The following is a 115,343-nucleotide window of genomic DNA, read 5'->3' on the forward strand; positions in this document are numbered from 1 at the left end:
GAAACGACCGTCTTCCCGTTCTTGATAACACGGCGGACATGATTGACGCCGTAATGATACGGGATATACATGTAATTCGGCGCTTCCCAAATGACAATGTCAGCCGCCCGTCCGGCTTTAATTTGTCCGGCCTCTTCGCCTTTTCCGATCGCATACGCTGCGTTAACGGTGACAGCGTGCCAGATTTCTTCTGCAGTCATTTTTAAATGAAGCGCGGCAATTGACATAATGAGCTGGAGATTTTCCGTCGGTGAGCTGCCCGGGTTGAAGTCAGTCGCCAAACTGACCCGTACGCCCGCATCAATCATCTCCCGGGCTCTCGCATAAGTGTGTTTTCCGAGATAGAAAGTCGTGCCCGGCAGCAGGACGGCGATCGTTCCGGCCTCCGCAAGCTTTTCGATGCCTGCATCAGACGCCCCCACCAAATGATCGGCAGAAACAGCATGCAGCTCTGCCGCCAATTCCGCGCCGCCGAGCGGGTCAATCTCATCAGCATGGATTTTCAGGCCGAAACCAGCTTCAGCCGCCTTTTTCAGGTAGTCCCGTGACTGGCTGACGGTAAAGACGCCTGTTTCTGTGAAAATATCGGCAAATTGCGCAAGGCCTTTTTCTTTTATGTCAGGCAAAAGCTGCAGCATGCGAGTCAGAAATTTGTCAGGGCTGTTCCGGTACTCAGGCGGAATGGCGTGTGCTCCCATAAAGGTCGTGACAAGGTCGACCGGCTGGCGCTCACCCAGTTTTTTCGCCGCGATCAGCTGTTTCAGCTCCGTGTCTTTGTCGAGTCCGTACCCGCTTTTTACTTCCGCGGTTGTGATGCCGTATGACAGCATGCGTCCGAGGTGAAAAAGCCCTTTTTCAATCAGTTCTTCTTCGGAAGCGGCTTTCGTGTCTTTGACCGTTGACAAAATACCGCCGCCTTGCGCCAGAATATCCAAATAAGACATGCCCTGAATTTTTAAATTCAGTTCTTTTTCGCGGGACCCTCCGAATACAAGATGGGTATGGGGATCGACGAGGCCGGGGGTGACGAGCCGTCCCCCGCAGTCGATAATGTCTCTTGCCTCGTATCCTTTCTCCGCTCCTTGATGTCCGGCAAAAACAATGCGCCCGTCGTGAACGCCGATGACGGCATTTTCCGTGACATGAAGATCCTGCATGCTCCCGCCGGATCGGGGGCCGCCGGATTCCATCGTCAGCAGCTGGCCGATGTTGGTGAGTATGGTATCTATTTGTTTCGGCATGTTACCGCTCCTTTTTCATCGGTATTATAATGTCTTGTTCCTCGGCGACTTGAACCGCTTTTTCATAACCTGCGTCCGCATGGCGGATGATGCCCATACCCGGATCGCTTGTCAGAACGCGGGAAAGCCGTTGTTCCGCAAGGATGCTGCCGTCAGCGACCGCGACCATTCCCGCGTGAAGGGAATACCCCATGCCGACGCCCCCGCCGTGGTGAAAAGAAACCCAGCTTGCGCCTGAGGCCGTGTTGATCAGCGCGTTCAGCACCGCCCAATCGCCGACCGCGTCGCTTCCGTCTTTCATCGCTTCTGTTTCCCGATTCGGAGAGGCGACAGATCCGCAGTCTAAATGGTCTCTTCCGATGACGATCGGGGCTTTCAGCTCGCCGTTTCTGACCAATTCATTGATGGCGAGCCCCATCTTTTCCCGTTCACCGTAGCCGAGCCAGCAAATACGGGACGGCAGGCCTTGGAACGTGACTTTTTTCTGCGCCATGTCAATCCAGCGGTGGAGGGCTTGATTTTCTGGAAACAGCTCTTTTAATAAAGCGTCCGTGCGGTATATATCTTCAGGGTCACCGGACAGCGCAGCCCAGCGGAACGGCCCTTTTCCTTCACAAAATAAAGGCCGGATGTAGGCGGGAACGAATCCCGGAAAATCAAAAGCATCGGCGAGCCCCTCATCTTTGGCAGCTTGGCGGATATTGTTGCCGTAATCAAAGACGACGGCACCTTTTTTCTTGAAGGCGAGCATGGCTTCCACATGCTTTTTCATACTCTGCTTGGAAAGCCTTACGTATAAATCAGGCTGATCCCGGCGCAGGCGGTCGGCCTCCTCAAGTGAGTATCCTGCCGGAATATAGCCGATCAGCGGGTCGTGAGCGGAAGTCTGATCGGTCACGATGTCAATATGGACACCGCGGTTCAAAAGCTCATGATGCACCTCTGCCGCATTGCCGAGAAGGCCGATCGATAAAGGTTCTCCGGCTTGTCTGGCTGTTTCGGCCCAGCGCAGCGCTTCGTCAATTGATGCGGTTTTCCGGTCGCAATAGTTTGTTTCCATCCGTTTATCAATCCGTGTTTCATCCGCTTCAACGGCGATGACGACGCCATCATTCATCGTGACGGACAGCGGCTGGGCGCCTCCCATTCCGCCAAGTCCGGCCGTCAGCGTAAGGGTTCCTTTCAGACTGCCGCCGAAATGCTGTCTCGCAAGCTCCGCAAAGGTTTCATAGGTGCCTTGCAAAATACCTTGTGAACCGATATAGATCCAGCTGCCGGCGGTCATTTGCCCGTACATCATCAGTCCTTTTTTCTCAAGGTCATGGAAATGCTCCCAATCCGCCCATTTCGGCACGAGAACCGAATTAGCCAGCAGGACGCGGGGCGCGCGGCTGTGCGTGCGGAACAGTCCGACCGGTTTTCCGGATTGGATCAGCAGTGTTTCATCATCTTTTAACGTTTTGAGGGAGCGCTCAATCGCGTGAAAAGCTTCCCAGTTTCGCGCGGCCTTGCCTATGCCGCCGTATACGATCAGATCCTCCGGCTTTTCGGCAACCTCCGGGTCAAGGTTGTTTCGGAGCATGCGGAGCACGGCTTCCTGCTCCCATCCTAAGCATTCAAGTTCGGTGCCGCGGCCGGCGCGGATTGATTTCTTTACATCAGTCATCTTGTAAGTCCCCCTTCATTGGTCATCAGTTTTCGGTGATGCTCATTCGGCAGAAAAGACTCCTTCTTCAGCCAGTCACTCAGATGCTCGATGTCATAAGAAAACACGCGGTCTTCTTGTATGGACGGCACGATGTTTCTCATTTCGAGATAGAGCTGTTTTGTGTACGAGGCGCAATGTTCCGCACCCCGGTATTCCACAGCCTGCAGCGCGCAAATGGCTTCAACGGCAAGCACCCGTCTCGTATTCGCGATGATCTGGTAGGCGTGCCTTGAGGCGATGGTTCCCATGCTGACGTGATCCTCCTGGTTTGCCGATGAAGGAATGGAATCGACACTGGCGGGATGGGCCAGGGTTTTATTTTCTGACACGAGGGAGGCCGCCGCATATTGCATGATCATCGCTCCGGATTGTAAGCCGGGCTGAGGGCTCAGAAAGGGCGGCAGGTCATTCAGCTGCGGATTCACAAGCCGTTCAATACGGCGTTCAGAAATATTCGCAAGCTCGGCCGCCGCCACTTTGAGAAAATCCATGGCAAAGGCGATCGGCTGTCCGTGAAAGTTTCCGCCTGAGATGATTTTGGCGCCGTCTTCGAAAATGAGCGGGTTATCTGTCGCGGCATTCATCTCAATTTCTAATTTTTCTTTTACATACGCTAATGTCTGCCATGATGCTCCGTGGACCTGAGGGATACAGCGGATCGAATAGGCGTCCTGGACACGCAGCTCCCCTTGGACGGTCGTCAGCTTGCTGTCTGACAAGTAATAGCGGATTCGCTCTGCGACATCCATCTGTTCCTGATATCCGCGGGCGGCATGAATGTCCTCGTCGAACGCATCGATAATGCCCTGAAGGCCTTCGATCGTTAAGCTCGCGATCCGTTCCGACTGATAGGCCAGCTTTTCGGCCTCGAGGTAAGCGATCAGTCCCATCGCGGTCATGGCCTGCGTTCCGTTGATCAGCGCGAGCCCTTCTTTAGAGGTCAGGACGGCCGGCTGAAGGTTTGTCTTTTCTAAAGCATGAGCTGCCGGCATCCGGGCCCCTTCGTAAAAGACTTCGCCTTGCCCGATAAGCGCCAGTGCAAGATGAGAAAGCGGCGCCAAATCTCCGCTCGCCCCCAGTGACCCTTGCTGCGGGATGACCGGGTGAATGCGATGATTGAGATACGCGAGCAGTTGATCAATCAGCTCAGTCCGCACGCCGGAAAAGCCTTTCAGCAGGGCATTGGCGCGCAAAAGCAGCATGGCCCGCGATACAGATTCCGGAAACGGATCACCGACGCCGCACGCGTGAGAAAGAATCAGATTCAGCTGCAGATCCGCGGCGTCTTCTTTTTGAATCAGCACATCGCTGAACTTGCCGAACCCCGTCGTAATCCCGTAAATGGTCTTCTCTTCTTGAACGATCCGTTCAACCGCCGCCCTGCTTTTTTTCACACGTTCCATGCTTTCGGCAGATGCCTGAACCTCTTCAAAATCAAACAGCACACGCTGGGCATCTGCGGTTGTCAGTGAGGAACCGTCTAACGTTACCATCATTTCAACCCCTTTTTCTTTACTTTGGTAAAGCGCCCATACAAAAAGGAGCTATGCCATGAAAATGATATTTCACGCATAGCCCCCTATCATCTGAAATCTATGGGCTGATTCATATGTGATTAATTCCGACTCCGAATGTTTCGTGCTCAAGCCCCTTAATCGGAGCTCCGATCGTGCCGTAAAGTGAAACGGCGATCCAATCGCCTTCCGCCTCGCTTTCATACGGATTTCCCCGCAAGACGGCAAACTTCAGGCCCACGGTACGAAGCAGCGAGCCAAGCAGCATTTCGCCCCGCGTCACTCCGTGCAAAGCTTCCATTGTGGCATGATACAGCGCATGTGATTCGCGATAACCCTCAGATTGAATGACGCCGCTCTTTTTGGAAGCGGTTTCAATTGCGGCTACCACCTTATGCGCATCCATTGAACCCACCCTGCCGAGACAGACTTTCCAGCCGTCCCGTTCCAGCCGGCTGATCTGCTGGTTTTCTTCAGTCTCATGAAGCAGAAGAAGGACGGACAATCGCCCGATGCGGCGGTCTTTGTGTAAGGTCATATATGCTTCACTCAATTCTTAAATATTCTGATAACTAGTAACTGTTTTTTATATTAAGTGTTTGCGAATCAGAAGTCAAAACTTTTTTTCCAGTCTTTCACAAATCAGATTGCTATTGTATTAAAGCGGTACATCGGGAAGCCGGCGCTGTTGATCACATATTTCCGCCATCCGCGTCATAAAATGGAGCGTTGTCTTGAAAGCGTTTTAAGAAAAGAAGAGAGCGAGGAGATTTCAGAAAATGAAAACCAGTTTCTTTCGTGTGTGCCTGGTCTCAGCAGCGATTATCGGGTTCACTCTGCCGCAGGCAAAAGCCCAGCATCCCGTTTTTTCAGAGGTCAGCGTGCATGATCCGTCCGTCATTAAAACAAGCGATACATACTATGTATTCGGCTCGCATTTGGCTTCCGCCAAGTCGAAAAACCTGATGCAGTGGCAGCAACTGTCTTCAAGCGTCAATCCCAATAATCCCCTGATCCCGAACGTCTACACCGAATTAAAAGAGACATTCGACTGGGCCCAGTCTGATACGCTGTGGGCGCCGGATGTGGCTCAGCTGGCTGACGGGAAATATTACCTGTACTATAACGCCTGTAAAGGAGACTCGCCGCGATCCGCTCTCGGTGTCGCCGTGAGTGACAAAATTGAAGGACCCTACAAAAACAAAGGCATCTTTTTGAAATCAGGCATGGAAGGAAAAAGCGAAGACGGCACGACGTATCATGCAAACGTTCACCCGAACGTCGTAGATCCGCAAACGTTTTTTGACCATAAAGGCAAGCTCTGGATGGTGTACGGCTCTTACTCCGGGGGGATTTTTATACTGGAAATGAATCCGAAAACCGGTTTCCCGCTCCCGAACCAAGGCTACGGAAAAAAACTGCTCGGCGGAAATCACAGCAGAATCGAAGGCCCGTACATCAGCTACAATCCGGAAACGAAATATTACTATCTGTATCTGTCATTCGGCGGACTTGACACAGCCGGCGGCTACAATATGCGTGTGGCGCGCTCTAAAAATCCGGACGGTCCGTACTATGACGCCGCAGGCCATAACATGCTTGACGCCAAAGGAAAAGACGGCAGTTTCTTCGATGACAAAGCAATTGAACCGTACGGGGTCAAACTCATGGGCGGCTACAGCTTCGCCTCACAATCTGAAAAAGGCACGGGCTACGTTTCACCGGGACACAACTCCGTGTTTTACGACGGGAAAACGAAACGATCATACCTCATTTTCCACACCCGTTTCCCGAACAGAGGAGAAGAGCACGAAGTCAGAGTGCATCGGCTGTACATGAACAAAGACGGATGGCCCGTTGCAGCGCCGTACCGCTACGCGGAAGAACCGGATACACACATATCGGCAGCCGCCGCATCCGGAGCCTACAAACTCATCCAGCACGGAAAAGACATTACAGCTACGATCAAAACCCCAAAAACCATCCGGCTTAACAACGACGGCACCATTTCCGGGGAAATGACCGGAACCTGGACAATAACCGACAGCAGCAAAGCCCGAATCAACCTGAACGGCACAAATTATGACGGCGTCTTCCTGAAAGAATGGGACTCAGCGAGGGAGAAGGAAGTTGTGACGTTTAGTGTGCTGAGCGGTGATGGGGAGGCTGTTTGGGGAGTGAAGTAACTTTGTAATGCATTTACAAGTACTAGACTAGTTTTATCCAAAAGAGATATAATAAGTATGTATATGCAATTAACGCAAATCTAATTCTTAAACTTTAGTCCTTGAATAATGTTTTTTAAAATAGGAGGGAAGTTCTATTCTTGTATATAAAGATCGTTTATTTAATAATATTATACTAAATCCATATAACAAAGGAAGAAGAAAGCTAAAAGTGATTACTGCTTATGCTTCCCCTGCTTTTTTACATCATGTACTATATAGACTTAATGAAATTGAAATTGAAATGTACATCGGTATGACTAAATATCAGCCAATAACAGTATGGGATCACAAAGAATACTTAAAAATGGCGAGTGAAACTAATAGATTAAGTGTAAATTATTTTTATGGAGAGAGACCTGTCCACTCTAAAATTATTTATTGGGAGCAGGAGGGATTATTTGCATCAGAACTAGCTTTTGTTGGATCTGCAAATTTTACTAGAAATGGCTATGCTAATTATAGCGAAATAATGGCAGAGGCTGACTCAATAGAAATAGGAAATATTTTCAATGATATTGGGGAGTATATAGATTTTAAGCATCCCAATATTGAAGAGTATATTACATTTACATATCAGTCTGATTTGAGAAGTTCAGAACAAGAAGGGTCTGGGTTAGGGAAAATAGTAAAAGAAAAAGAATATAAACATTTTGATTTTCCGTTAACTATTAAAAGTGATAGAAGGAAGATTCATCAAAAATCAGGATTGAATTGGGGACAGCGTCCGGATAGAGAATCGAATCAAGCCTATATCCCTATTCCTAAAGAAGTTTATACAACTGACTTTTTTCCAGATAAGAAAATGCAATTCAATTTGATAACAGATGACGGAGAGAGTTTTACATGTGTAGTAGCGCAAGAAAACAATAAAGCTCTTGAGACACCAGAGGATAATAGCATACTGGGAAAATATTTCAGAAAAAGACTCAACGTACCATTAGGCAGTTTTGTTAGGGTTGAAGATTTAGATAGGTACGGGAGACATCATGTCACCATATATAAAATAAATAATGAAACTTATTTTATGGATTTTAGCTAAGGGAGAAATATAATGATTCGATCTGGAATAAGTAAGGTTGAGAAGTTCAGCAGAGTCTTAAAGAGAGAATTAGCAGAAAAGGAAATCAATAAGATAAAAAAAACAGCTGAAGAAATGAATGAAAAGATAGGGTTTCCTAATAATGAAACCCGTCAAGGTTTACTGTTTGGACAAGTACAAAGCGGTAAAACAAATAATATGTTGATGACAATTGCTCAAGCCTCGGATAATGGCCATCGTTTATTTATCATACTGACATCTGACAACCTGTGGTTGTATGACCAGACCTTAGAGCGTGTTCAAGAAGCGCTCCCCGGGTTACTTACTCTTGGAAAGGATTCTTGGGGAATTGAATCAATGACCTCTAGAATTCAAACAGCGTTAAACCATAACGGAGGAGTTGTTTTAGTTACCACTAAGAATAAAAAAATATTACCTAAAATGCAGGAGTTTATTAAAGAGCACATACCCCGGAATACAAGATCAGTTATATTTGATGATGAAGCAGATCAAGCAAGCTTAAATACGTTTGCCAATACTGAAGTGCAGGATAAATTAAGTGAAGTAAGTGCTGCTATTGTTAACCTTAGAGATTTTTTTAACAATCATGTCTACGTTCAAGTAACCGCTACGCCTCAAGCACTGTTATTACAAGGCGCAAACCAAGAATTCCGACCGGATTTTATTGTGAAATTCAGTCCCGGCGCAGGTTATATAGGGGGAGAAGCGTTCTTTGAAGAAGGTGCTGGTGCTCTCAAGACATTTGCAGACTCAGAGATTGATGACATAATGAACGAAGAATCAGATATTGCTCCCCATACAAAGGGGCTCGCTATCCCTACCGGTTTAAGACAAGCTCTATGCACTTTTTTTATTGGAGCTTCAATTAAAATTTGCAATGGAGAAGGGACAAATTATACATTTCTTTGTCATGTCAGTCATAAACAGGACGACCATCGAAGGTTAGAGACGATGGTTAATGGTTTTATTACAAGTCTATCTAAGGCTTTGCACGAAGAGAACCATGAAACAGAAAAAAATATTGTATATACTTATTTAAATGAAGCTTATCAAGATTTGCTGCAAACTAACAGCAGGACGCCTTCATTTGAATTAGTTATAGCGGAGCTAGCTGATAACATAACCAGCACGCAGTCACAATTAATTATTTCGGGGAGTCATTTTAAAAAACCTAGATACAGTTCCCCATTCAATATTCTAATAGGAGGAAATAAATTAGGCAGGGGAGTAACAGTTAAAAGGTTATTAGTTACTTATTATGGACGTTCCAGCCAAGCGCCCAAAGTTGATACAATTCTTCAACATGCCAGAATGTATGGTTATAGAGAACGAGATTTAGGTGTGTTAAGATTTTTCACATCGTACTCAATAGCTGAGATTTTTACAGAAGCCTATCTTTCTGAAAAAAGATTAAGAACAGTAATTAATAAGGCTGATTCTAGTGACCTTCAAGCATTAGTTCTGTCAAGGACAAAACACTCTTTGCTCAGGCCGACAAGATCGAATGTTATCTATCTGGATTCTGTATTATTTTATATGTCAGGAAAACGCTATTTTCCCAGAAATCCATTGGTAAGTAATGTGGGTTTGTTAGATCAGTTATTAGAAGATTATAAAGATGAACAAGGGCTGGAAATGATAACGATTCAAAGATTGATAGAAATCGTCAATCTAACTAAGTCTAAGAATATTGAGGGCGGTAGCTGGGATGATGAAGCAATTTTAGCTTGTTTGAAAAATATGAAAGAGATGTATAATAACCGCGGCTATATTGCCGTACGCAGAAACAGAGACATAAAAAAGAATGCCAGAACAATGCTATCATCGGATGATAATTTATTATTTAATCCGCATGGTCCGACTTTAATTATGTATAAGTACACTGGATCTGCGAATAAAGGGTGGTCTGATGATACACCTTTATGGGTGCCTAATTTAAGGTTCCCAGATGGAAATACCTATTTTATGTTTTCAACTAATGACATACCGAACGATTAAAATTACTATAAAAGGACGGGACTGATCTTAACGATCGAATATAGATTAAAAGGGGGTCAGTCTCTTTTTTATTTTTAAACAAATGAAAAACTTGCAAATGTTGTCATTTGCAAGTAACGATGTATTTTAGATGAGAAATGGAACTTTTTCCTCTTTAACTAACTCTTTAAAAGTCCATTTTGGCTCAATGGAGTCATATTCAATTCCAGCAAACGTTTTTAGTATCGCTTCTGCAATAATTTGAGCAGCTTTTGGAGGGACAGCCATGCCGATTTGCTGTCTTACCTTTTCTTTCTTTCCTTCAAATACAAAATGATCAGGAAAGGTTTGCAGGCGTGCCCGTTCTCTATTTGTTAAGGCGCGGGGCTCTTCCCAATGGTACACGTGAGTGCCGCCGCCGCCGCTTCCAGTCACCGTATAAGATGGTTCATCCGGATGAAGACGTTTATAAATCTGACTCATTCGGGCACCTTTCACTTTAAGTCGTAATTCTTCCGGAATGCCCTCATACCAGGCGTTCTTTCCGGGAGGAATATAGTTCAGCATCTCAATAGTTTTTTGATTATGTTTCGTAGGCTCATGATTTTCAGTAAAATCAAGAATAGGCGGATTATTGAGTGCGTCGTATGCAGTAACATACTGAGTTGGAGTAGTAGGAGCAGGAATTTTAAATTCTAAATTATGGTCTTTTCTGATACCTACTATAATAATACGGTGTCTTTTTTGCGGTACGCCGTATTCCTCAAATTTATATAAGTGAGGAGTGATTGTATAACCCATCCCCGCTTCTCCCAGTTCCCTCAATATCTGAATAAAAGCTTTACCTTCATTTGCACTTTGCAGACCGCCCACATTTTCAGCAATGAAAAATTTTGGGTTATGATAATTGAGCACCTTTACACCATATGAGTAGAGAGGGCCGTAATCGCCGCTCATTCCTTTATGTTCTCCAACTATACTGTAATCATTGCAAGGGAATCCAAAGGCTAATGCATCTATAGGAGGGAGGCTTTCTATATCCAATTCTTGCACAGGACCCTCAATTACTGACGGGTCATCAATATTTTTGCAGATATTTCTTCTGTATGTTTTACATGCAGATTCGTCATAATCATTAGACCACTCATGTTTTATGCTGTATTCATTACCGGAACTGTCAACGACACGGGCGCTTGTAATTCCTAAAGACAGTCCTCCTGGTCCGCTGAACAATTCTCCTTTTCGGAAGATCATATAAAAACCTCCATTAGTTGATCTCATACACATTATAAACTATAACACATCTTAACGCTAAAAAGAGAACGTTTGTTTCGCGAATTTAAAAGGAGAAAACTTTTGTTTTAATAGAAGATTTAAATGTTTTCATTGAGGGAAAACTTTTACAAATCGGGAGGGGAATCGTATGGCTGACACTCATACAAAAGAACAAAGAAGAAAGAATATGCAGGCGATTAAAGCAAAATCAAAATTAGAAGATAAAGTATCCGCAGCCTTATGGAACAGGGGGCTGCGATTCAGAAGAAATGTTTCATCTCTTTTTGGTAAGCCAGATATAGCTATTAAAAAATACAAAATTGTTATCTTTGTTGATTCTTGCTTTTGGCACGGATGCAGCTCTCACGGAAATCAGCCAAAAAGCAACAAAGTGTATTGGGAGAAAAAACTGAAGCGGAATAAGGAAAGAGATCAAAAGGTTACTTCCTACTATATAAAACATGGCTGGCATATATTAAGGGTTTGGGAACATGCTTTTAAAGAGAATTTTGAAAGAACAATAGATGAGATAGAAACTTTTATAAAAACGAATATGTAAATAACTGATTATAAATTTTTCCGGTGATAAACAATTGCTTTTTCCTATTCATCCTAATAAACCCATAGTGTAACATGAAAATAGTCTATAATGCCCAAAATTTACAAGCGAGGTGTTTACTTATACTAGCAGAGATGAACGCATTACATTCGGCAAGAGCCGACTTTGCTATAAAACAAGAGCACATTCATGCCTTGAAACAAGTCAGACATGAAATAACAAATTTAAAACATGAGTTTGCAGATATCAACCATTTGATCAGTCAGCCTCATTTATCCCCGCATACGTGGAAAGGGAGCCATGCAAAGGCCTTTGAAGAGTGTCGCGAAGATATGGCACATGCCTGGGCTGATATCAAAAAGGACCAGGTGAACGGGATAATTGAACGCATTAATGAAAAGAGGGTGACGTGCATACACTTCAGCACAGAATACGATCTATTGAGAATGAGATCCGAAAACAAAAAGAGAAGAGATGAGGTGCGATATGGGACAGGAGATCAAGATGGATTTCCATATGGTAAAGCAGGGGACAAACTGAAGCTGTATCAAGCCCATTTTTGCAAAGTGAGGTTATGCCCTATGTGTGCGTGGCGCCGGTCGTTAAAAATTGCTTATCATAATAAATTAATTGTGGAAGAAGCTAACCGGCAGTACGGTTGCGGGTGGATTTTTCTCACGCTGACTGTCAGAAATGTAGCAGGAGAAGAGCTGAAGTCTAAGATTTCTGACATGATGAAAGGGTTTAATCGTCTCATGAAATACAAAAGGGTCGATACAGCGGTACTTGGCTATTTTAGAGCTTTAGAGCTTTAGAGATTACTAAAAATCATGAAGAAGATACATATCATCCGCATTTTCATGTGTTATTGCCTGTGAAGAGAAGTTATTTTGGCAAAAATTATATCAAGCAGGCAGAATGGACAAGTCTTTGGAAAAGGGCGATGAAACTGGACTATACGCCGATTGTTGACATTCGAAGAGTCAAGGGAAGAGCTAAAATTGATGCTGAGCAAATTGAGAGCGATGTGCGGGAAGCCATGATGGAGCAAAAAGCAGTTCTCGAAATTTCTAAATATCCTGTTAAGGACACGGATGTGGTGCGTGGCAGCAAGGTGACGGATGATAACTTAAATACTGTGTTTTACTTGGATGATGCGCTTTCTGCGCGAAGGCTGATCGGGTACGGCGGCATTTTGAAGGAGATAGGAGATACATAAAGATCTGAGATCTGAACCTTGAAGATGCGGAAGACGGCGATCTGGTTAAGATTGATGAGGAAGACGATGAGGTGGCAAACAGCGCTTTTGAGGTCATGGCTTATTGGCATCCCGGCATCAAAAATTACATAATCAAGTGAAAGGGAGCAGGCCATGTGGCTTGCTCTCTTACTTTGTGGAACCGTTATTCAATACAAGCAGAAACGATGGCCGTAATGCCAAAGAAGTCCATTATCGCCTCTTTTATTTCAGGGCTGGCTTTTGAAGCTGCTTTGGAGACTGCTTTGTTCCAAGCGGTTTTTTTACTGCGATATTTTTTCTTGTAATAATTGTAGTACTGATATGTTTTAGTGACGAATGTCTTTACTCCACCCAAGGCTTTTATTGCCTTTTTGATCTTTAACAATTTTGCAGGAGCGAAAGCTAGGCTGGCAAGTGCGGTACCAACAGCACTTATACAACCTAGGACACCTTGAGTCTTGAATGGTTTGTCCGATTGATGAAGCTCAGTTGCAGCGGCGTTCATATCATTGATTAGCGATTGATCATCGATGTTATTTCTGAACCAATCTAAAATTGCATCAGAACCTTGGTTGACCACTGAGTCAGGTATGTTTTCAATTGCGTATAATGCTTTTTGACTAGAAAGCAAACTTGAAAATTCTTTTTCGAGATTAGTGTCTCGAACTAATGATTGATTATTCGGTGATTCAGCGGCTTCAGCGGCTGTCGTTCCAAGGATTGAAAATAAAAACACTGAAACAACTGCCAAAATAATTTTACTTCTGTACTTTAGAACAAATTTCATATTATCCCCCTTTTTTACTTGAAAATACCTTGTAAATTATAAACCATTTTACCACTTGATTCCATAGTGGAAATTGTGTCATGATGGATTTAGGTATATAAAGTGTTTAACAGAAAGAGTGAGGGGATCAGCAATGAGTGACAAAAAATATGAATCTATACACTGGTTTGCGTCAGTACTAGCGTTTTTATTAATAATTTTGAATAGCTTTTTTACAAAAATTGAGGGTGTAACTGTTGGTATTGCGATTGTATACATAGTGATCATGGGAATTGTTAGGAGTACATGGAAAAAAGCTAAAATAGATTAAGCAGGCCTTCAGGCCTGTTTTTTTATTGCGGTGCAAAAGAGAGAAAATTGTTATGCATGAGTGAAAAAATAAAAAAGTGGACTCGGTGAAAGTCTCCTTTTTTGTAACACGCCTGACGGAAATCGAGAGATTTAGCATGTACACAGGGTGGTGTGTATAAGTGCGCCATTTTCCGTGTGTTCTATTTCCAAAATTGCCACTACTTTTTTTGTTTAGTGGCTGCGATCATTCTTTGTGTCTCTAGCGACTTCCGTAATGCCGCAGTGAGTGTCTCGTGTCTTTCATGCTGTCTTTTTTCGAATTGTTCCATCCGTTCCGCCATTCTTTGGTTGAATTCTTGCCTGTCGCTTCATGAATTCCACCAAAGGATTGTCCTGTAGCGATGTAGCGGTATCCGATATGGTCAGTTTTGAACGATACAGGCTTGCTATATGCTTTACCGTTTCGTCGAGTGAGTGTCCATTGATCTTAGTCATTGTACATAGATACTCTAAAGTCTTTACGTCATCTTCGGTATAGAGTCGCCATCCTTTCGAATCTTTATTGAACGAGTAGCCTTGTTCTTCAAGCATACTGGCATACTTGCGGACAGTCACCGGCTCTATACCGAGGTGTTTTGCGACGTCCTTGGACGATAATTTGACTCCCATATCCATCACGAATCACCTCGTAAAATAGGTTCGCTATGGCGAGGTCAGACACCTTTAAGTGTTGCACCCTTTATTATGATTTGAGTTGTTTTGAAAAGGGTGCATTTTAAAAGGCGCTGCATACCTAAACGAGAGGAAAAATCCAGTCATGACAGGGGACTGACTGGGTTCTTTTGTGTTTGAGTTTGTTTTGGAATTTAGGAGCGGTCACGGAGTGCCCAGTTATACGCACCAAATAAATTGGGGCGTACTGGCGAAAATGACCCGCAGGGCCTTTTGATAAAGAGGAGGGGGTAGTAATGCAAGAGATTGATTTTGAAACAGGGATGAAATATGTAAGAGCAACCCTTGGCTTTGAGGGCATAGTGCTGACGGAAGAAGAGGAAAAGCTCTTAGAAAGGCGGTTTCATGGAGAAATCACAGAAGAAGAATACATACGAAAAGCGCTAGAGCTGTCTTATTCCGGTAGTTCAAAATAAGGGATGTGAAGTTTTCGAGGGGTTGGGAAGGAGCCGAAAAAATGAATGGTGATAAGAAGAGGGAAATCCAAAGAAAATATAAAGAGCAAATGCGAAGGAAAAAAGTGACCTACACTGTAGAAGCAGTGGTTGTTACTGCGATTGTTGTGTTAATTATTTTTTTGAATTGCGTTATTAAAGGATTTTAGGGAAGCAAGCGAATAGGGCGTGAGTCAACGGTAACCGGACCGTAGGGAGGATTAAGGAGTTGACTCACTCAGCGCCACCCGGACCCTTTTAGAATGAAAAAACGCTACGGCTATATCTATGTCGACCGCGGCAATGACGGAAAAGGCACGTTTGAAAGAAAGAAAAAGAAAAGTTTTTATTGGTATAAAGACGTCATCGCCACAAACGGAGAAAGTCTGTAAGCGCAATGTTCCGGAGAAAGCCGGCAAAATTGACATTCAGCAAAGAGAGGAGGACAATAAAAGCAGAAAGGCGGGATTCATATGTTTAAAAAAATTCTTGCAGCAGTAGACGGTTCAGACATGAGCAGCAAAGCTTTGGACGCAGCGATCCATCTGGCGAAAGAACAGCAGGCTGAACTCACCATTCTCTATGCGGGACGTGAAGCCGTTGTCTCCACATCAGCCTTAACAGGGATTGTCTATGTTCCGGAAAACTTCATTGAAGACATCAAACATGAAGTCGAGCAAAAAGGAGCGGCCATTCTGGAAGAGGCCAAGCAGAAAGCGGCTGAAAGCGGGGTAAATGCGGAAAGCCTGTACGTCCAAGGCGAACCTGCGCATCAAATTTTAAACATAGCGAAAGAACAGCATTTCAATCTGATTGTCGTCGGAAGCCGCGGAATCAGCGGATTTAAAGAAATGATGCTCGGAAGCGTGAGCCATAAGGTCTCACAATTGTCTCCTTGTCCTGTACTGATCGTTCATTAAACAGAAGACCCTGCTGATGCGGGGTTTTTTTAAATGAGAAAAGACCGCCGTCTTTCGAAAAATAGGATGAAATCTTCCTCTGAATCAAGTAAAATGGCTGTTAGTATTTGTCTGAATAAACAGTCAATGATATGGGGGAAGCGAATCAATGCAAGCTGAACAAACATCAAATGCCGTCATCAAAATGGTCATTTCCATGGTCATTTTCGGATCAATCGGCTTTTTCTCGGAACATACGAATGTGCCTTCAATTGAACTGGTCTTTGTGAGATGTCTGTGCGCCTCATTGTTTCTGGGCGTTTGCTGGTTTGGTTCCGGACGGTACCGCACCGAACAATGGAACCGGCGTGAGGTGCTGCAGACACTGGCCTGCGGATTTTTTCTCGTGCTGAACTGGGTGTTTTTATTTAAATCATTTGAGGAGACATCAGTGACGATAGCGATTTCCGTTTATCATCTGGCTCCGGTTCTCGTCCTTCTTCTAGGGAGCCTTATATACCGGGAGAAACTGCATATTGTGTCCGTCACTTCCATCGTGATTTGTTTTCTGGGCACCGCCCTGATTTCCGGCATCAACGGAAGTACATCATTTTCTCAGCTGATGGGATCGGGTATTATTTGGGCCGTGCTGGCCGCCCTTTTTTACGCCTTTACGACACTGGCCGGGAAAGGTATCAACAGTCTCAGCCCATATGCGGTCACCTGTTTGCAGACCGGGTTGGGCGTTATCATTCTTCTCCCGTTCGTCCGTTTCGGCGCTTTTTCTGATTTGTCGCATGTGAACTGGATCATGATTGTGTCAACCGGTATCATTCATACGGGAATTGTGTATTTGCTCTTTTTTGACAGCTTGCGGTTTTTATCCACCCGGTTTATTTCAATCATCGTATTTCTTGATCCGGCGGTGGCGATTGTGCTTGACACCGTATTTACGGGATTTCGCCCCGACCTTTATCAATCTTTGGGGATTGTGATGATTTTTGCGGGGATGGCGCTGTCCTTGATTCGAAAGCAAAAAGCCGTGCCGGCGGAAACTCAGGCAGACAGCACCCGTATATAGGCGGCCGTATCGGCTGCTTTTTTTATTTTGGGGCTTTTCAGCCATAACGAAAAAGCAGACAAACAGATCATGGAAAAAGAGGATAGTAATTGTATAATACTTCATGTGTTTACAATTTAAGAGATTAAAGGAGTGAAGGGCATGAAAAAGAAGACGCGTCATCTCGCTTTCTTGGCTGCACTCGGCTTTGCGCTTTGTCTGGCCATCGTATGTTCCGCATCCAAGCAGGCAGAAGCGGCAGCGGCTTATCCGGATGTGATGCAGGGACTTACCGGATTCGCTGGCAATGCGAAGGATCATAACGGAAAAGCAAAATCCGCCGTATCGGGAGGCCAGGGCGGCCCCGTCGTCTACGTCAGCAATCTCAATGATCTGAAAAACAATGCGGGCGGAACGGACCGCAAAACCATCGTCATCACAAGTGATATTTCTTCCCCGGGTAAAGCCGTTGTGACAGTCGGCGCCAATAAAACCATCGTCGGCTCTTATACCAGCCACAGGCTGACCAACATCTATCTGACCACCGGCTCCGGCTCAAACAATGTGATTTTCAAAAATCTCATTATCAGCCATAATGCCGCCATTACAGGCAACAACGACATTCCGATGTACATAGCGAACGGACAGAATTACTGGATTGACCACGTGTGGTTTGAAGGACACAGCTACAATCCGAACAGCCACAGCGATTTGGGAAAGCTTCTGTATGTCGGCGCCAAAGCGGATTTTGTGACGCTGTCTAACTCTAAATTCACAGACCATCTGTACGGCCTGATTCTCGGTTATCCGAATGATGATAACGAAGGACGCAATTATATCGGCTATCCGCATATGACGATCACCAACAACTATTTTAATAACGTCTATGTGCGTTCACCGGGCCTGATGAGATACGGCTATTTTCACGCGAAAAACAACTATGTGACCAATTTCAATTTAGGATTCACCATTCACACAAACGCGACTGTCTTCTCAGAAGCCAACTATTTCGGTAACGGAAATGAAAAAGGCGGAATGATAGACGATTACGGGACGGCCCAATTCACTGACATCGGTTCATTCCCGTCGCTCAAAGCCCCGAAATCACCGCGCACCGGCTGGAATCCGAGATCAAATTACAGCTACGGCACGCTTTCAGCCCAGGACGCCAAAAACTTCGCCCAATCCTACGCGGGAGCACAAAATACAAATCTTCGCTATCCATAATACGAAAAACCGCCGGCACCCGGCGGTTTTTTATATGAATAAAAGGTTCAAAATTCCTATAATCCTTAAAATAACCTTAAATACCTAGGGAAATATTGATAAACAATTTCAATAATATTACTATTGTTAAGCCTATATTACAAAAGAAGGAGGAGAACCTATGAAAATAGGAAAAAAGAACAAGTGGAAAAAATGGCTGGCCGGCACTCTTGCGGCAACGCTTATGATTTCCATTGCGCCTGCCGATGTATTTGCGGCAGAAACGCGTGAAAAACAAGATCAAGCGAAAACCGCCGCCATTCCGGCAGCAGACCCGGAAAAAGATCTTCCGGCGGAAAAAGTATCCGAGCAGATGCCATTTGATCAAAAAGATATCAATCAAGACGGTGAGATCACGTCTGAAAGAACTGAGAATTCAAAACTTTATTATGAGGGCGAGGGTGTATACAAACAGGAAATCTACACAGACCCCATTCATACGAAAGAAACCGCCAATGCGGACTGGGAAGACATTTCTCCTGAATTGAAAACCGGCTCAAAGGATGTCGAGACGGAAAATACAGTGCTGAACTCCGATTTTCTGAAGCAAATGAAAAACGGATTATACGCTACATTTGAACACGGTGATCATAAGCTCACATACTCATTAACCGGCGCAAAAGGCCCCGATCAGGCTGCAATCACTCCGACAGATGCCTCAGCAAAAGTGAAGGAAGACAGCAACGAGCTTACGTATCAGCAAGTGTTTCCTGCTATTGATTTACAAACCTACACATTTAACGAAAACATAAAAGAAGACCTTGTGCTTCACAAATATGAAGGCTACAATTCCTTCACCTTTCAAATCAAAACCGACCTTCAGGCTAAAGAACAGGAAGACGGCTCGATCGCGTTTTCTGATGACAAAGACAATGTCGTCTACACCGTGCCGAAGCCTTTTATGACCGACTCAGATCTCGATGAAAAGTCAGGTGAAGTCAGCAGGTCAGAAGATGTCAGCTTCAAGCTTGAAAAAAACAGCGAAGGCTACTTGCTGCAGGTAACAGCCGATGAAAAATGGCTGAAAGATCCAAAGCGGGTTTATCCGGTATCTATTGATCCTTCCACATCAGTATCCGTGTCATCCGATACCTTTGTCATGAGTGCGTACCCGACGACAAACTACTCTGCCGCGTCGCAGAAATGGGACGCCGGATTGAAAGCGTACGTGCTGAAAACAGGTTATTATGACGGCACAACTGGAACGAACTACGCATTTATGAAGTTTGATAATCTAAAGCCGATCAAAAACATGACGGTGACAAAAGCGACGCTTAAAGCATACACAGCCCACTCCTATTACGGATCAAAGGCGACGGGGCTTTGGCTCGACACCGTAAACAGCAATTACGACAATGCCAAGATCACGTGGAAAAACAAGCCGGGCTCCAAAAACATCGGCAAAGCCGAGGTCTATAAAGGCCAATGGGCAAGCTTCGATGTCACATCCGCAGTCAAGTCGTGGAACAGCGGCGGCGCCAATTACGGCTTTAAGCTTCACACAAACGGAAACGGAAAAGAATATTGGAAGAAGCTGATGTCATCAGCAAACTCTGCTAAAAAACCATACATTGAAGTGACATACACGATTCCGAAGGCGGACACGCCGTCTGTCAAAGCGTATCATAACGGAGATTCGACAGGATTTTTCAATATCAGCTGGAAAAAAGCTGAAGGCGCCAAAAGCTATAAAGTGTGGCTTTATAACGGGAAAGAATATCAAGCCATTTCTGTCGGCAATGCAACCTCTTGGAGCACAAAAGGAAAAAACATCTGGCCGACAAAAGCGGAAATCGACTCCGGCAAATATAAGCTGCATACAGACGGAAAAGGCGGAAACGAATTAGCGCTTAATCCTTCGCCGGTCTATAAAAACTCCGGCGGCAGCTATCCGGCAAGTAAAAATTACTGGGTCGCGGTCAGCGCGGTGTTTGACCAGGGAGAAGGCGCCATGTCTGCGGCCGCCAAGCCCGTCATTCCGAATATTGGCAGAGTTCAGAAACCAAGCACGAAAGGCTTTAATAACAACAACGCCACAGGCTGGTTTGATCTTTCCTGGAAAGCCGTATCAGGCGCAGCCGGGTATAAAATGCAAGTCTTTAACGGCAAAAGCTTTGAAACGCTTGACCTCGGAAATAAAACATCCTGGTCCACAAAAAATCAAAACATCTGGCCGACAAAGGCGGAAATCAGCGCCGGAAAATATGCGCTTCACCTGAAAGACAAAAAAGGCGCGGAATTGCCGATTAACCCGGGCCCCGTTTATAAAAACTCCGGCGGAGATGCGAATCGGAAAACCTACGGATTTAAAGTCATTGCCTATAACAAAGACGGAGAAGCGATCGCCTCACCGGAATCAAGTCCGGCGCTGCCTGATATCGCAAAGCCGAAAAATCTGACAGGCTACGTCTATACGAACACGAAATCGAGCCAAACGGGTTATGTCAATCTCATATGGGATAAAGTCAAAAACGCCAAAGGCTACAAAATCAACATCTACAACGGAAAAGACTATCAATCATTCGATATCGGGGATACCGATCATTGGACGACCCAAAACAAACACATCTGGCCGTCAGCCGATGAAGTGAAAGCGGGAAGATTCCAGCTTCACACGGACGGAAAGGGCGGCGAACTGGCACTTGACCCTTCACCTGTTTACGAAAACGCAAACGGCAATTACAAAGGGAAGAAGAACTATTCCTTTACGCTGACCGCCTATGACGCAAATGGTGACAGTATACCGACGGCACCTTTTAACCCTGTTTTCCATGAAGGTGCGGAATTTCTCGGAACGGAAGAATTCTGGTCTATTATCGACATTCCGGACGGACAGCTGAACGGCGCGACGGGAAATGTCATCGTCAATGAAGAAGATATGTCAATCGACGGACGCGGACCGGGGCTCGGACTCTCCCGGACCTTCAACAGCCTTGACAGCTCTGACCATATGTTCGGCCAAGGCTGGTATGCCGATGCGGAAACGTCGATCCTTTCTGAAGACGGCAGAGCCGTTTATATTGATGAGGACGCGACAACACATGTCTTCACGAAAAAATCTGACGGCACGTATCAGCCGCCGACGGGCGTTTATCTCGAATTGACGGAAACAAGCGACCAATTTGTATTAAAAACAAAGGATCAGACGAACGCTTATTTCAGCAAAAAAGGCGGCAAGCTTCAAAAAGTCGTTGACGGACACAACAACACAACCGTATACGAATATAACGACAGCAATCAGCTGACCGCCATAACAGACGCATCAGGGCGCAAGCTGACATTTACCTATGATGAAAACGGCCATGTCACATCTTTAACAGGACCGAAAAACAAAAAGATTTCGTATTCATATGACAAAGATCTTCTTAAAAAGGTGACGGATACTGACGGCAGCGTCACAAGCTACGACTATGATGCCGAAGGGCGCCTCGTCAAGCAGTATTCCGCAAACAGCACGGGTGACAAACCGCTGTTCACTGAATACCAATACAGCGGCCACCGTCTGACCAAAGCCGTCAATGCGAAAAAAGAAACGTATGACTACAGCTATGACGCGGACAAAAAAACGCTGCTCATGACGCAGCCGAACGGCCGCAAAGTGCAGTACGGCTATAATGAGGCGGGCAACCCGATTCAGATGATCGATGATGCCGAAGGGCTGAAAATCACGACCAACACTGTATACGAAGGCAACAACGTCATTCAGGACACCGATCCGAACGACGCGGATGCGGGCAAAGCGACAGAAAGCTATCAATATGATAAAGACGGCAACGTCACAGCCGTAAAAGACAACTACGGCACCGAAACGTATCAGTACAACAAAAACAATGACGTAACGAAAATGAAGGATACCGAGGGGAACATCACTGATATTGCGTACGACGGACTTGATGCCGTTTCTGAAACGGATCAAAGCGGAAAATCCTCATCCGCCGCCGTGTACGACAAATACGGTAATCTCATTCAATCAAGCAAAGAGCTGGCAGCTTCGGCAAGCCTGCTGAAAGACGGCAGCTTTGAAGCAACAAAGCTGGGCTGGAATCTCACCGCTACGAGAGACAGCGGAAGCATCGCGTCTGTAAAAGCAAGAAGCGGCGCGCTGTCCGGACAAAAAGCACTGGAGATCACCTCACAATCCGCTTCAGCCGGAACAGAGCACGGCCATGCGTCCGCAACGCAGGAAGTGCAGCTTGAGCCGAATACGACGTATACACTCAGCGGCCAGATCAAAACGGATCTGACAAAGGCGAGAGCGTATTTCAACATTGATCTGCGTGACAAAGACCAAAAACGCATTCAATGGATTCACAATGAATCAGGCGCATTAGCCGGAAAGAATGACTGGACGAAACGGCAGATCACCTTTACAACACCGGCCAATGCAGGAAAAGCCATCGTCTATATGGAAGTGGATCATAACGACAAGGACGGCAAAGGAAAAGCGTGGTTTGATCAGGTTCAGCTGGAAAAAGGCGAAGTCTCTTCAAGCTATAACCCGGTGCAAAACAGCAGTTTCACGGCCAAAACAGATGGCTGGAGCACAAGCGGAGCCGCCGCTGACCTTGATGAAGGCTTCGATGATGACAGCTCATTAAAAGCGTCCCGCACAAATGCATCACAAGCCAATGCGGCCGCAAAACAAACCGTTACGCTAGGTCAAAGCGCGGACGATAAGCCGGTATATATCACGCTGACAGGGATGTCCAAGGCTGACGGCGTAAAATTAACGAACGACAATGATTACGCGCTTCAGGCTGACGTCACTTATGCGGACGGCACGACGGGCGTCTACACCGCCAAATTCCCGCAGGGGACACAGGAATGGAACCGGGCGGCGGCAGTCATTCCGAAAACAAAGCCGATCAATAAAATCGAACTCAGCATTCTGTTCCAAAAAAGCGCCACGGGAACGGCGTGGTTTGATGACATCCGTTTAATCGAAGGAAGCATCCTGACGAAAAATACCTATGACGAAAAAGGAAACTACGTCACAAAAGAAGAAGACGAACTAGGGTATGCAAGCACTGCTTCATATGACGAGACTGGCAAGAAAATGTCTGAAACCGACGCGAAAGGCGAAACAACCGCCTACGAATACGATCAGGCCGACCAGCTGACAAAGCTGACCCTGTCAAACGGCACATCCATCCTTCACAGCTATGACAAGGAAGGAAATGAGCTGACAAAAACGATTCGGGCCGGCGCAGACCAGACCTATCAATATGAATATGACGTCATGGGCAAGCTCGTCAAAACAACCGACCCGCTCGGCAATGTACTGAAGAGTGAATATGACGCCAACAGCAACCTGACGAAAACCGTTTCCGCCAACGGCAATGAAGTGTCGCTGACCTATGACGGCACCGACCGGGTTAAGTCAAAAGCGTATAACGGCACTGAAAAATACAACTTTACCTATGACAAAAACGGCAATGAAACGTCAGTCACAAACAAAGAACAAAATACAACGAAAAAACGCACCTTTGACAACAAAAACCGCCTGACCGAATTAACCGACCGCGGCGGCAGCCAAAGCTGGACGTATCCGGCTGATTCGGATAAGCTGAAAACTTTCTCATGGAGCCACGGCGGCCAAAAAGGAACAAACAGCTTTACGTACAACAAACTTGATCAAATGATTGAAATGAAAGACGGCACTTCAGCCTATACATTTGATTATGATGAAAACGGCAATGTCCAGACATTCATCAGCGGAAATGAAGTCGGCACGAGCTTCTCGTATGATGAGCGGAATCTCGTCAGCTCTCTTCATATCGGAGCGAAAAACGGCGGCAGCATCTTCCGGGAAAGCTATGAATACGACGCCAACGGCAACCGCACGGTCATCGACAGCTCAGCGGGCGGAAAGGTGCAGTACGAATACGGCAAGCTCAACCAGCTCGTCAAAGAAACTCATGAAGACGGCACCGTCATTCAATATACGTACGACGGCTTCGGCAACCGGACAAACGTCACCACCACAAAGGACGGCGCAAGCAAATCAGTCAACGCATCCTTCAACATCATGAACCAGCTGACGAAGGTGAATGACGAAGACCTGTCCTACGATAAAAACGGCAACCGCACATCCGACGGCAAATACACATATACGTGGGACGCGGAAGACAACCTGACCGCCGTCACGAAAAAAGGCGAAGACAAGCCGTTCGCAACATACAAATACGATGAAAAAGGAAACAGAATCCAAAAAACCGTCAACGGAAAAGTTACGAACTACTTCTACGACGGAGACAGCTTGAACGTTCTGTATGAAACAGACGCCGACAACAACGTCACAAAATCATACACGTACGGTGACAGCGGCCAGCTGTTATCCTATACAGAGAACGGCAAGAAATATTTCTATCACTACAACGCACACGGTGACGTCATCGCGATCTCAGACAGCACCGGAAAAGCCGTTGCCAAATATCAGTACGATGCGTGGGGAAATCCGACAAAAACCGAAGCAAGCGAAGAAGTAAAAGACAACCGCTACCGCTACGCAGGCTACCAATACGACGAAGAAACCGGCTTGTACTATCTCATGGCCCGCTACTACGAACCAAGAAACGGCGTATTCTTATCACTCGACCCAGACCCGGGCAGCGATGGGGATTCCTTAGATCAGAATGGATATGCATACGGAAACAACAACCCAGTCATGAACGTCGATCCGGATGGGCATTGGGTGTGGCTTGTGGTAAATGCCGGATTTGCAGCCTATGATGGATATAAGGCATATAAATCAGGTAAAGGATGGAGAGGTGCAGCCTGGGCAGCGGCTTCGAACTTTGGTCCTGGGAAGTTATTTAAGGGTGCTAAAAGGGTTTATAGGTTTGCAAAAACAGCAGGCAGACAAGGAAAACAAGCTAAGTTAAAATCTTTATTAAAGGATCATAAACAGCCTAGGCATGTTAGAGGGTGGATAAAAAATGAAATTAGACATAAGAAATACAAAAACAGAAAATCGATACGTGTTCCAAAAGGGTATGAACTAGCTCACAAACGTGGTTACGAGGCAAGAAAAGGTGCGAGCTACAAGCATTCTGATTTACAAGTAATAAGAAATCATAGGTTACAGCATTTTCATGATGGTTATGGTAAAGGAAGAAAAAATAAAAATACCCGATGGAAATATAGAGGATAATAAGGAGAATAAAAAAATGAACGAAAAAGAACTTGAAATGACATTAAAGTTGGATCCCAATAAAAGGTATCGTTATTTTATTAAGAAAGTTGCTGACTATGAAGAAGTCTGGTCATTGAGTAATGATAGAGGGTGGGTTACATCTGAAGACGACAATGGGAAAATACAACTTCATTTTTGGCCAACAAAAGAGCATGCAAAGTATTGTGCAATTGAGAAGTGGAAGGATACAAATCCGGAATCAATTAGTTTAGAGGATTTTGTAGAGAATTGGCTTCCTGGTATGCTTGAGGATAATGTCGGTATATCCATTTTTTATAATAATACTGATTCAATTTCAATACCGATTCCTCAGGTTTTTTCTGATATCGAGGATGAATTAGAAAACTATTAATAACTAAAAACTTATTAAGAGAGACAATTTTCTGTCTCTCTTAATTTAAATTCCCTGTGAAAGAGTTTTTCTTTTGATAACAAAAAGAGAAATTTTGATTGTTTTTGAATAGCTGAATCTAATGTAAAGAATATTGGTTACTGGCTATTCAATGCTTTCAAATAGAAGCTAAAGGACCTTTTCTAGATCTTCATCTCTACAGTAACTGTTTAACAGATAAATACAAATCGATAATAATTGATGACTTCGCCCTGAAGACTGAAGCAGGTGAGAAAATAACATATCGTGAAAGTGAATTTCAACAATTAAGCGAAGTAGTGGAAATTGAAATTAAAGAGTCTCGTTATTGCGTAACTATTCACCAAAGAAATGAATTCCAAAAGAGTACAAAAGAAAGGGCTTGGAAAACTTATTTCAGGAATTTGTTTGAGGATGCTTCTTTTAGAGAGGCGCTTTGGATAAAGCCAAAAAAACTATTAAATATACTGGATCTAAAAAGCGAAGCAGAAGGAGTATTCGAAACAGAGAATTGGGAATATCCTGATTATCTAACAGATCCAAGCCAATTAATTTCATTTGCACTATATCTTGAAAAAGGCGCAGGTTCAGTTGATTTAGGTGAAGTAAATAACAACTGGAGGGAGTGGGAGGATTACGATATTGAGTGAGTTATGAAGGAAACCTTTTTTAACCTCTGCGCGTACAGAATTCAAACACGCTATTATTCAGGGTATGAGCGGTATGAAATAGAAAAGAAAGAAGGCCGTTCTATTGGGATATTGGGAAGAAGAATATAAAAACAAGAAAGTTTTACTTAGTGATGAAGGCTTAGATATATGTTTTGATGCTGTAGAAAAATTTTGTGAACGATATAAGAGAGATCTGGGCAGAGAACCGATATTAGAAGAATTCTTAGCAAATTTAGTTACCGTAATGAATACAAATGGAGATTCTTCTTTCACGGAGTTAGTTGATAAGCGAATAGTAGAAATAAAGGCAACAACCAGGAAAGCGAAATCAATAGCTAAAGTAGTACCGGGAGCGGTTATTCAAATACCTTTGGATAAGATCGGGAAGTATACTTATGCTTGGGTCATTGAAGGTGATCTATCAAAAAACAAAGACGATGACATTCTTATTCAGTATTATAATATTTTCACTGAAAATACACTTAGCAGAGAAGAAGTCATTCGTCTAATGAAAGAAGAAAATAAGAAAATATTTGCGGCTAATACTGGGCACACAGGTTTTCTGCAAGGAGATTGGAAAGTAATATCCAAGATGCCTCAAGAGATGATAGAGAAAAACAGTCATTCTCAATTAAAATTTGTTTTATATGAAGACGGTAAATATCTCGTGAGTGAAGGCGATTCATTTGCATCAGAAGATGAATTAGCAGAGGCAGATGAGAAAACAGGCAAGGACATCCCAAACCCATTAGGTATATTTGGACATTCATCTGTAGAATCTATTCTATGTAAATATTTTGAAGGGATGACAATGGAGGAAATCATAAAGAATGAATTGTAAAAGACTGATTCCTTACATTCTTGCAATCAATGTTAGAGGATACTTACTATACAGATACTGACAGTAGTAAGTGTGTTTTGAATTCTAAACGAGGTGTAATATGAAAAAAATCAACCTGAGTTCTATTACACAAAAAGAGATCTTGCAAATAGAAAAACAATTTGAACGAATCGCATTAAACAAAATAAGAAACAATCAAGAAAAGTTTAGAAAAATGGAATTGAAAATTGAAGCTGCTTTTGGGAGAGTCGGAGACGAAAAAGTAATAGGAAACGAAGTACAGCCTTCAGATTGTTTTGAGAATAGTTATAACTCATTAATATTTTTTTCTGTAGCTTATTTGGATGGTACCGACTTTCATGATAATGAAGATGGCTATTGTATAGACCATTTAGATATATGGATTTGTGAAAGAAGGTTGTTTTCGGGGAAAGTGGGATATTTAACAGATTTAGAAAGTGAAGAGGAAATAGCAAAAGAAATCCAAGGTAAGATAAATCAATTGTTTTTAGAAGCTACAGATATAATAAAAAAATTAAAAGAATGATTTATAGCTTCTTTTAGTTATTTTTAGAGAAGAGATTTAGAGAGGTTACCAGCCTCTCTTATCTTATATGATAAAAACCAAACTACACACGGAACATGTGGGAATAACATACTGCTGAGACGAAGTAAAAGACAAGCGCTACCGCTAACAGGCTATCAATACGACGAAGAAACTTATTCTATCTCATGCCGTTTACAGTGTATAAAAGATAGAAGGAGAGAATTAAATGTACTATTTTTATGAAATATCAACTCTCAATGACTATGATTCGGTTGAAAAAGAGTATAAAACAATAGAGGATTTAATATTTGTTATATTAAAAAATATGGAAAATAAACAATATGCAATGTATTCTTACTCTGTTTCAAATAAAGATAGTGATACTTGTATATTCTCAGCGAGCTTAAAAACAAATACTTTGTTTAATAAAAAAATCTCATTTATAAAAACCTCAGCAGAAGAGTACAAAAATACAATAATTGCGCATGAAAATATAATCTTATTGGAAAAAGATGTTGAGTTAAAAGATATATTAAATGGAGCTTCTTTAGCAGAGAAAACAATTATTAAAGATTTACTGGATTATGTTCTTTATCATATAGAAATAACAGATTCCGAGACAATCAGAATAGGATCTAGACATAGAGAAAATATTACAAACATTATTAAATAAGGGCATTAAATAAAAAATAGATGAGCCTGTTGATCATCTTTTGGTCAACAGGCTTTTTTAAAAAAAATTATAGATAATAAGTGGGTAGGTGATTAGAACTGAGACAGTAAAAGGTGAACAATCGATTGAAACTTAGCTTGAATTCCAGAGCGTCATTCAAATCATTTACTAATAAATTAAAGCTATTAAGTAGAGAACGAGGAGACAGCATGGCCAAAATCGGAGACGGTTGTCTGGAACTTGAAATAACACCGAGAAGGTATCAAGAAGCAGAGGATGATCCTTTTATCTCAACAATGTTTGAACTGTTGGAACATAATAAAGCAATCGTTCGCGATTACTCTGCCGTTTTATTAGAAAGTGAATATAAAATGCTGATATCAGATATTGAAGCATTATCAGCAGGCAATCAAGACAGGATACGTTTAGAAACAATTGAACCATTTTTTATACTAAGTATTGATAAAGACAACGAACATTACAGATTTATCATTAGATTTATGGAAAATCATTCAAATACAACCTTCTATAAATTGAACTGTAATGAAGAAAAGCTAGAAATTTTCGTGAAGACTTTAAAATCAGATCTCAAAGACTCCAAAACTTTATTAGGGAGATAAACGATGTACAAAACAATAAATGAATGGGTAGATTACATAGATGGGGGGTGCGCTGTCCTTCATTTTGATTTTCAAGTGTTTAAAAAAGAACTTTCACTTAAGATTCAGGTCGTTGAAAATAAAGCCGAATATACGCATAACATTCTTTATCAAAATGTAGCATCTGTTTATTTTAGTGCAGATATTGGTGATATGAGATTAGAAAAAATAGATCCTGAAGAATACAATTGGCAAGTATTTGAGATGAGTTACCACCCGGAAGGAATCGGTAATCTATCAAATGCTGTAATTCCGGAGTATCAATCAAATGCTAATTTTCTCATTGACATGAACAGAATGCTGATTGCTGTAGAAGCTGAAACAGTTCGCTTTGACGACCAATCATTTTATGCGTATCATTCAAAATCATAAATAAACAAATAAGAGAGGTTCCCAGCCTCTCTTTTCTTACATAACGAAATCGTTCGCGGAGGCAAACATGAACACTCCTTTAAATTTACAAAAAGAATCATTGAGGGCTATAGGGAATCTGGATGTGATTAATCCGCTTAAATACAATTCGATTTATTCATGTGATCTAGTGAGTAAAGATACTTTTTCTCAATTAATGAATGACTTAGAATTCGAAACCGTTCTGATAGAAGTAATGGCATCACCTTCTTTTATTGAAGGATGGAAGAAGAAGGTTGAAAAGAAAATGATAAATACAAATACTGTATCGAAAAAGTTAATTCATGTTGAATGTGTCCTAACCAAAGAAGAATTGATGGCAGATCACTTATTGGATGAATTATATTTTTTAGCATCGATCAATGATTTTGTTGTTATAATGGCAGATCCTGCCAAAAATAAGTCCTACATGAACCTGAATACTCAAAAAGTTGATGTAACTACTGAAAATAATGAAAAAATCATTTGGTTTGAATTTGATGCAGCAGAATTATATATCATTGATTAATTTGATATAAATTCCAGATTATTAATCTATGGAGTGTTGCTGATGTTGAAACTTACCGCGGAGCGGGTTGGGTCATATAAAAGAGAGCACATCATCTATTTCAATGCGGGTCGGGATGATCAGGTATTTATTGTGTCGGTGCACGATCACAAAGTAATATTGGAGGTTATGAAAGGCAGCTCTCTTTTAATCAAAAAAGAGTTACACGGATTTTCTGAAGATGCCCATTTCTATCTGATTGATTCGTATGATAACACAATCGTGATCGTTTACCTGGAAAATCATACGTGTCAATTGGCCGCATACTGCATAAACAGTAATAAAATCAATCCGATTTGTTCTTTTCTATTAAGCGCCAATGTATTTCATCTGGGTGAGGATGGTTTATTATGGATCGGATTAACGGACGAGGGTATGTATGATGAGAGAAATCCTCAAGGAAAAGCGATATTTGCTTTTCATACAGAAGACAGAACGTTTTATTTTGAAGACGATTTTAAAGAAATGATGCATGAATGCTATGCCGTACAATCGATCAAATCTGATTTGTATGTATGTTTCGAGGGAGAGGATTGCTGTGTCATCGGTCATTATCAGATTGGACGGGACAGAATTCGTACTGTTGCAGAATATGTGCTGGACGGCGATCAATACTCCTATTGTGATCAGCTATCCGTTTCGAAAAAAAGGGTGCTGCTGATTCAGAGCCACGAGGATACCCTATTTGCATTTCATGAAGAGCACAAAGAGACTGACGTCATGATACACGGTATTGATAGAAAAGGAGAAACAACGTACAGAGCCGTACAGGATCGCATGTTTATCTTTAGTGATAACGATTTATATCTGGTGAAGTATTGATTACTTCTATGCAGCATACATGCCGGCAGAATGAAAATATCCTGTAAGGAAGTGTTCAGTGATGAGAGAAAAGTTAATTGACAAGCTTGAGGAAAACAAGAGGCATTTTTTAATGAAACAGGTGTGTGCCTCGCTAAGATCTTGTGAAGAATCAGGGTTTGTTTATCAATTAGCTGAGGCAGAACAAAGCAGGCAGATATTTGAGACTATATTATCGAATTCTTTCCCAAGTGCAGTGCGTGAAGTTGATATAAGCGACAAGGAGACAGCCATATCGCTTATTTTAGAAAACATTGCGGATACGGGGGTTGAACGGATGAATGATATTGTTTATCTGTTTCATCCGTATAGTAATGAAGTCGGTGCTATCAAATGTGCGCTGAAGGATTGTGCAAGTCATCTGCACTGTCTCATGGATTTTATAGATTTTGAAGGCCGGCTGCTTTCTAACAGCTTTATTTTAGTGGAGCCGTCCTTCTCATTTTCTGTCTGTTTATTTCACACAGAATACGGCTGTGAGCTTGTGTGTAAACCGCCGAAAAGAGGTACAAGATGCATCCCTTTTTTATAAAGAACACAAAGGAATCGGCAGTCTTTCAATTTCAAATATATTCTTTATTTCATGAAGACAAAGCGTTGCCCGAACAAGTTTTTAAACAACGAAAACATTATTATCTATTCGAAGAATTCCATTGGGTCTTGTCTGAAGAAGGCTGGGAAATGCTCAAAAGTTTGGCGCATCATCATCACGATGAATTTATCTTAATGGCTGTTCTGACACAACCGGATGATATGAATCGGTTTTAATAGGAATTCGGATATTTTAACTGGTTAAAGATTCCTTTAAATATAACCGAAGATGAATATCTTTCAATCTTAACTGATTATCCAAAGCACAGTAAAAATGACAGCATAATGAATATTGCATCCCGCGTCGTATGGGCTTCACCGACTTTAAAGTGGGCGATTTACGGAGAGAGATTTTGAAATCTGTATTCTAGGTATTGATCAGGAGATTGCGGGAAAAACGTTAGGATCATGGAGGCCCTTAGACGACCGTGTTTTAGACTGGGTATCTGTTGTATTCCCGGATCAGACTGTTCCGGATGAATTTCAAAAAAAGCTCACCGCGCATTATAAATACAAGGGGCAATGACATGAAAATAAAAATGAACAAGATACATGACGAATCAATAAAAGGGCGTTTCTTCCATTTTGATAACTGCGGGCGTCTGTATCTCGGACGGCATCAGAATGGCGGGCTTTCGATTACGATCATCGATGAATCAGGTGATATTCGAGTGATTCTGAGATGTTAAAATCCAACAGATATTCTTTAAATGATGACGTCATCCGAAACCTGAAATTATACAAAAAAGAATTAGAGGGGCCGCTGCCTTCAGATGCAGGGAGATTCGAAGAAGACTTTGAGGGTGCTGCCTGCGCTGGGGATTTTTATGAATACTTCGCACTTGTCTGCGGCAGCTTAGATTTTGTGTTGGCGAATAAACAAATCCCTGCGCGGCAGCGTAAAGCCTTATATAAATCCTTTTTTGAGCTGTATCCGCAATATGCGCAGCTGAAAAACGCTTTAAAGGATTATCCGGAGCTCAGCCGGGAAATCGGGCGGCATGAACGGGCCAGGAGGCTGTTAGTCAGCATTTTAAACAAGAAATGAAAGGCAGGCTTCTGACGTGAAAGAACCAACAATAGCAGAATGTCTGAAGAAGGCTGGTCTGATCCTGAACGGTCAAGCGGCGAGGGAAGAAGTGTCGGATTGGGCGTGCGAGTACGTGGCTGCAGATGATCCGGCGGTTGAGGACGAAACCGTTTGGGAGATGCTCGTATATTTGAGCGGGCTTGATCTGAAAGATTCGCCTGATGCGTATCTGCATACGTTAGAAGAATTAAGAGATTGGGTGCAGGAATATAAAGAAGTTCATGGGGGTTTGTAAAAAAAATTCATTTGAGTCAGACATGTCAATTCAGGTGAAAAAAAGGAGGCGCAAAATGGAGTGGCACAAACATGAGAAAGCAGTTCTGCTGGGGCCGGATTCGCCGGGTTGTTTTGAATTGACGGAGTTTACGTTCTATACCGGGTATAACGAGTATTATGATAAAATCCCGGTGTTTGAGCTGAAGCTGACTGACGGACAGTATGATGCCGTGCTGCGCTTTGAGGATGTGAGGTCTGCCCGGCTGGATGATCTTGAAAGCATCACCGACATCCATCTGGATATCAGCCCGGTCGACAGCGGCTGGGAATCGATCCGCTACTATGTCGATGACGGGGAAGGAAGCATGTGCTTTTATTGCGCCAAATGGGTCGTGCTCGACATGAAGAAAAAGCAGTCCCCCGAACGGCCCGGCAAAACGTCAGGGTAAAGCGGCGGCATTTCGCGTATAATGAGGGGAGCCGGACAGAGAAGGAGTTTAGTCATGAATGAGTTTAATGAATATGCGATCAGCCCCGAGATCCGACGGGCGCTGAATGGCTTGCAATACACCGAGCCGACTGAAGTGCAGCGGCGCGTCATCCCCGCCGCGCTGCAAAAAAAAGACCTCGTCGTCAAATCGCAGACGGGCAGCGGCAAAACCGCGGCTTTCGGCATTCCGATCTGCGAGCTTGCGGAGTGGGAGGAAAACAAACCGCAGGCCCTGATTTTAACGCCGACCCGCGAGCTTGCGGCGCAGATTAAAGAAGATATCACGAATATCGGCCGTTTCAAACGGATAAAAGCCACGGCGGTTTTCGGAAAAGCTTCTTTTGATAAACAGAAAACCGAACTGAAGCAAAAAAGCCACGTCGTTGCCGGAACACCGGGGCGTGTGCTTGATCACATAGAAAAAGGGACGCTGCCGCTTGAACGGCTGGCGTATGTGGTGATTGACGAAGCGGATGAAATGCTGAATATGGGATTTATTGAACAGGTGGAAGCCATCATTCAGCATCTGCCGAAAAACAGAGTCACCATGCTGTTTTCAGCGACGCTGCCGGATGACGTCGAGAAGCTGAGCCGCACATATATGAAAGACCCTGAATTGATTGAAGTAAAAGCGGAAGGCCTGACGACAAAAGACATCGAGCATTTTGTCACCAGAACAGAAGAAGAAGACAAAACATCTTTGCTGCGTGATGTTCTGATCACCGAAAACCCGGACAGCTGCATCATATTCTGCCGGACAAAAGAAAGGGTCATCCAGTTAACCGATGAGCTGGACAGGCTGGGCTACCCTTGCGATAAAATTCACGGCGGCATGGTGCAGGAAGACCGCTTTGACGTCATGAATGAATTCAAGCGCGGCGAGTTCCGCTATCTCATTGCGACCGACGTTGCCGCCAGAGGAATTGATATCGAAAACATCAGCCTCGTCATCAATTATGATATTCCGCTTGAAAAAGAAAGCTATGTGCACCGCACAGGCAGAACGGGCCGCGCCGGACACCGCGGACGGGCCGTTACGTTTGTGACGCCGTCTGAATCGCGGTTTCTGAATGACATTGAGACATATATCGGTTTCCGCATCCAAAAGCGGGAAGCGCCGTCGGAAAAAGAAACAGCGGAACGGAAAGCGGCATTTGCGGAAAAATTGAACGCCCGTCCCGATGTCAAAACAGACAAAAGCGAACAGTTAAACAAAGACATCATGAAACTGTATTTTAACGGCGGGAAAAAGAAAAAACTCAGAGCGGTCGATTTTGTCGGGACGATCGCGAAAATCGACGGCGTTTCAGCCGATGATATCGGGATTATCACGATTCTGGACAACGCATCGTACGTCGAAATTCTGAACGGCAAAGGCCCGCACGTTCTTGACATCATGAAAAATACGACGGTCAAAGGCAAAAAACTGAAAGTCCATAAAGCCAAGAAATAAAAAAAGAAAGCCTGCCGCGTGCAGGCTTTTTTTACGCCGTTTCCTCAGGCACAAACGCAAGGATGGCAATGCCGATCACAAATAACAAAATCAGGCTGAACACGGCGGCTGACGAATTTCCGGTCAGCTGGGCGGTGACGGCAATCAAAAGCGGGCCGATAATCGAAGCGAACTTGCCGAAGATATTATAAAAGCCGAAAAACTCATTGGCGTTCTGTTTGGGGACAAGCTTTGCAAAGTAAGAGCGGCTCAGCGCCTGAATACCGCCTTGGGAAGTGGCGACAAGCATAGCCAAAACCCAGAAATCAAAAGCGGAATCCATAAAATAAGCATACGTGCAGACAATCATATACACGCCGATGCCGGCATAAAGCATTGTTTTTCCCTTAAACCGTTCGGCCAGCCGTCCGTACAAAATTGAAAAAGGCGCGGCGACGACCTGAGTGACAAATAAAACAATCAGCAGATTTGCCGCGCTGATGCCGAGGTCAGCCCCGTATGACGTGGACATCGTAATGATGGTGCCGACCCCGTCGATGTAGAAGAAATAGGCGAGCAGAAACAAAAACAGCGCCCGGTGCTTCCTGATCTGCTTCAGCGTGCCGGCCAGCCGTATAAAACTGCTGATCACAAGCCGCGGCTCCCTCTCGATATAATAGCGCTGGCGGACGCGGAGAAGGAGCGGAATCGAAAACAGCCCCCACCATGCCGCCGTAATCAAAAAGGCAATGCGGCCGGCAGCCTGGGCGGACAGCGGAATCATCTCCGCTTGTGCTGACAGAATCACGGCAATGCTGAGGAGAAAAGGGATTGTACTGCCGATATAGCCCAGCCCAAACCCCCTGGCGGACACCATATTCATCCGCTCCTTTGCGGCCACATCAACGAGAAACGCATCATAAAACACATTAGACCCGGCAAAGCCGATCGTAGAAATCGTATAACAAATTAATAACAGCATCCAAGATTCGCCGGGAATCAAAGCCAGCGCGGCGGTGCCCGCCACACCGATCAGAAAAAAGAAGGCAAAAAACCGTTTCTTGCATCCTTTGTAGTCGGCAATCGTTCCTAAGACGGGGCTGAGCATCGCCAAAATAAAAGTCGCGGCGGCAATCGTATAGCCCAAATAAGCGGTGGAATCAGCCGCGCTGACGCCGTTTTCCGCCGCCGCCGCTTTAAAAAACAAGGGAAACACCGCCGTCATAATAATGACCGAATAAGCTGAATTGGCCCAATCATACAGCATCCAGCTGCTTTCTTCTTTCGAAAACCGTTTCATCACACACGCTCCTTCCCAAAAACCGGTTCTCTGCATTATATGCGCCGCTGCCTCATCGTTGGACAATGATTTCTGAACGGCGTTTTCTGATTGACCTGGAGATATTGACCTAGTACAAAAAGGATGTACAATCAAGGTGTAGCAGGTAAATGGTCAGGCGGGAGGGAGACGGAATTGAAGATTGCGAAAGTCATTAATAATAATGTCGTCAGTGTGCTCAAAGAAGGCAATCAGGAATTGGTCATCATGGGCCGGGGCATTGCTTTTCAAAAGAAAACGGGAGATCCGGCAGATGAAGCCCGCATTGAGAAAGTGTTCACTCTCGATAACAAAGATGTATCCGAAAAGTTCAAAACCCTTTTGTATGATATTCCGATCGAGTGTATGGAAGTATCTGAGGAGATTATCAGCTATGCGAAATTACAGCTCGGCAAAAAGCTCAACGACAGCATCTATGTGTCGCTGACCGATCATATTAACTTTGCGATCCAGCGCAATAAGAAAGGGCTGGATATCAAAAACGCCTTGCTGTGGGAAACGAAACGGCTGTACAAAGACGAATTTGCAATCGGCAAACAAGCGTTGGCCATGGTGAAAAACAAGACTGGCGTGTCTCTGCCGGAGGATGAAGCAGGCTTTATTGCGCTGCATATTGTAAATGCCGAGCTGAATGAAGAGATGCCCAATATCATCAACATTACAAAAGTCATGCAAGAGATAAAATACCATTTTAAGATTGAATTCAACGAAGAATCGCTTCACTATTATCGGTTTGTCACCCACATAAAGTTTTTCGCGCAGCGTCTTTTTAACGGCACACATCGACTTTTTGCTGGAGAAAAATACCGTCGGGCGTATGAATGCACGAAGAAAATCAAAACTTGCATTGAGAGGGCGTATGAGCACAAGCTCACCAGTGACGAGCTGCTGTATTTAACGATTCACATAGAAAGGGTAGTCAAACAAGCATAATGAAAGCGTTGGCATTATTGTTCTTGGATTCATTTTTTCTTACATTCACATATGATCTTGTTAGAATTGTTGCTGATAAGCAGGCAAAACCTAAATTACAATGAGCGCGGATCATTTCTGTTTGTGCTGATGGTAATTTAGGTTTTTTTAAGATTCGTTATTATCATTATTCTGACCGATGTTCCCTTTTAACAGAATCATGTATGATCGATAAAGAAATCGCTTTCAAAGAAAGGGGAATGCCGACATGTTTTATCGTATGAAACGAGTGCTGCTCATTCTTGTCACTGGATTGTTTTTGAGTTTGTGTGCGATCACTTCTGCTGCATCAGCTCAAACAGGCGGATCGTTTTTTGAACCTTTTAACAGCTATAACTCCGGTTTCTGGCAAAAAGCAAATGGTTACTCCAATGGAGATATGTTCAACTGCACTTGGCGTGCAAATAATGTATCCGTGACGTCATCAGGTGAAATGCGTTTGGCGCTGACAAGCCCGTCTTATAACAAGTTTGACTGCGGGGAGAACCGCTCCGCTCAAACCTATGGCTATGGACTTTATGAAGTCAGAATGAAACCGGCTAAAAACACGGGGATTGTTTCATCGTTCTTCACTTATACAGGTCCAACGGATGGTACCCCTTGGGATGAGATTGATATCGAATTTTTAGGAAAAGACACGACAAAGGTTCAATTTAATTATTATACAAATGGCGCGGGAAACCATGAGAAGGTTGCGGATCTCGGATTTGACGCGGCCAATGCCTATCATACGTATGCGTTCGATTGGCAGCCGAACTCTATTAAATGGTATGTCGATGGGCAATTAAAACATACTGCGACAAGCCAAATCCCGACAACACCGGGAAAGATCATGATGAACTTGTGGAATGGGATAGGTGTCGATGACTGGCTCGGTTCCTACAATGGTGTAAATCCGCTATACGCTCATTATGACTGGGTGCGCTATACAAAAAAATAATGTACAGAAAAGGATTTCCGCCAGCGGAAATCCTTTTCTAATTAAAACGAAATAATCCCAATCAAAAGCGCCGCAATCGTCATCACAATCGTTGTTCCCACGGCCCATTTAATAGTGAATTTTTGATGGTCGCCAAAGCTGACGCCTGCCATTCCGACCAATAGATAGGTGGATGGCACAAGCGGGCTGAGCAGATGCACCGGCTGTCCCAGCAAGGAGGCTCTTCCGATTTCAGCGGCGTCTATTCCGTAAGCGGAAGCGGCTTCGGCGATGATGGGAAGAACACCGAAGTAAAAGGCGTCATTCGACATGAAAAAGGTGAAAGGCATGCTGGCAATCGCCGTGATCAACGGCAGATGCGGGCCCATGGCATCAGGGATGAGGGAAACGAGAGAATGCGCCATCGCATCGACCATTTTTGTGCCTGAGAGAATGCCTGTAAATATGCCTGCCGCAAATACCATTGAGACAACGTTTAACGCATTACCCGCATGCGCCGAAATCCGTTTCTGCTGCTCTTTGACATTTGGGTAGTTGACCATCAAGGCGATGGCGAACGCGATCATAAAAAGAACAGGGATGGGAAGCAGGCTGGTGATCAGCGCGGCCATCAGAGCGACAGTCAGCAGCAGGTTAAACCACTGGAGAGCGGGACGCTTCAGCGGCGCCGCCTCCGGATCAGAAGACGGCGCGTGTTCAATCGAAATGATGCCGAGCCGCTTCCGTTCTTTTTTTCCGAGGAGATAAGCAACGGCGATCACCCAGAGAACGCCGGCGATCATAGCGGGAATCAGAGGCGTAAAAACTTCTGACGTGTCCAATTTCAAGGAAGCCAAAACCCTCGCCGTCGGCCCGCCCCACGGAATAATATTCATGACGCCCGAACCGAGCATCGCAATCCCCGCCAGCACCAAACGGTTCATGCCGAGCCGTTTGTAAAGGGGCAGCATTGCCGCAATCGTAATCATATACGTTGTTGTCCCATCTCCGTCCAGCGAAATGGTCATCGTCAGAACCGCTGTGCCGATGGCGATTTTTAACGGATCCCCTTTGACAAGCGATAGGATTTTGGCAATGAGGGGATCAAACAGACCTGAGTCAATCATAATGCCGAAATAAAGGATGGCGAATAACAGCATGATCCCGGTAGGAGCGAGGTCTGTAACGCCCTGAATCATCATCCCGCCGAGATCTTTGCCAAATCCGCTGATCAGGGCAAACACAACAGGAACGACAATCAAAGCAATAAGAGCGGAAAGCCGGTTAGACATAATAAGATACATAAAGACAATCATCATCACAAAACCGAGTATGGCAAGCACGATATGACCTCCCCTGTTCAACAGCTGTTTTGGTAAGCGTTTTCACATTTTGTTTCTGTGAAAAGGGCTTATTTCAAAATGTGTATGACCGCATATGTAAATACAGACCTAAAATCCTAATGAGCGGATCAGCAGTTTATTTGAAGAACGCCGCGGGTAAATGTGCTGTAGAATGTTTCGTTTTAGAAGGGGGAACTGACATGAGTGATGATCAAAACAAACGAGTAAATGAACACTCAAAGGACGAACAGCTGGAGCAGTACCGATCTGATAACAGCGGCAAAAAAATGACGACCAATCAGGGGCTTCGCGTGTCTGAGGATGAGCATTCCTTAAAAGCGGGCGTCCGCGGCCCCACGCTGATGGAGGATTTTCATTTTCGTGAAAAAATGACGCACTTTGATCACGAGCGGATTCCGGAACGGGTCGTTCATGCGCGCGGGTACGGCGTTCATGGGCATTTTCAGGTGTACGAACCGATGACGGAATATACACGGGCGAAATTTTTGCAGGACCCGTCCGTCAAAACGCCTGTTTTCGTCCGTTTCTCAACAGTGGCGGGCTCCAAGGGGTCAGCCGACACCGTCCGTGACGCCAGGGGATTTGCGACGAAGTTTTATACTGAAGAAGGGAACTATGACCTCGTCGGAAACAATATTCCGGTGTTCTTCATTCAGGACGCGATCAAATTCCCGGATCTCGTTCACGCCATAAAACCGGAACCGCACAATGAAATGCCGCAGGCTGCGACGGCTCATGATACGTTCTGGGATTTTGTCGCAAACAATCCTGAATCCGCGCACATGGTCATGTGGACGATGTCTGACCGCGGCATCCCGCGAAGCTATCGGATGATGGAGGGCTTCGGCGTGCATACGTTCCGTTTCGTCAACGAGAAAGGAAAAGCGCGCTTTGTCAAATTCCACTGGAAACCCGTGCTCGGCGTTCATTCCCTCGTATGGGATGAAGCGCAGAAAATTGCCGGGAAAGATCCCGATTTCAACCGCCGCGACCTATGGGAAACGATTGAAAACGGCGGCAAAGTCGAGTATGAGCTCGGTGTTCAGATGATTGACGAAGAAGATGAATTTAAATTTGATTTCGATATCCTTGATCCGACGAAGCTGTGGCCGGAGGAGTTGGTTCCCGTCAAGCTGATCGGAAAAATGACCCTTGACCGCAATCAGGACAATGTCTTTGCGGAAACGGAACAGGTCGCATTCCATCCGGGAAATGTCGTGCCGGGCATTGATTTCACCAATGATCCGCTTCTTCAAGGCCGGCTTTTCTCTTATACAGATACACAGCTCATCCGTCTTGGCGGGCCGAATTTTCACGAGATTCCGATCAACCGGCCGGTCTGCCCGTTCCATAACAACCAATACGACGGCTACCACCGGATGACGATTAATAAGGGCCCTGTCGCCTATCATAAAAATTCTCTGCAGAACAATGATCCGTCGCCGGCCTCAGAAGAAGAAGGCGGATACGTTCATTACCAGGAAAAAGTAGAAGGCAGAAAAATCCGCCAGCGCAGCGAGAGCTTCAATGACTATTTTTCTCAGGCGAAGATGTTCTGGAACAGCATGTCTCCCGCTGAAAAAGAACATATCATCTCCGCGTTCTGTTTTGAGGTCGGAAAAGTGAACAGCAAGGATGTGCAGCAGCAGGTGGTTGACGTCTTCAGTCACGTCGACGCCGGGCTTGCCGAGCGTGTTGCGAAAGGAATCGGCGTGAACCCGCCGCCGAAGGACCGTGAATCTGATGAAACGTTCACTTCCCCGGCCTTAAGCCAGGAAAACACGGTGAAGACGGCAGCGACAAGGCAGGTTGCGGTTTTAACCGACCACGGGTTTTCTGATGAGAAAGTCAAACAAGTGCTTGACGCATGCAAACAGGCGGGAGTCAGAGCCGATATCATCAGTCCTGTGCTTGGAACCATCAAGGGAGAAAACGGTACGGAGCTGAAAGCGTCAGCCACTTTCCTGACAGCGGATTCCGTCCTGTACGACGCTGTTTTCATTCCGGGCGGAAAACAAAGCACAGACAGCCTCAAAGCCCAAAAATCGGCCAGAGACTTCGTCAACGAAGCTTTCAGCCATTACAAAGCGATCGGCGCCTCCGGTGAAGGAAAAGAACTTCTCGCCCTCGCCGCCGGAACCGAAAGCGGCCCCGGTCTTGTTCCGGACGGAAACCATGAACAATTTCTGAAAGCCGTGGCTGAGCATCGGCATTGGGACAGAAACGTATAAGAATGAAAAAGCGCCTTTGATGAGAGGGGCGCTTTTTTCTTGTGAAAGAATATTGGGAGAAAACGAAAATTGCTTCCGTACAAATCCGTACCTTCCGCTGTCCTGGACATTCAGACAACAGTTTTAGAGAGTCAGGGCATGCGCTATTTAAAGCAGGCGGGTTGATGAAATAATATGTTTCACCCTCTTTGGTTTACTTCCGCTCTGTGTTTGTGTATCTTAGGGGTAGATTTTCTGGAGGAGCGATTGATAGTGAAGCCGTTTACCGAAAAACAACTCGAAGAATATTACCGGCGTGACGAAAACATGATGATTTTGGTGTTTGCCCAATGGTGTGTCAATCATGACCTTGATCCGATGGCCATTTACAGCAAGGCTTACCCCGGACAGCCTTTAAACGAAGAGCTGCGAAAAACGGCTGAAGAGCTTGTCGTGCCGAAGGAGGAATCAGAACCGATTCCTGATCAAACCGTCATCGGCGTTTTGGAGATGTTCGGCAACTCCGATTTGGCGGAAGCCGTTTATGAAGCCATTGCGCAAAGACCTTCACGGTAAAAGAGGCGTGGATTTTCCATGTCTCTTTTTTCATGGAGAAAATGTGAAAGAAGGCCCAGAAACAATTTGCTGATCTGCGCTGTCTATAGAGTGTAAACCGTTTTCAAAAAGGGAACGGTAATGAAAAGGAGGAGTTGTGATGAAAAAGGCATTCAAAATGATGGCGGCCGTGCTCTTAACCGTGCTGACAGCCGCGCCGTTCGGAGGTTTCGCGCCTTCAGCAGAGGCCGCGCAAACCGCAAAGCCCGTCGTCAAAAGCCAGACGTATAAGCATGTAAAGCAGCTGACGTACCCCGAGGTCACAAATACGGGAAACGCATCTTTTGAAAAGAAAATCAATCAGGACTTCAAACGCTATATTGAAAACTCGTACAAAGAATATGTAAAAAACAAAAAAGACGGTGAAAAACAAGGCTACAAAGCGGAATACCAGGCAGATTTCAAGGTGAAGTATAATCAAGGCGGCAAGCTCAGCATTCAGATGGAAAACTACAGTTACACAGGCGGCGCACACGGGCTGACAGCCGTTCAGACCTTTAATTACGACCTGGCCGCAAAAAAACGGGTCACACTCAATGATGTGCTGAATACAAAAACGAAGGCCAACAAAACGAGAGACTATCTTTACGGCTACATTATGAAACATAACGATCTGTTTGACCAGGACGTCAAAAAACAAGAGATCATCCTCAATAACGAAAGACCTTTCTTCTTTACGAAAAACGGCATTGCCGTTGTGTTCGGACAAATATGATCTCGGACCATACGCGGCAGGAATCCGGGACGTTTTCGTGCCTGCATCCGTCTATCAATAAAAAAAAGCGATATCACTCCAAAACGGAGCGGTATCGCTTTTTTTCTTTTACCAGACAAACAATCCGACAATCGCCGCGCTCAATAAGGAAACGGCAATTCCGCTGACAAGCAGCTTCCAGACGTTTTTCCCGATGATGGCTGATTTTTCACCATCAAGCAGAGATTGATAAGATCCGTAGATCATACCGATGGTGCTGAAGTTTGCGAATGATGTCAGGAATGTCGTAGCCACGGCAATCGTGTGCGGCGGAAGTGATTTCAGCTGCCCTTTCAGATCGGCCATTGCCACAAATTCATTCGTCGCGAGCTTGATGCCCATCAGCTGTGCGACATACATCGCGTCATGTACGCCTAATCCGAGAAGGAAGGCAAACGGACTGAAGATGTATGAGAAAATCTTTTGAATGGTCAAACCGTGCATGAACAGTCCGAGTACGCCGTTTAACGCAGCCGTTAACGCCACATAGCCGATTACCATCGCTAAAATGACAATGACCATGTTCATGCCGACAAGCATACTGTTAGAAATCGTGGAGAAGAAGTCTTTTTTCTCCGCTTTTGAAGGAACGTAAATAATATCATCCTCTTTAGAAACGTCCACGGGATTCAGCATATTGGCGATTAAAAGCGCATTTAAGCAATTCAGCGGGATGGCTGTAAACACATAAGTGGACGGAACCATCGTCAAGTATGATCCGATGATCGAGCCGCTGATGCTGCTCATGCTCATCAGCCCGAATGTCAGAAGCCGATTGTTGCTGACGGCGGCAAGCTGCTGGCGGATGACGGCTAAAGCTTCCGTATTTCCTAAAAACATCATCTGGATGGAGAAAAAGCTCTCCAGCTTCGGCAGACGGGATATTTTAGAAATCAGCCAGCCGATTTTATCAATGAGCCACGGCAGAATACCGAAATACGACAGCATATCAAAGAAGGTCACGACGAAGATAATCGGCAGCAATGCGCTGAAGAAAAAATCAACCGTCGGATTGGCCATCACAGACGGAAAGGCGAACGCAATTCCTTGACTGGCGCAGGAAATCAGCCATGTAAAGAACGCGCCGATCTTCCCGATGACAAAGCCGCCGACTTTTGTCCCTAACATAAACCAAGTAATCAGAAACTCAAAGACGAGGAGCATGACAATCGGACGCCATTTAATCTTCTTCTTGTTGGGAGAACATAAGAAAACAACAGCCATGACAACAATGAGACCGACAATGTTCAATAAAAAGTACATGTGAGCAACTCCTATAAGGGTATTATGGAAATAAAAAAAGCTCTTATTCGTCACAAATTCCTGAAAGCCAGAAAGTGTGATAAATAAGAGCCAAAAGAAAAGAATAGACTGACAGCATCATATGCTTTTCACTCGTTCAAATTTATGCAAACTTTCTTGTAGTCTAGTCTTTTACGGCACTAGGTAGAAACAATCAGACCATATTACTGATCATATACAAGAATAACGATATTACATGAGATAGCAGTATTTTATCGTTTCAATTTTTGAAAATCAACCTTTTTAGATATTTTCAAAATAATAAATTTATATTATAAATAAAGAAAATAAAGGATGTTCACAATTAATTGGATAATAAAGGTATAAAAGCCCCCGAAAAACAGTTCCGGTTCATTGTAAAGACGGGATGCAGCTGATAAAATGGATCTGAGGGCACCGCCTTCAAAAGACGGCAGAAAAGGGGTCATTTTCGTGATCATTCAGTTCATTCGTTACAGATAATGAGAGGTATAGATAAATAGGTTGAAACTTCCAATTTTGCGAGGTTTATTTGTCTGTGCCTTTTTCATTTCATCGGAATAACGAATGAATGAGGTGTTTTTATTGACGTCTATAAAAAGAAAACGCGCGGAATTACTGCAATCATGCCAGTCCGTATTCAGGTGTCCGCTATGCAGTTCGGCCATGGCGGTTTCACAATACAAAAGCTTAATGTGCGGACACGGGCATACATTTGATATATCAAAGCAAGGATATGTGAATTTCCTCAATAAATCGGTCAAAACCCGCTATGACAGGCGGCTGTTCGAAGCGAGACGCGCTCTTTTTGACAGCCGGGAATTTTTTGTCCCGGTTCAAAAGGAGATCGCCGCCATCATCAGCCGCATTCAATCTCCGCAAACTACGGCGGCGATATTGGATGCGGGATGCGGAGAAGGTACTCATTTAGCCGCCGTATGCAAATGGCTTCAGCCCGCTTTTTCCGTGACGGGAATCGGCATTGATCTCTCGAAAGAAGGTGTGCTGCATGCCGCAAAGGCCTTCGGGGATCATTTGGTTTTTGCCGTCGCTGATGTGGCGGATGCGCCGTTTGCCGACAGCTGTTTTGATGTCGTGATGTCTGTTTTATCACCTTGGAATTACAAGGAATGCAGCAGGCTTTTACGAAAGGGCGGCACAGTCATTAAAGCGGTGCCGCGGCGTGATTATTTGAAGGAAGTAAGGGAATTCTTCTTCGGAGACAGTCCTCGGCGGAATGACACCGCCGATTCTGCGGCCGGACGATTCCAAGCGGGCTTTCAAACCTTTGAGCGCAAACGGCTGTGTTACACGAAGACCTTATCGCAGCCTGACCTCGAGCGGCTTGTGAAAATGACGCCCTTAACATGGAAATGTACTGATGAAAGCATCCGGCGGTTTATCAGCCGAAAAGCGGCGGATATTACGATAGATATCGATATTTTAATCGGAACCGGTCCTCTGTAAACAGAAAAGACACGCTGATCGCGTGTCTTTTTTTATTTCCAGACTTCACCGGCAATGCTGACGACATGACGCAGTTTCGCCCATTGCTGTTCTTCTGTGATCAGGTTTCCTTCCTCCGTGGAGGCGAATCCGCATTGCGGGCTGAGGCAAAGCTGATCCAGGCTGACATATTGTGAAGCTTCTTCAATCCGGCGTTTAATCGCGTCCTTGTCTTCAAGTTCGCCATGTTTTGATGTAATCAATCCAAGCACAAGCTGAAGATCAGAGCGTTTGACATAGCGGAGCGGTTCAAAGCCGCCGGAGCGGGAATCATCATATTCCAGGAACAATCCGTCAAGGTCAAGCCCGTCAAAAATCGTTTCAGCCGCTGCATCATAGCCGCCTTCAGCCGTCCATGTGGATTGGAAGTTGCCGCGGCAGATATGCATCGTAACCTTCAGATCGTCAGGGCGGTCCTTGATCGCGTCATTAATGGAAGCGGCAAACAGCTTGCGCAGCTCATCCGGCGTTGTGCCGAAATCTTCAATCTGACGAAGCCCCGCTTCAGATAAGAAAACGGCCCATGCGGTGTCATCAAGCTGAAGGTAGCGGCACCCGGCGTCATAGAAAGCCTGAATCGCTTTTTTATACGCTTTTGACACATCGTGCTGAAATTGTTTGTAATCATTCTGGTAGGCCGCTTTTTCCAATTTTCCGCGGAAAAACAGCATATTCGGACTTGGGATGGTCATTTTCGGAACAGCATCGCCAGCAATGCTGTGCAGGAATTTATAATCTTCGAGCATCGGATGCTGAGAAAAATCAATATCTCCCGTTACTTTAATGCCGCGCGCTTTCGTCTGTACGTTGTGAAACTGAATGCCGCTTTCAGGCGTAAATGCCTCAACCCCGTCTAAATTTTCGAGAAAATCAAAATGCCACCAGGCACGGCGGAATTCGCCGTCAGTCACGACATTGAGGCCGGTTTCTTTCTGCTTTTCCACGCTGCGGATGATTTCTCTGTTTTCGATTTCGCGCAGCTGTTCTGCTGAAATCTCACCTGCCGCTCTTTGCAGGCGGGCTTGCTTCACAGCCGCCGGCCGCAGCAGGCTTCCGACCTGATCCGCGCGAAACGGCGGGTTTTTTCTTAGAAGAGTATGCAATGGTTGTTCTGTGTTTTGCTGTGACATGAATGATTCCTTCTTTCCTGATGAAATATAAAAAAACTCTTCCCTCGGATAGGGAAGAGCTTGCGTCCGCAAATCTCAACCTTATCTTCAGGATTTAGCACCATTCTGCTGAACAGCGGTTGCCGGGTATCATAGGGCCAGTCCCTCCACCTCTCTTGATAAGGAAATATGCTATTTTTCAGAATAAACTGTAATACTCTTAATCTTAGTATATTATCTTATATTGTCAATATATTTCGATAAATATTTTTATTTGTCACCCTCAAATAGAATCATATCTATCACGATGGCGATCGCAAGACAAAGAGCAATATCCTCTTCCTTTTCAATCTGCAAATGATAGGAATCGCCCCAGCTCATCCATGATTTGGTGACGGTCATCCGGTTTGATTTTCCGTCTGTCACTTGAAAATTCCGGCCCCACACATCGCCGGTAAGATCCCAGCCGAGTCCGGAAATTTCAAATTTCGGTTTGAAAAACGTGACTTTCTTGATGACTTGGCAGACGGGTTTGCCGCTGACGGAAATCTCGTAACGGGGAACGAGCGACATCAGTTTCTGATTGACGCTGGCGAGCGTGCGGCCGTCCAAATCAGTCAGCTTCAGTTCATCACCGAATGAAAACAGCTTTCCTTCAACATTGTAGACTTCTTTTCCGCTTTCAAGAAACACTTGAAAACGATTCTTAATCGTAAACATTCGCTCTTTGATGTAAAAATGGTACATAAAAAAACTCCTTTTTTATGTTGTACGAAAAAAGGAGGCGGAAGGTTTCATATCGGCCGGGTGCATAAAAAAAGGCTGCCGATTTTGCGGCAGCTGTCGTTTTTATGATAGCGGCATCCGGCGTTTTTGACGGATCGCATTTAAATCAATGATGTTATTCGTGTCGGCAGCTGTCACCAGCGGGCTTGTCTTTGGCGTTTTCCGGCGGTTGTCCTTACTGAAAGAGAAAACAAGATACCCTGTCAAAGCAGCGAAAATAAGTAGCATCATTTTACATACCTCCCAAAAAAAGTTTTGGTATTATTATTGTACGAAAAAACAAACGAAAAGTATTCAAACAATTGTCACTTTTTTAAAAAATAACGTCATTTTCCGTAAAAATGACTATGGGTTGAAGAAATTTTTCTCTTGTTGTGGTTCTATAGATTGTATCGGATGATGAATGATGATCGTTTATATAACTTTTTCACTATTTTTTGTAAGTGTCTAATTAACTACTTCAGTGTTTTCGTTTGCCTTGTGTTATTCAGTACCCTAAAAAACCGTATGATATGCAAAATAACTGCTTCTAACAGATGACTGCGAGTTGACAGCGCTTTCTTTATTTTTTTAACGAAAACGAGATGTTATCTTAAAAAAATCGTTTGAACATTTTCCGCAGTTTTTTAAAAGGATTTGATTTCGTCTCCAGAACACGCGGGTCTTTTAAGGTTTTTTTCAATTCTTTCGCTACAGTCCCTCTTGCCATAGTCTTCACTCCTTCTTTCCATTTCATACCTTATATACGGAAAGAAAGAAGGAAAGGTTTCATGTGAAAGAAAAAAACCAAAGCAGGGGGCTTTGGTTTTAAGCGCGCTCTTCAAAGAGCCTGGCGATTTCAACAATGACGTTTACCGCCTTTTCCATATGATCGACGGAAATGTATTCATATTTTCCGTGGAAGTTTTGGCCGCCCGTGAAAATGTTCGGTGTCGGCAGTCCCATGTAAGAGAGCTGTGAGCCGTCGGTTCCGCCCCGGATCGGTTCGATAATCGGTTCGATGTCGAGGTTTTTCATGGCTTGATACGCGACATCGACTATCTCTTTGACCGGTTCGATTTTTTCTCTCATGTTGTAATATTGATCACGCAGTTCAAGCTTGATGCTTTCCTTGCCGTATTTGGCCGCTAGCGCATCGGCGGTTTTCTGCATATATTCTTTTCGTTCTGCAAAGCGGTCTCTGTCAAAGTCTCTGATGATGTACGACAGGGCGGCTTCAGAAACGTCTCCGTCCATGGAAAGTAAATGATAGAAGCCTTCATACCCTTCCGTATATTCCGGCGCTTCTTCTTTCGGCAGCGCGTGATGAAATTCCATCGCGATTTTTGAAGCGTTGACCATTTTGTTTTTCGCCGTTCCCGGGTGGACGCTTTTTCCGTAACAAGTAAGCTTTGCGGCGGCTGCGTTAAAGCTTTCATATTGCAGTTCGCCGAGGGGGCCTCCGTCTATCGTGTAGGCGAACGCGGCGTTGAAGCGGCCGACATCGAATTTGTGAGGGCCTCTGCCGATTTCTTCATCAGGCGTGAACGCGACTCGGATCGTTCCGTGCTTGATGTCCGGATGTTTGATCAAGTACGCCATTGCCGTCATGATCTCGGCAATGCCCGCTTTGTTGTCGGCTCCGAGCAGCGTCGTGCCGTCTGTTGTAATCAGCGTCTGGCCTTTATAGCGGGAAAGTTCCGGGAATTGCTCAGGCGACAGGACGACATTGAGTTTGTCATTCAGAACGATATCATGCCCGTCGTAGCTTTCAATAATCTGAGGATTCACATTTTTTCCGGTAAAATCGGTCGCGGTGTCCACGTGAGCCAGAAAACCGACAGTCGGCACGTCTTTATCCGTATTCGCCGGCAGAGTCGCCATGACGTACCCGTTGTCATCGACTGTAATTTCTGTCATGCCGATCGACTTTAATTCATCTGCCAGCATGTTGGCCAATGTCAGCTGGCCGGGGGTTGAAGGGCAGTTTTCATTGTTTTCGTCAGACTGTGTATCGACTTTTACGTAAGAGGTAAAGCGTTCAATGATTTCATTTTTCATACCGTCATCTCCTTTGTCTTATCTTACCATGCGCGGGGGAGGGATTTCTATTTCACAACCCGTTTGAATCGAGGGCTCTGTTTTTTACGCGAATGAAAATAAATTATGAAGAAACGATGACTAAACGATTAAACTTTTTGGAAATGGATGATTGAGGAAGAAAAAACCGATATAATATGGTCAATTCATTCAATAGGGGAGGCTTTCTTCATGGCGATTTTAGTGACAGGCGGAGCGGGTTATATCGGCAGCCACACATGTGTCGAGCTGTTAAACGGCGGCTATGACATCGTGGTTCTGGATAATCTGTCAAACAGTTCACCGGAAGCATTGGAGCGTGTGAAAGACATTACCGGAAAAGGGCTTGTGTTTTATGAAGCGGATCTCCTTGACCGTGACGCCGTTCACCGGGTGTTTGCTGAAAATGAGATTGAAGCCGTCATTCATTTTGCGGGATTAAAAGCCGTCGGTGAGTCTGTGGCTGTTCCGCTCCGTTATTATCATAATAATCTGACGGGAACGTTTATTTTATGTGAAGCCATGCAGGCACACGGTGTGAAAAAAATCGTCTTCAGTTCTTCAGCGACGGTTTACGGCGTTCCGGAAACAACGCCGATCACTGAGGATTTTCCTTTAAGCGCCACCAATCCTTACGGGCAGACAAAGCTGATGCTGGAACAGATTTTACGCGATCTGCATAATGCGGACTCTGAATGGAGCATTGCGCTGCTCCGCTACTTTAATCCGTTCGGCGCGCACCCGAGCGGCCGGATCGGAGAAGACCCGAACGGCATCCCGAATAATTTAATGCCGTACGTCGCACAAGTCGCTGTCGGCAAGCTTGAGCGATTGCAGGTGTTCGGCAATGATTATCCGACAAAGGATGGCACCGGCGTGCGGGATTACATCCATGTCGTTGACCTTGCCGAGGGCCATGTCAGAGCGCTCGAAAAGGTGCTGAACACAACGGGCGCCGACGCCTATAATCTCGGCACGGGAAGAGGCTACAGCGTTCTGGAGATGGTCAAGGCGTTTGAAAAAGTATCGGGAAAAGAAGTGCCGTACCGTTTTGCAGACCGGCGCCCGGGAGACATCGCCGCATGCTTCGCAGACCCGGCAAAAGCGAAGGCTGAATTAGGCTGGGAAGCAAAGCGCGGGCTTGAAGAAATGTGCGCCGACTCTTGGAAGTGGCAGTCCTCCAATGTGAACGGGTACCAAAAGGCGTAAAAAGAAAGAGACCTTCAAATGATGAAGGTCTCTTTTGTTATGATGATTATTTAATTTTCACTTCAACATCGTTGCTGAACTTTAATTTCCAAGTGCCTTTAGAGTATGCGTCTTTATCAACTTCAAAAGCTTTTACGTCAGTCACTTTAATGTTCGGGTTCAAGTCACTTAAAATTTTACTGTTGTCTACTTTTGTTTCTGTTGCATAGCTTGAAGAAGCATCAATATCTGAATCATAAGATGTTCCTTTAGAATCTACTAATTTCGCTCTTGGAATGGAGAAAGAGCTTAACGGCTTGTTTGAAACATTTTTAACCGTGTATTGAACAGCTACGATAACGCCGCCGTCAGACGCTTTTTTCTCGACAAATTGAGAGCCTACTGAATCTCTTTTTTCCACTTTCGTAACAGTAACTTCAGTTTTCTCAGTCTTAACAGTGTCACCGATGTTATACAGTTTTTCTTTAGATTCCGCAGCTTTTGAAGACGCAGTTTTAGATGATGAAGAATCGCCTCCGCCGCCGATGTTTACGAGAATGATAATAACCACCACTGCCAGAAGCAATGTGATGATTTTATGTCTCATGAAAAAGTTTCTCTGATCTTTACCGCAGTTTGGGCATTTTTTAACGCCTTTAGCGATTTCTTTGCCGCATGCCTTACAAGACACCAGGTTGCCTGCCATAATATTTCCTCCTATGTAAACTATTTCTTAAAAACTACATACTATAATGCCTGTAAAATAACCTATAGTCAATAATATTTTGAGAAAAAAAGTATTTTAATGATTTTTTAGTCATGTATTTTAAGGTCCTTTTTAGTATCGGCAGATCGTTCGCATTTTCCATAGGTTTATTGAAAAAAGAGTGGTTGAACATGTTCGTGATTTCCCGTATAATCTTGAAAGATAATATAAAAACTGAACATAAAAAACAGTGGTTTTCTAGGGTTCCGCAATCTGAATTGGTCTGGACCGAGAGAAAACACACAGCAGGTTCCTGCTGTGACACGTTGGGATAAAAGCCCGGGAGTTTCTGCTCTTTTAATGAAGAGTGCTCTCCCGGGCTTTTTTGATTTTATAAAAAAGGGAGTGTCTGGGATGAAAAAGAGATTGCTGGATGTGCTGATGCTGATTATTGGAGCTTTTATCTTTGCTTTGGCCGTTAATTTATTCGCCATTCCGAATGATCTTGGAGAGGGCGGGGTAACGGGAATCACCCTGATCTTGTACTATGTGTTTGAATGGTCGCCCGGGGTGACGAATATCATTTTGAACGGGATTTTATTGATTATCGGATATAAATTTTTAGACGGAAAAACAACGCTTTATACGATCATTACCGTTGTCGCCAACTCACTGTTTCTGCATCTGACGCATGATTGGCACTCGCCTTCACATGAACTCATTATTAATACTATTTTTGCGGGTGTGTTTGCCGGTGTCGGAATCGGGATCATTATTCGAGTCGGAGGCACGACTGCGGGTTCTGCCATTTTGGCGAGGATTGCGAACAAATATCTCGATTGGAATATCAGCTATGCGCTTTTGTTCTTTGATCTGATTGTCGTCTTCAGTTCTTATTTCATCATCGGTGCGGAAAAAATGATGTTTACCATTGTTATGCTGTACATCGGAACGAAGGTGATGGACTTTATCATTGAAGGCCTGAATACGAAAAAAGCGGTGACGATTATATCTGAGCATAAGCACGAAATCGCTGAACAGGTCAACACGCTGATGGACAGAGGGGTTACGCTGCTGTCGGGTAAAGGAAATTACACGGGGCAGTCGAAGGAAATTTTATATATCGTCATCCAGAAACAAGAGCTTTCCATGCTCAAAAAAATTATTAAAAGCTGTGATACAAAAGCGTTTGTCATTGTTCATGATGTGCGTGATGTCTTTGGTGAAGGCTTCGTCGATATCTCTAAATAAAAAGGATCCCTCTGCCGGCGCGGAGGGTTTTTTCTTATGCCGGCAGAAGCGGTTATGATTCGTTTCCCGGGAAATAGCCTGAAAGCTGTTTCTTAAAACGAAGTGGATACAATCGGCCGGACGTTTTATACTGAAAATATGATAGAGCGATAGAAAGGAGCGCATATGAACCCGTTATTGGCAATTTACCCGAGGGCTGTGTTGTCTGATACGTGCTGTACGGCGGACGATGTCTTTTGCTTTTATGATGAGAAAAGGCGGGTCTATGTCGCCATTCCGAAGGAGGATATCACCCCGAAGGAGAAACTGCTTCTGGAATCATTTTTGACGCCCGCTGAAGAAAAAGGCGTTTTTTTTCCGGAGACGGCGGCAGCAAAGAGGTGGCGGCGTTTTCTGCTGGAAGAAGGTCCGGTGCCTGATGTCAAGGAGCCGCGTGTCCGTTTTATCCATTATGACTTATTGGGAGAACGGGACTGGGGGGCATTCACAGAAGCGCTGCGCCATTTCTGGCCGGTTTCATATACAGTTGTCCGGACGGGGAGGGATCATGGCGTGATTGTGGAGGAAGAAAAGCTGGAAGCGCCAGATTCGGATGACATCGCATCTTTTGTGAAGATTCTTGAAGGCGATTTTTATTTCAGTGTCCGTTTTTTCGTCGGAAGGTATTACTGCAAGGGGGAACGTCTGCGCCTTCATTATCAGAGAGAACAGCAATATTGTCAGATCGGCCGGCGTCATCTCCCGCAGCTGAGCACGCTGACCGCGGAAACGGTATTTCCGGCCATGCTCACGGAGGAAAGCAGAGAAAAGCTCTCAGCCTTGCTTCACGAAGAAGCGGCGCTGCTGTTTCAGAAAGAACCGGAGCTGAAGCATACGATTCAGACTTTTATTGAACATAACTCGAACATGTCGCTCACATCGAAAAAACTGCATTTGCACCGCAACAGTCTTCAATATCGGATTGATAAATTTGCGGAACGCTCAGGTATTGATATTAAGACATATCGGGGCGCCCTGCTGGCTTATTTCATTTGTCTGCAATATGAAAAATCACATTAAATGGGAAATGTGCACGAAGGCAGCGGACTTTTTTTATGAACATTGCCTATATCCGCCGCCGTCTGACGCTGTTACAATCCTATTTAAGAAAGCGTTTACAAATAAAGGGGGATATACATGGCGGAACTTCGGCTCGAGCATATTTATAAGTATTACGATCAAAAAGAAGCGGCTGTCGATGATTTTAACCTTCATATTAAAGATAAAGAGTTTATCGTGTTTGTCGGTCCGTCGGGTTGCGGCAAGTCGACAACTTTGCGGATGGTAGCCGGGCTGGAAGACATTACGAAGGGCGATTTCTATATCGGTGACACGAGAGTGAATGACATCGCTCCTAAAGACAGGGATATCGCCATGGTGTTTCAAAACTATGCGTTATATCCGCACATGACGGTCTATGATAATATCGCATTCGGTCTGAAGCTGAGGAAGATGCCGAAACCGGAGATTAAAAAACGGGTCGAAGAAGCGGCGAAAATGCTGGGGCTCACAGAGTATCTGCACCGCAAACCGAAGGCGCTCTCCGGCGGACAGCGTCAGCGGGTTGCATTAGGGCGGGCGATTGTCAGGGACGCCAAAGTGTTTTTAATGGATGAGCCGCTGTCAAATCTGGACGCAAAGCTTCGGGTGCAGATGCGGGCAGAAATTATTAAGCTCCACCAAAGGCTGCAAACAACCACAATCTATGTGACGCACGACCAAACAGAAGCACTGACGATGGCGACACGCATCGTAGTCATGAAGGACGGAAAAATTCAGCAGATCGGCACCCCGAAAGAAGTGTATGAACATCCCGAAAACGTATTTGTCGGCGGGTTCATCGGCTCCCCGGCGATGAACTTTTTCAAAGGAAAGCTGACGGACGGCGCCATTCAGATCGGTTCAGCCGCTCTCAGCGTGCCGGAAGGGAAAATGAAAATGCTCCGGGAAAAAGGGTATGCCGGCAAAGATATCATCTTCGGCATCCGCCCGGAAGACATACATGACGAGCTGATTGTGGTAGAATCCTATAAGAATTCATCCATCACAGCTAAAATCAATGTCGCGGAATTGCTCGGGTCAGAAATTATGGTTTATTCCCGGATCGGGGATCAGGATTTTATCGCCCGGATTGACGCCCGCCATGACATTCGTGCCGGTGAGGAATTGACCGTCGCTTTCGACATGAATAAGGCTCACTTTTTTGACAGTGAAACAGAAATCAGAATCCGCTCATAACGCAAAGCCGGACAGCTGGATGTCCGGCTTTTTTGATGTAACAATTTATGACGCATAACCGATATAAAAAGTAAATAGAAGACAGAAAGCAGGAAAACGATGAAACGCATGATCATGTGCATGTGCCTTTTGGCTGCCGTGTTTACACTTGCCGCCTGCTCGGGCCATGAGGCAAGCGCCGAACAAAGCATTCCGAAGGCAGAAGCGCACAGCGAAAAAAAGTCCGTAAAGCGGCAAATCAAAAAAGAGCCGGATACGTCCGCCTGGGTTCAAACGAAAGGAACGGCAAGACTGCCGATTCTGATGTATCACAGCATTTCAGAGGGAAACAGCCTGCGTGTGCCGAAGGAAGAATTCCGGCAGCATATGAAGTGGCTTCATGATCACGGTTATTATACGATGACTCCTGAAGAAGCCTATCTGATGCTGACGGAGGATAAGGAGCCGCGTGAAAAATGTGTTCTGATCACATTTGATGACGGCTATACCGACAATGTGAAAGCGGCCTATCCCATTTTAAAGAAATACAAGATGAAAGCGACAATCTTTATGATCGGAAACTTTATCGGGCATAAGAATCATCTGACTGAGAAGCAGATGAAGGAGATGGCCGCCCACGGCATTTCCATTCAGAGCCATACGATGAACCATCTCGAATTGAACGGGCTTACACCGCAGCAGCAGCGACGTGAAATGAAGGACTCTAAGCGTTTATTTGATCAAATGTTCGGGCAGCGGACGTCTATGATCAGCTACCCTGTCGGACGATATAATAAGGAAACATTAAAAGCCGCCGCCTCGTCAGGCTACCGTATGGCGGTCACGACGGAGCCGGGAGCGGCATCTAGAGATCAGGGGCTTTACGGGCTTCACCGCGTCCGTGTGTCGCCGGGCATGTCCGGCGCGGCATTCGGCTCTTATATTCAAAATGTGATGAAATAACAGAGCCTCCGCATATGCGGAGGCTTTTTTCAGTTTAATAGAATTGATGAAGCAGCAGAAGAGTGACGCTCACGGTAATCGCTCCGCCAATTCTGGTCGACACTTGGGCGAACGGCATAAGCTCAAGCCGTTCAGCGGCGCTCAAGATCGCGACGTCGCCGGTGCCGCCCTGGCCGGAATGGCAGGCATTAATAACCGCCGTCTCAATCGGGTACAGATTCAGCCATTTTCCGGTCAGAAAACCGACGGCCATCATCGTGACGACGATTGATAAAATGGTAATGATGTTGCTGATCGTAAACGCCGCAATCAGCTTGTCCCACGGTGTCATTGAAACGCCGATCGCAAATAAGAGCGGATAGGTCACGGCTGTCGAGAAAAAGCGCGAGACGCCGAAGGCTCCGTTTTCAATCGAAGCCGGCGCCAGCCTGAACAGCTTAATGAGAACGGCAAGGACGAGCATCACGACAGGAGCCGGAAGCTGAAAGAAATCATGCGCCAGCATGCCGACCAAATAGAGGGAAACCGCTAAAATACCGCCCGAAGCGAAAAAGGACAAATCAAACGTTTTATCATCGGCCGGCTGTTCCAATGCGGGAGCGGAATGATCAGACTTATCAACCTTCCCGTTGCCCGTCCATTCCGGTTTGCGTTTCCCGATGACATTCAGCAAACCCGATAACATAATAGCGCACAGGCTGCCGAGCATGATGGACGGCAGCACAAGCGCAAAGGCGTCTCCCTGGGACATCGGCATAATATCGGAGTAGCCGATGGATAAAGGAATCGCGCCTTCACCGACACCCCCCGCCATAATCGGAACGACGATATAAAGCAGCGTGTGCTGAAAGCCGAGCCCGAGCAGCGTCCCGACGCATAAGCCGACGATGGCGGCCGCGATCGAGCCGGCGATCAGCGGAATAAAAATCTTAACGAAAGCTTTGACGAGCGTCTCTCTTTTCATCCCGAGAATACTGCCGACGACGATACCGGCAATAAATAGATAGAGAAAGTTGGAGCTTTCCGTGAATTCTGTTGTTGAAGTAATAATGTCTTTCGGAAGCAGGTGGTAGTAGACGACAGCGGATGGAATAAAGGTTGCGAGAATCGCAGGGCCGCCGATGGACCGCACGATCGGAATGGATTTTCCGATCTGGCCGAAGGTAAATCCGAAAAAACTCATGACGGCAATTGATGTCAGAATGTCGCTTTTTACATCACGGCTCATGACAAACACCGTAATAAGCAAGAAAAGCAGGATATAGATAGGAAGAGGAATAATGCCGATTCTTATATTCATTGCTCTGGCAAACCAGTTATCAGTCCGTTCCTGTTTTTGGATTGAATCCGTTTGCAATTTTGGTTGAAGTTCTCCCATGCTTGTTCCCCCAGTCGTTATGTAGTGAAAAAATATCCCCATTTAAAGTATACTAAAAAATTTAAATTGTTCATATATTATGAATTTACTAGAGGACATGCTTTCTTCACATTTTCTTTCTCAAAATGGCGATTTGGCGGGCTTTTTCACCGAGAAAAGCATTTTGTTCGCCACACGAATAAAAAAGAGGTACGATATCAAAGGGACAAATATCCTAGGTGCTGACATAAAATCTCTACAAATCCGACAATAATCAGTCACAATTTCAGCCTGATTTTAGGTATATTGATCTTTTTTTTTGGGCTGAATCGTTGTAAAGTAATGATATTGAATCATTTCTATGACAGCCGCTGTCCCCCAGGGTGTACAGGCTGATATTTCAATAGTTTTGACGAACTTGTGAAACATTGAGCAAATATATCATTTTTTGTGAAATACCGAGCAATGATTTCACTATGTTTGTGAAATGTTGAGCAATTTACCAGATTGGAGGAAAAACATCATGAGTGAGTTGGTATTAGCCCGCATTCAATTTGCATCTACAACATTGTTTCACTTCTTGTTTGTGCCTATGTCTATCGGGCTTGTGTTTATGGTTGCTTTGATGGAGACGCTTTATGTTGTCAAAAAACAAGAGGCCTATCTCAAAATGGCTAAATTTTGGGGGCATCTCTTTTTAATTAACTTTGCTGTCGGCGTCGTCACAGGGATTCTTCAGGAATTCCAGTTCGGATTGAACTGGTCTGATTATTCCCGTTTTGTCGGGGACGTATTTGGGGCTCCGCTTGCGATTGAAGCGCTTTTGGCGTTTTTTATGGAGTCTATTTTTATCGGATTATGGATTTTCGGCTGGGACCGTTTATCTAAAAAAGTGCATTTGCTTTGCATTTGGCTTGTATCCTTCGGAACGATTATGTCATCTTTCTGGATTTTGACGGCAAACTCATTCATGCAGGAGCCGGTCGGCTTTACGATTAAAAACGGCCGCGCGGAAATGAATGACTTCGGAGCGCTTTTGACAAACCCTCAGCTTTGGGTTGAATTCCCTCACGTCATTTTCGGAGCGCTTGCGACGGGTGCTTTCTTTATCGCCGGTGTCAGCGCATTTAAATTATTGAAGAAAAAAGAAGTGCCTTTCTTCCATAAATCTTTCAAGCTTTCGATGATTGTCGGTCTGATCGCCGGTATCGGCGTTGCGTTCAGCGGACACATGCAGGCTGAGCATTTAATGGAATCGCAGCCGATGAAAATGGCCGCCAGTGAAGCGCTTTGGGATGACAGCGGTGATCCTGCCGCGTGGACGGCTTTTGCGAATATTGATACGAATAAAGAAAAAAACACATCAGAAATTTCAATTCCTTACGCACTCAGCTACTTGGCTTACCAGAAGTTCAGCGGCAGTGTGAAAGGGATGAAAACACTTCAAAAAGAATATGAAAAAACGTACGGAAAAGGCGACTATATCCCGCCTGTCAAAACGACGTTCTGGAGTTTCCGCATTATGGCGGGAGCGGGCGCGCTTATGATTTTTGCCGCGATTGCAGGCTTTATTCTGAACCGCCGCAAAAAGCTTCATACGAGCAAGTGGTATTTACGGGGCATGATCGCACTGATCGCATTCCCGTTCATTGCGAACTCTGCCGGATGGATTATGACTGAAATCGGCCGCCAGCCGTGGACGGTTATGGGGCAAATGACAACCGCACAATCCGTTTCGCCTAACGTAACGACGGGATCTCTGCTGTTTTCAATTATCGGTTTCGGCGTCATGTACTTGATTTTAGGCGCGCTGCTTGTTTTCCTATTCGTTCGTGAAATTAAAAAAGGTGCGGACCATGATGATCACAAGGATGTTCCTGTATCAACGGATCCGTTCAGTCAGGAGGTCTACCATGGGGTCACTTCATGATCTTTGGTTTGTACTCGTTTCAGTTTTGTTTGTCGGATTTTTCTTTTTAGAAGGTTTTGATTTCGGTGTCGGCATTTCGACCCGATTTCTTGGCCATAATGAATTAGAACGCAGAGTGCTGATTAACACCATCGGCCCGTTCTGGGATGCGAATGAGGTATGGCTGCTGACAGGTACGGGAGCGATCTTCGCGGCATTCCCGAACTGGTATGCGACGATGCTGAGCGGATATTATATTCCGTTTATCATCATCCTTCTTGCTTTAATGGGCCGCGGGGTGGCGTTTGAATTCCGCGGAAAAGTGAATCATTTAAAATGGGTCAAAACATGGGACTGGGTGATTTTCTTCGGCAGCCTTATCCCGCCGTTTGTATTCGGCCTTATCTTCACAAGCTTGTTCCGCGGCATGCCGATTGACGGCCATATGAATATGCATGCGGGTTTCTCAGATATTGTGAACGTGTATTCCGTCCTTGGCGGAGCAGCCGTCACCCTTCTTTCATTCCTGCACGGTTTAATGTTTGTCACACTGCGCACGATCGGTGATTTACAAGAGCGTGCGAGAAAAATGGCAAAACGCGTAATCGGTGTTATCTTTCTTGTTGTACTTGCTTTCTTTGCAATGTCTGCATACGATACGGATATGTTTACACGCCGGGCAAACATCACGATTCCGGTATTCGTGCTGATTGTCATCTGCAACGTTCTTGCTGTTGTGTTCATGAGCAAGAAAAAAGACGGCTGGGCATTCGGTATGACCGGCGCGGGTCTTGCTTTGACAGTTGCGATGATTTTTATCTCTCTGTTCCCGCGCGTCATGGTCAGCTCGCTGAAAAGCGCGTATGACTTAACAGTAGCTAACGCGTCATCCGGTGATTATTCACTTAAAGTCATGACAATTGCCGCACTGACTCTGCTGCCGTTTGTCATCGGCAGTCAGATCTGGAGCTATTATGTCTTCCGGAAACGCGTCAGCCATAAGGAGCCTATGACTTATTAATGGGAAAAGACCTGTTTCTTTATAAAGGAATGAAGCGGATTCTTGCGATCATTACGGGATTAACGATTATACAAACGGCCGCCATCATCTTGCAGGCGGAATGGCTGAGCCAGGCGGTAACCGGATTATTTAACGGGAAGCGGATTGCTTCTCTTTATCCGGTTATCGGCTTTTTCCTGCTTGCGTTTTTGGTCCGGCATGCGGTAACAGCGGTCCGGCAGAAAATCGTATACCAATATGCCGCGCAAACCGGCGCAGACTTAAGAAAAAGATTTCTTGAGCAATTGTTCCGTCTCGGCCCCCGCTTTGCGAAAAAAGAGGGGACAGGCCGGATGGTGACGCTGGCGATGGAAGGCATCAGCCAGTTCCGCCGTTATTTAGAGCTGTTTCTGCCGAAAATGGTCAGCATGGCGATTGTGCCGGCGGCCGTTGTTATTTACGTGTTTTTTCAGGATAAAACATCGGCTTTGATTCTGATTCTTGCGCTTCCGATTTTGATTGTATTTATGATTCTGCTCGGACTTGTCGCACAGAAAAAAGCCGATCGCCAATGGAAGTCCTATCAGACGCTTTCCAATCATTTCGTGGATTCGCTCCGCGGACTGGAGACATTGCGGTTTTTAGGATTAAGCAGATCACACAGTAAAAACATCTTTCATGTCAGTGAGAGATACCGCAAGGCGACGATGAGCACGCTCCGGGTCGCGTTTTTATCATCATTCGCCCTGGATTTCTTTACGATGCTGTCGGTGGCGACAGTGGCGGTGTTTCTCGGCCTGCGGCTGATAGACGGACAAATTCTGCTCGGTCCGGCATTGACAGCGCTGATTCTCGCGCCTGAATATTTTCTCCCGGTCCGCGAAGTGGGAAATGATTACCACGCGACGTTAAACGGGCAGGAGGCGGGGAAAACCATTCAAGCGATTTTGGCGCAGCCCGGTTTTAAAGAAGAAAAGCCGCTCGAACTTGATACGTGGACTGACGGGGATGAATTACAGCTTGCGCGTTTGTCCGTCCGAGAATCGATGTCTGAATTTCATCTGTCCTTTAAAGGGAAGAAGAAAATCGGGATTATCGGGGAAAGCGGTGCGGGAAAATCGACACTCATTGATGTGCTGGGCGGCTTTTTAGAGCCTGCGTCCGGTGAGATCAAGGTAAACGGTGAATCCCGCTCGCATCTTCAGTCGGACGGCTGGCAGAAGCAGCTGCTTTATATTCCGCAGCATCCGTACATTTTTGATGACACGCTTATGAATAATATCCGGTTTTATCATCCTGATGCTTCCCGTGAGGAAACGGCGCGCGCTGCTGATTCAGCGGGTCTTTCCGGACTGATCCGCGATCTGCCCGGCGGCCTTGACGGCCGGATCGGCGAGGGCGGACGGGCGCTCAGCGGAGGGCAGGCTCAGCGTGTCGCGCTGGCCAGAGCCTTTTTAGGAAACCGGCCGATTCTCCTTTTGGATGAGCCGACCGCTCACCTTGATATTGAAACAGAATATGAAATAAAAGAAACGATGAAAGACCTGTTTGAAAACAAACTTGTCTTTCTGGCCACTCACCGTCTTCACTGGATGCTTGAGATGGACGAAATTATCGTGCTTGATGACGGCGCGGTGGCGGAAATCGGCACCCACGACGAATTGATGGCGAAACAAGGCGTATACGCCAAACTTGTAAAGGCGCAACTGGGGGAAAGAACATGAGAAAAGAAGAATGGATTCTGCCGTATATAAAGCAAAATGCCCGTTTGTTTGTTCTTGTGATTTTTTTAGGCGCGGTGACGATTTTTTCGGCGGCCTTTCTCATGTTCACTTCCGGTTTTTTGATCTCTAAGTCGGCGACAAGGCCTGAGAATATCCTGCTGGTGTACGTTCCGATTGTGGCCGTGCGGACGTTCGGGATTGCCCGTTCAGTCTCACGGTACGCCGAGCGTCTGACGGGACACCATATCATTTTGAAAATCGTGTCCGACATGAGGGTGCGGCTTTACAATATGCTGGAGCCGGCCTCGCTCATGCTTTCATCCCGTTTTCGGACGGGCGACATGCTCGGCATTTTGGCTGAGGATATTGAGCATTTGCAGGATGCGTTTTTAAAAACGATTTTCCCGGCGGTTTCCGCTTTGCTGCTGTATGCGGCATCCGTTATCGGACTCGGCTTTTTTTCCTGGCCGTTTGCCGCTTTTGCGGCGATTTACCTGTTTATATTGGTTGTATTGTTTCCGGTTGTGTCGCTTCTTGTGACGAGAGCGAAAAACATAAGGCTGAAAAGCGGCCGGAATACGCTCTACAGCCGGCTGACAGATGCCGTGCTCGGCGTGAGCGACTGGATGTTCTCGGGACGACAGGCGGCCTTTATTTCCTCTTATGAAGAGAAAGAGAAGGCATGGTTTGACCTTGAAAGCAAACGTCAGCGGTTTACGAGATGGCGTGATCTCGCCGCGCAATGCCTCGTCGGCGGTTTCATATTAATCATGCTGTTCTGGACGGCGGGTCAGTATGCGGACGGCAGCATCGCCAACACGATGATCGCGGCCTTTGTGCTTGTCGTATTTCCATTGACGGAGGCGTTTCTGCCCCTTTCGGATGCGCTGACGGAAGTGCCTTCTTATCAAGATTCCATCAAAAGAATGAGTAAGGCGGCTCCGGAGCTGCGAAGTCGTGAGGTGAAGCAGACCGATGAGAAACTGGATGTATCCGATGTGACACTTACATTTGATAACGTGACGTTTTCTTATGATCAGCACAGTCATGTGCTTGACCGTTTTTCCTTCACTCTCCGCCAGGGGGAAAAAATGGCGCTGCTCGGCAGGAGCGGCTCCGGTAAGTCGACCTCTCTCGCTTTAATTGAAGGCGCCTTAGTTCCCGATTCGGGCAAGGTGATGCTGAACGGGCTGGAAACTGCGGCCGTGCAGGAGCAGATTTCCTCAGCGGTGGCCGTTTTGAATCAGAAACCTCATCTCTTTAACACGAGCATTATGAACAATATCCGGCTCGGAAACGGCAAGGCGAGTGATGAAGATGTTAAGCGTGCGGCTCGGCAAGTGAAGCTGCATGATTATATTGAATCACTGCCTGACGGATATGAAACGTCCGTGCAGGAGACGGGGATTCGTTTCTCAGGCGGGGAACGGCAGCGGATCGCGCTTGCCCGTATTCTGCTCCAAGACACGCCGGTCATTATCCTAGATGAACCGACGGTCGGCCTTGATGCGGTCACTGAACGTGAATTGCTTGATACGATTTTTGATGTTTTTAAAGAGAAAACGATCCTCTGGATTACACACCATTTAGCGGGTGTGGAAACAGCTGATAAAATCGTCTTTTTAGAAAATGGAAAAGCAGAAATGGAAGGAACCCATCAAGAACTGCTTGCAGAAAACGAACGGTACCGGAAGCTTTACCGTCTTGATGTTCCGATCAGAACATAAACAGCCGCAAACGAGCGGCTGTTTTTTTTGTGCGGTTTAAAATCTCTTCTTGTTTGGAATATAAATAGGAGACAGAAGAGGAGGTACAGAGATGAATATAATAGATTGGACGGAACAGGATGTGAAAGATACGCTGCCGAAACGGGAGGCGGACAGCCATAAAGGAACGTTCGGGACGGCGTTATTGCTGGCCGGGAGCGATGACATGCCGGGAGCCGCCCTTCTGGCCGGATTGGGTGCGATGAGAAGCGGTGTCGGCAAGCTCGTCATCGGTACATCGGCAGGCGTCATTCCGCTTATCGTCCCGGTGCTGCCGGAAGCCACGTACTGGCGGGACGGGTGGAAAAAAGCCGCGGCGGGCCAGCCCGGGGAAACCATCCGGGCCGCTGCCATCGGGCCGGGCCTTCCCCAAACAGACGAAGTGCAGCAGGCGGCTGATCAGCTGCTTTCTGGCGATTATCCCGTCATACTGGATGCGGGCGCCATTACGAAAAGAACCTATCCGAAGAGGAAAGCTCCCGTGATCTTGACGCCTCATCCCGGCGAATTTTCCAGAATGACAGGCCTTCCGATTCAAGAGATTCAGCAGAACAGAGCGGAATATGCCGCGGAATGGGCGGAGCGGCTTCATGTCACGATTGTCCTGAAAGGAAACGAAACCATTATCGCTTTTCCCGACGGGGAATGCCGCAGGAATACAACCGGAAACGGCGCGCTTGCAAAAGGCGGGACCGGCGACACGCTGACGGGAATGATTCTCGGCATGCTGTGCTGTCATCAAGACCCGAAGCATGCCGTATTGAACGCCGTCCGCCTTCACGGCGAATGTGCGGAATTATGGACGAAAGAGCGCTCCGCCCATACCTTATTGGCGCACGAACTTTCTGAACTGCTGCCGCGTGTATGGAAGGAATATGAATAAAGAAAAGGCGTCTTCATAGGGAAGGCGCCTCTTTTTGTTTTAACCTTGATTTCATCAGGACATAATACAGCAGCGACGGAACGGCCAGGCCGATGACCCAGGCAATGTCGCCTCCGCCGAATATTTCAGCGAGCGGCCCGATGTAAAAGGAGGTATTGATGAACGGGATTTCTAATATAATCGACAAAACGAAGGCGGCCGCTGTAATCCAATTGACCCTGCCGTATTGCCCGTTGACGTCAAACATCGATTTGACGTGGTATTTTCCGCGGCGGATAAAATAGTAATCCACGAGGTTGATCGCCGTCCATGGAATTAAGAAATAACTGATGAAAAAGATGAAATTTAAAAACAGTTCCATGAAATTGCTTTGGCCCAAGAGACTTAATACAGTACCCGCTGCCGTCACACAAAGGATCATTACCACTCTCGTTTTCGGCGTCACCTTCAGTTTTAAAAACGGCTCCAAGGTAGTCGTGGTTGACATAAAGGCTCCGTATAAATTAAAGACGTTGATCGCCATTTGCCCGAACAGGACGATGATCAGCATAATAAAGGAAAACGGACCGAACAATCGGACAATCTCATTTCCCGCATTAGCGGTAAATTCCGGGAGCGCCGTCGTCAAAATGGCGCCGAGAAGCATCATCCAGATGGAACTGACTGACGTACCTGCATAGCTGTACCAAAAAGTATGCGATGCCGGTGTTTTGACCGGCAGATAACGGGAATAATCTGCGACATATGGCGCGTATGCCAGCTGCCATGTGGCCACCGCGCTGACCGCCACTAGAAAAACAGGCAGATCTAATGAGCCGGGCACCCAGCTTCCTGAAGGAATCGGCAGTTGAAAAATAAGAATTGTTGCAGCAAAAAAAACGGCAAAGGAGGTCCAAGAGAGGATTTTCTGCATTTTGTGAATCAGATCATGACCGTAGATCGTGAGTAAAAAACAGATGGCGCTTAAGCCGATAATACACCATGAAGCCGGAATCGGGACAAAGCTGCTCAGTGTACCGGCTGCGAGAATCGTACTGCTCGCAAAGAAGCCCAGATAGATAAACATGACCAAAAAGAGGGGCAGAATCGCTCCGATCACGCCGAATTGCGCGCGGCTTTGAATCATTTGCGGAATTCCGAGCTGAGGTCCTTGTGCGGAATGAGACGCCATAAAGATTGCGCCGATAAAGGTTCCGATTATAATGGCGGCGATACTCCAAAAGAGATCGAGTCCCATTGTAACGGGCAGTGTGCCTGTGACTAACGTCGTAATATGCATATTAGCCCCGAACCAGACGGGGAATAAATCTTTAGCCTTTCCGTGTCTTTCGTCATGCGGAATATGTTCAATCGTTCGCCTTTCTACTTTCAATAGATAATCTCCTCCGTATGTTCTTCTTTAACATAAAGACATAGCTTAACAGATTGACCTGCCGTTTACAAATTCCAGCATGCAGGAAAAACATTGTAAAGCCTCGCTGACAGCCGTTCAAAGTTTTTTTTGAAAAACGGTACAAACACTGCCGCCAAAACGATTTGCCAGGGGTTAAAAGGCATGGATACGCTTACTGACTAATATGTATGAAGGAGAAATGTGTCAATCTTTTGACGAATGGAACCATTATTCGTTAAGCTGAAAGAATAGTTTACTTTGTGTAAATTTCATTAATGAAAAGGGGATTGATGATATGTGTACAAGTCTTACATTGAAAACGACAGACGGTAATCACCTATTGGCGCGAACGATGGATTTTGCATTTCAGCTCGGTACGGACGTCGTGCTTTACCCTCGTCAGTACAGCTGGAAAAGCGAAGCTGACGGCAGGATGCATAAGACGAAATACGCATTTATCGGCATGGGGAGAAATCTCGGCAATGTTCTGTTTGCCGACGGCGTAAATGAAAAAGGGCTGTCGTGTGCGACGCTGTATTTTCCGGGCTTTGCGGGATACGAGAAAGCGGAACGGGAGGGCACCTGTCACATCGCTCCTCATGAGTTTGTCACCTGGGCCTTATCAAACTGTGACTCTCTTGAAGACATAAAGGAAAAGCTCTCAATGCTGACGATTGTAGAGAAGAAGTTAATGTTATTGGATGCGGTGCTGCCTCTTCATTGGATTTTATCAGACCGCACGGGCAGCTGCATTGTCATCGAGCCGACACCGGAGGGAATGAAAGTATATGACAACAAACCCGGAGTGATGACCAACAGTCCGGAATTCCCTTGGCATGTGACCAATCTGCGCCATTATATCGGAATCAGGCCGCAGCAGTCAGAAAGCAAAACATTGGGCGGAATGACATTAACCGCTTTCGGCCAAGGATCTGGAACGATCGGGCTTCCCGGTGATTACACGCCGCCATCCCGGTTCATCAGAGCCGCTTATCTGAAAGAGCATTTAGAGCCTGCCGCCCATGAAACGGATGGCGTTACGGCCGCTTTACACGTGCTGTCCAATGTGAATATTCCAAAAGGCGCGGTGATCACAGAGGAGAATGAAATTGATTATACGCAGTATACGTCGGTCATGTGCTGTGACACCGGAAACTACTACTTTCATCTGTACGACAACCGGCAGATTCACAAAGTAAGTTTATTCCATGAAGATCTTGACCGTCCGGAGCCGAAAGTATTTGCGGCCGCGGCGGAGCAGAATATACAGGAGCTGAATTAGCTCAAAAAAAAACAGGACGCGATTGTCCTGTTTTTTTATTTAATACGGATCAGACGGATGGCTTTCCTGTTCAGCCTGTTTTGCGGCTTGTGCCGTATCAGTAGTGCCGATCGGCCCGCCGCTGCTGCTTTCGGAGGCTTTTTTCAGCCCTTCCGCAACACGTTTTCCGTAGTCCGGATCTGCTTTTGTGAAATTCTCAATCATTTGATCCTGAATGTCTTTCCGGCAGGAAGAAAGCGTATTGACCAGGTTTGTGATCAATTCGTTCCGTTCAAATTCCGAAAATCTGCGGTATGTTTCTCCGGCCTGGCCGAAATTATTCGGCCGGTCGATCGCTTCCCGCTTCACATCGCCTTCGACATGAGGTGTATGGTCTTTCCCATCCTGCTTTGCTTCGGTGAGTCCTCCCATAATGGACGGCTCATAGTTGACGTGCGGGTTTTGTCCTTCTGCCCGATCGACACGATACTGCATTTGCCCGCCTTCCTGGTTGGTGGCGACATGCTTTTTCGGCGAGTTGATCGGAAGCTGCAGGTAATTTGCGCCGACGCGGTACCGCTGGGTATCTGAATAGGCGAATGTCCGCCCCTGAAGTAATTTGTCATCTGAAAAATCAAGGCCGTCCACAAGCACGCCCGTTCCGAATGATGCTTGTTCCACCTCGGCATGGTAGTTTTCCGGGTTTTTGTTCAGAACCAATTTACCGATCGGCTTCCAAGGGAAATCGTCTTTATACCACAGCTTGGTCGGATCAAGCGGATCAAAATCCAGCTCGGGATGCTCGTCATCAGTCATGATTTGCGCATACACTTCCCATTCAGGATAATCGCCTTTTTCAATCGCTTCATACAAATCCTGTGTCGCATGGTTAAAGTTTTTCCCCTGAATCTCTTCCGCTTCCTTCTGTGTCAGGTTGCGGATGCCCTGTTTCGGTTCAAAGTGATATTTGACGAGCACGGCTTTTCCTTCTTCATTGACCCATTTGTAGGCATGGACGCCTGAGCCCTGCATCTGCCGGTAGTTGGCCGGGATGCCCCACGGCGAAAACAAGAAAGTGATCATATGAGTCGCTTCCGGTGATTGGGAAATGAAGTCGAAAATACGCTCGCCGTCCTGAATGTTCGTAACGGGATCAGGCTGAAATGCGTGCACAAGATCCGGGAACTTCAGCGGATCACGGATAAAAAAGATTTTCAGGTTGTTGCCGACCAGATCCCAGTTGCCGTCTTCGGTATAAAGCTTAACGGCAAAACCCCGGGGATCACGCAATGTTTCCGGGGAATGCTTCCCGTGGTTGACGGTAGAAAACCGCACAAACGCCGGAGTTTTCGTTCCTTTCTTTTGAAACACTTTCGCTCTTGTATATTTAGAAATCTCCTCGTCTCCAAAACTTCCGTACGCCTCAAAGTATCCGTGTGCGCCGGCGCCGCGCGCGTGAACGACGCGCTCGGGAATCCGTTCGCGGTCAAAGTGGCTGATTTTCTCCAAAAAATCATAATTCTCCAATGTCGTCGGTCCTCTATTGCCGACTGTCCTGACATTCTGGTTGTCAGTGACCGGATGGCCCTGCCGGTTTGTCAGCGTGTCTTCTGACTCGCCTTTACCGGTCGTCTTACTGGAAAGCGTTTCTTCGCTGTTTTTGTTATTTTCCATTGTTGAACCCTCCTTTTTGAACGGTAACAATATGCCCAGCAGAGCCGTTTTTTAAAACCGATTTTCAAAAGAAGCGGTTATTCCGCGATCGGCGTCAAGGACCCGCCGTTCCATATTTCGCCCTTGTTCAGCGTCCAGCTGTTTTGATAAAGGCTTTGCGCGCCTTGATTGGCCGCCGGACTTAATTGTTCATCCCATGTCAAAAAGTACGTGGTCTGAGGGTATTTTTGCCTGATCGCATTAATAAAAGCAGCATAATCAAAGCTTCCGATATTGCCGGACGGACCGGTTTCGGCAAAGGCAAACGGTTTTTTCAGAGACAGCATTTCATCATAGCCTGATATCGCATACGGATCAGTGAAGTAAGCGTCCAGACCGGTAATATCCACATAAGATGAGCCTGGGTAGAAGTCTGTTTTAAAGTCTCTGTTGGCATCCGGCGAATACACCCACAAAAGGTTATCCAATCCTCTTGTTTCTGTCATATAGCGGTATATCTTCTTGTAAAGCTCTTTGTACAGCGAGATTCTCTCCGTGTCTTTTTGGTTGTAGCCTGTCAGCCCCCACCAGAACCACTCGCCGTTCATTTCATGCAGCGGTCTGAACAGAACGGTGACGCCTTGATTTTTCAGCTGAGTAAGGCCGTCGGCGATTTTGCTGAGCAGCGCCTCAAGCCGTTTTCCTTCCACAGTTGAAGGGTCCAGGATGTTTTTGTACTGGCTGTTTGAGATGGCCGTTTTATAGTTTCCGGATGGAAAGGCCGGATTTGCGAGATGCAGGCTGACCTGAGGGAGGCCGCCGCTTTTCCAGTATGAGATTAAGCTGCTGTTGCAGCTGTAATCGATAGTATCGGTGATATCCGCTGTTTCCAGCCACCCTCTCCCATAGTCACAGCCGTAGATGGCGGGAGACTGTCCCGTCGCGTTTTTCAAGCGGTTTTCCTCTGTCATTGAAAAAGTGACATCGCTGTAGCCGCCGAACGCTCCGGACATGACCCTGTTTTCTGAACGGTTGGGCAGGTGCGCCAGCCAGTTCATGATATCTTTTGTCGTCTGCTGGGCATTTGGGTTGACGGGATAAACGGTGTGAGCCGATATCGGACTGGCGGCTCCTAAGAGTAATAAAACGATAGACAGGCAGACTGCTAACTTTTTAAGCATATAAAAGACCTCCTGATTTTTAAGATGATGAAGGATGTGAAACGATAACCTCACAATCTCCTTCTATAACAAAATCTCCGGAATCCGCCGGCATGATAAAGTGATCGCCTTTGTGAATGGGGCATCCATCCAGTTCTCCGCGTCCTTTAATCACGCTTGCGAGTAAATACCGGCCGGGTGCGGGGAATGATGCTTTCCCGCTCACATCCCATTGATAAACTGAAAAGAAAGGTGTTTCGGCGAGTATCGTAATAAGAGCATCTCCGATCCGATGCTTTGTGCTTTTTACATTTTCATCGGTATGGGGAATGTCTGTTACGTCAATTGCTTTCTCAAGATGAAGCTCGCGTTTATTCCCGTTCCCATCCGTCCGGTCATAGTCGTAAAGCCGGTAGGTGGCATCAGAGCTTTGCTGGATTTCAAGAACGAGCGTACCTTCACATAAAGCGTGCAGTGTGCCGCTCGGGACATAGAAAAAGTCGCCGGGCTTAATGGGGATGCGGCGGAGCAGGTGATCCCACTCGTTTCGTTCAATGAGCCGAACGAAATCTTCTTTTGTTTGGGCGCGGTGCCCTAAAATGAGCTCTGCGTCTTTTTTGCAGTCCAACACGTACCAGCATTCCGTTTTTCCGAGTTCTCCGTTTTCATGCCGATGTGCATATGCGTCATCCGGATGAACCTGCACGGATAAGTCCATATTTGCGTCAAGAATTTTTGTGAGCAGGGGAAAAGCGTCTTCTTTCGGATGTCCGAACAGGTCAGGGTGTTCATTCCAGAGACGGTGTAATGATGTTCCGGAAAAAGGCCCGTTCCGCACGATGGATGTACCGTGCGGATGAGCTGAAATCGCCCAGCACTCTCCCGTCCGCTCAGAAGGAATCTCATACCCGAATGTATCGCGCAGCTTCGTCCCGCCCCATAATCTTTCTTTAAAAACCGGTTCCAAAAATAAGAGTTTCGTCATTTTCCCGCCTCCCGGTTTGCCGTCTCTAATGCGCGCTCCGCCAATACGAGCGAACCGGCCGCGCCGGAGTGAATCCCTAATTGAGGGGGAACGATGAAGTGTTCAATGTCGGGCAGGTCAATATATTGATTCAGCCGCTTTTTCACGTGCTGACGGATATAAGAGAACAGCTGATGCTGCTTCATGACGCCCCCGCCGAGAATGATCTTTTCAGGCGAAAGTATGAGAATATACTGCACAAGCGCTTCAGCAATATAAAAGCCCTCAAGCTCCCACACTTCCTGCTGATCCGCCAGCAGATATGCTTTTTTCCCCCAGCGTTTCTCAATGGCGGGGCCTGCCGCGAGGCCTTCCAGGCAATCTGTATGGTAAGGACAATTGCCTTTGTAGCCGTCGTCCGGGTGTCTTCTGACATAAATGTGGCCCATTTCAGGATGAGACAGCCCTTGAACAAATCTGCCGTTCATGATGGCGCCCGCTCCGATGCCAGTGCCGACCGTCAAATAGAGGCAGCTGTCCGCGTTTTTGGCCGCGCCGAAAGAAGCTTCTCCGAGCGCCGCCGCATTAACGTCGGTGGTGAAGCCTGCGGGAATATCCAGAGCGCTTTTGATCGTTTGAAGAATAGGGCAGTTCCGCCAGGCTGTCTTCGGCGTCGCGGTGATGCACCCGTATGTTTGACTGTCGGGGCGGATATCAATCGGTCCGAACGACCCGATGCCGATGGCTTCTATCGGGAAATCTTTAAAGTAACGGATGACTTGTCTGAGTGTGTCATCCGGTTCTCCCGTCGGAAACTCCGCCCTGTCCAGAATGGTGCCGTCTTTTTGTCCGGCGGCACAGACAAATTTCGTGCCGCCGGCTTCAATACCTCCAAGCATGGCCGTACCTCCTCATCTGTTAAAATCCGTTTTGATCGGAAACGGATTTGAACCAGCGCCCGCTTTTTTTGACGGTCCGTTCGCCCCCGTTTTCCAGATTGACAGATACAAAGCCGTAGCGGTTTTTATAAGCATTTGTCCAAGACCAGTTGTCCATGAAAGTCCAAAGATGATAGCCTTTAACATTTGAACCTTCTCCGATGGCCCGATGCACCCATTTGAGATGTTCCTGGATAAATTCAATCCTGTAATCATCCTGAATGATGCCGTTTTCATCGCGGAAGCGTTCCTCGCCTTCAACTCCCATGCCGTTCTCGGAAATAAAACATTCGATATTTCCGTAATGTTCTCTGAGATTGGTGAGAATGTCATAGATTCCTTTTTCGTATATTTCCCACCCGCGGTGAGGGTTCATTTTCCGTCCGGGCATGACGTACGGATCGAAGAAACGCTCAGGCAGGAAAGGGGCATGCGGATTCGGAACATGTTCTTTTGCCTTGACGCGTCTCGGCTGGTAGTAGTTCACGCCTAAGAGGTCAACCGTATGCTCCTGAATGAGGCGGAGATCTTCTTTCTCATAACGCGGCAGAAAGCCTTCCGCCTTGAGAATCTCGACAAGCTCCTCAGGAAATTCGCCCTTTACGGCGGGATCTAAAAATGAGCGGTTGAAAAAGGCATCGGCAATCCGGGATGCTTTCAGATCTTCAGGATGTGAGCTTCTCGGATAAGAAGGCGTGAGATTCAGAATGATTCCGATTTGTCCGTCCTGTTTCAATTCTCTGTAGGCTTTGACAGCCCTTGCATTCGACAGCAGGGTATGGAAGCCGGCCTGCACCGCTTCTTGAAAATTAACGTGATTCGGGTAGTGAAAGTCGTATAAGTAGCCGCCTTCAATCGGCACAATCGGCTCGTTGTGAGTGAACCATTTTTTCACTTTGTCACCGAATAGCGAAAAGCAGGTTTTGGCGTAATGTTCAAACGCGTCAACGGTGTCCCGGCTGACCCAGCCTCCCTTACGCTGAAGGGCGAGCGGCATGTCAAAGTGAAACAAATTGACAAACGGCTCAATGCGATGGGCAAGCATTTCATCGATGACGTCCTGATAAAACGCGACCGCTTTCTGATTGACCTCGCCAGTTCCGTCCGGAATCAATCTTGACCAGGAAATAGACAGCCGGAAGGAGTTGTGGCCGATTTCTTTCATCAGCCGGATATCCTCCTTGTATTGATCATAAAAACGTGACGTGTCGCCGGGGCCGACGCCGTTAAAAAAACGGCTCGGTTCTTTTTCATACCAGTAATCCCATATGTTTTGGCTTTTTCCGTCTCTGTCGGCGGCGCCTTCTGTTTGGGTGGCGGAGGCGGAAGACCCCCACCAGAATCCTTCCGGAAAACGATATTGAATATTTGATTCAGTCAATTGATTTCTCTCCCTTACTGCGATTTTGATTACATACTCATGCTGTCATCCCGGGCATGCTGCTCGGTCTCTGCTTCTTTTTCCTTTGCCATATTTAATTTGTCCAGCGCTTTAAGAAACGGGAACCAGATGACAAAGACAATACAGAGGTTGACCAGCTGCATAATGCCGCCCATGACGGAATTGGTCGCCATAATCCCGTTAATGAAAAGGGGGACGGTCCAGGGCACGGTCACGCCGGTAGGAGGGGGCACGATCCCCGCCGACATGGCCAGGTAGGTGACGAGCGTGACAACCATCGGTGCGATCACCCACGGAATGATAATGATCGGGTTCATCACGATCGGCAAACCGAAAATAACCGGCTCATTGACGTTGAAAATGCCCGGCGCGAGACCGAGTTTGGATATCTGTTTCATCTGTTTGCTTTTCATAAAAAGCAAGATGGTGATCACTATGGCCAATGTCATTCCGGTTCCGCCCATTCCGACGGTGTAAATCTCCATAAACGGCTTAGAAATAATATGGGGAATCTCTTTTCCCGCTGTATACGCAGCCAAATTTTCGACCTGTAATGTATTCCAGATCGGGTCCATCACGGAATTAATAATGATTTGTCCGTGAAGTCCGAAAAACCATAAAATCTGAATAAAGAAAACAGCGATTAATGTAGGAATGATGCCGCTTCCAAGTCCGACAAGCGGGGCTTGAACCGTATGATAAATGACATCATGCAGATTGGTGTGAAAGATCTGGGTGACAGCCGCATTGATCAAGAGGAAGACGGTAAGCGTGATAAAAGCCGGTATCAATGCGGCGAACGATTTAGCAACAGCCGGAGGAACACCGGCAGGCATCTTAATCGTTAAGTTTCTCTGGACGATTCTTCTGTAGATTTCACCTGACAAAAAAGCGGTCATCATGCCGAGAAACATTCCTTTTGCTCCAAGCCGGTCAACCGGAATGACGCCTGCGACCGCTTTGCCCGTTTCCGGCTCTAAGACGAACGGGGTGAGCAGCAGAAAAGAAACCAATGCGATCGCTCCGCCGAATACGGCCTCCACTTCGTAGCTTTTTGAAAGGTAATAGCCGATCCCGAAGACGACAAAAATGGACATAATCCCCATCGTAGCCGTCGAAGCGCCGCCAAATCCGGATTGAAAGACAGACAGGGCGGAGCTGCTCATGATTTTGTTTAAAAACGGCAGGTTCGTCAGCACGACGAACACCGAACCGAAAATGGTCAGCGGAAACGCCAGCATAAAAGCATCCCGTAAAACTTGCAAATAGCGGTTATTGTTTAATTTGCCCGCGATCGGAACAAGGAATTGGCTGATGTTCTCAAACACGTCTTCACCCCCGGCTTTTTATAAATTTTTTGATTGAAATAAGTCGAGCATTTCTTTGACGAGCTCTTTCATTGAAAGCGCTGACATTAAGTGATCTTCAGCATGCATAAAAAGCAGAGAGACATCCGTTTTGGCGCCGCCGGCTTCTTTTTGAATCATCTGAAAATGGATGTCGTGCGCTTTTCCCAGTTCTTCTTCAGCCTTTGTCAGAAAGGTGTCTGACTCATCTGGCCGGCCGTCTTTATAAGCGCGTATCGATTGAATAATACAGCTGCGGGCATTGCCGCTGTGAAGAATCAGCTGAAAACTGATCTGTTCATCCGTGTACGTTTCCATGCTTATCGCCTCCTTTATTTGTTCTCTATCAAGGCAACGGCCTGTTCGTATGCTTTTTTGCCGTCTCCCATGCCGTATGCCATCATATCAATCACATCAACGGTGATGTGAAGCGGGTCCGCCTCTTTTTGAAGCTCGCCTTTTAAAAAACTCATCTGCGGGCCGATCAGTACGACGTCTGCGTCTTTCATCGCTTCTTTTGCTTTATCCTGTCCGACTGCCCAAATCTCGGCCTCCTCACCGATGGAGCTGGCGTAATTCTGCATTTTCGTGACAAGAAGGCTGGTGGACATGCCTGAGCTGCAGGCTAATAAAATTCTTTTCATGAGGAATCCCTTCTTTCATAAAGTTAAAACGTTTTCATGAATATTATAATCTTTTGAAATTAAATGTCTATACTTTTAAAATATAAAAGTTTAACTTTTCGGATTTTTGACACAAAAAAACCTTTTAAGATTCAACTTAAAAGGTTTTTTTCTCAAGCGAGCCATAACAGCCATATATAAAGTCCGATCAGGGTGATGAATAACGTCGGAATGGTTAATATCAGACCTGTTTTGAAATACATTCCCCAGGAAATTTTCACGTTTTTCCGGCTCAGCACGTGGAGCCATAACAATGTCGCCAGCGACCCGATCGGCGTGATTTTCGGCCCGAGGTCAGAACCGATAACATTCGCGTAAATCAATGCTTCTCTCAGCAGCCCGTGAGTGTCCGTTCCGCTGATGGCTATGGCGTCAATCATCACCGTTGGCAGGTTATTCATAACGGAGGAGAGGATCGCAGCGATAAAACCCATTCCGAGTGTGCCCGCAAACAATCCGTGATCCGCCGCTTTCTGAATAAGCTGAGAAAGAAGATCCGTCAGTCCGGCATTCCGCAAGCCGTACACGACAACATACATGCCGACAGAAAAAAACACGATGGCCCACGGGGCGTCCTTGATGACTTGTTTCGCAGGGACGGCGGGGCTTCGCTGCGCCAGAATGAGAAAAATGACCGCGATGGAACCGGCAACGAAGGAAACGGGTATCGACAGCAGCGCGCTGACGAAATACCCGATCAATAAAACGGCCAGCACAGCCCATGATAACCGGAAAAGGCGCTCATCCTTAATGGCGGATGCAGGATGTTTCACAAGGCTGGTGTCAAACCGTTTCGGAATGTTTTTTCTGAAATAGAGATACAGCACCAAAATGCTTGCCGCCAAAGAAAAGAGGTTGGGCACCAGCATGCGTGATGCATATTCAATGTATCCGATATGAAAGTAATCGGCGGATACGATATTGACCAAATTGCTTACAACGAGCGGGAGCGAGGTGGTGTCGGCGATGAATCCTCCGGCGATAATAAACGGAAAAACCAGTTTTTCAGGTAAATTCAAAGCCCGCACCATCGCCAGTACGATCGGCGTCAAAATGAGCGCCGCTCCGTCATTGGCAAACAGGGCGGAGACAACAGCCCCTAAGACCGACACATAGAGAAACATCCGCAGCCCGCTGCCTTTGGCCGCCATGGCCATATGCAGCGCGGCCCACTCAAAAAAACCGATACTGTCAAGAATTAATGAAATGATAATAATGGCGATAAAGGCGAGTGTCGCATTCCAGACGATCCCCGTCACTTCCGCGATATCGTGCAGGCTGACTGCTCCGGCGATCAAAGCGAGGACCGCTCCGCCGCAGGCAGACCAGCCGATTGATATATGTTTCGGCTGCCATATGACAAACACAAGTGTCAGCACAAAAATCAGCGCTGATAAAACCGCAACTCCCAAGAATATATCCCCCTTACCGGCATGTAACAGTGACTTCTTTTTGCCGCAATGTCTGTAAAACTTCGTCCTTTTCATCTATCTGCTGCAGAATCGAGCAAACCAGCGCGTATTCCGGTCCGGACGGATGAATGGCATAGTACCGCCATTGGCCCTCGCGTCTTTCCCGCACAAGGCCGGCGTTCTTTAATTTCCGCAAGTGCTGGCTGATGCCGGGCTGACTTATATGAAAAATAGCCGTCAGCTCGCAGACACAATATTCCTTATCCTCCAGAAGCTTCAGCATCAAAAGCCTCGTCGGGTCGCTTAGAAGTTTGAGGCACTGGCTGATCCCTTCGGAACTTAAAGCATTATGCCACCGTTCCATGCGCTCACTCCTTTTTTAAACTATTATATAAGCGAATGTTTATATAAGTAAACGGTAATATAAAAAAGCCGGTCTTGCACTTTTTGCAAAACCGGCTCATGTTTATTTTTGGAACAGTTTTTTCGCTTCATCCATTGCTAATTTATTTCCCAGTGCCGAATAATCAAGCCAAGGCTGATCGGCAATTTTATAGACATGGTTTGCTTTCACGGCCTTCAGCCCTTTCCACACAGCGCTTTTTTGCAATTCTTTATAGGCTTGCTGTGACTTGTCGTCTCTGTTAACGACCACGAAAATCGCATCCGCGTTGTAATCAGGCAGCACTTCTTGAGAAATGACTTCATAAGGGCGGGAGGTGTTCATTTCTTTAATGCCGTCAGCCGGTTTCAGCTTCAGATCGTCAAACAGAATCGGTCCCATCGGGCGGCGTGTGCTGAAGACGCGAAGCTCTTTTGCGTTCACGCGGATCGCCATGACTTTGGCGTTTTTCCCTAATTCCTTATTCATCATGGATCTGACTTGTTTTGTTTCATCTTCATAATCTTGAATAAATGTTTTCGCTTCTTTTTCACGGTTGACGATTTTTCCGATGTCTTTTAAATGATCACGCCATGTGCCTTTATCAAGGTCGAAAACGTGTGTGTTTCCGATTTTCTTGTATTTTGACACATCTTTTCCCGCAAATTCTTTATCAAGATAAATGTTGTCTGGATTCAGCTCAAGTAAAGCTTCCATATCCGGGTCTGAGGCAGGTCCGAGTTTTTTCGTGTCTTTCAGCTGATTTTTCACATGAGGGAGAAAATCTTTTAATTCTCCGCCCACGACGGAACCGGCAGGTGTAACGCCGAGAGCCAGCAGATCATTTGTCAGGTGAATGGACATCGAAGCGATTTTATGATCGCCGGATTTCTTTTTTGACTCCGGCTGTGATGAATCGGATTGGCAGGCAGCCAGTAAGAAAATACACATGAAACTGATGAGCGCAATTGTTTTTTTCATGGGAATACTCCTTGTTTTATGATTTGATTTTCATGACGAGATAGAGAAAATACGGCGCGCCGATGGCTGCCGCAACCACGCCGGCCGGAATGGCATTCGGCTGAAACAAAGACCGGCCGATGGTGTCTGCCGCGACAAGAATGACAAGGCCGATTAATCCAGCAATCGGAATAATATGCTGATGCATGGTGCCGACGAGCCGTCTTGCCAAGTGAGGGGCGGCAAAGCCGATAAAGCCGATTCCGCCGGCCATCGCGACGCTCGCGCAGGACAAGCCGACCGCTATGGCGATCAGCATGATCCTTTTTCTCTGCACGTGTGCGCCGAGCCCCGCGGCTGCCTGGTCACCGAGCATTAAAATATTTAAAGACCGGGCGTTCAGCCATGCAAGCGGTGCGAGAATGCCGATCCAGGGCAATAGCGACCACACGTGAATCCAATCTCTGCCCCAGACGTTTCCCACCAGCCAGCGGGAAGCGAATGTATAAGTTTCTTCATTCAGGCGCAGCGACATAAACAATGTAACGGCGCTGAAGCCCGCGGAAACGGCGATCCCGACCAACAGCATGCGGATCGTTAAAAAACCGTTCAGCCTGTCGTACGTAAGCACTACGATCAGCAGGGCGGCGAGTGTTCCGCCCGCAAACGTAAACAGCGGGATGAACATCGACGCCTGCGCCTCCAGGGAATGAAAGAATGTGATATACATCATCAAACCGAAGGAAGCGCCGGCATGCAGTCCGAGAATGCCCGGATCGGCAAGCGGATTTCGGGATACACCCTGCAAAATAGCGCCCGACACGCCTAAGCCGATACCGGCCAGCATCGTCACCAAAATCCGGGGGAGCCGGTAATCGAATAAAACGGTCGTGCTTTGAAACGTGCCGTATCCGAACAGCGTTTTTCCCACGGTGAGGGGAGAAAGCCGGAATGAGCCCGTATGCAGCCCGATCAGAATAATGCAAACGGCGATGACCAGCAGAACGAGACCTGCCGCCGCCGCTTTTTTTGTTTCTTTCTGCACTTTCATTTATAAGTCTCTCCCTTCCTTGCGGGCAATATAAAGAAAGAAAGGGACACCGACAAGTGCGACCATGATGCCTATCGCCAATTCTCTCGGGGGACTGACCGTGCGTGAGGCCAAGTCGGCCAAAATCAAAAGAATCGCGCCGAGTAACGCGGACATCGGAATAATCAGCCTGTACGTAACGCCGACGATCTTGCGGGCGATATGGGGGATGACCAGCCCGACAAAGCCGATCGCGCCGGCAGCGGAAACAGACACACCGGCAAGAACGACGGCGATCATTAACCCCGCGGCACGCGTAAGAGCCGTGTTCACCCCTAAATTCGCCGCCACGTCATTTCCCATTGAGAGAAGGGTGACGGACCGGCCCATGAATGTCGCGAGAATGATGAAGACCGCAATCACGGGAACAAGGACTTGTAAATGAGCCCACTTGATCCCCGACACCCCGCCGGCGTACCAGAAGGCCAAATCCTGGCTTAAATCGTAATAAATCGCCACACCGGTACTGAGTGAATGTAAAAGCGCGGCCACGACCGCCCCGGCAAGCGTCACCTTTAAAGGTGTCATGCTGCCTTTTCCCGCCGCACTGATAAAGAAAATCAAGCCGGTGCTTGCCAGTGCTCCCAAAAATGACATCACCATCAGCAGGGCGTATGACAAATGAGGGAAAAAAGCAAAGCTGAGCGCAACAACAAACATGGCGCCCGCGTTTACGCCTAAGACACCCGAATCGGCAAGCGGATTTCTCGTGACACCTTGCATGAGGGCGCCGGCTGCGGCAAAAGCGGCTCCTGTAACGGCCGCGCCGAGCACCCTCGGAAGACGCAATTCATGAATGATCTGCTGGCCCGTTATGTTCGGATTGTAATCAGCAACAGCCGACCAAACCGTATGTAAAGTAATGTCTTTCGCGCCGAATGAGACGGCGAAAAAAATAGAAACAAGCAGCCCGATCACCGCGATCAGGAAGAAAACCCCGTTTTTTAAGATGCTGATCAGACGGCTTGCGGACGTGACAGAATCGCTCAAAAATCAATTCACCTACTTTTATGATCATTGTCCGGCATTTATTGAATATGAGAATCATTTTCATTTGAACCATCATATTATACCGGGCCGATTTTCAAAACGCAATAGAGTGTTCAACAATGATGCCCTTTTTTCTTTCATGTTTATATTGTAAAAAAGAAGTGAAAAACGTGAAAGAGGAAATCGCTATATTCAGAAAGGAGGGAGGCAAATGGCGGGAGAAGGAAAGCCTTTGCCGATTGAATTTTACCAGAGACCGTCAGTGGAGCTTGCCCCTTTATTGCTCGGCTGTCTCCTGGTGAAGGAGACGGATGAGGGAACGGCTTCAGGTTTTATCGTGGAAACGGAAGCTTATATGGGAGCGGATGACCGGGCGGCGCACAGCTTCGGCAACCGGCGCACGAAACGGACGGAAATTATGTTCCATGAGGCGGGCCGCATTTATACATACGTCATGCACACTCATACATTAATGAACGTCGTCGCCGCGGACATCGGCATTCCGCAGGCCGTGTTAATCAGGGCGGCGGAGCCTCATGAAGGACAGTTCCTGATGGAGAGCAGGAGACCGGGCAGACCCCCGAGAGAGTGGACAAACGGCCCGGGAAAACTGACGAAGGCGATGGGCATTTCAATGAACGACTACGGCGGCATGATCACGGAACCGCCGCTGTATATTACGGAGGGCTTTACGCCTGAACATATATCAACAGGCCCGAGAATCGGGATTGACAACAGCGGAGAAGCCCGGGATTATCCGTGGCGCTATTGGGTGACGGGGAACCGGTATGTCTCACGCTGACCATGTTTATAAACGCTGATAACAGGGGAAAGACAAGGTAAAAGAAAGGGGATTCAGACATTGAAAAAATTTTTCAAAACGATTATCAAATGGGCGCCCGTCATCTATCCGATCATCAGAAAAATCATAAAAGAACGGAAGGCATCTAAGCGGAACCGCATGTCCGCATCCCGAACAGCCGGCTGATCCGGCTGTTTTTTTACGGGCTTGGCATCGGATTGCCGCATTGACTTGAAATCCTCCCCAGTATAGAATTTACATACATTTACCCCTTCCTCATTCTTTTTGCCCATTTTTCACATCTGCATCTGATCTGATAGGAGGTTTTTCTCATGCTTCATGGGCGGCTTCGTGAACTTCTGCGCTTGCTTTTAGCTGCTGAAACACCGGTTACAAGCTCAGTCATCGCTGCAAATGTAAAGGTAACGACGCGGACGGTCCGCAATGACATAAAGGAACTGCAAACCATTGTAGAAAAACACGGCGCATCCATTCAATCTGTCAGAGGGAGCGGCTATAAGCTGCTGATCCGGAATGAGCAGCCGTTTAAAAACTGGCTTCAGGACAATTTCCAGCAGAACAGCACCGTGCCGATTTTTCCCGATGAACGGATAGATTACCTGATGAAAAGAATGCTTCTGGCCGACGGCTACCTCAAGCTGGATGACTTAGCGGAAGAACTGTTCATCAGTAAATCCACACTTCAATCTGATTTAAAAGAAGTCAAAAAACGGCTCCGCCCCTATGACATCATTTTGGAAACAAGGCCGAACCACGGCTTTAAGCTGCGCGGCGAAGAGCTCCGCCTCCGTTATTGTATGGCGGAATACTTAGTGGACGACCGCGAGCCCGAGCCTGATCTCCTGAGTGAAAAGGCCGGTATTCTGCCGAAAGACGACATTCATGTGATCCGCACAGCCATTATGAAGCAGGTTCGAAACCATAAGATCCCGCTTTCTTTCTTCGGCCTGAACAATCTCATCATCCATATCGCCATTGCCTGCAAACGAATCCGGACAGAAAACTATGTATCTCTCATTCCGGAAGATCTTCATGATATTAAGCTCGAAACAGAATATCAGTCAGCGGAAGCCATCGTAAAAGAGCTTGAATCGGCGCTTTCGGTCACCTTTCCCGAACAGGAAACCGCCTATATCGCCATTCACCTGCTCGGGACAAAGCGCATGACCCAGTCACAAATGGAAGGAAAAGAGCTTACAAGGCTGATAGACGGGGAAACCAGCCGTTTGACGGAGGCCATGATTGAAGCCATTGAGCGGGAGCTGAAGCTCGGAATCACGGACGACAATGAGCTGAAAGCGGGTCTTGCGCTCCATATCAAGCCGGCGATTAACCGAAATCGGTACGGCATGAACCTGAGAAACCCGATGCTCTCCGCCATAAAGGAGAATTATCCGCTTGCATTTGAAGCGGGAGTGATTGCGGGAATCGTAATCAAGGAGCAAACCGGCATTGATATTCATGAAAATGAGATCGGATATTTGGCGCTTCATTTCGGAGCCGCCATTGAAAGGAGAAAGACGGAACGGCCGCCTAAACGCTGTCTGATTGTCTGTGCGTCCGGCGCCGGCAGCGCGCAGCTTTTAAGAGAAAAACTCCGTTCCCGGTTCGCAAAACGTCTTGAAATCATCGGAACGGCTGATTACTGCAGCCTTGACCAGCTTTCCTTTGAGTCGATTGATTTTGTGGTCAGCACAGTGCCGATCAAAAAAGACCTGCCCGTTCCCGTATTGAAGGTTCATACGCTGCTGGGCGGCGGGGATTTTACAAAAATCGACGCCATGCTGGAAGAAAATCGGGAACAATTGAACTTTCTGAAACCGGAGCTGGTATTTTTGCAGCAGGATATGGAGACGAAGGAGGACGTCATCCGTTTTCTCGGACAGCAGGTTGCAGAAGCCGGCCTCGCTTCTGATTCTCTGACCGATTCTATTTTTGAAAGGGAAGCGATTTCTCCTACGAGTTTCGGCAATCTTACGGCGATTCCGCACCCGCTCGTTCCGCAGACGGACACGACGTTTTGGGCGGTATGCACGCTGAAGAAGCCGATTGACTGGGCGGATAAGCGTGTCCAATTTGTCTGCCTGCTCTGCGTCGAGAAAGAAAGCAAAGCCGACCTCCAGCATATGTACAAATGGCTCGGCGGGATGTTGGATGATCCGGCCGCGGTAAGCCGTCTCTTAAAATGCACAACCTATCAGGAGGTTTTACGAGTATTCAGAGACAAACGATCAGCACCTTTTTTCCGTTAGCAGCGGAAAAAGCCTGAGTAGTTATGAAAGCGATTTCATAATATGATGGTACTAACATCGAGACATACAAAATATCAAACTTTCAGGAGGTCTTTTACATGAATATATTACTCGTTTGTGCAGCAGGGATGTCAACAAGCTTACTCGTCACCAAGATGGAAAAAAGCGCGCAGGAACAAGGAAAAGAATATAAAATCTGGGCGGTGTCAGGCGATTCAGTCAACCAGCATATTGATAAAGCGGACGTATTGCTGCTTGGGCCTCAAGTCCGTTATTTGCTTCCGCAGCTGAAAAAATTGGGTGAATCAAAAGGAGTGCCGGTTGAAGTCATCAATACCGTCCATTACGGCACTTGCAACGGAGCGGAGGTTCTGAAATCAGCGGAACAGCTCGGAAACGCATCGTAGAAAGGGGCGGGCCGTGTGAATAAGGTGAACCAGTTTTTAGAAGAGAAAGTCATGCCCATTGCCGGAAAAATTGCCTCCCAGCGGCATCTGCAAGCACTGCGTGACGGAATCATCCTCACCATGCCGCTTATCATCATCGGTTCATTTTTTCTAATCATCGGCAACCTGCCGATTCCGGGATATGCGGATTTCATGGCAAAGACGTTCGGAAGCGCCTGGTCTCAAAAACTGCAATATCCGGTTGATGCGACCTTTGAAATCATGGGCCTTGTCGCCGCTTTCGGAATCGCCTACCGCCTGGCCGAAAAATACGGGGTGGACGCATTATCGGCCGGTGCGATATCTTTGGCAGCGTTTCTCTTGGCAACGCCGTACAAAGTTCCGTTTCTGCCTTCCGGCGCCAAAGAGGAAATCATGGTGGGCGGCGGCATCCCGCTGTCTCTCATGGGAAGCAAAGGGCTGTTTGTCGCGATGATCATCGCCATGCTGTCGACGGAAATTTACCGCCTGATCATCCAGCGGAATTTCGTCTTCAAAATGCCGGACGGCGTGCCTCCCGCGGTCAGCAAATCATTTGTCGCTTTAATTCCCGGCTTTGCCGTCATCTTTCTGATCTGGGGTGCGCGTTTAATTGTCGAAGCGACGCCGTTTGAAAGCCTTCATAACATTGTAAGCGTTGTACTGGGGACGCCGCTCTCGATTCTTGGGGGAAGTCTCGGCGGAAGCCTGGTAGCCGAAGCGGTTCAAATGCTCTTGTGGGCGTGCGGATTACATGGGGCGAACATTGTCGGCGGCGTCATGGCGCCGATCTGGTTTGGAGCGATGGATGCCAACCGGATTGCGTTTCAGGCGGGCGATGCGCTGCCGAATATTTTCACCCAGCAGTTCTTTGAAATCTGGATCAACATCGGCGGAAGCGGCGCGACACTGGCGCTCGTGGTCACCATGTTTCTCCGTTCGCGAAGCAAGCAGATGAAGCAGCTTGGGAAACTCGCCATCGGGCCGGCTGTCTTTAATATTAATGAGCCGATTATTTTCGGAATGCCGATCGTCATGAACCCGATGCTTCTCATTCCGTTCATCATCACACCGCTTGTCACACTGGTCTTTACCTATATCGGCATGAGCACAGGCCTCGTCGCCAAACCTGCCGGCATTGCCGTCCCATGGACGATGCCGCCGATTTTCTCCGGCTATCTTGCCACGGGCGGAAAAATATCAGGGGCTGTCATGCAGGCGATTAATATCATCACAGCCTTTATCGTGTACTATCCGTTCTTCAGAATGTGGGATTCACAAAAGCTGAAAGAAGAAAACGAACTTGAACAATCGCAGGCGCCAGCCGTACAGGGAGACGAAAAAGCCGTGCTGTAGAGAAAGGGAGTGAAACACATGAATGAAAAAATGGAACAGACCATTTTTCAGATCATCCTGCATGGCGGCAACGGAAGAAGCGCATCAATGGAAGCCATTGCCGCCGCAAAGCGGGGGGACAGAGCCATGGCGGAGGAAAAGCTTCAGGAAGCCGCAAGGGAACTGACCGAAGCCCATCATTACCAGACAGAATTGATCCAAAATGAAGCCGGCGGAGAAAAAACAGACATGACGCTTTTAATGGTGCATGCGCAAGATCATTTAATGAATGCCATGACCGTGAAAGACTTGGCCGCTGAGTTAGTCGAGATTTACGAAAAAGTGAGTCTGCAAGGGGGAGCAAAAATATGACAAAAGGAATTAAAATTGTAACGATCGGCGGAGGTTCAAGCTATACACCGGAGCTTGTGGAAGGCATCATTAAGCGCTATGAGGAACTGCCTGTCAGAGAATTATGGCTCGTCGACATTTCCGAAGGCGAGAAAAAACTCAATATCGTCGGCACGCTTGCAAAACGCATGGTCGAAAAAGCGGGCGTTCCGATAGAGATTCACCTGACGCTTGACCGGAGAGAAGCTTTGAAGGATGCTGATTTCGTAACGACTCAATTCCGCGTCGGCCTTCTTGAGGCCCGCGCCAAAGACGAACGGATTCCGTTAAAATACGGCGTAATCGGCCAGGAAACAAACGGTCCGGGCGGTTTATTCAAAGGGCTGCGCACCATCCCGGTTATTCTGGAAATCGCGAAAGACATCGAAGAGCTTTGTCCGAATGCATGGCTTGTGAATTTCACAAACCCTGCCGGCATGGTTACCGAGGCCTTGCTCCGCTACTCGAATCTTACAAAAGTCGTCGGTCTCTGCAATGTGCCGATCGGCATTAAAATGGGCGTCGCAAAAGCATTGGATGTGGATGTCAGCCGGATCGAAGTGCAATTTGCCGGGCTGAATCACATGGTCTTCGGATTAGATGTTTTCTTAGACGGCGTCAGTGTGAAGGATCAAGTCATTGAAGCCATGGGAGACCCGGAAAACGCCATGACGATGAAAAATATCTCCGGAGCGGAATGGGAGCCTGAATTCCTGAAGGCGCTCGATCTGATTCCTTGCGGCTACCATCGCTATTATTTCAAAACGAAAGAAATGCTCGAGCATGAAATAGAAGCGTCACAGACGGAGGGCACACGCGCCGAGGTCGTGCAGAAGGTTGAGAAAGAACTGTTCGAACTGTACAAAGATCCGAATCTCGCCATCAAACCGCCGCAGCTGGAAAAACGGGGCGGAGCGTACTACAGTGACGCGGCCTGCAACCTGATCAGCTCCATCTATAACGACAAACATGATATCCAGCCCGTCAATACGATAAACAATGGCGCGATCGCCAGCATTCCGAATGACTCAGCGGTCGAAGTGAACTGCGTCATGACGAAAGACGGTCCGAAACCGATCGCCGTCGGTGATCTGCCGGTGTCTGTCCGCGGACTCGTCCAGCAAATCAAATCATTTGAGCGCGTCGCCGCTGAAGCAGCCGTCACGGGAGATTATCAAACGGCGCTTCTTGCGATGACGATCAACCCTCTTGTCCCGTCAGACTCCGTGGCAAAGGCCATTCTGGATGAAATGCTTGAGGCCCACAAAGAACATCTGCCCCATTTCTTTAAGTCGATTGAAGCATAAGAGCAGTAAAAAAACCCGGATTCGCTTCCGGGTTTTTTGCTTATTTTGATTCGCTTAGTGAGGCGACTTTCGTCGTCCAGCCGAACACGTCGGCTTCCGCGCCTTTTTGAATGCCTGTAATGGTATCATACAATTTCTTCGAGATCTCTCCGGTTTCACCGCTGCCGATGACAAGACTTTCATCATTCCAGATCAGTTCGCCGACTGGAGAAATGACCGCCGCCGTACCGGTTCCGAATGTTTCTTCCAATCGGCCGTCACGATGCGCCTGGATGATTTCATCGATCGAAATCTTCCGCTCGGACACAGTCAGTCCCCAATGTTTGAGAAGGGTGATGACGGAATTCCGCGTGATTCCTTCAAGGATGCTTCCGTTCAGCTCCGGCGTCACGATTTCGCCGCTGATTTTGAAGAAGATGTTCATGCTGCCGACTTCTTCGATGTATTTTTTCTCAATGCCGTCAAGCCATAAAACCTGGGAAAATCCCTTCTCTTCCGCAACCTGCTGCGCCTTCAGGCTTGAAGCGTAGTTGCCGGCCGTTTTCGCATTTCCGGTGCCGCCTTTGACGGCGCGCACGAATTCGTTTTCCACGGCGATTTTTACCGGTTTAATGCCTTCTTTGTAATAAGAGCCGACCGGGGAAAGTATGATAAACAGCTTGTACGTATGGGATGCCGCTACACCGAGGAAAGGCTCAGTCGCAATAATAAACGGACGGATATAAAGGGAAGTGCCTTCCGCTTTCGGAATCCAGTCTTGGTCGATGGCTACGAGCTGTTTCAGGCCTTCAAGAACAAGCTCTTCATCAATGAGCGGGATGCAAAGGCGGTCATTTGACTGGTTCAGGCGCTCCATATTTTTCTCCGGTCTGAACAGAAGCACTTCCTGATCCTTCGTTACATACGCTTTAAGCCCTTCAAAAACGGTTTGGCCGTAATGATAAACCATGGCCGCAGGATCCATTGAGATGGACTGATAAGGGATAATTCTCGGATCATACCAGCCTTGACCGGCGTCGTAATCCATAACAAACATATGGTCGGTGAAAATTCTGCCGAACGCAAGGTTATGGGGGTCCGGTTTCGGTTTTTTGGCTGAAGTCAATTCAACACGAATGTCTTGTTTCATAATGTTCTGTCTCCCTATTGGTGTTATTGTCAAACTTATTTGAAAATAATTTATATTCTATTGTATACCTTCAACAAATATTCGCAATAGTTTTCCTCAAATTTGTGAAAAAATCAAATCACATAAAAAGCAGGGGAGAGAATGCCCCCTGCGTGTTCGTTTTTACGTATTCTGTCATCACCGTGCTCAGTGAACCGTCACCTTGCCGGTTTTGTAAAACTGCTCCATTGCTTTATCGACGTACACCCAGCCCTTCCAGGCGATATGGATGGTGTCTTTCATAAAGTACGGATCATATTCGTGCCCGGATAAGTCGGCAACCTGAAAGCCCTTCGCTTTAATTTGCTTAGTGACTTTTTTGTAGTAATCAGTCCGGCCTTTTTTCGGGAAGCCGGTGTAGTCGTAAAACTTCCCATTTACGGGAATGACGACGAACATCGGCTTAGCGCCGGCATCCTTCAGAATAGTAAGCATATCTTCAAAATCGCTGAACTCCAGTGACTTTTTATAGGCGTATGTTCTGCCTTTGTTTGAACCTTTGGCTTTAGGCACTTTATTTTTGATCGTTTTATAAACAGAATCGTCTATAAAAAACGGATTAGAACGCGTGTGATCTTTACCATATTGAGCAGCCAGTTTTTCAAGCTGGGACCAGGACTTTCCCTTTAGGTTATTATTAACGAAACGTTTTGGTCCTTGCGGCTCTTCTATCGAATAATAAAGGTCCTTCTTTTCTAAGATATTATAATAAAGCTTCGCAGCCGGTGTTAATGCATTTACTTTCCAAGTCTGACCTTTTACAGACGCTTTATACAGTTCAGACAGGATTGCATCATTCTGTACAACTTTGTAGTGCAGCATACGCTTCATCATTTGTTTTTTCAGTCTCGGCTCAATGTTGCGATTAAAAGCCAAGTCAAGAGCTTGCAATGATGAGAAATTAGGAGCAAAATGCTGCTCATTTGAACCATGTTTTGTAAACCATTGCGGTGATACAATAAATACCATCTTTCTGCCTTTAAGCTGATCAGCATGAGCGGCAAAATTTATGGCATGAATTAAAGATTGCGAACCGCCTTTTCCGACAAGATAAGGCGTAAAGCCTTGGTTGTTCACTTGGAAATAGTTGGACGGATGAAACTCATCCAGTCTTGAAAGCTCGGAAGAACCGAAAATCGGCATATACTTCGAGTCTTCGAACATTTTGTTTTGCAGATAGAGCCCCTGGAACATATTCGGATTTAAGGCTGCCGCCGACTCTTCGACACGTTTTTCAGGAATGAAGCGCGTAAGCCATGAAGCCGGAACTGCGATAGCTCCGACAAACAGGACAAACGCTAAAATAATTGGTCCAAAGAAACGCTTTTTCATTTACTTCAACTCAGTCAGTTTGTTTACAATGTTGTTTGGCGTATTCCACTCGTCACGGTCAAATTCAGTGATCGGCACTGTAATGCCGAAGCGGTTTTCGATGGCGACAAGCAGTTCTACAGTTCCGAAAGAATCAAGCAGTCCTTCTTCAAAGATTTCAATATCAGGATTTTCTTTTACAGCGTCCTCCTGACAAACTTCAGCTAATACGTCTAATACTTCCTGTTTAAATTCCATGTGTTTTCAATCTCCTTTAGTGATGAAATGGTTTTCCTGAGAAAATATAAAATCCGAAACATACGAAATGGAATGTGATGACGATGGCTAAAAAGGCCGTAAAACGATTGGCGGGCAGCCACTTGTATTTCTTATTCCATTTCTCAAAAAAGTTATACCCGGTCATTAATACGGCGTGGTACAGGCCGTATACAATATATTGCAGGGCGAGTCCGTGCCAGACGCCCATCAGCATGAACAGCAGGAAATACCCGATGTTCGAGACGGCCATCCGGTTCTTTATCCATTTTTTCTTTGTCATCCAGAATACAAAGCGCATAAATACGTAGTCTCTGAACCAGAAGGATAAGGACATGTGCCAGCGGTTCCAGAAGTCTTTAATGTTTTTGCTGATAAACGGCTTATTAAAGTTTTCCGGAGATTTGATACCCATGATATAGCTTACACCGACGGCAAACATCGTGTAACCCGCAAAATCAAAAAACAGGTACAAGCTGTATCCGTACATGTACAGCACATTACCCCACAGTTTACTGTGGGTGATATGAGACAGATTCATAATGAAATACGTGTTAATCGCATATCCGATAATGAATTTGTACAAGAAACCGATAAAAATTTTATGAATGCCGGTATACAGTAAATCAGCGTATTCTCCCTTTGTCCATACTTTCTGTTCGTCCTTGGCAAATCTGCGGTATCTGTCGATCGGGCCGGAAGAAATGGTCGGGAAAAACATAATAAAGTACAAAAGGCGGTGAAGCGGCATTTTTTCTTTAATCAGTCCGTCTCTCGTTTCCATGATCAGCTGGACGCCTTTAAATGTCAAATAAGAAATTCCTAAGAAACTGATCAGGTTATGAACCGGATGATGAGGCGCCGGCGGGAAGAAAAACGGCCATAATTTAGATAAAAACAGGGGTAAAATGGACGCGATCACGGCCATACTGAAGACAAAGCCGCTGTTGGCTTTCAGTCTGTAAGCGAGATAACCCCTGATTAAAAGCACCTGCCACAGCGTAAAGATACATAGTGCGATCACGCCGTGCAGATCATGCGCGAAAATCAAAGCCAATACGATGATGGATATAAACATGTTGTATCCTTGGAATCTCTTGCCGTTCAGCCCTAAAATAATCGTCGGCAAAAGAAGGATTCCAAGTAAGATAAAGAAGAAAAACGAGCTGTAAGGCGTCATACAAGAACCTCTTCGCCAATGCGTTTACGGTCGATTTTTCCGTTCGCAGTCATTTGAATGTGATCCTGATAAATGAATTTTCTCGGGATCATGTAGGCCGGAAGCGAAGCGGCCAGTTCTTTCTTAATGGCGCTTGTCAGCTGGAATTCTTTTTCAAAATCATGTTTTTCAGGCACGATGGCGGCAATTAAATATTCGACTGGTCCGTTAGGCTGATACGGGATGACAACCGCCGTGCGCACATATTGAGACTGCCTTACATGTACTTCGATTTCCTCCAGCTCCATGCGGTAGCCGTGAAGCTTAATCTGGAAATCAAGGCGTCCTTGGCAGAAAATCTGACCATCCTGAACATAACCGGCATCACCCGTGTGATATGCCCACTGGCCGTCAATTGAGAAAAACGCTTTTTCAGTCAGAGACGGTTCACCGAGATAGCCTTTGCTCACGCTCGGGCCGGCGATGATGATTTCCCCTTTTTCTCCGTCCGGAAGCTTATTCCCGTTTTCATCCATGATGAAGATATTCATATCGGGTTTTGCAAAACCGACGGGCAGAGATTCATTTTCATCGATAATCTGCTGCGTAATTTCAACGGAGGTGACGGCAACCGTTGTTTCAGTCGGGCCGTATGTATTGAATACGCGGGCCTTCGGAAAACGGTTTAACAGTTCCTGTGCCACGGCAGCCGGAAGCGCTTCTCCGCAAAACATAAATACTTCTGCCTCAGGCAGGAGCTCCTGCGTAAAGCCGGGGTCCATCAGACACATTTGGACGAAAGACGGCGTCGATGTCCACACGTTCAGTTTGGATTTCTCCAGCTCTTCAAATAGTACTTTCGGTTTATTGATTTTGTCTTTCGTTACGCAGTGCAGCGTACCTCCCGTTTGAAGCGACGGGAAAATGTCCATGACAGATAAATCAAAAGAAAACGGAGCTTGGTTTAAGAATGTCTTACCCCCGCCCACAGGAAAATCCCTGCAGATCCAGTCAGTGAAGCTTTGCAGGTTATCAGCCGATATCTGCACGCCCTTCGGATTTCCCGTGCTGCCGGACGTGTAAATAATGTAAAACGTATCCAGCTCTTTTACCCAGTTCTCACGGCTGAGGTCTGCATCTCCGTCAGCTGCAAGCTCTTCGGGCGTAACGGTTTTAATCAGATTGCTTCCCGTATCGACTGCATCGCCCGATACGCTGATAAGCAGCTCTGCGCCTGAGCTTTCAATGATTTTGACGATCCGCTCCGCCGGAATGGAAACATCGACAGGGATGTAAGGGCGGCCCGCTTTGACGCTTCCTAAGAAAGAAACGATCATATTCGGCTCCATATGTCCGTAAACCAGGACAGGCGCTTTCGAACCGTCAGCTGTATGTTTTTGAATGCCGGACGCAACCCGCTCCGACAAATCCCATAATTCCCCGTAAGTGAGGGAATGATCTAAGGAACGAAACGCTATGGCCTGCGGCTTGGCGTCTGCGTATGTTTTTATAGCATCAAGTAGTTTCATAGTTATCCTCCCCGATTAGAAATCGTTGTAAATATAAGTGCCGGTATTCGCTGTATGAAATCCATACATCCAAAAGAGCAATACTAATATCAGAAAATAAAAGCCCGTATGAAACGTCCATTTGATCAATGTATTTTCATAAGCACGTTTTAATTTTTGCATCATATTCAAAATTCCTTCCCCGCGTATTCAATAATTACACCAGTATATGACGATTAGATTAACAAAAAGTTTCAAAATATGTCTAATATCCTAAGCTTAAAATTTCCTTAAAAATGAATGAGAAACAAAAGGATGGAAAACACGCATGTATAAATTGGAAAATGATCATACTAAAAAAGCGCTGTTCAGGCGGGATTTTTAACTTATCGTAAATATAAACGAGGTAAAAAAATTTTGGCGGCTTTTTCTTAAGCAGGCTTGTGCCGAACCCCAATGGAGAAGGGCGAAAAGCCGTTTCCGGCAGGATAGCTGATAAAGCGCCGCATCTTGTGAAATGAGGAAGAAATTATTATGATAGATAAGGTAGCAGAAAACGTGAAAACCCCAATTCAATACTACTGTTATCGGCTGACTGTGAAAGCCTTTTAATAGAAAGGAAGAGGAAAATGAATCAAAACAATATGGGGGGCAGCCAAAAGACGCCCGAGAAAGAAAGCATGGGCCGCATTTTGTGGCAGCTAACCCGCCCTCATACATTGACGGCATCGTTTGTGCCCGTACTTCTCGGCACCGTATTGGCGATGTTTTACGTAAAGGTTGATTTCCTGCTGTTTTTGGCCATGCTGTTTTCCTGTCTCTGGATCCAGATCGCCACGAACTTATTCAATGAATATTACGATTTTAAACGCGGTTTAGATACGGAGGATTCCGTCGGTATCGGCGGAGCGATCGTCCGCCACGGCATGAAGCCGAAAACAATTCTGCAGCTGGCGCTCGGCTCTTATGCGATTGCCCTCGTGCTCGGTGTTTATATCTGCATGAGCAGCAGCTGGTGGCTTGCGGCTATCGGCCTTGCCGGCATGCTGATCGGCTATCTGTATACGGGCGGCCCGCTGCCGATTGCGTATACACCGTTCGGGGAACTGTTCTCCGGCATTTGCATGGGCTCTGTATTTGTCCTTATTTCTTTCTTCATTCAGACAGGCAGAATTAATGAGCAGAGCATTTTGATTTCCATCCCGATCGCCATCCTGGTCGGAGCGATTAACCTGTCCAACAATATCCGTGATATTGAGGAAGATAAAAAAGGCGGACGTAAAACGCTGGCCATTTTGATGGGGCATAGAGGGGCCGTCATGATACTGGCCGCATCTTTTGCCATCGCTTACATCTGGATCGTCGGTCTTGTCATCATGGGTTACACAAGCCCGTGGCTGTTCCTGGTCTTTTTGAGCGTGCCGAAACCCGTTCAGGCCGTGAAAGGCTTTGTGAAAAACGAAATGCCGATGAACATGATTATTGCGATGAAATCAACGGCGCAAACCAATACATTCTTCGGATTCCTGCTTTCAATCGGACTCCTGATCAGTTATTTCCGCTGATCAAATGAAAGGGCAAATGCCATAACCGGCATTTGCTTTTTTTTATGACATAATCTTCACGATATTGTAAAGAACCTGACCGCGGACTGACCCGTCTCATATATGGACAGCGAAGCAAGGAGATGAAAAAAATGGACTTGTCAACAGCCCATATGGATGATTTAAAAACGGTCATGGAAGATTGGAAAAATGAATTATTAGTTTATAAATTCGCTTTAGATGAGCTGGATACGAAGTTTTCTATCATCAGCCAGGAATATAATCTGATTCACGGGCATAACCCGATCGAGCATACAAAATCACGCGTGAAAAGTTTTGAAAGCATCGTCAATAAACTGATGCGCAAAGGCTGCGATGTGACGACGCAGGAAATGAAAGAGCATATTCATGATATCGCGGGTGTCAGGATTATCTGTTCCTTTATTTCCGATATTTATAATGTCGCTGAGGTTCTGAAGCAGCATAAGGACTTGAAGATCGTAAAGGTGAAGGATTATATCAAACATCCGAAGCCGAACGGCTACCGCAGTCTGCATTTGATTATTGAAATTCCCGTTTATTTGACGAATCGTGTGGAATATGTGAAGGCGGAAATTCAAATCCGCACCATCGCCATGGATTTTTGGGCGAGCCTTGAACATAAAATTTATTACAAATTAAATAACGAAGTCCCAAAGCATCTGACCGACGAGCTGAAGGAAGCGGCGGACATCGCCCATTATTTAGACGAAAAGATGCTTGGAATTAAGAAAGAAGTCGATTAAACGATTGACCCGTCACAACCAGCCGGACCGCTATTATACGCAGTCCGGCTGGTTGTTTTTATGTTTACGTGTTTTCGCTTTCCCGCACGATGTATTCTGACGATGATTCAGGCTGAAATCCTGATTGAATTTGAACAGAGAATGCGAAAGATATCAAATCGCAAACAGCACATTCCCGCAGAAAAAATGTGTAGGATCGAGGTTTACTTTTTTAAAAAAGGGAAAGACATTTGTACAACAAAAAGGGAGATGAATATCAGTGGGAAAGAATGAAACAATGCATATCGTATCATGTGCCGATGATAATTATGCTCGTCATTTGGGTGGGATGTTCGCTTCTTTATTGATGAATATGGACAAAACAAGGAATGCCAAATTATATGTGATCGACGGCGGAATTACTGCCGAAAACAAGGACAAGCTTGAACAGACTGCGATGTCATTCGGGACGCCGCTTGAATTTTTAGAAGTAGACGCTGATCAATACAAGCATGCAGTCGAAAGCAGCCACATTACAAAAGCGGCTTATTACCGCATTTCTATCCCTGATTTAATTAAGGATGAGTCTGTAAAGCGGATGATTTACATCGATTGCGATGCAATTGTGATGGAAGATATTTCGGTTTTATGGGACTTGGATATTTCCCCGGCAATAGTTGCGGCGGTAGAAGATGCCGGACAGCATGAAAGACTGAAAAAAATGAATATCAGCGACACTGCCAAGTATTTTAATTCCGGTATTATGATTATAGATTTCGAACCTTGGAGAAAACAGAATATTTCTAAAAAAGTGATTGATTTTATCAATGATAACAGCTCGGAGGATTTTCTCGTGTTTCATGATCAGGACGCGCTTAACGCGATTTTATATGATCAATGGCATGAACTGCATCCGCGCTGGAACGCTCAGACGCATATTATCATGAATGAGAAAACGCCTCCTGAACTGATCGACCGTATACGTTACAGAGAAACACGTGCCGAACCGGCCATCGTCCATTTCTGCGGCGGGGACAAGCCTTGGAATACAGGCACTTCGCACCCGTATCGTGATCATTATTTCCGATATATGTCCTTTACGAAATGGAACACGATTGACCGCCCGGCCATGAACCAATAGGCAGGTGTGATGAAAACGCTTGTGAAGCCGTTGACCGGCTCACAAGCGTTTTTTTATTATTTCACCCGAATCGCACGCACGCGTTTTTGCAGGCTGGTCTTTTCGGCAGACGGCTTCAATCGGCTGACTGCCGTTTGCGCCGCTGATTTTGCTTTTTTCGTCTTGGTTTTTTCCGCCGTTTTTACTTTGTCCCTTGCCTGCTGCCGGTTGAGTTTATCTTTTATCCGGCCAAGCCGTTTTTCCAGAGCGGTTTTTTCTTTTCCCGGCTGGATTTCGCTGACTGCTTTTTGGGCTTTTGCGGTGTTGGCCTCAGAGGTCTTTTTTTCCGCCTGCTTGACGCTGGCCTCAGCTGTTCTCAAAAGGCTTGAGTTGACAGCGTTCAGCCGCTTTTGCAGCCCTTTTTTCTCTGAACCGGCCGGTAATTTGCGGATGGCGCTTTGTGCGGCGTTGACGGCGGTTTTTTTCTTTTGTTTTTCGGCAGTCCGGACTTTGTCTCTTGCGTCCGTTACATTTCTTTCCGTCTGAACTTTATTGATCCGCGCCTCGAGAGCGGTTTTTCCCTTTGACTTGGAAAGCTTGCTGACAGCCGTTTTTGCTTCATTGATATCTGCCTGCTTTTTCGTTTTTTCCGCTTTTATTACGGCCCGTTCGGCAAAGCTCTTTTGCTTTGTGTGATATTGCACCAGTCCGTACCCGAATCGGCTGTCACGTCCGGGAGCGCCCAGATCTTTGACGTTCTGCTGCATCTGCTGCCGGAGCTGTGTATTTGTTTCCTCCGGATATTTCTGCCTGAGCAGCGCGAACATGCCGGTGACGTGCGGCGCGGCTTGAGATGTGCCGTCAGCCGTGGCGTACATTTGATTCAGATACGTGCTCGTAATATTGGTGCCGGGTGCGGCAAATTCAATTTGTTTTCCGGTCGTGGAAAAAGACGCGAGCCCGTTTTTTTCAGTTGACGCTGAGACTGCCGTTACGCTGCTGTAGGCGCCCGGATAATTGACGGGTTTTTTGTTGCCGTCGTTTCCTGCGGCGGCTACGATCACGATTCCTTTTTTGTAAGCTTTGTCAACGGCGTCGTGAAGAATTTTGCTGTCTGCGTTAGTTCCGAGGCTCATATTGATGATGTCCATTTTGTTGGCGATCGACCAGTCGATCGCTTTAAGAAGGCTTTTAAGATCTCCCGCACCTTTTCTGTCTAATGCTTTAACCGCATATAACCGGACATCCGGCGCGATGCCGTCAATGCCGTATCCGTCATGTTTGGCCGCAATGATTCCGGCGACATGCGTCCCGTGTCCGTTGTCATCTTTGTATGAGGAAGTATAACTGACTGCGGAATAGCCTCCGGCAATGGAAAGGTCATCATGAGGGTAAATGCCGCTGTCAATGACAGCCACTTTCACCTTTTTCCCCGTCAAGCCTTCTTTCCACGCCTGCTTGACCTGAGTCGGTTCGATATCCCATTGCGGCAGCGCGTAACTGCTGCTTTGGGCCGCTGATAACGGGCGGATATCAGAACCGCCTGCTGCCTGAAAGGATACATTGTCTTCTACATATAAGATGTCAGGGTCCTGTTTCAGGTTTTTCACCGTTTGCGAATCGGCTGATACGGCGACTGCCGGGAGATGCTGATAGGTCTGTTCCACATCCGCTCCGCTGTCTATGGCGGATTCCTTGCCGTTTTGATTTTTGTACACCACGATAACGTCCCGGTCGTGCGTCTCGGCGTGCGCGGGAGCCGCGGCGGAGAACAGTCCGACGCACAAGGCCGCGGCCATTATCGGTTTCAGGGTGTGATACATTGCGATTCCCCCTTTTTCTTTATATATCGGCAGTGCGGAATTCTTTTTTTCCTGAGGGATAAGGAAAATTTCTGTATGCAAATGTAAGCGTTTCCAAAATATGATGGAGAAAATGCTTTAAGACATCTGCGCAATGAACTCAAAAAGGGGGTTTTTGATAAATGAGTACGTTCAATCGGGTCATGGAAGAAAAAATCATGCCAGTCGCCGGAAAAGTCGCCGGCCAAAGGCACTTAAGGGCTTTGCGGGACGGCATTATTTTGACTATGCCGCTTATCATTATCGGATCGGTTTTTCTGATTCTGACGAGTCTTCCGATTCCCGGTTATGCCGATTTTATGGCTGGTCTTTTCGGTGAAAATTGGGTTGAAAAGCTCGGGTATCCCGTGAATGCGTCCTTTGACATTATGGCGCTTGTCGCCGCCTTTGGGATTGCTTACCGGCTTGCGGAAAGCTATGAGGTGGATGCCCTGTCGTCGGGAGCCATTGCCCTTGCCGCCTTTTTATTGGCGACGCCGTATCAGATTCCGTTTATCCCTGACGGCTCGTCAACAGAGATTATGGTGGGAGGCGGCATTCCGATTTCGCTGCTCGGAAGCAAAGGTCTGTTTGTCGCGATGATCATTGCAATGCTGTCTACGGAAGTGTACCGGTTTATTATACAAAGAAATATCGTCATTAAGATGCCTGACGGAGTGCCGCCTGCGGTCAGCAAATCGTTCGTTGCGCTCATCCCCGGTTTCATTATTATTACGCTTGTATGGCTGGCTCGTCTGTTTATTGAAATGACTCCTTTTAAAAGCCTCCACAATGTCGTAGGCGATTTGCTGGGCACCCCGCTGTCTATTTTGGGCGGGAGTCTCGGCGGAAGTCTTATCGCCGAATTCGTGCAAATGCTGCTTTGGTCGTGCGGCATACACGGCGCGTCCATAATCGGCGGCGTCATGTCGCCGATCTGGTACGGGGCGATGGACGCCAACCGTTTGGCTTTTCAGGCGGGAGAAGCGCTGCCGAGCATTTTTACGACACAGTTCTTTCAAATATGGATTAATGTCGGCGGAAGCGGAGCGACGCTTGCCCTTGTGCTGACCATGCTTGTGCGCTCCAGAAGCAAACAGATGAAACAGCTCGGCCGTCTCGGCATCGGGCCCGCGATTTTTAACATTAACGAACCGATTATTTTCGGGATGCCGCTCGTCATGAATCCGCTGTTAATCGTGCCCTTTATCATCGCGCCGCTCTTGACCATTACGGCGACGTACATCGGGATGAGCACGGGGATGGTGGCAAAACCGGCGGGAATCGCCGTGCCGTGGACGATGCCGCCGCTGATTTCCGGTTATTTGGCGACGGGCGGGAAAATCTCCGGTTCGGTCATGCAGCTGATCAATCTCCTGATTACATTTATCATTTATTATCCGTTTTTCCGAATTTGGGATCTTCAAAAATGGAGAGAGGAACGGGCGGCGGAACAAAACGTCACAGAAGAAACATAAAAAAAACGGGCGCTTTCGCCCGTTTTTTTAACGCTGGAAAAATTCGATCCATTCGCCGTCAGGTCCTTCAATGTAAAAGTAGCGGTACCCGTTCGGAAGTGTCGTGATTTCTTCATCAATAAATACGGCGCCCTGACGCTTCGCATGCGTGAACTCCGCTGCGATATCTTCAGTCAATAAAGCGACATGGTGCACTTTTCCTTCTGCGGGAAGCTCGCTGCTGTAGCCCTGGATCAGCTCAATTTCTGTCTCCGGCCCTTCTTGAAAACCGAGAAAGGCAAGTTCAATAATGCCGTTCGTATGAGTGATACGATCCTTTAACTGCATACCGAGAACGTCTTGGTAAAAGGCGATGGATGTTTCAATATCTTTGACCATAATGCCTGTATGGTCGATTCTTTTGGCTGTCATGGTTTTCCCCCTGTTTTGAATTTTTCGGGACAATGCGGTGTTGATCATGTTTTATGGTACGATAAGAGAAAGCAAAACGAAAGAGGAATGCACAATGAAGCTACTTACAGTGAAAGATACATTTGCCGGAAAGCTGAAAAAAGGATTCCCCCTGATTGAAAAAGACGCTCTGTCCGGAAGCTCGGCTCATTTAACAGAGGGCGATCTTTTTGATGTGACATCCGAGAAGGGTGAGTTTATCGGAAAAGGCTATTACGGTTTGCAGAATAAAGGAGTCGGCTGGGTGCTGTCCCGCGCGAAAGATGAACGGATCGACGGACGTTTCTTTCTGGACAAGCTGAAAAAAGCGGTTGAAGCAAGAGCTCATCTGTTTAAGGCGCCCGATACGACGGCGTTCCGGATTTTCAACGGTGAGGGCGACGGCATCGGCGGCGTCACGATTGACTTTTATGACGGTTATCTGCTGATTCAATGGTACAGTAAAGGCATTTACGCTTATAAGGACAGCATGATTGAGGCGATTGACGGACTGGAGCTTTCTTATAAAGCGATCTATGAAAAGAAACGATTCGATACTGCCGGGCAATACGTGGAAGACGACGATTTTGTCAAAGGCGAAAGAGGAGCTTTTCCGGTCATTGTTCAAGAAAACGGCATACGGTACGCGGTGGATTTAAACGATGGGGCGATGACGGGCATTTTCTTAGACCAGCGTCATGTACGCAAAGCGATTCGGGACAAGTATGCAAACGGCAGACGGGTGCTGAATACGTTCTCTTATACGGGGGCATTTTCCGTTGCGGCGGCGCTTGGCGGAGCTGAGAAAACGACCAGCGTCGATGTCGCCAACCGCAGTCTCGCAAAAACGATTGAACAGTTCAGCGCCAACGGAATTGATTATGAGGCGCATGACATTAAAGTCATGGATGTTTTCAAATACTTCGGCTATGCGGAGAAAAAAGGGCTGGCGTTTGACCTCATCATCCTTGATCCGCCTTCTTTCGCCCGCACAAAAAAACGGACGTTCAGCGCGGCGAAAGATTATAAAAACCTGCTGAAGGAAACGATCGCCATCACCGCAAAAAACGGCATCATCGTCGCTTCGACAAACAGCAGCGCCTTCAATATGAAGAAATTTAAAGGTTTTATAGAGACCGCCTTTAAAGAAACAAATGAGCGTTACGACATTTTGGAAGAATACACGCTTCCGGAAGATTTCAAAACGATTCCCGCGTTTAAAGAAGGGAACTATTTGAAGGTTGTTTTCTTGCGGAAAAAATAGGATGATCATTTATAGCGTGGAAAGAGGGGAAAAGAAAACCCTCTTCCATCGCTCTAATACGGGGTAAATAATCTTCATATCTTACTGTTTAAAGAAAAAACCCGCTATTACTTAGTATCTCATCTGTGCCGAGTACAGTGGCCTCACTAATCCCTCCGCCCAATTGTATCCTCGATAATGATTTTAATGGGTACCACCCTTTTTTTGAGTATCTATATAAATTGTAATGGCATCACTCATGAGCTTCGCCAACCCTTCACCATACCGGTCGATGTTCTTAGTGAAGCGTTCATCTTCAATATAGAGTTGACCTAATCCGTAAAAGGCATCAAAAGAATATTCACCAAAATTTTCATTGAGAAAATCAAACCACTCTTTGATAGCGGTTTGTACGTCTGGGGACTCAGGAGATTGGTTAATAAGGAGTGCAAATTTATTGAACATTGCAGTCCACTTATCAGATAAATCTTTTTGTTCACCATCAGTCATGTTTTTCAATCTAATATTTACCTTATCGACAGGTTGATCACCCCACCGTTTGCGGGCTTCTTGCTCATAAAAATTATGATTGAAGTTCATTCCCTCAAACCGCTCTTTGTTCGTCATGAAAATCTCTCCCATCATATGTTTGATTGATTTATCGATGGTATCAATCATCTTATCGACTCTATTCCGTTTCTCAATCAACATTTTCTTTTGTAAAATGAATGCCTCCCTTCGGTTAAATGAAGGACTATTAATGATTTCTTTAATCTCTTTTAAGGAGAAATCGAGCTCCTTGAAAAATAGTATCTGCTGCAGCTGTTCAAGATTCTCTTCAGAATAAAGCCGATAACCGGAATCGGTCGTTTCTTGAGGAGTCAATAATCCGATTTGATCGTAATGATGGAGAGTACGTATGCTTACTCCAATCAGGTCAGCTACTTCTTTTACTTTCATACCCATCACGTTTGCCGCCTCCTTAATGGCTACTCTAAAGTATTACGCAACGTAAGAGTCAATAGTTGGTGAAGATTTTTTGTATATAAAGGGAGAACATATGAGGATTTCATTGCTGAAATTAAAGAAAAAAAGCCGGGCGTGAAGCTCCGGCTTTTTTCTATTCAATAATGTGCTGCACCCGGCCGATTCGCCCGTCTTCAAGGCGGACCTTAATGCCGCGCGGGTGGAAGCTTGAGTTCGTCAAAATATCCTTCACAATTCCTCTTGTCAGCTTTCCTGAACGCTGATCGGCTTTCAGGACGATATCGACTTCAAGTCCTTTTCTGATGCTGCTTCGCTGCTGGCCGTTCATATGACACATCCGTTCTTCAGTCTTTTCACTTCATGTCTTATCATATCGTGTTTTCGTCTTTTTATGAAGGACAGACAAATCAATTCTTCATGGCAACTAAAAAAAGACCGCTCTGTAAGGAGCAGTCTTTTATGACATAAACGAAAGCAAAATCGGGGCCGCGCACAGTGTCATAATCGCGGCGAGGATCATCGACACGCTTGAGATCGTTCCTGATACGGAGCTGAGCTCAAATGCTTTAGATGTTCCCGCTCCGTGCGCGCTAGTTCCGAGCAGCACGCCCCGGGCAATTTCGTTATCAATGCGGAAATAGCGGATGACCATCGGCCCGATGATCGTTCCCAATAAAGCCGTTAAAATGACGAAAACCGCTGTAACGGCCGGCATCCCGCCGATCATTTCTGAAACGTTCATGGCAATCGGCGTCGTCACGGATCGCGGCACGAGACTGTCGACTAAGCTGCTGCCGAGATGGAACCATTTTGCGATAAAGGCTGTTGACAGAATGGCGATACATGAACCGACCGCTACGTTCAAAATAATTTCCACGGCGTATTTCTTTAAAATCGGGAAATATTTATAAAGCGGGATGGCGAACGCCACTGTTGCCGGCTGAAGCATATCGGTCAGCAGTCCGCCGCCGAGATTGTATGTCTGATACGGGACATTGACAAGAAGCAGCAGGACGACCAAAACAGCGGGCGTAATCAGAAGCGGCGACGTATACACCCGCGGAAAACGAATGTAGAGTTTTTTCGCGCCCAAATACACTAAGACAGTTAAGAATAAACTTATGATTCCGATGAACACGTTTGTTTTTTCTCCTTTCTTTTTGCTATCAGCTGTGTAAGCGTACCTGTTGAAACCATCACGACAAATGTGCTGATGACGACGACAAGTAAAATGCTTACGCCGAATTTAGACATAATATCTCCGTATTCAATCACTCCGACGGCAGACGGGATGAAAAACAGCAGCAGCTCACCGAGGAGCCATGCTGCGCCAAGCTCAATCCATTCAAGTTTGATAATCTTGAAGTGCAATAATGTGAAAAGAATCACAATCCCGATTATACTGCCGGGAATATTTATATGAAGAGCCGCCGTGATCCAATTGATCAGACGCGCAAATATAAACAGCAGAGCGATTTGAATAACGGTAAGCAGCAATTTTTTCATAATGATGCCTCCCTTATATTTATATTGTACAGAAGGTTTTGCTATAGGTAAAATACATATAAAGAATAATATGTATTCCTTTTGTCTATAGAAAGGATGAAATGTAATGGATATACGGCACTTAACGTATTTCTTGGAAGTGGCCCGTTTGAAAAGCTTTACGAAGGCTTCGCAGTCTCTGTATGTTTCACAGCCGACAATCTCAAAAATGATTAAAAACCTGGAGACGGAGCTCGGCATTAAGCTGTTTTACCGCAATGGCCGGCAAGTTGAACTGACTGACGCCGGGCAGAGCATGTATGTGCAGGCGCAGGAAATCACAAAGTCATTCCAAAACCTGACGTCAGAGCTGAACGATATTATGGAAGTGAAGAAAGGGCACGTCCGCATCGGTCTTCCGCCGATGATCGGGTCCGGCTTTTTCCCGAGAGTGCTCGGTGACTTCCGCGTCACATATCCCGATGTGACGTTTCAGCTTGTTGAGGACGGCTCTATTAAAGTGCAGCAAGGGGTGGAGGACGGCTCGCTTGATATCGGGGTCGTCGTCCTTCCCGCGAATGAAGAGATTTTTCATACCTTCACAATCGTCAAGGAAACCCTTATGCTCGTCGTCCATCCGTCACATCGGCTCGCTGACGAGAAAGAATGCAGTCTTCATGAATTGAAAGAAGAGCCGTTCATATTTTTCAGGGAGGATTTTGTCCTTCATAATCGAATTATGACGGAATGCGTGAAAGCCGGATTCAGGCCGCACGTCATTTATGAAACATCACAGTGGGACTTTATCAGCGAAATGGTATCCGCCAATCTCGGTATCGGCCTGCTGCCGGAAAGAATCTGCCGCGGTCTTGATCCTGACAAAGTCAGAACCATTCCGCTCGTTCATCCGGTCATTCCGTGGCATTTAGCCATCATTTGGCGGAAAGACCGCTATATGTCCTTTGCCGCCAGAGCCTGGCTGGAGCATACGAAATCGTATTTATGGAATCCGAAAAAGAGAAAAAAGGATGATTAAGCATGGACGCACAAACCGCAGCTCAACACTTGAGTAAAGTGCGGGATCAAAACCCGCTCGTTCACAGTATCACCAATAATGTCGTCACGAACTTCACCGCTAACGGACTGCTCGCGCTCGGCGCATCGCCCGTTATGGCTTATGCAATTGAGGAGGCCGCCGACATGGCGAAAATCGCCGGAGCGCTCGTCCTGAACATAGGCACCCTCAGCTCGGCGTCGGTTGAAGCTATGATCGCAGCCGGAAAATCGGCCAATGAAAACTTTGTTCCGGTCATTTTTGATCCGGTAGGCGCCGGCGCCACACCGTTTCGGACGGCATCAGCCCGCAAGATCATACAGGAGGTCCGCTTGTCCGTCATTCGCGGAAATGCCGCGGAAATCGCCAATATTGCCGGCGCCCCTGATTGGAAGATAAAAGGCGTGGATGCGGGGGAAGCCGGAGGAGATGTGGTTCAGCTCGCTAAGACGGCTGCAAGCAGGCTGAAGACGGTCATTGCGATTACCGGAAAAACCGACGTCATCTCCGACGGCACCGATACATACGCCGTACATAACGGTGATAAACTGCTGACGAAGGTGACGGGGGCGGGATGCCTGCTGACGTCTGTAATCGGAGCCTTCTGCGCAGCGGGGCAGGACGTTCTGCAAGCGGCCGTTTCAGCCGTTTCTGTATACGGAAGCGCCGCTCAGCTTGCCGCTTTGGACACCTCCCATAAGGGGCCGGGCAGCTTCCAGATTGAGCTTTTAAACAAGCTGGCAAGCATCTCAGAACAAGAAGCGGCCGAGCTTGCCGCAATTGAAAGGGTGATAGAAAAATGACGCGTATTTCTCGGGAAATGATGAAGGATATGTTATCGGTTTATTTTATTATGGGATCAAACAATACAAGCGCAGACCCGGTTTCCGTGGTGAAAAAAGCAATTGAGGGCGGCGCTACGCTTTTTCAATTTCGGGAAAAGGGGAGCGGTTCTTTAACAGGGGATGAACGTGTCCTGTTCGCGAAGCGGGTGCAGGATGTCTGCAGGCAGGCCGGGATTCCTTTCATCATTAATGATGATGTCGAATTGGCCTTGCGCCTTGAGGCGGACGGAGTGCATATCGGACAGGATGACGCAGACGCCGAAGAAACGAGAGCGGCAATCGGCGATATGATTCTCGGTGTGTCAGCACATAACGTCTCCGAGGTGAAGCGGGCGGAAGAAGCCGGAGCCGATTACGTCGGAATGGGCCCGGTCTATCCGACCGAAACAAAAAAAGATGCTGAAGCCGTGCAGGGCGTTACATTGATTGAAGAGGTACGGCGTCAGGGCATCACCATTCCGATTGTAGGAATCGGCGGCATTACGGCTGACAACGCGGCGCCCGTCATTGAAGCGGGTGCAGACGGCGTCAGCATGATCAGCGCCATCAGCCAAGCCGAAGATCCAAAAGCGGCGGCGCGGAAGTTTTCAGAGGAAATTCGGCGCTCCAAAGCAGGGCTGTCCCGATAGGGCGGCCCTTTTTCTGTGTGTGCAAAAAGGCAGTGACGGACTTGGAGAATATAAGCCGTATGTCAAGAACAGAGCAATCAGCTTGCAATATCGACCGAAGCGTTTGACGGCTCTATCGCTTCTCTCAAAGTGACGCCTGAACCAATCACCGTCGGCGCCGAAGGCTCAAAAGCCCTCTATAAAACAGTGAATAGCGCGCAGTGAGAGATCATTTCGAGGTCACGGAAAAACTTAATGCGGAATTCAGCGAATTTGAAGTTTTGATGTCGAAATACAAAACGTGCGATCAATCGTATACGTCTTGTGATACATTAAGTACAGATCAAATCAGAGAGATAAGCACGAAGCTGACGGCCCTTTCTGAAACCATGTCGAAGATTGCCGATGTGCTTTAAAAGGAGTTAAGACACAGCATGAGCGATGAACATAACAAGGAAAAACAGATCCACAGACGGGATGTCCTGAAGTGGGGCGCCGTCGCGGGCGCAGCCGTCGCTGTCGGAGCGAGCGGCCTCGGAGGACTCGCGCCGTTCTTCAAACCGGCGGCCACCGCTTCAAAGAAGAATGATGAAAAACGTGATCGTGATCAAATCGTTCCTTTTTACGGAAAGCACCAAGCAGGAATCACAACGGCGCATCAGACGTATGTGTATTTTGCGGCGCTTGATGTCATGTCAAGCGACAAAGCCGATGTCATCTCCCTTTTCAAACAATGGACAAGCCTGACGCAGCTGCTGACTTCAGGCGCCGTCCCGTCAGGCGAACAGAAAAATAAATATATGCCTCCGCAGGATACCGGGGAGTCGCAGGATCTGGCACCGGCGAATTTGACCGTTACCTTCGGCTTCGGACCCGGGTTTTTCGAGAAAGACGGGAAGGACCGCTTCGGACTGAAAGATAAAAAACCGAAGCACCTCGCCGATATTCCGCCGATGCCTAACGACAAGCTCGATAAGAAACAAGGCGGCGGTGATATCGTCATACAGGTCTGCGCGGATAATGAACAAACGGCGTTTCACGCGGTGCGCAACCTGATGAAACAAGCATCGGGTGTGTGTGAAGTCCGCTTTCTCAATAAAGGTTTCTTAAGCGGCGGGAAAAACGGAGAAACACCGCGCAACCTCTTCGGATTCAAAGACGGCACCGGCAACCAAAGCACGAAGGATGAAAACCTGATGAATTCGATCGTTTGGGTTCAATCAGGAGAGCCGGACTGGATGACGGGCGGCACGTACATGGCGTTTAGGAAAATTAAGATGTTTTTAGATATATGGGACCGTTCATCCTTGAAGGAACAAGAGGACACGTTCGGGCGGGTGAAAAGCTCGGGCGCGCCTCTCGGACAAAAAAAGGAAACCGATCCCGTGAAGCTGAATCAAATTCCCGCCGACTCGCATGTCAGCGTGGCAAAATCAACCGGCAGACAGATTCTGCGCCGGGCATTTTCCTATACGGACGGAATTGATCCGAAGACGGGCTATGTTGACGCAGGCCTGCTGTTTATCTGCTTTCAAAAAGACCCGGACCGCCAATTTGTCCCGATGCTGAAGGCTTTGGCGGCAAAGGATGCGCTGAATGAATACACACAAACGATCGGCTCTTCCTTATTCGCCTGTCCCGGCGGCTGTAAAAAAGGAGAATATATCGCCCAAAGGCTGCTGGAATCGTGACACCTTCCATATGGAAGGTGTTTTTTTAAAAAAACAATTGTAACTATAAAAGTTACAACTTAAAATGATAAGGAAAGGAGACTTACAATGACACTGCAGATTAAAGTATATTCTGATTATGTATGTCCGTTTTGCTATGTCGGCAAAGCGGCGTTTGAAGAAGCTATCAAAGACAAGGACGTACAGGTGGAATGGATGCCGTTTGAATTGCGTCCGAGCCCCTCGCCGAAACTTGATCCGGTGAATGATCCCGCCAAGCGGCAGATGTGGAAAAACTCCATTGAGCCGATGGCGCAGTCGTTAGGCGTTGACATCACGTTCCCCCGCGTGTCACCGCATCCTTACACGGATTTGGCATTTGAAGGCTTTCATTTCGCAAAGGAACATGGGAAAGGAAGCGAATACCATACACGCGTTTTTCAGGCGTTCTTTCAGGAAGAACAAAATATCGGTGACGTTGGCGTGCTGACAAAGCTTGCGGAAGAAGCCGGACTTGACGGTGCTGCCTTCAAAGAGGCGCTTGAGACAAGAGCGTACAAGGACGTACAGCGGGAAGCGCTCCGCCATGCTTATGAGGAAGCCGGCATTACGGCAGTGCCGACGTTTATCATCGGCGATGAGAGAATCCCTGGCGCGGCGGGAAAGGAAACCTTTGAACAAATCATTGAGCGGGAACTGAATAAACGTTAACCCGAAAAAAGCCCTCTCGATCAGCGAGAGGGTTTTGCCATATAATGTTTGATAAATGTTTGTCTGTCCGCTTCATATGCCGCGGCGTCAAAGGAGTCGCCGCAAAAATGAAGGCACCAAGGGTCTTTCTGGCAGGCGACGCCGACTTGATAGCCGTGTTTTTGAAATTCGAGCGACTGTGATGTGTCGTAAAAATGAAAGCCGCGAAACAAATCCTCCCGCCACTCCACGTCATATTGAGCCGCCATTAACAAGCCGTCAATGGCGTCAGCGGGCGTAAACAGGCCGTCTTCATCACCGTGCTCAAAATCCAGCGGGTGATAAGCATTCCCCCGGTATTCAATCACTTTTCCCATCCGCTGTCCGCTTTCCCACCAAATGCCGTTCGGCGGCAGGGTTTTGCAGCCGGCGACACCAAGAAGGCCGAGCTCCTGATGAGATTGAAAGATATGAAGCATGTCATGAAGGAAATGCTGATGAATGATAAAAGTATCCTGATGCAGATAAATTTTATATTTGGAGGGGTGTTTCAGCGCTTTGTTGTAGGACGAGGCCATGCTTGCTGAATCGTATATCGGCATGATATCAACGGAGTATGAAGGGGGGACGGTAAGCTTTAGAATATGGTTTTTGCATCGGGAGTAGAGCGACTCATCATTCACGCAAATGACAAACAGAAATGAATGTGAATCCATTACATGCTCCTCTCGGCCTCAATCACATATTGATAGGCCGATGCTTCTGTCATAAAGTCATGCCTTATGCCAAGCTGTACGCATACTTCGTGCAATGATGCGATGGCTTTGTGGTAAGAAGGGTGATCAACGCGGATCGCCTCAATGCGTTTCACCTCATAGCCGGCGGCTTTAAATAATGAAAGAGTCTCTTCCCGGGTAAAAAAACGCAGGTGGGTCTGATCCATTAATCCGGCGTCACTGTAAGTCCATTTGCCGGCTAAAAGCTCCAGCACCACTGAGATGTGGCCGACATTCGGTATGCATGCAAGCACAGTGCCGTCTTTTTTTACATAAGGACGAAGCTTTTTCAGCACTGTCCACGGGTCGACAAGATGCTCAAGAACGTCTCCGAACAGCATGCAGTCGAATTGCTCTGATTCGTACGGAAGAATGGCGGATTCAATGTCGCCGCAAAGCACGTGGCTCAATTTGCTTTCCGCCTTTTTTGCGGCTTCGGGATACGCTTCAATGCCGTAAACCGTTATTCCGCGGTCTTCGATCGCCGCTCCTAAATTGCCCGTTCCGCAGCCGACATCAAGCACTGTCCGCCAGTTTTCGTCTATTTTGTTCAATAAATAAGGATTCAGGCCTTCGTAGTAGTTCTGTTGTTTTTCATCATAATAGGGATTCGTATCCATCTGTGTATCACCTCATAAATGGGCATAATACACAAGATATGCAGCGGGGGGATCTCATATCACCATGTTTGGCTGTTCAATTGCGGAATACGGACGGGAATGGTTGTCCGGTATACGGTTTGTTCTCTGATTCCCCTCTTATTGCGGGTGTTCCTTTGAAAACTCGGGTGCGGGCGGACTGTGGCAGGTCATATAGTAAAAGGATCCGCCTGTAATCTTACCGCTGGCGGATGGTGTTTTTCATTGGTGCTTTTTTCTTCACCGCTTTTTCAGTATTTAAGAAGCGCCTCACATCGTCAATGTTCAAACCCATGATTCTAGCCTCTTGAATTAACAATTGCCAATCTTGATCTATATCTTTCATTACATGAGTTTTCATAAGAACCTCCAATTGAAAAATTGATTTGCCCAGCTACAGCAGCCAATGTATAACAAATATCACACATAGTTGGCCGGTAATCCCAAATTGAAGATGAATTCACCTACCTATTCCCTAAGAAAATGACTGAAATAACCAAAATCCTTCAAGAATTCTTACATATAATAATAAACAAATAAATACTGACTGGATAGTATGCAAATAAAAATAAACCATATGACCTATTAATATTTACCCTCAAAACGTCGAATAGCATATTCTTTTTGCATAAAAAATACCGCAAAAGAATGATTCGGTGTAAGATAAAGTGAATGATCAAACAGCTGGGGTAAAAAATGAAAAAAAACAAATTTCAAATTAAGAGAGAAGAAACATTTGAAAGTTTTATTGACGCAGGCCTTCATCTCCTGATTGAAAGAGCTTACGATTCAGTCTCAATCGATGACATCAGTAAAGCGGCGGGTTTCAGCAAAGGGGCGTTTTACGTTCATTTTGAAAGCAAGGAAGATTTTCTGAAGCATTTGTTAGAGAGGCGTCAGATTAAAAAAAGGATCATCACTGGCTATCTCGACGAATTAGAAAAGCAAACAGAGCGGCCGTTGACGCTTTGTGAAGCCGCGGCAAGCGCGGCCAGCCTGTTAATGCGGTTTGTAAACAGCAAGCCTGCCTGGAATGTTGTGTCTTTTGCCGTTCATATGCCTACTTACAAAGTCGTCAGTGAATATGAAGCTTATATCCGTCTTTATAAGTTATGGATAGAAGAAAGCACCATGTACATAAATTGGCTCAAATCGAGAAATTTAATAGAAGACCATATAGATACCGAGCATACCGCTAACATGATGTGCGCGCTCATCGACGGGATGATTAAGCAATCCAATGTGCTGGGAAGGCCGGTTACTTTCCGCAGCATGTTTGACGCGCTCTATGTTTTTGTCAGCGGCAGAAAATCAGGGTAACGTTCTTCTTGATTTGACAAAAGGTTTAGAAAAGTCTTTCAGAAAGCGAGGAACTGCCATGCGCTACAGAGAAATTATGATGTATATCATTATGGGGATATTCACGACCATCGTGAATATCGTCAGTTTTTACATTCTGACGTCGGCATTTGAGATGGATTACAAGGCGGCGACTGTCGCCGCTTGGATTCTGTCCGTTCTATTTGCTTATGTTACGAATAAACGGTATGTCTTTCAGCAAAAGACCGCGGGGATGCGGAGTCTGATGAAAGAATTAACGGCCTTTTTCAGCGTGCGGGTGCTGTCTCTCGCCATCGATCTCGCCATGATGATTCTTCTGGTCAGTCAATTTCATATGAACGAAACATTGGCGAAAATCGCCGATAACGTCATTATCGTAGTCGTCAACTATGCGGCCAGCAAGTGGATTGTCTTCAGAAAAGCGAAAGAAGAGGGCGTGTCATAACGGTTTTTTTCCGCGCCCCGGGGGGAAAGTGTAATGGTGGAAGGGGATGCGTATGAAGCACAAAATAAAGAAAGCGTTTGCTGATGTATTCGGAGAATCGGAGGGCCTGCGCGTTTTCTTTGCGCCCGGCAGAGTGAATCTCATCGGAGAGCTAACGGGGCCCGCTATGAGGAGAAGACAGGGAGAAAAGCTGACTTTTACACGGCGGATATCGGAGCCGGAGCGAGAGAACTAAAGGGGGATGACGATGGCAATTGAGCGGCACGTGGAACGTTTAATCCGGTACGGATTGCAAAAAGAGCTGATTTCATTTCTTGATATTGAATATACAAGAAACCGTTTATATGAAACTTTGCATATTACCCATCCGGAGGCTTCAGAACAGAAAGAAAATGAATCGTCGGCATCATTGCCGGACATATTGGCCCCGATTTATGAATGGGCGGCAGAAACGGGCCGGATTGCAGCCGATACAGACACCTATCGCGACCTGCTGAGCGCGAAGATCATGGGCTGTTTTGCCCCGCAGCCGTCCGAGATTGTCCGTCGTTTTGAAGAAACAAAGGCGGTGCACGGGCCGGAGCAGGCGACAAAGGCGTTTTACCGATTTTCAGAGGATGTGTATTATATCCGTTCGGACAGAATACAGCGGAATGTCGGGTGGACGGCTGAGACGGCTTACGGAAAGCTGGACATCACGATCAACCTTTCAAAACCGGAAAAAGATCCGAAAGCAATTGCCGCTGCCAAAGAGCAGCCTCAATCCGATTATCCGAGATGTGTTCTTTGTAAAGAAAATGTCGGGTACGAGGGGAGACCGGATCACCCGGCGCGTCAAAACCTTCGTGTCATTCCGGTCATTCTCGGCGATGAGCAGTGGTTTCTGCAATTTTCTCCGTATGTGTATTACCGGGAGCATTGCATCGTTTTGAAAGACCGGCACGAACCGATGAAGATCAGCAAAAAAACGTTTGACCGGCTGCTGTCGTTCGTCAGCCAGTATCCTCATTATTTTCTCGGTTCCAATGCTGATCTGCCGATCGTCGGCGGCAGTATTTTAAGCCACGACCATTTTCAGGGGGGCCATTATGAATTCCCGATGGCGCTGGCGGAGACAGAAAGCCGGTACAGGCTGCCTGACTATCCGAAAACGGTGCTGGGAATTGTGAAGTGGCCGATGTCGGTCATCCGCCTGCAAAGCGAGAGCGCGTCTGAGCTTTCCGGCGCGGCGGATGCCATCCTGCGGGCATGGCGCGGTTATTCCGATGAGGCGGCTGATCTCCTCGCCTGTTCAGGAGAAACACCGCACAATACAATTACGCCGATTGCCCGGCGGAGAAACGGTTTATTCGAATTAGATCTCGTCCTCAGAAATAACCGCACCTCTGATGAGCATCCGCTGGGAATTTTTCATCCCCATCAGGAAGTTCATCACCTGAAAAAAGAAAATATCGGACTGATTGAGGTAATGGGGCTTGCGATTCTGCCGGGCCGCCTTGAACAAGAAATGAAATACACGGCTGAAGCGCTGTGCTCACCGGACCCGGAGGCGGTCTTAACGGCAGACCCTTCTGCGGCAAAGCATAAAGATTGGGCGCTCAGTGTGCTGCATAAGCGGAAGGTAACGAAAGAAAACGCGGAACAGATTCTGAAAGAGGAAATCGGCCATGCCTTTGCGCGGATACTGGAGCATGCCGGCGTCTTTAAACAGACAGAAGAAGGCAGAGCGGCTTTCCGGCGGTTTATCCGCCATTTGGGCGCTCTACCGGAAAAAAGCCCCATCCCATAAGGGACGAGGCTTTTTTTTATCCTCTGCTTCTGGCGATCAGGCTGAATAAGAATACCACGATCGCAGCTCCGATGATTGCCGGAATGATGGCAAAGCCGGCAAGGTGAGGACCCCATGTGCCGAGCAGTCCGTGCCCGATCCATGCGCCGATCAGACCGGCGATCATTGACCCGATGATTCCCCCGGGCATACTGCCTTTTACAAATAAACTTCCGATCCAGCCGATAATAATAGCGACAATCAGAGATACGATAAAACCCATAAATATCACTTCCTATTTTTTATTATTTATGCCTATATGTTTCCTTCGTTTTGTCCATATTAAACATATGAATGCGTTTTTTATAATGAACATATCAAGGCGCGTTCCGGTCTTTTTTTTCACAATGCGTTGCGTTAAAATGGAAACCGTGTGAAAAGGTGTGAGCAAAGGAAAAAATATTTCTTTTGTAGAATGTTTAACAAAATGAAACTTTTTGTTGACCAGCGATTTTTATTATGGTAAACCTTTATTTGGTATTATTCGTTCTCGCTATCTTTTTTCTCTATATATGCTAAATGATCTAAAACTTTTTATGTTTGATTTACGCAAGTGGAAAAAGTTCATGCATTTTTTGACGATTTTGTGACATTAGGTCGAAAAAAAGATGAACTTTAGAAAAAAATAAAGCTAATAAGGGCAGATTTTGATAGCATAACAAGGTAGATAGAGAAAAGATTTTGAGAAAGTACATTTCAGATTCACTACATCAATAGGAAGGATGGTGATCTTCTTGTTCAGAGCATTTAAACCGTTACTTTTATTAGCGATGTTGGCTGTTGTTTTCGTACTGGGCGGATGCAGCGACATTTCCGTTTTAGATCCGAAAGGACCTGTAGCAGACCAGCAGAAAGATCTGATTCTCTTGTCAATCGGATTTATGCTGTTCATTGTCGGCGTCGTATTCGTACTATTTACAATCATTTTAGTGAAATACCGCGACCGCAAAGGCAAAGACAGCGGAAATTACAAGCCCGAGATGCACGGTAACACGTTCTTAGAAGTAGTCTGGACAGTGATCCCAATTTTAATTGTTATTGCACTTTCTGTGCCTACCGTACAGACGATATATTCGTTAGAAAAAGCGCCTGAAGCGACAAAGGATAAAGAGCCTCTTGTTGTTTATGCTACTTCGGTAGACTGGAAATGGGTATTCAGCTACCCTGAGCAGGATATTGAGACGGTTAACTACCTGAACATTCCTGTAGACCGTCCGGTTTTATTTAAAATTTCTTCAGCAGATTCAATGGCATCGCTATGGATTCCTCAGCTTGGGGGACAAAAATACGCGATGGCGGGAATGCTGATGGATCAATACTTACAAGCTGACAAAGTGGGAACATATGAAGGCCGCAACGCGAACTTCACCGGCGAACACTTTGCCGACCAGAAATTCAACGTAAAAGCTGTTACGCAAAAAGACTTTAACAGCTGGGTGAAAAAAGCCCAAAGCGATTCTCCAAAGCTGACGAAAGAGAAGTATGACGAACTGATGCTTCCGGAGAATGTCGGAAAATTAACGTTCTCTTCTACACACTTAAAATACGTTGACCACGGCCAAGATGCCGAATATGCGATGGAGGCGCGCAAACGCCTTGGCTACAAAGCCGTATCACCGCACTCTAAAACAGACCCGTGGGAAGATGTAAAGAAAAACGAATTTAAAGTATCCGACGATAAACAAGATTGAAATTGAACAAGAAAGGAGGAAGCCCGAATGAAATTGAGATGGGATGAATTTTTTGTAACAGGTGACCCATTAATTCTGGGCGCACAAGTTTCCATTGCGCTTTCCACTATCGCTATCATCGTTGTACTCACATACTTCAAAAAGTGGAAATGGCTCTGGTCTGAATGGCTGACGTCTGTAGACCATAAGAAACTTGGAATCATGTACATTATCTCTGCTGTTATCATGCTGTTCCGCGGCGGGGTCGACGGCTTGATGATGCGCGCCCAGTTAGCGCTTCCTAATAACAGTTTTTTAGACTCAAACCACTATAATGAGATCTTTACGACTCACGGTACGATCATGATTATCTTCATGGCGATGCCGTTTTTAATCGGTCTGATCAACGTTGTCGTACCTTTGCAGATCGGTGCGCGCGACGTAGCATTCCCTTACTTGAACAACCTGAGTTTCTGGACGTTCTTTGTAGGTGCGATGCTTTTCAATATTTCTTTCGT

110 protein-coding genes, 7 pseudogenes and 3 riboswitches (2 of these 120 cut by a window edge) are annotated in these 115,343 nt (G+C 46.4%); of the genes and pseudogenes, 71 read left to right on the top strand and 46 right to left on the bottom strand.

Annotation, left to right across the window (positions count from 1 at the left end):
• The 4 genes from hutI to hutP all read right to left on the bottom strand — a co-directional run.
• Positions 1-1,241: the 5' portion of an imidazolonepropionase gene (hutI, locus tag ACWJJX_RS05780; protein ID WP_454022817.1), read on the bottom strand. 25 nt of this gene lie to the left of the window's left edge; the window shows 1,241 of its 1,266 coding nt (coding positions 1-1,241); the start codon lies at positions 1,239-1,241; its stop codon lies beyond the left edge, outside the window.
• 1 nt (position 1,242) lies between these two features.
• Complete coding sequence (hutU, locus tag ACWJJX_RS05785; protein ID WP_229154612.1) at positions 1,243-2,907, bottom strand: urocanate hydratase; 1,665 nt, start codon at positions 2,905-2,907, stop codon at positions 1,243-1,245.
• Positions 2,904-4,442 (bottom strand): histidine ammonia-lyase, encoded by a 1,539-nt coding sequence (gene hutH, locus ACWJJX_RS05790; RefSeq protein ID WP_077723050.1) that lies wholly within the window; start codon positions 4,440-4,442, stop codon positions 2,904-2,906. Before hutH ends, hutU begins: the two co-directional genes overlap by 4 nt.
• Before the next feature lie 112 nt (positions 4,443-4,554).
• Entirely contained in the window at positions 4,555-5,001 is a 447-nt protein-coding gene (gene hutP, locus ACWJJX_RS05795; protein WP_004393292.1) for a hut operon transcriptional regulator HutP, read from the bottom strand.
• Positions 5,002-5,242: 241 nt separating this feature from the next.
• On the opposite strand from hutP, the gene ACWJJX_RS05800 reads away from it, so the two are divergent.
• The 3 genes from ACWJJX_RS05800 (at position 5,243) to ACWJJX_RS05810 (ending at position 9,749) form a co-directional block, all read left to right on the top strand.
• Positions 5,243-6,649, top strand: a complete 1,407-nt coding sequence (locus ACWJJX_RS05800) for a glycoside hydrolase family 43 protein (protein ID WP_454022818.1) — start codon at positions 5,243-5,245, stop codon at positions 6,647-6,649.
• A gap of 169 nt (positions 6,650-6,818) precedes the next feature.
• Positions 6,819-7,730, top strand: a complete 912-nt coding sequence (locus ACWJJX_RS05805) for a restriction endonuclease PLD domain-containing protein (protein WP_454022950.1) — start codon at positions 6,819-6,821, stop codon at positions 7,728-7,730.
• Positions 7,731-7,742: 12 nt separating this feature from the next.
• The gene (locus ACWJJX_RS05810) at positions 7,743-9,749 is read left to right on the top strand and encodes a Z1 domain-containing protein (RefSeq protein ID WP_044052779.1); all 2,007 of its coding nucleotides are present in this window, start codon (positions 7,743-7,745) and stop codon (positions 9,747-9,749) included.
• 126 nt (positions 9,750-9,875) lie between these two features.
• Here ACWJJX_RS05810 and ACWJJX_RS05815 read toward each other — a convergent pair whose 3' ends face one another.
• Entirely contained in the window at positions 9,876-10,982 is a 1,107-nt protein-coding gene (locus ACWJJX_RS05815) for a DNA cytosine methyltransferase (protein WP_454022819.1), read from the bottom strand.
• 169 nt (positions 10,983-11,151) lie between these two features.
• On the opposite strand from ACWJJX_RS05815, the gene ACWJJX_RS05820 reads away from it, so the two are divergent.
• The gene (locus ACWJJX_RS05820; protein WP_032875610.1) at positions 11,152-11,562 is read left to right on the top strand and encodes a very short patch repair endonuclease; all 411 of its coding nucleotides are present in this window, start codon (positions 11,152-11,154) and stop codon (positions 11,560-11,562) included.
• A 533-nt stretch (positions 11,563-12,095) separates the two neighbouring features.
• Positions 12,096-12,921 (top strand): annotated as a pseudogene (locus ACWJJX_RS05825) (protein rep); the annotation flags it as partial.
• A 44-nt stretch (positions 12,922-12,965) separates the two neighbouring features.
• On the opposite strand, the gene ACWJJX_RS05830 reads toward ACWJJX_RS05825, so the two are convergent.
• Entirely contained in the window at positions 12,966-13,589 is a 624-nt protein-coding gene (locus tag ACWJJX_RS05830) for a hypothetical protein (protein ID WP_032875613.1), read from the bottom strand.
• A gap of 133 nt (positions 13,590-13,722) precedes the next feature.
• Here ACWJJX_RS05830 and ACWJJX_RS05835 point away from each other — a divergent pair, with 133 nt between their 5' ends.
• Positions 13,723-13,899, top strand: a complete 177-nt coding sequence (locus tag ACWJJX_RS05835) for a hypothetical protein (RefSeq protein ID WP_024085988.1) — start codon at positions 13,723-13,725, stop codon at positions 13,897-13,899.
• 281 nt (positions 13,900-14,180) lie between these two features.
• Here the strand turns inward: ACWJJX_RS05835 and ACWJJX_RS05840 are convergent, their stop codons facing one another.
• Positions 14,181-14,555 (bottom strand): MerR family transcriptional regulator, encoded by a 375-nt coding sequence (locus ACWJJX_RS05840; RefSeq protein WP_390892594.1) that lies wholly within the window; start codon positions 14,553-14,555, stop codon positions 14,181-14,183.
• Positions 14,556-14,848: 293 nt separating this feature from the next.
• Between ACWJJX_RS05840 and ACWJJX_RS05845 the strand changes: the two genes are divergently transcribed.
• The 23 genes and pseudogenes from ACWJJX_RS05845 to ACWJJX_RS05955 all read left to right on the top strand — a co-directional run bounded on the left by ACWJJX_RS05845 (position 14,849) and on the right by ACWJJX_RS05955 (position 34,886).
• Positions 14,849-15,028 carry a hypothetical protein gene (locus tag ACWJJX_RS05845; protein ID WP_454022820.1) on the top strand — a complete coding sequence of 60 codons (180 nt, stop codon included), beginning with the start codon at positions 14,849-14,851 and terminating at the stop codon, positions 15,026-15,028.
• A gap of 41 nt (positions 15,029-15,069) precedes the next feature.
• The gene (locus tag ACWJJX_RS05850) at positions 15,070-15,216 is read left to right on the top strand and encodes a hypothetical protein (protein ID WP_317461549.1); all 147 of its coding nucleotides are present in this window, start codon (positions 15,070-15,072) and stop codon (positions 15,214-15,216) included.
• Positions 15,217-15,309: 93 nt separating this feature from the next.
• Positions 15,310-15,438, top strand: a pseudogene (locus ACWJJX_RS05855) (family 1 glycosylhydrolase); the annotation flags it as partial.
• Positions 15,439-15,519: 81 nt separating this feature from the next.
• Positions 15,520-15,966 carry a universal stress protein gene (locus tag ACWJJX_RS05860; RefSeq protein ID WP_039253283.1) on the top strand — a complete coding sequence of 149 codons (447 nt, stop codon included), beginning with the start codon at positions 15,520-15,522 and terminating at the stop codon, positions 15,964-15,966.
• Positions 15,967-16,114: 148 nt separating this feature from the next.
• On the top strand, positions 16,115-17,026 hold the full coding sequence (locus ACWJJX_RS05865; RefSeq protein WP_070082594.1) for a DMT family transporter: 912 nt from the start codon (positions 16,115-16,117) through the stop codon (positions 17,024-17,026).
• 141 nt (positions 17,027-17,167) lie between these two features.
• Entirely contained in the window at positions 17,168-18,232 is a 1,065-nt protein-coding gene (locus tag ACWJJX_RS05870; RefSeq protein WP_014306116.1) for a polysaccharide lyase family 1 protein, read from the top strand.
• Between the two features lie 160 nt (positions 18,233-18,392).
• Positions 18,393-25,424 carry a DNRLRE domain-containing protein gene (locus ACWJJX_RS05875; RefSeq protein ID WP_454022821.1) on the top strand — a complete coding sequence of 2,344 codons (7,032 nt, stop codon included), beginning with the start codon at positions 18,393-18,395 and terminating at the stop codon, positions 25,422-25,424.
• Between the two features lie 16 nt (positions 25,425-25,440).
• A complete protein-coding gene (locus ACWJJX_RS05880; protein WP_043867560.1) occupies positions 25,441-25,818 on the top strand; it encodes a DUF2750 domain-containing protein in 378 nt (125 codons plus the stop codon).
• 140 nt (positions 25,819-25,958) lie between these two features.
• The gene (locus ACWJJX_RS05885; protein ID WP_411859685.1) at positions 25,959-26,486 is read left to right on the top strand and encodes a DUF7003 family protein; all 528 of its coding nucleotides are present in this window, start codon (positions 25,959-25,961) and stop codon (positions 26,484-26,486) included.
• 103 nt (positions 26,487-26,589) lie between these two features.
• Positions 26,590-27,348: an Imm26 family immunity protein gene (locus ACWJJX_RS05890; protein ID WP_265210192.1), complete on the top strand. Its 759-nt coding sequence runs from the start codon at positions 26,590-26,592 to the stop codon at positions 27,346-27,348.
• Between the two features lie 100 nt (positions 27,349-27,448).
• Positions 27,449-27,895, top strand: a complete 447-nt coding sequence (locus ACWJJX_RS05895) for a hypothetical protein (RefSeq protein WP_146275851.1) — start codon at positions 27,449-27,451, stop codon at positions 27,893-27,895.
• 226 nt (positions 27,896-28,121) lie between these two features.
• On the top strand, positions 28,122-28,568 hold the full coding sequence (locus tag ACWJJX_RS05900) for a hypothetical protein (RefSeq protein WP_053573912.1): 447 nt from the start codon (positions 28,122-28,124) through the stop codon (positions 28,566-28,568).
• 209 nt (positions 28,569-28,777) lie between these two features.
• The gene (locus ACWJJX_RS05905; RefSeq protein WP_173612912.1) at positions 28,778-29,188 is read left to right on the top strand and encodes a WapI family immunity protein; all 411 of its coding nucleotides are present in this window, start codon (positions 28,778-28,780) and stop codon (positions 29,186-29,188) included.
• A 3-nt stretch (positions 29,189-29,191) separates the two neighbouring features.
• A complete protein-coding gene (locus ACWJJX_RS05910; RefSeq protein WP_173612913.1) occupies positions 29,192-29,599 on the top strand; it encodes a YxiG family protein in 408 nt (135 codons plus the stop codon).
• Positions 29,600-29,666: 67 nt separating this feature from the next.
• Positions 29,667-30,146: a hypothetical protein gene (locus tag ACWJJX_RS05915; protein WP_173612914.1), complete on the top strand. Its 480-nt coding sequence runs from the start codon at positions 29,667-29,669 to the stop codon at positions 30,144-30,146.
• A 42-nt stretch (positions 30,147-30,188) separates the two neighbouring features.
• Positions 30,189-31,007: a hypothetical protein gene (locus tag ACWJJX_RS05920; protein WP_173612915.1), complete on the top strand. Its 819-nt coding sequence runs from the start codon at positions 30,189-30,191 to the stop codon at positions 31,005-31,007.
• 61 nt (positions 31,008-31,068) lie between these two features.
• Positions 31,069-31,578, top strand: a complete 510-nt coding sequence (locus ACWJJX_RS05925) for a YxiF family protein (RefSeq protein WP_265210195.1) — start codon at positions 31,069-31,071, stop codon at positions 31,576-31,578.
• A pseudogene (locus tag ACWJJX_RS05930) lies at positions 31,560-32,163 on the top strand (hypothetical protein). Before ACWJJX_RS05925 ends, ACWJJX_RS05930 begins: the two are co-directional and overlap by 19 nt.
• Position 32,164: 1 nt before the next feature.
• A complete protein-coding gene (locus ACWJJX_RS05935; protein WP_165698147.1) occupies positions 32,165-32,326 on the top strand; it encodes a hypothetical protein in 162 nt (53 codons plus the stop codon).
• A complete protein-coding gene (locus ACWJJX_RS05940) occupies positions 32,320-32,685 on the top strand; it encodes a YxiJ family protein (RefSeq protein ID WP_454022822.1) in 366 nt (121 codons plus the stop codon). Before ACWJJX_RS05935 ends, ACWJJX_RS05940 begins: the two co-directional genes overlap by 7 nt.
• Positions 32,686-32,701: 16 nt before the next feature.
• Positions 32,702-32,962 carry a DNA-binding protein gene (locus ACWJJX_RS05945; RefSeq protein ID WP_071392465.1) on the top strand — a complete coding sequence of 87 codons (261 nt, stop codon included), beginning with the start codon at positions 32,702-32,704 and terminating at the stop codon, positions 32,960-32,962.
• Positions 32,963-33,017: 55 nt separating this feature from the next.
• A complete protein-coding gene (locus ACWJJX_RS05950) occupies positions 33,018-33,392 on the top strand; it encodes a hypothetical protein (protein ID WP_182069149.1) in 375 nt (124 codons plus the stop codon).
• A 54-nt stretch (positions 33,393-33,446) separates the two neighbouring features.
• The gene (locus ACWJJX_RS05955; protein ID WP_007407785.1) at positions 33,447-34,886 is read left to right on the top strand and encodes a DEAD/DEAH box helicase; all 1,440 of its coding nucleotides are present in this window, start codon (positions 33,447-33,449) and stop codon (positions 34,884-34,886) included.
• Between the two features lie 31 nt (positions 34,887-34,917).
• Here ACWJJX_RS05955 and ACWJJX_RS05960 read toward each other — a convergent pair whose 3' ends face one another.
• Positions 34,918-36,168, bottom strand: a complete 1,251-nt coding sequence (locus tag ACWJJX_RS05960) for an MFS transporter (protein ID WP_454022823.1) — start codon at positions 36,166-36,168, stop codon at positions 34,918-34,920.
• A gap of 171 nt (positions 36,169-36,339) precedes the next feature.
• Here ACWJJX_RS05960 and licT point away from each other — a divergent pair, with 171 nt between their 5' ends.
• Together licT and bglS are read left to right on the top strand one after the other, a co-directional pair.
• Positions 36,340-37,137, top strand: a complete 798-nt coding sequence (licT, locus tag ACWJJX_RS05965; RefSeq protein WP_454022824.1) for a BglG family transcription antiterminator LicT — start codon at positions 36,340-36,342, stop codon at positions 37,135-37,137.
• 247 nt (positions 37,138-37,384) lie between these two features.
• Positions 37,385-38,116 carry a beta-glucanase gene (bglS, locus tag ACWJJX_RS05970; RefSeq protein ID WP_003150769.1) on the top strand — a complete coding sequence of 244 codons (732 nt, stop codon included), beginning with the start codon at positions 37,385-37,387 and terminating at the stop codon, positions 38,114-38,116.
• 41 nt (positions 38,117-38,157) lie between these two features.
• On the opposite strand, the gene citH is transcribed toward bglS, so the two are convergent.
• On the bottom strand, positions 38,158-39,438 hold the full coding sequence (gene citH / locus ACWJJX_RS05975; RefSeq protein ID WP_077723043.1) for a citrate transporter CitH: 1,281 nt from the start codon (positions 39,436-39,438) through the stop codon (positions 38,158-38,160).
• Between the two features lie 200 nt (positions 39,439-39,638).
• On the opposite strand from citH, the gene ACWJJX_RS05980 reads away from it, so the two are divergent.
• The 3 genes and pseudogenes from ACWJJX_RS05980 (at position 39,639) to ACWJJX_RS05990 (ending at position 43,060) form a co-directional block, all read left to right on the top strand.
• The gene (locus ACWJJX_RS05980) at positions 39,639-41,690 is read left to right on the top strand and encodes a catalase (protein ID WP_326374916.1); all 2,052 of its coding nucleotides are present in this window, start codon (positions 39,639-39,641) and stop codon (positions 41,688-41,690) included.
• Positions 41,691-41,996: 306 nt separating this feature from the next.
• Complete coding sequence (locus ACWJJX_RS05985) at positions 41,997-42,245, top strand: hypothetical protein (RefSeq protein ID WP_046341506.1); 249 nt, start codon at positions 41,997-41,999, stop codon at positions 42,243-42,245.
• A gap of 139 nt (positions 42,246-42,384) precedes the next feature.
• Positions 42,385-43,060: pseudogene (locus ACWJJX_RS05990) on the top strand (DUF3298 and DUF4163 domain-containing protein).
• Between the two features lie 47 nt (positions 43,061-43,107).
• Here ACWJJX_RS05990 and ACWJJX_RS05995 read toward each other — a convergent pair.
• Positions 43,108-44,301 (bottom strand): NupC/NupG family nucleoside CNT transporter, encoded by a 1,194-nt coding sequence (locus ACWJJX_RS05995; RefSeq protein ID WP_003150774.1) that lies wholly within the window; start codon positions 44,299-44,301, stop codon positions 43,108-43,110.
• A 139-nt stretch (positions 44,302-44,440) separates the two neighbouring features.
• A riboswitch (purine riboswitch) is annotated at positions 44,441-44,541 on the bottom strand.
• A 363-nt stretch (positions 44,542-44,904) separates the two neighbouring features.
• On the opposite strand from ACWJJX_RS05995, the gene ACWJJX_RS06000 reads away from it, so the two are divergent.
• Complete coding sequence (locus tag ACWJJX_RS06000; protein WP_021734073.1) at positions 44,905-45,786, top strand: methyltransferase domain-containing protein; 882 nt, start codon at positions 44,905-44,907, stop codon at positions 45,784-45,786.
• A 32-nt stretch (positions 45,787-45,818) separates the two neighbouring features.
• Here ACWJJX_RS06000 and ACWJJX_RS06005 read toward each other — a convergent pair whose 3' ends face one another.
• The 4 genes from ACWJJX_RS06005 to pepT all read right to left on the bottom strand — a co-directional run bounded on the left by ACWJJX_RS06005 (position 45,819) and on the right by pepT (position 49,760).
• Positions 45,819-46,955 carry a 5-methyltetrahydropteroyltriglutamate--homocysteine S-methyltransferase gene (locus tag ACWJJX_RS06005; protein ID WP_015387510.1) on the bottom strand — a complete coding sequence of 379 codons (1,137 nt, stop codon included), beginning with the start codon at positions 46,953-46,955 and terminating at the stop codon, positions 45,819-45,821.
• A 78-nt stretch (positions 46,956-47,033) separates the two neighbouring features.
• Positions 47,034-47,120: riboswitch (SAM riboswitch) on the bottom strand.
• Positions 47,121-47,204: 84 nt separating this feature from the next.
• Positions 47,205-47,681: an LURP-one-related/scramblase family protein gene (locus ACWJJX_RS06010; protein ID WP_039253306.1), complete on the bottom strand. Its 477-nt coding sequence runs from the start codon at positions 47,679-47,681 to the stop codon at positions 47,205-47,207.
• Positions 47,682-47,783: 102 nt separating this feature from the next.
• Positions 47,784-47,951 carry a hypothetical protein gene (locus ACWJJX_RS06015; RefSeq protein ID WP_003150808.1) on the bottom strand — a complete coding sequence of 56 codons (168 nt, stop codon included), beginning with the start codon at positions 47,949-47,951 and terminating at the stop codon, positions 47,784-47,786.
• A 576-nt stretch (positions 47,952-48,527) separates the two neighbouring features.
• Positions 48,528-49,760 carry a peptidase T gene (pepT, locus tag ACWJJX_RS06020; RefSeq protein ID WP_003150810.1) on the bottom strand — a complete coding sequence of 411 codons (1,233 nt, stop codon included), beginning with the start codon at positions 49,758-49,760 and terminating at the stop codon, positions 48,528-48,530.
• 210 nt (positions 49,761-49,970) lie between these two features.
• On the opposite strand from pepT, the gene galE reads away from it, so the two are divergent.
• Positions 49,971-50,987, top strand: a complete 1,017-nt coding sequence (gene galE / locus ACWJJX_RS06025) for a UDP-glucose 4-epimerase GalE (RefSeq protein WP_017418596.1) — start codon at positions 49,971-49,973, stop codon at positions 50,985-50,987.
• Positions 50,988-51,033: 46 nt separating this feature from the next.
• Here galE and ACWJJX_RS06030 read toward each other — a convergent pair whose 3' ends face one another.
• Positions 51,034-51,573: a DUF4352 domain-containing protein gene (locus ACWJJX_RS06030; protein WP_146277428.1), complete on the bottom strand. Its 540-nt coding sequence runs from the start codon at positions 51,571-51,573 to the stop codon at positions 51,034-51,036.
• Positions 51,574-51,919: 346 nt separating this feature from the next.
• A riboswitch (guanidine-I (ykkC/yxkD leader) is annotated at positions 51,920-52,020 on the top strand.
• 66 nt (positions 52,021-52,086) lie between these two features.
• On the opposite strand from ACWJJX_RS06030, the gene ACWJJX_RS06035 reads away from it, so the two are divergent.
• The 4 genes from ACWJJX_RS06035 to ACWJJX_RS06050 all read left to right on the top strand — a co-directional run bounded on the left by ACWJJX_RS06035 (position 52,087) and on the right by ACWJJX_RS06050 (position 56,142).
• On the top strand, positions 52,087-52,923 hold the full coding sequence (locus ACWJJX_RS06035; protein ID WP_003150818.1) for a YitT family protein: 837 nt from the start codon (positions 52,087-52,089) through the stop codon (positions 52,921-52,923).
• A 165-nt stretch (positions 52,924-53,088) separates the two neighbouring features.
• Entirely contained in the window at positions 53,089-53,982 is an 894-nt protein-coding gene (locus tag ACWJJX_RS06040; protein ID WP_106080259.1) for a PucR family transcriptional regulator, read from the top strand.
• A gap of 117 nt (positions 53,983-54,099) precedes the next feature.
• Positions 54,100-55,200, top strand: a complete 1,101-nt coding sequence (locus ACWJJX_RS06045) for an ABC transporter ATP-binding protein (RefSeq protein ID WP_014306096.1) — start codon at positions 54,100-54,102, stop codon at positions 55,198-55,200.
• A gap of 99 nt (positions 55,201-55,299) precedes the next feature.
• Complete coding sequence (locus tag ACWJJX_RS06050) at positions 55,300-56,142, top strand: polysaccharide deacetylase family protein (protein WP_143255690.1); 843 nt, start codon at positions 55,300-55,302, stop codon at positions 56,140-56,142.
• Between the two features lie 34 nt (positions 56,143-56,176).
• On the opposite strand, the gene ACWJJX_RS06055 is transcribed toward ACWJJX_RS06050, so the two are convergent.
• Positions 56,177-57,520: a 2-hydroxycarboxylate transporter family protein gene (locus tag ACWJJX_RS06055; RefSeq protein ID WP_014306094.1), complete on the bottom strand. Its 1,344-nt coding sequence runs from the start codon at positions 57,518-57,520 to the stop codon at positions 56,177-56,179.
• Between the two features lie 502 nt (positions 57,521-58,022).
• Here ACWJJX_RS06055 and ACWJJX_RS06060 point away from each other — a divergent pair.
• From ACWJJX_RS06060 to ACWJJX_RS06080, 5 genes are all read left to right on the top strand, one after another.
• On the top strand, positions 58,023-59,429 hold the full coding sequence (locus tag ACWJJX_RS06060; RefSeq protein WP_003150828.1) for a cytochrome ubiquinol oxidase subunit I: 1,407 nt from the start codon (positions 58,023-58,025) through the stop codon (positions 59,427-59,429).
• On the top strand, positions 59,413-60,429 hold the full coding sequence (gene cydB, locus ACWJJX_RS06065; protein WP_003150830.1) for a cytochrome d ubiquinol oxidase subunit II: 1,017 nt from the start codon (positions 59,413-59,415) through the stop codon (positions 60,427-60,429). Before ACWJJX_RS06060 ends, cydB begins: the two co-directional genes overlap by 17 nt.
• The gene (gene cydD, locus ACWJJX_RS06070; protein WP_070082577.1) at positions 60,429-62,132 is read left to right on the top strand and encodes a thiol reductant ABC exporter subunit CydD; all 1,704 of its coding nucleotides are present in this window, start codon (positions 60,429-60,431) and stop codon (positions 62,130-62,132) included. The genes cydB and cydD overlap by 1 nt, the downstream gene beginning before the upstream one ends.
• Positions 62,129-63,859, top strand: a complete 1,731-nt coding sequence (cydC, locus tag ACWJJX_RS06075) for a thiol reductant ABC exporter subunit CydC (protein WP_077723035.1) — start codon at positions 62,129-62,131, stop codon at positions 63,857-63,859. The genes cydD and cydC overlap by 4 nt, the downstream gene beginning before the upstream one ends.
• A 91-nt stretch (positions 63,860-63,950) precedes the next feature.
• Positions 63,951-64,781 carry an NAD(P)H-hydrate dehydratase gene (locus ACWJJX_RS06080; RefSeq protein ID WP_454022825.1) on the top strand — a complete coding sequence of 277 codons (831 nt, stop codon included), beginning with the start codon at positions 63,951-63,953 and terminating at the stop codon, positions 64,779-64,781.
• Positions 64,782-64,794: 13 nt separating this feature from the next.
• On the opposite strand, the gene ACWJJX_RS06085 is transcribed toward ACWJJX_RS06080, so the two are convergent.
• On the bottom strand, positions 64,795-66,153 hold the full coding sequence (locus ACWJJX_RS06085) for a purine-cytosine permease family protein (RefSeq protein WP_014306090.1): 1,359 nt from the start codon (positions 66,151-66,153) through the stop codon (positions 64,795-64,797).
• Between the two features lie 316 nt (positions 66,154-66,469).
• Between ACWJJX_RS06085 and ACWJJX_RS06090 the strand changes: the two genes are divergently transcribed.
• The gene (locus ACWJJX_RS06090; protein WP_454022826.1) at positions 66,470-67,456 is read left to right on the top strand and encodes a choloylglycine hydrolase family protein; all 987 of its coding nucleotides are present in this window, start codon (positions 66,470-66,472) and stop codon (positions 67,454-67,456) included.
• A 39-nt stretch (positions 67,457-67,495) separates the two neighbouring features.
• On the opposite strand, the gene katX is transcribed toward ACWJJX_RS06090, so the two are convergent.
• The 13 genes from katX to ACWJJX_RS06155 all read right to left on the bottom strand — a co-directional run bounded on the left by katX (position 67,496) and on the right by ACWJJX_RS06155 (position 80,385).
• Positions 67,496-69,109, bottom strand: coding sequence for a catalase KatX (gene katX, locus ACWJJX_RS06095; protein ID WP_077723034.1), 1,614 nt, complete (start codon positions 69,107-69,109; stop codon positions 67,496-67,498).
• A gap of 77 nt (positions 69,110-69,186) precedes the next feature.
• Positions 69,187-70,269: a glycosyl hydrolase gene (locus ACWJJX_RS06100; protein ID WP_077723033.1), complete on the bottom strand. Its 1,083-nt coding sequence runs from the start codon at positions 70,267-70,269 to the stop codon at positions 69,187-69,189.
• A gap of 19 nt (positions 70,270-70,288) precedes the next feature.
• The gene (gene manA, locus ACWJJX_RS06105) at positions 70,289-71,233 is read right to left on the bottom strand and encodes a mannose-6-phosphate isomerase, class I (protein ID WP_102422072.1); all 945 of its coding nucleotides are present in this window, start codon (positions 71,231-71,233) and stop codon (positions 70,289-70,291) included.
• The gene (locus tag ACWJJX_RS06110; protein WP_102422071.1) at positions 71,230-72,111 is read right to left on the bottom strand and encodes an ROK family protein; all 882 of its coding nucleotides are present in this window, start codon (positions 72,109-72,111) and stop codon (positions 71,230-71,232) included. Before ACWJJX_RS06110 ends, manA begins: the two co-directional genes overlap by 4 nt.
• Before the next feature lie 19 nt (positions 72,112-72,130).
• Positions 72,131-73,531 (bottom strand): glycoside hydrolase family 1 protein, encoded by a 1,401-nt coding sequence (locus tag ACWJJX_RS06115; RefSeq protein WP_454022827.1) that lies wholly within the window; start codon positions 73,529-73,531, stop codon positions 72,131-72,133.
• A gap of 29 nt (positions 73,532-73,560) precedes the next feature.
• Positions 73,561-74,880 carry a PTS cellobiose transporter subunit IIC gene (gene celB, locus ACWJJX_RS06120; RefSeq protein ID WP_454022828.1) on the bottom strand — a complete coding sequence of 440 codons (1,320 nt, stop codon included), beginning with the start codon at positions 74,878-74,880 and terminating at the stop codon, positions 73,561-73,563.
• Between the two features lie 18 nt (positions 74,881-74,898).
• The gene (locus tag ACWJJX_RS06125; protein ID WP_003150849.1) at positions 74,899-75,216 is read right to left on the bottom strand and encodes a PTS lactose/cellobiose transporter subunit IIA; all 318 of its coding nucleotides are present in this window, start codon (positions 75,214-75,216) and stop codon (positions 74,899-74,901) included.
• A 14-nt stretch (positions 75,217-75,230) separates the two neighbouring features.
• Positions 75,231-75,542: a PTS sugar transporter subunit IIB gene (locus ACWJJX_RS06130; protein WP_003150851.1), complete on the bottom strand. Its 312-nt coding sequence runs from the start codon at positions 75,540-75,542 to the stop codon at positions 75,231-75,233.
• Positions 75,543-75,694: 152 nt separating this feature from the next.
• Positions 75,695-76,993 carry an arsenic transporter gene (locus ACWJJX_RS06135; RefSeq protein ID WP_454022829.1) on the bottom strand — a complete coding sequence of 433 codons (1,299 nt, stop codon included), beginning with the start codon at positions 76,991-76,993 and terminating at the stop codon, positions 75,695-75,697.
• A gap of 13 nt (positions 76,994-77,006) precedes the next feature.
• Positions 77,007-77,357: an ArsR/SmtB family transcription factor gene (locus ACWJJX_RS06140; protein ID WP_454022830.1), complete on the bottom strand. Its 351-nt coding sequence runs from the start codon at positions 77,355-77,357 to the stop codon at positions 77,007-77,009.
• A gap of 102 nt (positions 77,358-77,459) precedes the next feature.
• The gene (locus ACWJJX_RS06145) at positions 77,460-78,356 is read right to left on the bottom strand and encodes an ABC transporter substrate-binding protein (protein ID WP_032868637.1); all 897 of its coding nucleotides are present in this window, start codon (positions 78,354-78,356) and stop codon (positions 77,460-77,462) included.
• A 16-nt stretch (positions 78,357-78,372) separates the two neighbouring features.
• Positions 78,373-79,386, bottom strand: a complete 1,014-nt coding sequence (locus ACWJJX_RS06150) for a FecCD family ABC transporter permease (RefSeq protein WP_003150856.1) — start codon at positions 79,384-79,386, stop codon at positions 78,373-78,375.
• The gene (locus tag ACWJJX_RS06155; RefSeq protein ID WP_042635747.1) at positions 79,387-80,385 is read right to left on the bottom strand and encodes a FecCD family ABC transporter permease; all 999 of its coding nucleotides are present in this window, start codon (positions 80,383-80,385) and stop codon (positions 79,387-79,389) included.
• A 241-nt stretch (positions 80,386-80,626) separates the two neighbouring features.
• On the opposite strand from ACWJJX_RS06155, the gene ACWJJX_RS06160 reads away from it, so the two are divergent.
• The 7 genes from ACWJJX_RS06160 (at position 80,627) to licH (ending at position 86,947) form a co-directional block, all read left to right on the top strand.
• Positions 80,627-81,217 (top strand): DNA-3-methyladenine glycosylase, encoded by a 591-nt coding sequence (locus ACWJJX_RS06160; protein WP_003150858.1) that lies wholly within the window; start codon positions 80,627-80,629, stop codon positions 81,215-81,217.
• 51 nt (positions 81,218-81,268) lie between these two features.
• Complete coding sequence (locus ACWJJX_RS06165) at positions 81,269-81,403, top strand: hypothetical protein (protein ID WP_369719122.1); 135 nt, start codon at positions 81,269-81,271, stop codon at positions 81,401-81,403.
• Positions 81,404-81,549: 146 nt separating this feature from the next.
• On the top strand, positions 81,550-83,490 hold the full coding sequence (gene licR / locus ACWJJX_RS06170) for a transcriptional regulator LicR (protein WP_448197512.1): 1,941 nt from the start codon (positions 81,550-81,552) through the stop codon (positions 83,488-83,490).
• A 98-nt stretch (positions 83,491-83,588) separates the two neighbouring features.
• Positions 83,589-83,897 (top strand): PTS lichenan transporter subunit IIB, encoded by a 309-nt coding sequence (licB, locus tag ACWJJX_RS06175; RefSeq protein WP_003150863.1) that lies wholly within the window; start codon positions 83,589-83,591, stop codon positions 83,895-83,897.
• A 15-nt stretch (positions 83,898-83,912) separates the two neighbouring features.
• On the top strand, positions 83,913-85,271 hold the full coding sequence (celB, locus tag ACWJJX_RS06180) for a PTS cellobiose transporter subunit IIC (protein WP_039253354.1): 1,359 nt from the start codon (positions 83,913-83,915) through the stop codon (positions 85,269-85,271).
• A gap of 18 nt (positions 85,272-85,289) precedes the next feature.
• The gene (gene licA, locus ACWJJX_RS06185) at positions 85,290-85,622 is read left to right on the top strand and encodes a PTS lichenan transporter subunit IIA (protein WP_003150867.1); all 333 of its coding nucleotides are present in this window, start codon (positions 85,290-85,292) and stop codon (positions 85,620-85,622) included.
• Complete coding sequence (gene licH / locus ACWJJX_RS06190; protein ID WP_454022831.1) at positions 85,619-86,947, top strand: 6-phospho-beta-glucosidase LicH; 1,329 nt, start codon at positions 85,619-85,621, stop codon at positions 86,945-86,947. The genes licA and licH overlap by 4 nt, the downstream gene beginning before the upstream one ends.
• 40 nt (positions 86,948-86,987) lie before the next feature.
• Here the strand turns inward: licH and ACWJJX_RS06195 are convergent, their stop codons facing one another.
• The 6 genes from ACWJJX_RS06195 to ACWJJX_RS06220 form a co-directional block, all read right to left on the bottom strand.
• Complete coding sequence (locus tag ACWJJX_RS06195) at positions 86,988-88,079, bottom strand: branched-chain amino acid aminotransferase (RefSeq protein WP_025853645.1); 1,092 nt, start codon at positions 88,077-88,079, stop codon at positions 86,988-86,990.
• A gap of 183 nt (positions 88,080-88,262) precedes the next feature.
• Positions 88,263-89,447: a D-alanyl-lipoteichoic acid biosynthesis protein DltD gene (gene dltD / locus ACWJJX_RS06200; protein ID WP_077723027.1), complete on the bottom strand. Its 1,185-nt coding sequence runs from the start codon at positions 89,445-89,447 to the stop codon at positions 88,263-88,265.
• Positions 89,448-89,684 (bottom strand): D-alanine--poly(phosphoribitol) ligase subunit 2, encoded by a 237-nt coding sequence (gene dltC, locus ACWJJX_RS06205; protein WP_003150875.1) that lies wholly within the window; start codon positions 89,682-89,684, stop codon positions 89,448-89,450. It lies immediately after the preceding gene.
• Between the two features lie 16 nt (positions 89,685-89,700).
• On the bottom strand, positions 89,701-90,882 hold the full coding sequence (dltB, locus tag ACWJJX_RS06210) for a D-alanyl-lipoteichoic acid biosynthesis protein DltB (RefSeq protein ID WP_012118762.1): 1,182 nt from the start codon (positions 90,880-90,882) through the stop codon (positions 89,701-89,703).
• Positions 90,879-92,390, bottom strand: a complete 1,512-nt coding sequence (dltA, locus tag ACWJJX_RS06215; RefSeq protein WP_070082563.1) for a D-alanine--poly(phosphoribitol) ligase subunit DltA — start codon at positions 92,388-92,390, stop codon at positions 90,879-90,881. The genes dltB and dltA overlap by 4 nt, the downstream gene beginning before the upstream one ends.
• A 15-nt stretch (positions 92,391-92,405) precedes the next feature.
• Entirely contained in the window at positions 92,406-92,555 is a 150-nt protein-coding gene (locus ACWJJX_RS06220) for a teichoic acid D-Ala incorporation-associated protein DltX (protein ID WP_003150882.1), read from the bottom strand.
• A gap of 443 nt (positions 92,556-92,998) precedes the next feature.
• Here ACWJJX_RS06220 and ACWJJX_RS06225 point away from each other — a divergent pair, with 443 nt between their 5' ends.
• The 3 genes from ACWJJX_RS06225 (at position 92,999) to ACWJJX_RS06235 (ending at position 95,818) form a co-directional block, all read left to right on the top strand.
• Positions 92,999-93,934, top strand: coding sequence for a 1,4-dihydroxy-2-naphthoate polyprenyltransferase (locus tag ACWJJX_RS06225; protein WP_003150884.1), 936 nt, complete (start codon positions 92,999-93,001; stop codon positions 93,932-93,934).
• Positions 93,935-94,065: 131 nt separating this feature from the next.
• Positions 94,066-94,698 (top strand): GTP pyrophosphokinase, encoded by a 633-nt coding sequence (locus ACWJJX_RS06230; protein ID WP_007407732.1) that lies wholly within the window; start codon positions 94,066-94,068, stop codon positions 94,696-94,698.
• Between the two features lie 259 nt (positions 94,699-94,957).
• Positions 94,958-95,818 carry a glycosyltransferase family 8 protein gene (locus ACWJJX_RS06235; protein ID WP_003150888.1) on the top strand — a complete coding sequence of 287 codons (861 nt, stop codon included), beginning with the start codon at positions 94,958-94,960 and terminating at the stop codon, positions 95,816-95,818.
• Positions 95,819-95,874: 56 nt separating this feature from the next.
• On the opposite strand, the gene ACWJJX_RS06240 is transcribed toward ACWJJX_RS06235, so the two are convergent.
• Positions 95,875-97,620: a S8 family serine peptidase gene (locus ACWJJX_RS06240; RefSeq protein WP_454022832.1), complete on the bottom strand. Its 1,746-nt coding sequence runs from the start codon at positions 97,618-97,620 to the stop codon at positions 95,875-95,877.
• Positions 97,621-97,781: 161 nt separating this feature from the next.
• On the opposite strand from ACWJJX_RS06240, the gene celB (ACWJJX_RS06245) reads away from it, so the two are divergent.
• Positions 97,782-99,116: a PTS cellobiose transporter subunit IIC gene (gene celB / locus ACWJJX_RS06245; protein WP_264101238.1), complete on the top strand. Its 1,335-nt coding sequence runs from the start codon at positions 97,782-97,784 to the stop codon at positions 99,114-99,116.
• A 27-nt stretch (positions 99,117-99,143) separates the two neighbouring features.
• Here celB (ACWJJX_RS06245) and ACWJJX_RS06250 read toward each other — a convergent pair whose 3' ends face one another.
• Positions 99,144-99,527: a VOC family protein gene (locus ACWJJX_RS06250; protein WP_003150894.1), complete on the bottom strand. Its 384-nt coding sequence runs from the start codon at positions 99,525-99,527 to the stop codon at positions 99,144-99,146.
• Between the two features lie 94 nt (positions 99,528-99,621).
• Between ACWJJX_RS06250 and ACWJJX_RS06255 the strand changes: the two genes are divergently transcribed.
• Positions 99,622-100,809, top strand: coding sequence for a class I SAM-dependent rRNA methyltransferase (locus ACWJJX_RS06255; RefSeq protein WP_454022833.1), 1,188 nt, complete (start codon positions 99,622-99,624; stop codon positions 100,807-100,809).
• Between the two features lie 183 nt (positions 100,810-100,992).
• Here the strand turns inward: ACWJJX_RS06255 and ACWJJX_RS06260 are convergent, their stop codons facing one another.
• The 4 genes from ACWJJX_RS06260 to ACWJJX_RS06275 form a co-directional block, all read right to left on the bottom strand.
• A complete protein-coding gene (locus ACWJJX_RS06260; protein ID WP_454022951.1) occupies positions 100,993-101,754 on the bottom strand; it encodes a MerR family transcriptional regulator in 762 nt (253 codons plus the stop codon).
• Positions 101,755-101,908: 154 nt separating this feature from the next.
• Positions 101,909-102,103: a YwbE family protein gene (locus tag ACWJJX_RS06265; RefSeq protein ID WP_003150901.1), complete on the bottom strand. Its 195-nt coding sequence runs from the start codon at positions 102,101-102,103 to the stop codon at positions 101,909-101,911.
• A gap of 129 nt (positions 102,104-102,232) precedes the next feature.
• Positions 102,233-102,913 (bottom strand): CidB/LrgB family autolysis modulator, encoded by a 681-nt coding sequence (locus ACWJJX_RS06270; RefSeq protein WP_012118753.1) that lies wholly within the window; start codon positions 102,911-102,913, stop codon positions 102,233-102,235.
• On the bottom strand, positions 102,895-103,281 hold the full coding sequence (locus tag ACWJJX_RS06275) for a CidA/LrgA family holin-like protein (RefSeq protein ID WP_063174456.1): 387 nt from the start codon (positions 103,279-103,281) through the stop codon (positions 102,895-102,897). Before ACWJJX_RS06275 ends, ACWJJX_RS06270 begins: the two co-directional genes overlap by 19 nt.
• Before the next feature lie 106 nt (positions 103,282-103,387).
• Here ACWJJX_RS06275 and cidR point away from each other — a divergent pair, with 106 nt between their 5' ends.
• From cidR to ACWJJX_RS06305, 6 genes and pseudogenes are all read left to right on the top strand, one after another.
• Positions 103,388-104,296 carry a cidABC operon transcriptional activator CidR gene (gene cidR, locus ACWJJX_RS06280; protein ID WP_003150908.1) on the top strand — a complete coding sequence of 303 codons (909 nt, stop codon included), beginning with the start codon at positions 103,388-103,390 and terminating at the stop codon, positions 104,294-104,296.
• 2 nt (positions 104,297-104,298) lie between these two features.
• Positions 104,299-105,117, top strand: a complete 819-nt coding sequence (thiM, locus tag ACWJJX_RS06285; protein WP_077723023.1) for a hydroxyethylthiazole kinase — start codon at positions 104,299-104,301, stop codon at positions 105,115-105,117.
• Positions 105,114-105,788: a thiamine phosphate synthase gene (gene thiE, locus ACWJJX_RS06290; protein ID WP_003150910.1), complete on the top strand. Its 675-nt coding sequence runs from the start codon at positions 105,114-105,116 to the stop codon at positions 105,786-105,788. Before thiM ends, thiE begins: the two co-directional genes overlap by 4 nt.
• Before the next feature lie 72 nt (positions 105,789-105,860).
• Positions 105,861-106,183, top strand: a pseudogene (locus ACWJJX_RS06295) (Efem/EfeO family lipoprotein); the annotation flags it as partial.
• An 18-nt stretch (positions 106,184-106,201) separates the two neighbouring features.
• Positions 106,202-107,458 (top strand): iron uptake transporter deferrochelatase/peroxidase subunit, encoded by a 1,257-nt coding sequence (gene efeB / locus ACWJJX_RS06300; protein WP_172615075.1) that lies wholly within the window; start codon positions 106,202-106,204, stop codon positions 107,456-107,458.
• An 87-nt stretch (positions 107,459-107,545) separates the two neighbouring features.
• On the top strand, positions 107,546-108,148 hold the full coding sequence (locus tag ACWJJX_RS06305; protein ID WP_172615074.1) for a DsbA family oxidoreductase: 603 nt from the start codon (positions 107,546-107,548) through the stop codon (positions 108,146-108,148).
• 20 nt (positions 108,149-108,168) lie between these two features.
• Here the strand turns inward: ACWJJX_RS06305 and ACWJJX_RS06310 are convergent, their stop codons facing one another.
• The 3 genes from ACWJJX_RS06310 to ACWJJX_RS06320 form a co-directional block, all read right to left on the bottom strand.
• Positions 108,169-108,843 carry a glycosyltransferase family protein gene (locus ACWJJX_RS06310; protein ID WP_454022834.1) on the bottom strand — a complete coding sequence of 225 codons (675 nt, stop codon included), beginning with the start codon at positions 108,841-108,843 and terminating at the stop codon, positions 108,169-108,171.
• Positions 108,843-109,523, bottom strand: coding sequence for a class I SAM-dependent methyltransferase (locus tag ACWJJX_RS06315; RefSeq protein WP_044052801.1), 681 nt, complete (start codon positions 109,521-109,523; stop codon positions 108,843-108,845). Before ACWJJX_RS06315 ends, ACWJJX_RS06310 begins: the two co-directional genes overlap by 1 nt.
• Positions 109,524-109,740: 217 nt before the next feature.
• Entirely contained in the window at positions 109,741-109,902 is a 162-nt protein-coding gene (locus ACWJJX_RS06320; protein WP_070082557.1) for an anti-repressor SinI family protein, read from the bottom strand.
• A gap of 335 nt (positions 109,903-110,237) precedes the next feature.
• Between ACWJJX_RS06320 and ACWJJX_RS06325 the strand changes: the two genes are divergently transcribed.
• The 5 genes and pseudogenes from ACWJJX_RS06325 (at position 110,238) to galT (ending at position 113,116) form a co-directional block, all read left to right on the top strand.
• On the top strand, positions 110,238-110,861 hold the full coding sequence (locus ACWJJX_RS06325) for a TetR/AcrR family transcriptional regulator (RefSeq protein WP_003150919.1): 624 nt from the start codon (positions 110,238-110,240) through the stop codon (positions 110,859-110,861).
• Positions 110,862-110,940: 79 nt separating this feature from the next.
• The gene (locus ACWJJX_RS06330; protein ID WP_032857211.1) at positions 110,941-111,327 is read left to right on the top strand and encodes a GtrA family protein; all 387 of its coding nucleotides are present in this window, start codon (positions 110,941-110,943) and stop codon (positions 111,325-111,327) included.
• A 52-nt stretch (positions 111,328-111,379) separates the two neighbouring features.
• Positions 111,380-111,445, top strand: a pseudogene (locus ACWJJX_RS06335) (galactokinase family protein); the annotation flags it as partial.
• A 38-nt stretch (positions 111,446-111,483) separates the two neighbouring features.
• Positions 111,484-111,585: pseudogene (locus ACWJJX_RS06340) on the top strand (galactokinase family protein); the annotation flags it as partial.
• Entirely contained in the window at positions 111,575-113,116 is a 1,542-nt protein-coding gene (galT, locus tag ACWJJX_RS06345; RefSeq protein ID WP_454022835.1) for a UDP-glucose--hexose-1-phosphate uridylyltransferase, read from the top strand. The pseudogene ACWJJX_RS06340 and the gene galT, both read left to right, overlap by 11 nt.
• Positions 113,117-113,132: 16 nt before the next feature.
• Here the strand turns inward: galT and ACWJJX_RS06350 are convergent, their stop codons facing one another.
• Positions 113,133-113,378 carry a GlsB/YeaQ/YmgE family stress response membrane protein gene (locus ACWJJX_RS06350; protein ID WP_003150926.1) on the bottom strand — a complete coding sequence of 82 codons (246 nt, stop codon included), beginning with the start codon at positions 113,376-113,378 and terminating at the stop codon, positions 113,133-113,135.
• 502 nt (positions 113,379-113,880) lie between these two features.
• On the opposite strand from ACWJJX_RS06350, the gene qoxA reads away from it, so the two are divergent.
• Both qoxA and qoxB read left to right on the top strand, forming a co-directional pair.
• A complete protein-coding gene (gene qoxA, locus ACWJJX_RS06355) occupies positions 113,881-114,846 on the top strand; it encodes a cytochrome aa3 quinol oxidase subunit II (protein WP_014306059.1) in 966 nt (321 codons plus the stop codon).
• A gap of 27 nt (positions 114,847-114,873) precedes the next feature.
• On the top strand, positions 114,874-115,343 hold the 5' portion of the coding sequence (gene qoxB, locus ACWJJX_RS06360; RefSeq protein WP_012118743.1) for a cytochrome aa3 quinol oxidase subunit I. The gene runs 1,480 nt beyond the window's last position; 470 of the gene's 1,950 nt are visible here — the first part of the coding sequence; its start codon is at positions 114,874-114,876; its stop codon lies off the right edge, out of view.

This window comes from Bacillus sp. YH3-2-B2 (assembly GCF_053663335.1).

What these genes read in the sequence shown, in the direction of transcription:
- hutU (WP_229154612.1), bottom strand. Translation starts at nt 2,907, where the DNA reads ATGACTGATGTAAAGAAATCAATCCGCGCCGGCCGCGGCACCGAACTT.
- hutH (WP_077723050.1), bottom strand. Translation starts at nt 4,442, where the DNA reads ATGGTAACGTTAGACGGTTCCTCACTGACAACCGCAGATGCCCAGCGT.
- hutP (WP_004393292.1), bottom strand. Translation starts at nt 5,001, where the DNA reads ATGACCTTACACAAAGACCGCCGCATCGGGCGATTGTCCGTCCTTCTT.
- ACWJJX_RS05800 (WP_454022818.1), top strand. Translation starts at nt 5,243, where the DNA reads ATGAAAACCAGTTTCTTTCGTGTGTGCCTGGTCTCAGCAGCGATTATC.
- ACWJJX_RS05810 (WP_044052779.1), top strand. Translation starts at nt 7,743, where the DNA reads ATGATTCGATCTGGAATAAGTAAGGTTGAGAAGTTCAGCAGAGTCTTA.
- ACWJJX_RS05815 (WP_454022819.1), bottom strand. Translation starts at nt 10,982, where the DNA reads ATGATCTTCCGAAAAGGAGAATTGTTCAGCGGACCAGGAGGACTGTCT.
- ACWJJX_RS05820 (WP_032875610.1), top strand. Translation starts at nt 11,152, where the DNA reads ATGGCTGACACTCATACAAAAGAACAAAGAAGAAAGAATATGCAGGCG.
- ACWJJX_RS05830 (WP_032875613.1), bottom strand. Translation starts at nt 13,589, where the DNA reads ATGAAATTTGTTCTAAAGTACAGAAGTAAAATTATTTTGGCAGTTGTT.
- ACWJJX_RS05835 (WP_024085988.1), top strand. Translation starts at nt 13,723, where the DNA reads ATGAGTGACAAAAAATATGAATCTATACACTGGTTTGCGTCAGTACTA.
- ACWJJX_RS05840 (WP_390892594.1), bottom strand. Translation starts at nt 14,555, where the DNA reads ATGGATATGGGAGTCAAATTATCGTCCAAGGACGTCGCAAAACACCTC.
- ACWJJX_RS05845 (WP_454022820.1), top strand. Translation starts at nt 14,849, where the DNA reads ATGCAAGAGATTGATTTTGAAACAGGGATGAAATATGTAAGAGCAACC.
- ACWJJX_RS05850 (WP_317461549.1), top strand. Translation starts at nt 15,070, where the DNA reads ATGAATGGTGATAAGAAGAGGGAAATCCAAAGAAAATATAAAGAGCAA.
- ACWJJX_RS05860 (WP_039253283.1), top strand. Translation starts at nt 15,520, where the DNA reads ATGTTTAAAAAAATTCTTGCAGCAGTAGACGGTTCAGACATGAGCAGC.
- ACWJJX_RS05865 (WP_070082594.1), top strand. Translation starts at nt 16,115, where the DNA reads ATGCAAGCTGAACAAACATCAAATGCCGTCATCAAAATGGTCATTTCC.
- ACWJJX_RS05870 (WP_014306116.1), top strand. Translation starts at nt 17,168, where the DNA reads ATGAAAAAGAAGACGCGTCATCTCGCTTTCTTGGCTGCACTCGGCTTT.
- ACWJJX_RS05875 (WP_454022821.1), top strand. Translation starts at nt 18,393, where the DNA reads ATGAAAATAGGAAAAAAGAACAAGTGGAAAAAATGGCTGGCCGGCACT.
- ACWJJX_RS05880 (WP_043867560.1), top strand. Translation starts at nt 25,441, where the DNA reads ATGAACGAAAAAGAACTTGAAATGACATTAAAGTTGGATCCCAATAAA.
- ACWJJX_RS05895 (WP_146275851.1), top strand. Translation starts at nt 27,449, where the DNA reads ATGAAAAAAATCAACCTGAGTTCTATTACACAAAAAGAGATCTTGCAA.
- ACWJJX_RS05900 (WP_053573912.1), top strand. Translation starts at nt 28,122, where the DNA reads ATGTACTATTTTTATGAAATATCAACTCTCAATGACTATGATTCGGTT.
- ACWJJX_RS05905 (WP_173612912.1), top strand. Translation starts at nt 28,778, where the DNA reads ATGGCCAAAATCGGAGACGGTTGTCTGGAACTTGAAATAACACCGAGA.
- ACWJJX_RS05910 (WP_173612913.1), top strand. Translation starts at nt 29,192, where the DNA reads ATGTACAAAACAATAAATGAATGGGTAGATTACATAGATGGGGGGTGC.
- ACWJJX_RS05915 (WP_173612914.1), top strand. Translation starts at nt 29,667, where the DNA reads ATGAACACTCCTTTAAATTTACAAAAAGAATCATTGAGGGCTATAGGG.
- ACWJJX_RS05920 (WP_173612915.1), top strand. Translation starts at nt 30,189, where the DNA reads ATGTTGAAACTTACCGCGGAGCGGGTTGGGTCATATAAAAGAGAGCAC.
- ACWJJX_RS05925 (WP_265210195.1), top strand. Translation starts at nt 31,069, where the DNA reads ATGAGAGAAAAGTTAATTGACAAGCTTGAGGAAAACAAGAGGCATTTT.
- ACWJJX_RS05935 (WP_165698147.1), top strand. Translation starts at nt 32,165, where the DNA reads ATGAAAATAAAAATGAACAAGATACATGACGAATCAATAAAAGGGCGT.
- ACWJJX_RS05940 (WP_454022822.1), top strand. Translation starts at nt 32,320, where the DNA reads ATGTTAAAATCCAACAGATATTCTTTAAATGATGACGTCATCCGAAAC.
- ACWJJX_RS05950 (WP_182069149.1), top strand. Translation starts at nt 33,018, where the DNA reads ATGGAGTGGCACAAACATGAGAAAGCAGTTCTGCTGGGGCCGGATTCG.
- ACWJJX_RS05955 (WP_007407785.1), top strand. Translation starts at nt 33,447, where the DNA reads ATGAATGAGTTTAATGAATATGCGATCAGCCCCGAGATCCGACGGGCG.
- bglS (WP_003150769.1), top strand. Translation starts at nt 37,385, where the DNA reads ATGTTTTATCGTATGAAACGAGTGCTGCTCATTCTTGTCACTGGATTG.
- ACWJJX_RS05980 (WP_326374916.1), top strand. Translation starts at nt 39,639, where the DNA reads ATGAGTGATGATCAAAACAAACGAGTAAATGAACACTCAAAGGACGAA.
- ACWJJX_RS05985 (WP_046341506.1), top strand. Translation starts at nt 41,997, where the DNA reads ATGATGATTTTGGTGTTTGCCCAATGGTGTGTCAATCATGACCTTGAT.
- ACWJJX_RS05995 (WP_003150774.1), bottom strand. Translation starts at nt 44,301, where the DNA reads ATGTACTTTTTATTGAACATTGTCGGTCTCATTGTTGTCATGGCTGTT.
- ACWJJX_RS06005 (WP_015387510.1), bottom strand. Translation starts at nt 46,955, where the DNA reads ATGTCACAGCAAAACACAGAACAACCATTGCATACTCTTCTAAGAAAA.
- ACWJJX_RS06010 (WP_039253306.1), bottom strand. Translation starts at nt 47,681, where the DNA reads ATGTACCATTTTTACATCAAAGAGCGAATGTTTACGATTAAGAATCGT.
- ACWJJX_RS06015 (WP_003150808.1), bottom strand. Translation starts at nt 47,951, where the DNA reads ATGATGCTACTTATTTTCGCTGCTTTGACAGGGTATCTTGTTTTCTCT.
- pepT (WP_003150810.1), bottom strand. Translation starts at nt 49,760, where the DNA reads ATGAAAAATGAAATCATTGAACGCTTTACCTCTTACGTAAAAGTCGAT.
- galE (WP_017418596.1), top strand. Translation starts at nt 49,971, where the DNA reads ATGGCGATTTTAGTGACAGGCGGAGCGGGTTATATCGGCAGCCACACA.
- ACWJJX_RS06030 (WP_146277428.1), bottom strand. Translation starts at nt 51,573, where the DNA reads ATGAGACATAAAATCATCACATTGCTTCTGGCAGTGGTGGTTATTATC.
- ACWJJX_RS06035 (WP_003150818.1), top strand. Translation starts at nt 52,087, where the DNA reads ATGAAAAAGAGATTGCTGGATGTGCTGATGCTGATTATTGGAGCTTTT.
- ACWJJX_RS06040 (WP_106080259.1), top strand. Translation starts at nt 53,089, where the DNA reads ATGAACCCGTTATTGGCAATTTACCCGAGGGCTGTGTTGTCTGATACG.
- ACWJJX_RS06045 (WP_014306096.1), top strand. Translation starts at nt 54,100, where the DNA reads ATGGCGGAACTTCGGCTCGAGCATATTTATAAGTATTACGATCAAAAA.
- ACWJJX_RS06050 (WP_143255690.1), top strand. Translation starts at nt 55,300, where the DNA reads ATGAAACGCATGATCATGTGCATGTGCCTTTTGGCTGCCGTGTTTACA.
- ACWJJX_RS06055 (WP_014306094.1), bottom strand. Translation starts at nt 57,520, where the DNA reads ATGGGAGAACTTCAACCAAAATTGCAAACGGATTCAATCCAAAAACAG.
- ACWJJX_RS06060 (WP_003150828.1), top strand. Translation starts at nt 58,023, where the DNA reads ATGAGTGAGTTGGTATTAGCCCGCATTCAATTTGCATCTACAACATTG.
- cydB (WP_003150830.1), top strand. Translation starts at nt 59,413, where the DNA reads ATGGGGTCACTTCATGATCTTTGGTTTGTACTCGTTTCAGTTTTGTTT.
- cydD (WP_070082577.1), top strand. Translation starts at nt 60,429, where the DNA reads ATGGGAAAAGACCTGTTTCTTTATAAAGGAATGAAGCGGATTCTTGCG.
- cydC (WP_077723035.1), top strand. Translation starts at nt 62,129, where the DNA reads ATGAGAAAAGAAGAATGGATTCTGCCGTATATAAAGCAAAATGCCCGT.
- ACWJJX_RS06080 (WP_454022825.1), top strand. Translation starts at nt 63,951, where the DNA reads ATGAATATAATAGATTGGACGGAACAGGATGTGAAAGATACGCTGCCG.
- ACWJJX_RS06090 (WP_454022826.1), top strand. Translation starts at nt 66,470, where the DNA reads ATGTGTACAAGTCTTACATTGAAAACGACAGACGGTAATCACCTATTG.
- katX (WP_077723034.1), bottom strand. Translation starts at nt 69,109, where the DNA reads ATGGAAAATAACAAAAACAGCGAAGAAACGCTTTCCAGTAAGACGACC.
- ACWJJX_RS06100 (WP_077723033.1), bottom strand. Translation starts at nt 70,269, where the DNA reads ATGCTTAAAAAGTTAGCAGTCTGCCTGTCTATCGTTTTATTACTCTTA.
- manA (WP_102422072.1), bottom strand. Translation starts at nt 71,233, where the DNA reads ATGACGAAACTCTTATTTTTGGAACCGGTTTTTAAAGAAAGATTATGG.
- ACWJJX_RS06110 (WP_102422071.1), bottom strand. Translation starts at nt 72,111, where the DNA reads ATGCTTGGAGGTATTGAAGCCGGCGGCACGAAATTTGTCTGTGCCGCC.
- ACWJJX_RS06125 (WP_003150849.1), bottom strand. Translation starts at nt 75,216, where the DNA reads ATGGAAACGTACACGGATGAACAGATCAGTTTTCAGCTGATTCTTCAC.
- ACWJJX_RS06130 (WP_003150851.1), bottom strand. Translation starts at nt 75,542, where the DNA reads ATGAAAAGAATTTTATTAGCCTGCAGCTCAGGCATGTCCACCAGCCTT.
- ACWJJX_RS06140 (WP_454022830.1), bottom strand. Translation starts at nt 77,357, where the DNA reads ATGGAACGGTGGCATAATGCTTTAAGTTCCGAAGGGATCAGCCAGTGC.
- ACWJJX_RS06145 (WP_032868637.1), bottom strand. Translation starts at nt 78,356, where the DNA reads ATGAAAAAAACAATTGCGCTCATCAGTTTCATGTGTATTTTCTTACTG.
- ACWJJX_RS06150 (WP_003150856.1), bottom strand. Translation starts at nt 79,386, where the DNA reads ATGAAAGTGCAGAAAGAAACAAAAAAAGCGGCGGCGGCAGGTCTCGTT.
- ACWJJX_RS06160 (WP_003150858.1), top strand. Translation starts at nt 80,627, where the DNA reads ATGGCGGGAGAAGGAAAGCCTTTGCCGATTGAATTTTACCAGAGACCG.
- licR (WP_448197512.1), top strand. Translation starts at nt 81,550, where the DNA reads ATGCTTCATGGGCGGCTTCGTGAACTTCTGCGCTTGCTTTTAGCTGCT.
- licB (WP_003150863.1), top strand. Translation starts at nt 83,589, where the DNA reads ATGAATATATTACTCGTTTGTGCAGCAGGGATGTCAACAAGCTTACTC.
- licA (WP_003150867.1), top strand. Translation starts at nt 85,290, where the DNA reads ATGAATGAAAAAATGGAACAGACCATTTTTCAGATCATCCTGCATGGC.
- licH (WP_454022831.1), top strand. Translation starts at nt 85,619, where the DNA reads ATGACAAAAGGAATTAAAATTGTAACGATCGGCGGAGGTTCAAGCTAT.
- dltD (WP_077723027.1), bottom strand. Translation starts at nt 89,447, where the DNA reads ATGAAAAAGCGTTTCTTTGGACCAATTATTTTAGCGTTTGTCCTGTTT.
- dltC (WP_003150875.1), bottom strand. Translation starts at nt 89,684, where the DNA reads ATGGAATTTAAACAGGAAGTATTAGACGTATTAGCTGAAGTTTGTCAG.
- dltB (WP_012118762.1), bottom strand. Translation starts at nt 90,882, where the DNA reads ATGACGCCTTACAGCTCGTTTTTCTTCTTTATCTTACTTGGAATCCTT.
- dltA (WP_070082563.1), bottom strand. Translation starts at nt 92,390, where the DNA reads ATGAAACTACTTGATGCTATAAAAACATACGCAGACGCCAAGCCGCAG.
- ACWJJX_RS06220 (WP_003150882.1), bottom strand. Translation starts at nt 92,555, where the DNA reads ATGATGCAAAAATTAAAACGTGCTTATGAAAATACATTGATCAAATGG.
- ACWJJX_RS06225 (WP_003150884.1), top strand. Translation starts at nt 92,999, where the DNA reads ATGAATCAAAACAATATGGGGGGCAGCCAAAAGACGCCCGAGAAAGAA.
- ACWJJX_RS06230 (WP_007407732.1), top strand. Translation starts at nt 94,066, where the DNA reads ATGGACTTGTCAACAGCCCATATGGATGATTTAAAAACGGTCATGGAA.
- ACWJJX_RS06240 (WP_454022832.1), bottom strand. Translation starts at nt 97,620, where the DNA reads ATGTATCACACCCTGAAACCGATAATGGCCGCGGCCTTGTGCGTCGGA.
- celB (WP_264101238.1), top strand. Translation starts at nt 97,782, where the DNA reads ATGAGTACGTTCAATCGGGTCATGGAAGAAAAAATCATGCCAGTCGCC.
- ACWJJX_RS06250 (WP_003150894.1), bottom strand. Translation starts at nt 99,527, where the DNA reads ATGACAGCCAAAAGAATCGACCATACAGGCATTATGGTCAAAGATATT.
- ACWJJX_RS06255 (WP_454022833.1), top strand. Translation starts at nt 99,622, where the DNA reads ATGAAGCTACTTACAGTGAAAGATACATTTGCCGGAAAGCTGAAAAAA.
- ACWJJX_RS06260 (WP_454022951.1), bottom strand. Translation starts at nt 101,754, where the DNA reads ATGGGTATGAAAGTAAAAGAAGTAGCTGACCTGATTGGAGTAAGCATA.
- ACWJJX_RS06265 (WP_003150901.1), bottom strand. Translation starts at nt 102,103, where the DNA reads ATGAACGGCCAGCAGCGAAGCAGCATCAGAAAAGGACTTGAAGTCGAT.
- ACWJJX_RS06275 (WP_063174456.1), bottom strand. Translation starts at nt 103,281, where the DNA reads ATGAAAAAATTGCTGCTTACCGTTATTCAAATCGCTCTGCTGTTTATA.
- cidR (WP_003150908.1), top strand. Translation starts at nt 103,388, where the DNA reads ATGGATATACGGCACTTAACGTATTTCTTGGAAGTGGCCCGTTTGAAA.
- thiM (WP_077723023.1), top strand. Translation starts at nt 104,299, where the DNA reads ATGGACGCACAAACCGCAGCTCAACACTTGAGTAAAGTGCGGGATCAA.
- thiE (WP_003150910.1), top strand. Translation starts at nt 105,114, where the DNA reads ATGACGCGTATTTCTCGGGAAATGATGAAGGATATGTTATCGGTTTAT.
- efeB (WP_172615075.1), top strand. Translation starts at nt 106,202, where the DNA reads ATGAGCGATGAACATAACAAGGAAAAACAGATCCACAGACGGGATGTC.
- ACWJJX_RS06305 (WP_172615074.1), top strand. Translation starts at nt 107,546, where the DNA reads ATGACACTGCAGATTAAAGTATATTCTGATTATGTATGTCCGTTTTGC.
- ACWJJX_RS06310 (WP_454022834.1), bottom strand. Translation starts at nt 108,843, where the DNA reads ATGGATTCACATTCATTTCTGTTTGTCATTTGCGTGAATGATGAGTCG.
- ACWJJX_RS06315 (WP_044052801.1), bottom strand. Translation starts at nt 109,523, where the DNA reads ATGGATACGAATCCCTATTATGATGAAAAACAACAGAACTACTACGAA.
- ACWJJX_RS06320 (WP_070082557.1), bottom strand. Translation starts at nt 109,902, where the DNA reads ATGAAAACTCATGTAATGAAAGATATAGATCAAGATTGGCAATTGTTA.
- ACWJJX_RS06325 (WP_003150919.1), top strand. Translation starts at nt 110,238, where the DNA reads ATGAAAAAAAACAAATTTCAAATTAAGAGAGAAGAAACATTTGAAAGT.
- ACWJJX_RS06330 (WP_032857211.1), top strand. Translation starts at nt 110,941, where the DNA reads ATGTATATCATTATGGGGATATTCACGACCATCGTGAATATCGTCAGT.
- galT (WP_454022835.1), top strand. Translation starts at nt 111,575, where the DNA reads ATGGCAATTGAGCGGCACGTGGAACGTTTAATCCGGTACGGATTGCAA.
- ACWJJX_RS06350 (WP_003150926.1), bottom strand. Translation starts at nt 113,378, where the DNA reads ATGGGTTTTATCGTATCTCTGATTGTCGCTATTATTATCGGCTGGATC.